81 protein-coding genes, 1 tRNA gene and 2 pseudogenes are annotated in these 112493 nt (G+C 42.6%); 36 read left to right on the forward strand and 48 right to left on the reverse strand.

Annotated elements, in window-relative coordinates:
* Positions 1 to 366 precede the first annotated feature (366 nt).
* The gene (locus tag QZ135_RS04610) at positions 367 to 1611 is read left to right on the forward strand and encodes a nitroreductase family protein (RefSeq protein ID WP_294606312.1); all 1245 of its coding nucleotides are present in this window, start codon (positions 367 to 369) and stop codon (positions 1609 to 1611) included.
* Positions 1612 to 1617: 6 nt separating this feature from the next.
* On the opposite strand, the gene QZ135_RS04615 is transcribed toward QZ135_RS04610, so the two are convergent.
* The 4 genes from QZ135_RS04615 to QZ135_RS04630 all read right to left on the reverse strand — a co-directional run bounded on the left by QZ135_RS04615 (position 1618) and on the right by QZ135_RS04630 (position 4595).
* Complete coding sequence (locus QZ135_RS04615) at positions 1618 to 2229, reverse strand: radical SAM protein (protein ID WP_294606313.1); 612 nt, start codon at positions 2227 to 2229, stop codon at positions 1618 to 1620.
* A 6-nt stretch (positions 2230 to 2235) separates the two neighbouring features.
* On the reverse strand, positions 2236 to 2973 hold the full coding sequence (locus tag QZ135_RS04620; RefSeq protein ID WP_294606316.1) for an energy transducer TonB: 738 nt from the start codon (positions 2971 to 2973) through the stop codon (positions 2236 to 2238).
* A 75-nt stretch (positions 2974 to 3048) separates the two neighbouring features.
* Positions 3049 to 3438: a DUF2721 domain-containing protein gene (locus QZ135_RS04625; RefSeq protein WP_025835908.1), complete on the reverse strand. Its 390-nt coding sequence runs from the start codon at positions 3436 to 3438 to the stop codon at positions 3049 to 3051.
* A gap of 719 nt (positions 3439 to 4157) precedes the next feature.
* Positions 4158 to 4595, reverse strand: a complete 438-nt coding sequence (locus tag QZ135_RS04630) for a cupin domain-containing protein (RefSeq protein ID WP_294606319.1) — start codon at positions 4593 to 4595, stop codon at positions 4158 to 4160.
* A 237-nt stretch (positions 4596 to 4832) separates the two neighbouring features.
* Between QZ135_RS04630 and QZ135_RS04635 the strand changes: the two genes are divergently transcribed.
* Positions 4833 to 5225, forward strand: a complete 393-nt coding sequence (locus QZ135_RS04635; protein WP_294606321.1) for a hypothetical protein — start codon at positions 4833 to 4835, stop codon at positions 5223 to 5225.
* Here the strand turns inward: QZ135_RS04635 and QZ135_RS04640 are convergent.
* The 4 genes from QZ135_RS04640 to QZ135_RS04655 all read right to left on the reverse strand — a co-directional run bounded on the left by QZ135_RS04640 (position 5192) and on the right by QZ135_RS04655 (position 10481).
* Entirely contained in the window at positions 5192 to 6403 is a 1212-nt protein-coding gene (locus tag QZ135_RS04640) for a multidrug effflux MFS transporter (RefSeq protein ID WP_294606323.1), read from the reverse strand. The two genes, QZ135_RS04635 and QZ135_RS04640, sit on opposite strands and share 34 nt — an antisense overlap.
* A gap of 106 nt (positions 6404 to 6509) precedes the next feature.
* The gene (locus tag QZ135_RS04645) at positions 6510 to 8105 is read right to left on the reverse strand and encodes a hypothetical protein (protein ID WP_294606325.1); all 1596 of its coding nucleotides are present in this window, start codon (positions 8103 to 8105) and stop codon (positions 6510 to 6512) included.
* A gap of 4 nt (positions 8106 to 8109) precedes the next feature.
* Positions 8110 to 9144: an HlyD family secretion protein gene (locus tag QZ135_RS04650; protein WP_294606326.1), complete on the reverse strand. Its 1035-nt coding sequence runs from the start codon at positions 9142 to 9144 to the stop codon at positions 8110 to 8112.
* 26 nt (positions 9145 to 9170) lie between these two features.
* A complete protein-coding gene (locus QZ135_RS04655; RefSeq protein WP_294606443.1) occupies positions 9171 to 10481 on the reverse strand; it encodes a TolC family protein in 1311 nt (436 codons plus the stop codon).
* A gap of 148 nt (positions 10482 to 10629) precedes the next feature.
* Between QZ135_RS04655 and QZ135_RS04660 the strand changes: the two genes are divergently transcribed.
* From QZ135_RS04660 to QZ135_RS04695, 8 genes are all read left to right on the forward strand, one after another.
* On the forward strand, positions 10630 to 11541 hold the full coding sequence (locus QZ135_RS04660; protein ID WP_294606328.1) for an AraC family transcriptional regulator: 912 nt from the start codon (positions 10630 to 10632) through the stop codon (positions 11539 to 11541).
* Positions 11542 to 11796: 255 nt separating this feature from the next.
* Positions 11797 to 13059 (forward strand): 3-phosphoshikimate 1-carboxyvinyltransferase, encoded by a 1263-nt coding sequence (locus QZ135_RS04665; protein ID WP_294606329.1) that lies wholly within the window; start codon positions 11797 to 11799, stop codon positions 13057 to 13059.
* A 111-nt stretch (positions 13060 to 13170) separates the two neighbouring features.
* Positions 13171 to 13590, forward strand: a complete 420-nt coding sequence (locus tag QZ135_RS04670; RefSeq protein WP_294606331.1) for a phospholipase — start codon at positions 13171 to 13173, stop codon at positions 13588 to 13590.
* 86 nt (positions 13591 to 13676) lie between these two features.
* On the forward strand, positions 13677 to 14504 hold the full coding sequence (locus tag QZ135_RS04675) for a metal ABC transporter permease (protein ID WP_294606333.1): 828 nt from the start codon (positions 13677 to 13679) through the stop codon (positions 14502 to 14504).
* A 61-nt stretch (positions 14505 to 14565) separates the two neighbouring features.
* Positions 14566 to 17547 carry a tetratricopeptide repeat protein gene (locus QZ135_RS04680; protein WP_294606445.1) on the forward strand — a complete coding sequence of 994 codons (2982 nt, stop codon included), beginning with the start codon at positions 14566 to 14568 and terminating at the stop codon, positions 17545 to 17547.
* An 81-nt stretch (positions 17548 to 17628) separates the two neighbouring features.
* Entirely contained in the window at positions 17629 to 19188 is a 1560-nt protein-coding gene (locus QZ135_RS04685; protein ID WP_294606335.1) for a bifunctional response regulator/alkaline phosphatase family protein, read from the forward strand.
* Positions 19189 to 19290: 102 nt separating this feature from the next.
* Positions 19291 to 19716 carry a tRNA (adenosine(37)-N6)-threonylcarbamoyltransferase complex ATPase subunit type 1 TsaE gene (gene tsaE, locus QZ135_RS04690; protein ID WP_294606337.1) on the forward strand — a complete coding sequence of 142 codons (426 nt, stop codon included), beginning with the start codon at positions 19291 to 19293 and terminating at the stop codon, positions 19714 to 19716.
* A 6-nt stretch (positions 19717 to 19722) separates the two neighbouring features.
* Positions 19723 to 19938, forward strand: a complete 216-nt coding sequence (locus tag QZ135_RS04695) for an immunity 17 family protein (RefSeq protein ID WP_294606339.1) — start codon at positions 19723 to 19725, stop codon at positions 19936 to 19938.
* Positions 19939 to 20010: 72 nt separating this feature from the next.
* On the opposite strand, the gene QZ135_RS04700 is transcribed toward QZ135_RS04695, so the two are convergent.
* The 6 genes from QZ135_RS04700 to dnaE all read right to left on the reverse strand — a co-directional run bounded on the left by QZ135_RS04700 (position 20011) and on the right by dnaE (position 30542).
* Positions 20011 to 21384 carry an efflux transporter outer membrane subunit gene (locus QZ135_RS04700; RefSeq protein ID WP_294606341.1) on the reverse strand — a complete coding sequence of 458 codons (1374 nt, stop codon included), beginning with the start codon at positions 21382 to 21384 and terminating at the stop codon, positions 20011 to 20013.
* Between the two features lie 3 nt (positions 21385 to 21387).
* Positions 21388 to 24519 carry a multidrug efflux RND transporter permease subunit gene (locus QZ135_RS04705; RefSeq protein ID WP_294606342.1) on the reverse strand — a complete coding sequence of 1044 codons (3132 nt, stop codon included), beginning with the start codon at positions 24517 to 24519 and terminating at the stop codon, positions 21388 to 21390.
* Between the two features lie 24 nt (positions 24520 to 24543).
* Positions 24544 to 25764 carry an efflux RND transporter periplasmic adaptor subunit gene (locus tag QZ135_RS04710; RefSeq protein ID WP_294606343.1) on the reverse strand — a complete coding sequence of 407 codons (1221 nt, stop codon included), beginning with the start codon at positions 25762 to 25764 and terminating at the stop codon, positions 24544 to 24546.
* Between the two features lie 217 nt (positions 25765 to 25981).
* On the reverse strand, positions 25982 to 26317 hold the full coding sequence (locus tag QZ135_RS04715) for a hypothetical protein (protein ID WP_009131849.1): 336 nt from the start codon (positions 26315 to 26317) through the stop codon (positions 25982 to 25984).
* A gap of 47 nt (positions 26318 to 26364) precedes the next feature.
* Positions 26365 to 26682 (reverse strand): thioredoxin, encoded by a 318-nt coding sequence (trxA, locus tag QZ135_RS04720; protein ID WP_025832963.1) that lies wholly within the window; start codon positions 26680 to 26682, stop codon positions 26365 to 26367.
* 65 nt (positions 26683 to 26747) lie between these two features.
* Positions 26748 to 30542 carry a DNA polymerase III subunit alpha gene (dnaE, locus tag QZ135_RS04725; protein WP_294606344.1) on the reverse strand — a complete coding sequence of 1265 codons (3795 nt, stop codon included), beginning with the start codon at positions 30540 to 30542 and terminating at the stop codon, positions 26748 to 26750.
* A 172-nt stretch (positions 30543 to 30714) separates the two neighbouring features.
* Here dnaE and QZ135_RS04730 point away from each other — a divergent pair, with 172 nt between their 5' ends.
* From QZ135_RS04730 to QZ135_RS04740, 3 genes are all read left to right on the forward strand, one after another.
* Positions 30715 to 31404, forward strand: coding sequence for a phosphatidylserine decarboxylase family protein (locus QZ135_RS04730; protein ID WP_294606345.1), 690 nt, complete (start codon positions 30715 to 30717; stop codon positions 31402 to 31404).
* A 7-nt stretch (positions 31405 to 31411) separates the two neighbouring features.
* On the forward strand, positions 31412 to 32110 hold the full coding sequence (pssA, locus tag QZ135_RS04735; protein ID WP_294606346.1) for a CDP-diacylglycerol--serine O-phosphatidyltransferase: 699 nt from the start codon (positions 31412 to 31414) through the stop codon (positions 32108 to 32110).
* A 68-nt stretch (positions 32111 to 32178) separates the two neighbouring features.
* Complete coding sequence (locus QZ135_RS04740) at positions 32179 to 32472, forward strand: DUF4834 family protein (protein WP_294606347.1); 294 nt, start codon at positions 32179 to 32181, stop codon at positions 32470 to 32472.
* A gap of 8 nt (positions 32473 to 32480) precedes the next feature.
* On the opposite strand, the gene QZ135_RS04745 is transcribed toward QZ135_RS04740, so the two are convergent.
* From QZ135_RS04745 to QZ135_RS04755, 3 genes are all read right to left on the reverse strand, one after another.
* Positions 32481 to 32660: a hypothetical protein gene (locus QZ135_RS04745; protein WP_294606348.1), complete on the reverse strand. Its 180-nt coding sequence runs from the start codon at positions 32658 to 32660 to the stop codon at positions 32481 to 32483.
* Between the two features lie 88 nt (positions 32661 to 32748).
* Complete coding sequence (locus tag QZ135_RS04750) at positions 32749 to 33165, reverse strand: nucleoside deaminase (RefSeq protein WP_294606349.1); 417 nt, start codon at positions 33163 to 33165, stop codon at positions 32749 to 32751.
* Positions 33166 to 33228: 63 nt separating this feature from the next.
* Positions 33229 to 33462 (reverse strand): hypothetical protein, encoded by a 234-nt coding sequence (locus QZ135_RS04755; RefSeq protein ID WP_294606350.1) that lies wholly within the window; start codon positions 33460 to 33462, stop codon positions 33229 to 33231.
* A 93-nt stretch (positions 33463 to 33555) separates the two neighbouring features.
* Between QZ135_RS04755 and QZ135_RS04760 the strand changes: the two genes are divergently transcribed.
* From QZ135_RS04760 to QZ135_RS04770, 3 genes are all read left to right on the forward strand, one after another.
* Positions 33556 to 33921 (forward strand): YraN family protein, encoded by a 366-nt coding sequence (locus QZ135_RS04760; RefSeq protein ID WP_294606351.1) that lies wholly within the window; start codon positions 33556 to 33558, stop codon positions 33919 to 33921.
* Positions 33922 to 34012: 91 nt separating this feature from the next.
* On the forward strand, positions 34013 to 34369 hold the full coding sequence (locus QZ135_RS04765) for an MmcQ/YjbR family DNA-binding protein (RefSeq protein ID WP_294606352.1): 357 nt from the start codon (positions 34013 to 34015) through the stop codon (positions 34367 to 34369).
* Positions 34353 to 35162, forward strand: coding sequence for a biotin--[acetyl-CoA-carboxylase] ligase (locus tag QZ135_RS04770; RefSeq protein WP_294606353.1), 810 nt, complete (start codon positions 34353 to 34355; stop codon positions 35160 to 35162). The genes QZ135_RS04765 and QZ135_RS04770 overlap by 17 nt, the downstream gene beginning before the upstream one ends.
* A gap of 620 nt (positions 35163 to 35782) precedes the next feature.
* On the opposite strand, the gene QZ135_RS04775 is transcribed toward QZ135_RS04770, so the two are convergent.
* Positions 35783 to 36046 carry a hypothetical protein gene (locus tag QZ135_RS04775; RefSeq protein WP_294606354.1) on the reverse strand — a complete coding sequence of 88 codons (264 nt, stop codon included), beginning with the start codon at positions 36044 to 36046 and terminating at the stop codon, positions 35783 to 35785.
* A 602-nt stretch (positions 36047 to 36648) separates the two neighbouring features.
* Here QZ135_RS04775 and QZ135_RS04780 point away from each other — a divergent pair.
* The 3 genes from QZ135_RS04780 (at position 36649) to QZ135_RS04790 (ending at position 39746) form a co-directional block, all read left to right on the forward strand.
* Positions 36649 to 37389 (forward strand): hypothetical protein, encoded by a 741-nt coding sequence (locus tag QZ135_RS04780; RefSeq protein WP_294606355.1) that lies wholly within the window; start codon positions 36649 to 36651, stop codon positions 37387 to 37389.
* 146 nt (positions 37390 to 37535) lie between these two features.
* The gene (locus QZ135_RS04785; protein ID WP_294606356.1) at positions 37536 to 39284 is read left to right on the forward strand and encodes a tetratricopeptide repeat protein; all 1749 of its coding nucleotides are present in this window, start codon (positions 37536 to 37538) and stop codon (positions 39282 to 39284) included.
* Between the two features lie 102 nt (positions 39285 to 39386).
* Complete coding sequence (locus QZ135_RS04790; protein WP_294606357.1) at positions 39387 to 39746, forward strand: DUF3244 domain-containing protein; 360 nt, start codon at positions 39387 to 39389, stop codon at positions 39744 to 39746.
* 50 nt (positions 39747 to 39796) lie between these two features.
* Here QZ135_RS04790 and QZ135_RS04795 read toward each other — a convergent pair whose 3' ends face one another.
* On the reverse strand, positions 39797 to 40477 hold the full coding sequence (locus QZ135_RS04795; protein WP_294606359.1) for a hypothetical protein: 681 nt from the start codon (positions 40475 to 40477) through the stop codon (positions 39797 to 39799).
* 152 nt (positions 40478 to 40629) lie between these two features.
* On the opposite strand from QZ135_RS04795, the gene QZ135_RS04800 reads away from it, so the two are divergent.
* The 8 genes from QZ135_RS04800 (at position 40630) to pelA (ending at position 51160) form a co-directional block, all read left to right on the forward strand.
* The gene (locus tag QZ135_RS04800) at positions 40630 to 41946 is read left to right on the forward strand and encodes an MATE family efflux transporter (RefSeq protein WP_294606361.1); all 1317 of its coding nucleotides are present in this window, start codon (positions 40630 to 40632) and stop codon (positions 41944 to 41946) included.
* A gap of 51 nt (positions 41947 to 41997) precedes the next feature.
* Complete coding sequence (gene pyrH, locus QZ135_RS04805) at positions 41998 to 42708, forward strand: UMP kinase (RefSeq protein ID WP_294606363.1); 711 nt, start codon at positions 41998 to 42000, stop codon at positions 42706 to 42708.
* Positions 42709 to 42834: 126 nt separating this feature from the next.
* On the forward strand, positions 42835 to 43395 hold the full coding sequence (frr, locus tag QZ135_RS04810; protein WP_294606365.1) for a ribosome recycling factor: 561 nt from the start codon (positions 42835 to 42837) through the stop codon (positions 43393 to 43395).
* 110 nt (positions 43396 to 43505) lie between these two features.
* Positions 43506 to 44438 (forward strand): ribosome small subunit-dependent GTPase A, encoded by a 933-nt coding sequence (gene rsgA, locus QZ135_RS04815; RefSeq protein ID WP_294606367.1) that lies wholly within the window; start codon positions 43506 to 43508, stop codon positions 44436 to 44438.
* Positions 44439 to 44542: 104 nt separating this feature from the next.
* Positions 44543 to 45625, forward strand: coding sequence for an efflux RND transporter periplasmic adaptor subunit (locus QZ135_RS04820; RefSeq protein WP_294606369.1), 1083 nt, complete (start codon positions 44543 to 44545; stop codon positions 45623 to 45625).
* Between the two features lie 12 nt (positions 45626 to 45637).
* Positions 45638 to 48670 (forward strand): efflux RND transporter permease subunit, encoded by a 3033-nt coding sequence (locus QZ135_RS04825; protein WP_294606371.1) that lies wholly within the window; start codon positions 45638 to 45640, stop codon positions 48668 to 48670.
* The gene (locus QZ135_RS04830) at positions 48667 to 49992 is read left to right on the forward strand and encodes a TolC family protein (protein ID WP_294606374.1); all 1326 of its coding nucleotides are present in this window, start codon (positions 48667 to 48669) and stop codon (positions 49990 to 49992) included. Before QZ135_RS04825 ends, QZ135_RS04830 begins: the two co-directional genes overlap by 4 nt.
* A gap of 73 nt (positions 49993 to 50065) precedes the next feature.
* On the forward strand, positions 50066 to 51160 hold the full coding sequence (pelA, locus tag QZ135_RS04835; RefSeq protein WP_294606376.1) for a pectate lyase: 1095 nt from the start codon (positions 50066 to 50068) through the stop codon (positions 51158 to 51160).
* A gap of 39 nt (positions 51161 to 51199) precedes the next feature.
* Here the strand turns inward: pelA and QZ135_RS04840 are convergent, their stop codons facing one another.
* From QZ135_RS04840 to QZ135_RS04935, 20 genes and pseudogenes are all read right to left on the reverse strand, one after another.
* Positions 51200 to 52363 carry an acyltransferase gene (locus QZ135_RS04840; RefSeq protein WP_294606378.1) on the reverse strand — a complete coding sequence of 388 codons (1164 nt, stop codon included), beginning with the start codon at positions 52361 to 52363 and terminating at the stop codon, positions 51200 to 51202.
* 174 nt (positions 52364 to 52537) lie between these two features.
* On the reverse strand, positions 52538 to 54178 hold the full coding sequence (locus QZ135_RS04845) for a fumarate hydratase (protein ID WP_294606380.1): 1641 nt from the start codon (positions 54176 to 54178) through the stop codon (positions 52538 to 52540).
* Between the two features lie 69 nt (positions 54179 to 54247).
* Entirely contained in the window at positions 54248 to 56245 is a 1998-nt protein-coding gene (locus tag QZ135_RS04850; RefSeq protein WP_294606382.1) for a DUF4954 family protein, read from the reverse strand.
* A 101-nt stretch (positions 56246 to 56346) separates the two neighbouring features.
* Positions 56347 to 57603 (reverse strand): GTPase HflX, encoded by a 1257-nt coding sequence (gene hflX, locus QZ135_RS04855; protein ID WP_294606384.1) that lies wholly within the window; start codon positions 57601 to 57603, stop codon positions 56347 to 56349.
* Between the two features lie 50 nt (positions 57604 to 57653).
* Positions 57654 to 58196 (reverse strand): hypothetical protein, encoded by a 543-nt coding sequence (locus QZ135_RS04860; protein ID WP_294606386.1) that lies wholly within the window; start codon positions 58194 to 58196, stop codon positions 57654 to 57656.
* On the reverse strand, positions 58193 to 60019 hold the full coding sequence (locus QZ135_RS04865; RefSeq protein WP_294606388.1) for a thiol protease/hemagglutinin PrtT: 1827 nt from the start codon (positions 60017 to 60019) through the stop codon (positions 58193 to 58195). The genes QZ135_RS04860 and QZ135_RS04865 overlap by 4 nt, the downstream gene beginning before the upstream one ends.
* A 256-nt stretch (positions 60020 to 60275) precedes the next feature.
* Positions 60276 to 62399, reverse strand: a complete 2124-nt coding sequence (locus QZ135_RS04870; protein WP_294606390.1) for a C10 family peptidase — start codon at positions 62397 to 62399, stop codon at positions 60276 to 60278.
* 86 nt (positions 62400 to 62485) lie between these two features.
* Positions 62486 to 63361: a hypothetical protein gene (locus QZ135_RS04875; RefSeq protein WP_294606391.1), complete on the reverse strand. Its 876-nt coding sequence runs from the start codon at positions 63359 to 63361 to the stop codon at positions 62486 to 62488.
* An 18-nt stretch (positions 63362 to 63379) separates the two neighbouring features.
* Complete coding sequence (locus QZ135_RS04880; RefSeq protein ID WP_294606393.1) at positions 63380 to 64894, reverse strand: RagB/SusD family nutrient uptake outer membrane protein; 1515 nt, start codon at positions 64892 to 64894, stop codon at positions 63380 to 63382.
* A 17-nt stretch (positions 64895 to 64911) separates the two neighbouring features.
* Positions 64912 to 67773: a SusC/RagA family TonB-linked outer membrane protein gene (locus tag QZ135_RS04885; RefSeq protein ID WP_294606395.1), complete on the reverse strand. Its 2862-nt coding sequence runs from the start codon at positions 67771 to 67773 to the stop codon at positions 64912 to 64914.
* Positions 67774 to 68632: 859 nt separating this feature from the next.
* Positions 68633 to 70348: a M64 family metallopeptidase gene (locus QZ135_RS04890; RefSeq protein WP_294606398.1), complete on the reverse strand. Its 1716-nt coding sequence runs from the start codon at positions 70346 to 70348 to the stop codon at positions 68633 to 68635.
* Positions 70349 to 70486: 138 nt separating this feature from the next.
* Positions 70487 to 71485 carry a hypothetical protein gene (locus QZ135_RS04895; protein WP_294606400.1) on the reverse strand — a complete coding sequence of 333 codons (999 nt, stop codon included), beginning with the start codon at positions 71483 to 71485 and terminating at the stop codon, positions 70487 to 70489.
* Positions 71486 to 71505: 20 nt separating this feature from the next.
* A complete protein-coding gene (locus QZ135_RS04900) occupies positions 71506 to 73164 on the reverse strand; it encodes a RagB/SusD family nutrient uptake outer membrane protein (RefSeq protein WP_294606402.1) in 1659 nt (552 codons plus the stop codon).
* A gap of 29 nt (positions 73165 to 73193) precedes the next feature.
* Positions 73194 to 76184: a TonB-dependent receptor gene (locus QZ135_RS04905; RefSeq protein WP_294606447.1), complete on the reverse strand. Its 2991-nt coding sequence runs from the start codon at positions 76182 to 76184 to the stop codon at positions 73194 to 73196.
* A 513-nt stretch (positions 76185 to 76697) separates the two neighbouring features.
* Positions 76698 to 78119, reverse strand: a complete 1422-nt coding sequence (locus tag QZ135_RS04910) for a RagB/SusD family nutrient uptake outer membrane protein (protein WP_294606404.1) — start codon at positions 78117 to 78119, stop codon at positions 76698 to 76700.
* A 27-nt stretch (positions 78120 to 78146) separates the two neighbouring features.
* A complete protein-coding gene (locus tag QZ135_RS04915) occupies positions 78147 to 81008 on the reverse strand; it encodes a TonB-dependent receptor (protein WP_294606449.1) in 2862 nt (953 codons plus the stop codon).
* Between the two features lie 568 nt (positions 81009 to 81576).
* Complete coding sequence (locus QZ135_RS04920) at positions 81577 to 82866, reverse strand: DUF4302 domain-containing protein (protein WP_294606407.1); 1290 nt, start codon at positions 82864 to 82866, stop codon at positions 81577 to 81579.
* Between the two features lie 8 nt (positions 82867 to 82874).
* Positions 82875 to 83804: a putative zinc-binding metallopeptidase gene (locus QZ135_RS04925; protein ID WP_294606409.1), complete on the reverse strand. Its 930-nt coding sequence runs from the start codon at positions 83802 to 83804 to the stop codon at positions 82875 to 82877.
* A 23-nt stretch (positions 83805 to 83827) separates the two neighbouring features.
* On the reverse strand, positions 83828 to 85432 hold the full coding sequence (locus QZ135_RS04930) for a RagB/SusD family nutrient uptake outer membrane protein (RefSeq protein ID WP_294606411.1): 1605 nt from the start codon (positions 85430 to 85432) through the stop codon (positions 83828 to 83830).
* 20 nt (positions 85433 to 85452) lie between these two features.
* Positions 85453 to 88557 (reverse strand): annotated as a pseudogene (locus tag QZ135_RS04935) (SusC/RagA family TonB-linked outer membrane protein); the annotation flags it as partial.
* A 662-nt stretch (positions 88558 to 89219) separates the two neighbouring features.
* Between QZ135_RS04935 and QZ135_RS04940 the strand changes: the two are divergent.
* Complete coding sequence (locus QZ135_RS04940) at positions 89220 to 90440, forward strand: ATP-binding protein (RefSeq protein ID WP_294606413.1); 1221 nt, start codon at positions 89220 to 89222, stop codon at positions 90438 to 90440.
* Positions 90441 to 90566: 126 nt separating this feature from the next.
* Here QZ135_RS04940 and QZ135_RS04945 read toward each other — a convergent pair whose 3' ends face one another.
* From QZ135_RS04945 to QZ135_RS04960, 4 genes are all read right to left on the reverse strand, one after another.
* A complete protein-coding gene (locus tag QZ135_RS04945; RefSeq protein ID WP_294606414.1) occupies positions 90567 to 91442 on the reverse strand; it encodes a hypothetical protein in 876 nt (291 codons plus the stop codon).
* Between the two features lie 32 nt (positions 91443 to 91474).
* Positions 91475 to 93025, reverse strand: a complete 1551-nt coding sequence (locus QZ135_RS04950; RefSeq protein ID WP_294606416.1) for a RagB/SusD family nutrient uptake outer membrane protein — start codon at positions 93023 to 93025, stop codon at positions 91475 to 91477.
* A 24-nt stretch (positions 93026 to 93049) separates the two neighbouring features.
* A complete protein-coding gene (locus QZ135_RS04955) occupies positions 93050 to 96001 on the reverse strand; it encodes a TonB-dependent receptor (protein ID WP_294606418.1) in 2952 nt (983 codons plus the stop codon).
* 820 nt (positions 96002 to 96821) lie between these two features.
* Positions 96822 to 98015, reverse strand: a complete 1194-nt coding sequence (locus QZ135_RS04960; protein ID WP_294606420.1) for a site-specific integrase — start codon at positions 98013 to 98015, stop codon at positions 96822 to 96824.
* 452 nt (positions 98016 to 98467) lie between these two features.
* Here QZ135_RS04960 and QZ135_RS04965 point away from each other — a divergent pair, with 452 nt between their 5' ends.
* The 3 genes and pseudogenes from QZ135_RS04965 to QZ135_RS04975 all read left to right on the forward strand — a co-directional run.
* Positions 98468 to 101692 carry a TonB-dependent receptor gene (locus QZ135_RS04965; protein WP_294606422.1) on the forward strand — a complete coding sequence of 1075 codons (3225 nt, stop codon included), beginning with the start codon at positions 98468 to 98470 and terminating at the stop codon, positions 101690 to 101692.
* 22 nt (positions 101693 to 101714) lie between these two features.
* Entirely contained in the window at positions 101715 to 103358 is a 1644-nt protein-coding gene (locus QZ135_RS04970; protein WP_294606424.1) for a RagB/SusD family nutrient uptake outer membrane protein, read from the forward strand.
* Positions 103359 to 103449: 91 nt separating this feature from the next.
* Positions 103450 to 103858: pseudogene (locus QZ135_RS04975) on the forward strand (transposase); the annotation flags it as partial.
* Between the two features lie 306 nt (positions 103859 to 104164).
* Here the strand turns inward: QZ135_RS04975 and QZ135_RS04980 are convergent.
* The 5 genes from QZ135_RS04980 to QZ135_RS05000 are packed head-to-tail and all read right to left on the reverse strand — an operon-like array spanning position 104165 to position 107839.
* A complete protein-coding gene (locus tag QZ135_RS04980) occupies positions 104165 to 104809 on the reverse strand; it encodes a MarC family protein (protein ID WP_294606426.1) in 645 nt (214 codons plus the stop codon).
* A 56-nt stretch (positions 104810 to 104865) separates the two neighbouring features.
* Positions 104866 to 105558, reverse strand: a complete 693-nt coding sequence (locus QZ135_RS04985) for a YjjG family noncanonical pyrimidine nucleotidase (protein ID WP_294606428.1) — start codon at positions 105556 to 105558, stop codon at positions 104866 to 104868.
* A gap of 51 nt (positions 105559 to 105609) precedes the next feature.
* Positions 105610 to 106488 carry a hypothetical protein gene (locus QZ135_RS04990; RefSeq protein WP_294606430.1) on the reverse strand — a complete coding sequence of 293 codons (879 nt, stop codon included), beginning with the start codon at positions 106486 to 106488 and terminating at the stop codon, positions 105610 to 105612.
* A 33-nt stretch (positions 106489 to 106521) separates the two neighbouring features.
* On the reverse strand, positions 106522 to 107196 hold the full coding sequence (gene rsmI, locus QZ135_RS04995) for a 16S rRNA (cytidine(1402)-2'-O)-methyltransferase (RefSeq protein ID WP_294606432.1): 675 nt from the start codon (positions 107194 to 107196) through the stop codon (positions 106522 to 106524).
* A 13-nt stretch (positions 107197 to 107209) separates the two neighbouring features.
* The gene (locus QZ135_RS05000) at positions 107210 to 107839 is read right to left on the reverse strand and encodes a hypothetical protein (RefSeq protein WP_294606451.1); all 630 of its coding nucleotides are present in this window, start codon (positions 107837 to 107839) and stop codon (positions 107210 to 107212) included.
* A gap of 100 nt (positions 107840 to 107939) precedes the next feature.
* Here QZ135_RS05000 and QZ135_RS05005 point away from each other — a divergent pair, with 100 nt between their 5' ends.
* From QZ135_RS05005 to QZ135_RS05025, 5 genes are all read left to right on the forward strand, one after another.
* Positions 107940 to 108545: a thymidine kinase gene (locus QZ135_RS05005; protein ID WP_294606434.1), complete on the forward strand. Its 606-nt coding sequence runs from the start codon at positions 107940 to 107942 to the stop codon at positions 108543 to 108545.
* Positions 108546 to 108570: 25 nt separating this feature from the next.
* A complete protein-coding gene (locus tag QZ135_RS05010) occupies positions 108571 to 109701 on the forward strand; it encodes an AI-2E family transporter (protein ID WP_294606437.1) in 1131 nt (376 codons plus the stop codon).
* Positions 109702 to 109781: 80 nt separating this feature from the next.
* Positions 109782 to 109854 (forward strand) — tRNA-Lys (locus QZ135_RS05015).
* Between the two features lie 274 nt (positions 109855 to 110128).
* Positions 110129 to 111220 (forward strand): site-specific integrase, encoded by a 1092-nt coding sequence (locus tag QZ135_RS05020; RefSeq protein ID WP_294606439.1) that lies wholly within the window; start codon positions 110129 to 110131, stop codon positions 111218 to 111220.
* Between the two features lie 339 nt (positions 111221 to 111559).
* Positions 111560 to 112459: a transcriptional regulator gene (locus tag QZ135_RS05025; RefSeq protein WP_294606441.1), complete on the forward strand. Its 900-nt coding sequence runs from the start codon at positions 111560 to 111562 to the stop codon at positions 112457 to 112459.
* The last annotated feature ends 34 nt before the right edge of the window (positions 112460 to 112493 follow it).

A 112493-nucleotide genomic window follows, 5' to 3' on the forward strand; every position in this document is an offset into this window, starting at 1 on the left:
GCATGGAACCTTGTTCCCTCGTCAACTTGTCTCCTCGTCAACTTATTCAAATCTGTTCCAGAATGAGTGAAATAATCGCTTGTTGACTTGTCCTATTTTTCCACCAGATGGATGACAATATGTAACTATTTGATTATAAGTACATATAAACAAGTCCTACCTCAGTCGTATACTTAGGGTATCTCAGTATACGACTGAGATACCCTAAGTATACGACTGAGGTAGCCTAAATATACGGTTTGAAGTGGGAATTTGCTTTTCGTAAAAAAATAAATAAAGCAAATCACCCTATCACTTTTCTGCATGTGCTTGCTATTTTCAATAGAATTCTCCTAAATTTGCAAACAATATAAATAGCAACTAAATATGAAAGCATTAAAAGCCCAATCCATTATTAGCCTGATAACCTGCTTCTTCCTAATTTTGGCAGTGACTATCTGCAAAGAAAATAAATTCCAGAATATACTCCCAGAAAATGAAAACGCAACGGAAAAACAAGACGGGAATACAGGAATACTGCGGCATGCAGATGATGGGGTACAAATAATATCTACCCGACAGATTGCCAGTGACATCAAGGGATATGGCGGAAATGTCCCGCTCGAAATCTATATAAAGGACAACCGTATTATCAAAGTCGTAGCTCTGGAAAACTCCGAAACGCCCAGCTACTTTGCCAAAGTAAGGAACAGCAACCTGTTGCAGCAATGGGATAATCTGACACCGGAAGAAGCACTCAACAAAGAGGTGGACGGTATATCCGGTGCCACGGAGTCCGCCGCCGCCATCATCCAGTCCGTACAGAAAGCGATGGAGTATGCCGAAGAACATTCATTGGAAGAGTCTGGTGATTCTTTCAGTTTCGACTGGATACTCTTCCTGGGACTACTGGCAGGAATTGCAGTGTGCACCCTCGCTATCACATATTTTTCCAAACAACAACCCAGAACACAAACCATACAGTATGTGCTGAACTTTTTCAATCTGGCTTTGGTTATTGTAGTGACTGCCTTATCCATCCAGCCAAAGAATAATCAAGTAATTAATAAGGAGGAACCTATTATGACACAGAACAATAAATCTACCGTTCTTGAAAGTATTCATGCAAGAACCAGCATCCGTTCTTATTTGCCCAAGGAAGTGGAAGAAGAGAAAGTGGAACAGTTACTTAGAGCTGCTATGGCTGCGCCTACGGCAACCAATAAACAGCCCTGGGCCTTCATTGTCATCAAAGAAAAGGAAGTATTGAATGAACTGGGCTCTACCCTTCCCTATGCAAAAATGGCAAAAGAGGCTCCACTGGCTATCGTCGTATGTGGAGATTTGTCTAAAGCGATCAGTGGTGCGGGTAGCGATTACTGGGTACAGGACGCTTCTGCCGCTACTGAAAACTTACTGCTGGCAGCACAAGGATTGGAGTTGGGTGCTGTGTGGACAGGTGTTTACCCCATAAAAGAACGGGTAAAAGAAGTTCAGAAAATCCTGCATCTGCCCGAACATATCATTCCTCTGAATGTAGTTCCCGTAGGCTATCCGGCTGAGAATCCGCTTCCGAAAGATAAATGGAAGCCGGAGAATGTGCATTATGAACGCTGGACAGAAGAAAAATAAATAAATTTAAGTTCGGTAAGTAAATACATCAAAATCAGAAAGTCCCATAGATTTTAGCTGATTGACACTGCGAGCCGTATCCTCCTCCGTATTATATTCCGGAATAAGGGGGACGCGGACGGTGATGTGTTCCGCCTTTCCCTGTTCTATCAGCCATTGCAAGTTTTCCAGCATTTGCCGATTGCTTCTGCTTGTATAGTTCTGATAGATTACATCATTCATATCTTTAATATCTATGATGTAATCGTCCACGACGGGTAATAAAGTCTCCAAATGCTGACGGGACACATTTAAGGAAGTCTCCACCGTAATCCTCCAGTCTCTCCCGCAGAGTTCGCGGAAATGAACGATAAATTCACTTCGCAAACAAGGTTCTCCACCACCAAAGGTGATACCTCCGCGAGTTGCCAGAAAGTATAGCTCATCTACCTTCACACTCTCATATAGTTGTTCGCAAGAGTAAAGAGGAAGTCCGATTTCATCCGACAAAGATTGAGGATTCAGACAATATTTACAACGCAAAGGGCAACCATGAAAAGCGACCAAAGTCGTCACTCCCTCACCGTCAATTAACAGGCGATGTCTGCTGATACATAATATGAGGACAGAATTATCCATTCTCTGTTATTTCGAAGAATTAAATACCACAGGAATTGTATATTGCGTTGCCAACGGAATTCCGTAAAGTATGCTGGGCGCCCATTTAGGCATGAGATTAATCACCCGCAATACCTCATTATCAAATTCAGGACTTGCAGTTTGCAATATTTCGGCAGATTTCACCGTTCCGTCTTTATCAACGAGAAATCTCACAAGCACACGACCTGACTTGTTCTCATCAACGCCCTCCGGCCAACGCAAGTTCTTATACAAGAAACGCTCCAAACCATACATGCCTCCATCTCTGAATTCCGCCATTTGCTCCATCACTCCCGGCAATACATTTTCTTCCTGCACTTCTTTTTTCAAGTCTTTCCTTCGCCCTTCTATGATCTCGTTAATAGAATCATTCATCATCCAGGTTATTTCAATTTCGTCCATCAATACAGTAACAGCATCCTTTTCTGCCATATCCCCAGCCACAAACCGAGTAGATTGAACCGCACTCGTCTGCACAACAGGTCCGGCATTGCATTCTTTCACATTCGAAGCCATAGCCATCAAAGTAGAAAGTCCTAAAGACACTCCCACCACAGTTATCGCCTTTCCCATAGAATGCCGTGCCACCAATTGTTGTTCCAGATAGCGCACTTCCGACTCACATTTGGGGCAAGTGCCCAGACAGTCTCCTTTGTATTGACATTCGGATATTACGAAATCAATATCATTTGCCTCAGCAATCTGTCGACGAATTTCTTTCAAAATTCTACAAGTTTGTTTTCCTCGTTTCATTATTGTGTAAGAGTTAAAGTTATTTTGTAATAAACAGGTCCGGTCTCACTCATCCATATCATTCAGATGTATCTCCAAAGCCTTCACCGAGATATAAATCTCGTATACGGATATGGCTAAAGAGATAATCAGCAGCACCATTGCCAGGCCAAAGATGTATATCGACACTAAATAGAGCTGTATATAGATAAAGAACATACTGACTACACATAGCAATAGACTGCCCGTCCCCGTCACCTGCATGGCGCGCGTCAGATAAAGGCGTTTCCGCAGATTGGCAATCTGTGCAGCGGTTACCGACGAATGATTGGCACGATACTGTTCCTTCAACGTGCGCACCAACTGGGCATACGACATGAAGCGGTTGGTATATGCCAGCATTATCAATGAGATGGCCGAGAACAACAGGGCCGGAGTGGTTAAATCTATATCCATATATTTTATTCATTAAAGAGTTCGGAATGCTATTCCTGTTTAAAAATAAAAGGAACCATATATTTCATGGGAACCGGTTTACCACGTTGCATTTCTGCATTCTTTTTAAAGTGAATCGGACAGTAACTTTATCCAGTGAAAGCAAAGATAAATAAAAAAACATAATATATATCCGTTGGCAGAATTAATTTCTTTCTGCACGGATTTGAATTAGTTGACGAGGGGACAAGTTGGCGAGGAAACAAGGTTCCATGCGGCGTAGAAGCATTGCGCAGCCCCTTGGCTTCTTGTCAACTCGTTCCCTTGTTCCCTTCTCTTCTGACGGGATATGAAATTAATGACGGAAAAGCTTATGCATGACACAGTATAATTCAAAAAACGTTTTTTTACAAAAAGAGCAATAAAGTATTTTCTCTCTTTCGGCTTTTCCTACGACTCGTTGAGTGAACCTGATTCAGTCAGGGACTGAATGCCTTTGACTCCCGGACTGAATGCCTTTCAGTCCCGGACTCATTGTACCCCCATTCAGAAGGCGCCTGAGAGGGGGTACAAAAGATACCAAGACAGGGTAGATACAAAAATGAATATTACATACAAAATAACGCGATTTTAATTTCTTTCTGACGGGTTATGCTTCTTTTCTGCACCGTTCTGCCTTTTCCGCAAGCATATAAATCTCACCTAAAATTCAGCAAAACGAAAACAGGACAAATCAAACTCTACTTCTTATCATAAATACCATTAGAGAATCTTCCGTAAGCCATCACCTGATTCGTATCCGGGAAGTGCACAATCTCAGGTACATTGTTCGTATCAAAATCAAGGTAGACCAGTTTCTCCGTATCCGACCCGTTACGGATGACGTGCGCACCTTCCGGTCCGGCAGGGAAGGTTATGGCATCTCCGGCCTTCACGGTTACATCTCCATTGATAGTGCGCACAATGCCTGTACCACTGATGATGTAGAACACTTCCTCATCCGTTTCATGATAATGATATCCATAGGCAAAGTTGCCCGGTTCCACTTCTACAAAGTTGACGCGACACTGAGTTACATCTTCCTGCGCAACAATCGGTTTCACTGTAAACTCATTGCCACCCTGACTAATTTTCTGACCTTCGGCTGTCTTGTAATTCTTTACTGCAAGTTCTTTCATTGTTCTTTTGTTTTTAAATAGTTTATAAAATAGTTGTATTCACCAGTTTTTTCACTAACTTCGCAAATGCAGTTAATGACTTTTCGACAATGCAAAGCTATACACTATTTTACTTATAAACAATAAGTTACAAACAAGTAAGATAGTTACCTGGAGGTTACTTTTGCTGAAAAGCAAGAGATTAAAAATGAAGAAAAAAGAAAAATAATCAAGTAGAACCTAATACTAACTAAATATATGGAAACAAGAATTACCTCAAACCGTATTACGGAACTAAAGCCGAACGAGATATTCGTTTTCGGCAGTAATCTGGAAGGTGCTCACGGTGGTGGAGCTGCATATCTGGCCTGGAAGAAGTGGGGAGCCATCTGGGGACAAGGAACAGGACTACAAGGACAGACTTACGCCATCCCGACCATGCACGGTGGTCCGGAAAGCATCAAACCTTATGTTGACCAATTCATCGGATTTGCCAAAGAACATGCCGAATACGTTTTCCTCGTCACTGAAATAGGATGCGGCATTGCCGGATTCGCCCCGAAAGAGATTGCTCCCCTGTTTAAAGAAGCCATGAATGTACCCAATATTCACCTACCTCAACGCTTTTGGGATGTACTGAACGCCAAGTAAAACCGAACTTTCAACCGTCTTCTGCCCAATGCAAATAATATGCCGGCAAGAGAACAGACTGAGCATATTACGAATATAATCCCTGTGGAAACCATGATATTTCCAATGCCCACCAAGGGAGAAACAATGCCACCGAACGAGAAACTGACAGCTCCCAGCAATGCAGAAGCTGTCCCGGCATTAGTGCGCTCACACTCCATAGCCAATGCGGTAGAGGTAGTAAAAGTCATTCCCATCATAAACAGCACTGCCAACAGCAACAGTTCGTACACCCAGAAGCTACAACCTAAAGACAATGCAGCACATTCCAGTACAGAGAAAACAAGCATCCCCATGCAGCCTACCAATGTCCCGTTTTCCGGTCGGCGAAACTTCACGGAAAATGCTGCAGCACCACCGATAGCGATAGCATTAATGCTGAAGCACACGCTGAAAGCAAAAGGAGAGTAACCGTAATGTTGCTGAATAATGAAAGGAGACGAAGCAATATAGGCAAACAGCACTCCTTGCGCAAACGCCAGTTGCAACACGTAGCAAATATATTGCTTGTTGCGGAGGACCACCTTGAAACTATTGAACGTATCTGCCCATTTCGTTGCCAGTCGCTTCTCGGCGGGAAGCGACTCCCGGAAGCGCATGCAGCCTGCCAGCAGTAACATGCCCAATACAAGCAAAATACCGAAAATCCCCTGCCAGCCGATAGCTTCCGTAAATACTCCTCCAATGATGGGCGCCACCACCGGAGCAATGCCGTTGATGGCACCGATAATTGCCAGCATCTTCGCCAACTCCTTACCCGAAAACTTATCTGTAGCAATGGAACGGGCAATAACGATGCCGCCCGCACCGGCAATACCCTGTATCAGGCGGAAAGCGACAAACTGATGAATGTCCTGCGCAAACAAACAGAGAACTGTTGAAACAATGAACAGCCACATGGCAACCTGCAACGGTATGCGCCTGCCATAACGGTCGCTCAAAGGACCGAAGAATATCTGCCCGACTGCCAGCCCGATCATACTGGTGGTAAGTCCCAACTGAACCATTGAAGAACTCGTATTGAAATATTCTCCCATAGCCGGCAGGCTTGGCAAATACATATCTGTGACAAACGGCCCGAAGGCTGTCAACATTCCTAATAAGATAAGAATGAATAGTTTTGAATTATCTTTTCCCATATAATTACCCTTAATTAATTGCACGGCAAAATTAAGAATAAATCAGTTGACCCACCCCACCTAATTTAGCCTATGTTGTTCAAAACAGGAACAAACAAACACTAAATCATCCGATTACTCCCAACTTCTTATCCATACGCAGCTCATGCTTCGCAAAGCGGCGAATGGAGCGATAAGTGGGATGCAGCACTTTATATGGGCGGATATCGCTCTCATAAACCAAGAACACCAACAGGCAGAACAATGCTATCAGAATCAGCCAGCCGTACAATTCTTTCATCGAAACCATCAACGCCTGTTGCTGCACAGCACTATAAAGTTCTCCGGCAGACATCCGGCTGATGAACGGGTTCACATGGTCTAATGACGAACCAAGCAGCATCGCATTCTTCTTTAAAGTCACACTCAAAGCACGCCCCAGGATAGCCGTCCCCAAAGCCCCGCCAAACCCGGCACTGACAAATGCCTGCACAGACACCGCTTGAAAAAAGTGCTGGAAAGGCACACGCGACAGCACCGTAAGAAAGCAAATAGCTATTATGACATACCCGAAACTACGAAGGAACAACGGCACAAACAGCGTCTCCTTCGGCAAAGCATAATCAATGCCAAAGTAGAAATACATCAGATAGACAGTAATGGAAGAAAAAGCAATCACTGTCATCGTCTTATAGCGCCACTTACGGCGTGAAAAGGTCAGAAAAGTAAAAGCTGCTCCAACCACAATGCCCAGCAACACTACCCAGTTGAGCGAAATCACGTTCAGGGCATCATAGCCCAATATACCCTCCATATAGATATGCTCAAACAGGTGTGAAGGAGCCAACAGTATATCTATTATTATATAGAGTATAAAGGGCAGCCACACGGAGCGATACGTCCACGTCTTCAGTGCGATGAACGGATGACGGATGAAAGATGCGCGCCACAGGTTCAGTGCTAGGACTACTATGCCGATGACGGTTGCCGCCCGGATTGGAAAAGACCGGTACCAATCGTAATGCTCACCATAGACGCAGACGAAAAGGATACACAGCAAAACGAGCCCCCACATCAAAGCTCCTAGCCAGTCGATACCAAATAACGGTAATTTCGGTAAGGAACGATAGCTGCGAAATAGCCAGAGCGTAGCCAGCATCACTAATAGCAACAAGCCCACTATCAGCCAGTGCATATACTCCCACTTCGCCCAGAAAGCCGTGTAGACGGTTATCAAACCCGACAACTGGATGCAACTTTGCACCAGCAGGTAGATAAAGCAGAAGAACACCGATAAATCCCGCTTAGGAGTCAGCCACAGCTGAATGGTGGAGTTACACTCAAACGTAGCCCACATGCGGAAGATGCCTGCAAAAAAGCAAGTTATCACCAGCAGGGGAATACTGCGGATATGCATACATATCAGATTGGCAATAATCAGGGCTATGCTGCACGTCATTAGCGAAGTCTTCGAGGCGAAGCGGAATTTCAGGCGGAACATGATGGCGAATGTCAGCCCCATGCCCACCATAGACGCATACCCCGCCATCATAATGTCTTCCTGCATCAACGCCGTTGAACCGACCATCTCGCTGACTGCCGACAGATAAATACCACCGGAAAACTGGAAGATGATGACGAAAGCAATGATTATCCAGGGGCGCAGTTTAAGCGGAACAATATCACGGATGGCCGGAATAGAAAAAGGTCCTGTTTCGTGCATCGCATCAATAATTTACTACACATTCCACATTCATGCCGGCGCGCAGGCGCTCCATATCTTCCGGACGATTGTCCGCAGAAAACTCGATACGGATAGGAATACGTTGCTCCACTTTCACGAAGTTTCCGGCGGAGTTATCTTGCGGGAGAAGGGAGAAGCTGGCCCCCGTAGCACGGGAGATGGACTTCACGGTTCCTTTGAAAAGGATATCGGGAACGGCATCCACTTCAATTTCCACGGGCTGGCCTTCCCGGATATGCGTGGTCTGGGTTTCCTTGTAATTGGCCACTATCCATTTTTCGTTTTCATCAACCAAGTCCACCAGGGTTTGTCCGGGTTGTATCAGTTGGCCTTCCTGAATTCCCTTCCGTCCGGTGGTTCCATTGCAAGGGGCGAGGATGATGGTATAGGAAAGATTCAGGCGTGCCAGTTCCAGGGCAGCCTGTGCAAGTTTAATGCCGGCATCGGTTTGTTCCAGGCGGTGGGTCTGTTCCTGTTTCACCAGGGTGGTGGATTGCCTTTGGCGCAACAGGAGTTCGTAGCGGGCTTTGGAGGCATCATAGTTCGTTTGCACAGCATCATATTGCTGCTTGGTGACCGCATCCTGCGCCAACAGGTTCTTATAACGGTGATATTCACGTTCGGCATTATCGAGGCGGACTTTAGCTTCCTGCAAGCCGGCGTCGGATACGGCAATGTTATTCTGGGTAGTATGTACAGTGGTTGCCACCGCATTCTTGCCGGAAATGGCATTCTGGAAATCAGCCTCAGCCTGTGCCAGACGGAAACGGAACTCGGCATCTTCTATCACAGCCAGCGTATCGCCTTTGCGAACCTGTTGGTATTCATCGAAATATATCTTCTTGATAAATCCCTGCACGCGGCTGTTGACGGGGACGATGAGTTGTTTCACCTGTGCATTGTCCGTGTATGCCACGCTGCCGAGGTGGACGAAATGAGAGCACACCCACACCAGTGCGGCAATGAGTAAAAGACTAACCACCACGTTATAAATCACTTTTTTCTTCTTGCGTTCCATATGTTCTATTGTTATTTAAAATTCGTTTATAGGCTTCCGGCTGTCTTTCTCAGCTTATAGAAATTGAAAAGTATATTGATCTGTGCATTCACCAACTGCAATTCCGCATTCAGCTTGGAGTTGCTGGCGTCCAGCATATCGGTAATCAGTGCCAGGTCATTCAGATAACGGTTATTCACCACACCGTAGTTCTGTGTTGCCAGTTCCAGACTTTTCTCCTGTGTATCACAAATAGTGAAAGCCTCCTGAAAACGGATATATGCCGCTTTCACCTCCGTGCGCACATTGTCCTGCAACAGCAAATCACTCTCCTGCGCCCACCGGGTAGACAAGCGTGCCAGACGAATCTTCTTGCCGGACTTGAACGTAGAAGCGATATCAAACTTCACACCGACACCCACATACCAGTAATTCAGATTTTTATTGATGGGAGGCACTTCAATCGTAATAGGCCCGTCCAGTTTGTCACCGGCAAAGAGAGCCACAGACGGCAGACGTTCCGCTTTTGCTATCCGTTCATTATACTGAGACTGTTTGATGTTCAGCTTCATCTGTTGCAGCACAGGCGAACTCAGCACGGCCGTTTCCTGCCAATGCGCTTCTTCCGATGGTTTCGGGAGCCGTCCCAGTAAAGTAGTATCCACCCTTATCACCGTTTCCTCCGACAATCCGAGTACCGTGGTCAACTGGTTGTTCAGAATGAGAATACCGTTTTCTATCTGCGTCAAAGCCAGTTCCAGAGACTTGAGTTGCAACTCATACCGGGTGATATCATTCTTCAAAGCCAGTCCTTGGGATTGCTTGGCATTGATGTCTTCCACCAACTTGCGGGTTTGCTCGATATTCTTCCGGTACACTTCCGCCTGGTTCTGCAACTTATACATCTCCAGATAGTTGCCTACCAACAGAAAACGAATATCCTGTTTGTTCTTCTCCCTATCCAATTCCGCCAACTGTTGCTGCAACCGGGCAATGGCAATCCGGCTCGTAATAGCCCCTCCGGCATAAATTACCTGCGACGCTTCTATCGCAAAGTTATTACCGAAATGCGGCATAGCGGCATTCTCACCGTTCCCGAAGTCACGATCAGCCAGCCAGGCATCACCCAGATAGCTTGCGGAAAGGGAAACGTCAATGGAAGGAAGTTGGGCATTCCTGGCTACCTTCACCGCTTGTCCGGCCTCTTCTTCCGCCAAACGGAACGTGCGGATACTGCGGCTGTTAGCGTCCGCCAACTCGAACATCTCTTCAATTGTCATCTTCTGAATGGTTTGTGCAGATACAAGAGAAACGTTCAGCGCTAAAATCAAGACCAATAAATCTTTCAATCTTTTCATCATATCTATTAAATTGTTACCTCAAAAACGGCTGCAAAGTTCGGACAAATTCTTTGCTAAAGGGAAATCTAAAATTTGGCAAAGTTGGTTTAATTTGGAGATTTCGAAGGTTTGCGCTACCTTTGCCATACAACAAAAAGATTACTTAATGGCTTCTTCCATACGCATCAAGAACATCAGTGAACTCCCCATCATCAGCGGCAGTGAAAACGATACGCGCAAGAAAATCAGTTGCATCACCATCGGAAACCGGGAAGCGGAAGAACAATTTTCGTCAGACATTCACCTCGATGCCTTCATCATCCTATTGGTTTTATCCGGAAAGGGACGAGCTGCAATCAATTACAAAACGTATAACATTCAAGCAAATACGCTCTTGCTGCTAACTTCTGCACATTTGTTCCATTTTTATGATTGCAGTGATGATTTCCAATGCCAATGTCTCTTTGTCAGCAAGATATTTACTGATGAGATGGACTCCACCGATATGATTTACCGGAGAACCAAATATGGCGTAAGGCTATATAATGAGCCTGTGATCCCTTTGGAGCATCCACATGCCGCCCTATTGGCGGAACGGCTGGACAGCGTTAACAAAAACATTGACCGTACAGAGCATTTCTATCACAAGGAAGTGATTCTGAACCGATTGTTTGCTTTCTATCTCGATTTAAGCGATATCCTCGAACGCACCAATCTACCCCATACAGACGGTTGCCTGACGCGCTACGAAAGTGTCATCAAGTCCTTCATCGAACTACTGGCGGCACATTACCGTGAAGAACACAAAGTAGACTTTTACGCTGAACGGCTAAACCTTTCCACCCATCACCTGACGCAAATCGTGAAACTCGTGACGGGGCAAAGCGTGAGCGACTTTATCTTTGAAATGCTATTCAGCGAAGCGCGCAACTTGCTGACACACTCCAAACTATCCATACAGGAGATAGCCACAACCCTCAACTTTTCCGACCAGTCTTCTTTCGGGAAGTTCTTCAAGCGGAAAGCGGGCATATCGCCTGTGGATTTCAGAAAAGACATGAAACAGGGAAAAAGATAGCTTCTTCGACTCTTTGCTGACTAACAAGTGATTAGTCCGCAATTTTTTGCCAGTTATTGCCAATGCGATGGCAAGGTCTTGCCAATACGGTGGCAAAAGTTTGCCAACGAAGTGGCAAGAAGTTGGCAATATATATCGTAGTACAGAAATGTACTTATTCTGCCAACAGAGCATAAAGCTGTTTCTTTATTCAGATATTTATCGTACTTTTGTAGTCTGTAAACCAGCTATTAGATTCTAAGAAAGAATACAACTATGCGTTATAAACTTTCGGCACCTGCCACTCTGCACACCACTATTCAGCTCCCGGCCTCCAAGAGTATCAGTAACCGGGCTTTGATATTACATGCTCTGGCACAGGGATGCATCACACCCGCCAATCTGAGCGACTGCGACGACACCCGTGTCATGATAAAGGCTTTGGACGGAACTCCCGAACATATCGACATCCTTGCCGCCGGAACAGCGATGCGTTTTCTCACCGCTTATCTCAGCGTAACACCCGGTACACGCATCATTACGGGTACCGAACGGATGCAGCAACGCCCTATACGGATTCTTGTGGATGCCCTGCGCGAACTGGGTGCGCAAATAGAATATGCCGGCAAAGAGGGTTACCCTCCGCTACGCATCACGGGCACGGAGCTGACGGGCGAAGAAATCACGTTGGCCGGAAACGTAAGCTCACAATATATATCTGCCTTACTGATGATTGGTCCGATTCTGAAAAACGGACTGAAACTGAACCTGACGGGAGAAATCATCTCACGCCCCTATATCAACCTGACGTTGCAACTGATGAAGGAATTCGGTGCAGAAGCCGCATGGAGTTCCGAAAGTAGCATCACCGTCCGCCCCGGCACTTACAAAGACATACCTTTCACGGTGGAAAGCGACTGGAGTGCTGCGTCCTATTGGTATCAGATGGTTGCCCTGAGCCATGACGATGCAACTAACGACAAGGAAACCGTAAAAACTGAGGTGGAATTATCGGGACTTTTCCCACGCAGTTATCAGGGAGACAGCCGGGGAGCGGAGATATTCACGAAACTTGGTGTACGGACAGCACATACCGACCGTGGAGTAGTATTGACCAAGATGGGCAGCCCTGTTGCCCGCATCGAGGAAGATTTAGTCGATATACCCGACTTGGCACAAACTTTCGTTGTGACTTGTTGTTTAATGAACATACCTTTCCGTTTCACCGGATTGCAGAGTCTGAAAATAAAGGAAACCGACCGGATTCAGGCGCTCATCACGGAATTACATAAGTTGGGATATGTGGTGAAGTCGGAAGAGGACAGTATATTAATCTGGAACGGTGAGCGCCATGAACCGGAAACCAACCCCGTTATCGCAACTTACGAGGATCACCGGATGGCAATGGCCTTTGCACCTGCCGCCATGCGGATGCCGTCTTTGCTGATTGCAGAGCCTCAGGTGGTTTCCAAATCTTATCCGGGATATTGGAAAGATTTGCAACAAGCCGGATTTGGAATTAAAGAAATGAAGAATTAAAAATTAAAAATGAAGAATGAAGAATGAGGAATGAGGAATTACCTGGCGGCATGCTTGTGCAGCGCAGCCAAATTCTTCATTCTTAATTCTTCATTCTTAATTTAAAAAGATATGTGGATACTGATAATAAGTCTGATTGCACTTGTCTGTGTTGCCCTTCTGGCAGGATACATCCGCAACCGCCGCTTGCAGAAGAAGATTGAGCGCGGAGAACTGGATGCCATGCCCGAAGTGAAGGAAGTAGACGCGGAGTGTTGCGGACAACATGAGGTATGCGAACGGGACAGCCTGCTGGCTGCCGTCAGCAAGAAGATAGAGTATTACGACGATGAAGAACTGGACAAATACATCGGTGTTGCTCCCGAAGATTATACTTCCGAACAAGAAGATGAATTCAGGGATATATTCTATACAATGCAAGATACTGACGTTGCCGGATGGGTGCGAAGCCTGCAACTGCGCGGAATTGCGTTGCCGGACAATATCAAAGACGAAGTATTCCTTATTATTGGAGAGAGGAGAATACATTAAATATCAAATATTAATTGTTGGAGTCGATACGAATGTACAAAACCAACACCTCATAATTAATAATTCATATTTCATAATTGAGTACAATGGATTTACTGCAATATACATTCTTTCAACATGCCCTTATCGGCAGTTTGCTGGCAAGCATCGTTTGCGGGCTTATCGGTACATACATTGTAACAAGGCGGCTGGTGTTCATTAGCGGCGGACTGACACATGCTTCTTTTGGTGGTATCGGTTTGGGACTCTATGCAGGCATCTCCCCTATTTTGGCAGCCGGTGTTTTTGCTGTGTTGTCTGCGTTTGGGGTGGAGTGGTTAAGCAAGCGCAATGACATGCGCGAAGATTCGGCTATTGCTGTATTCTGGACACTGGGCATGGCGTTAGGCATCATGTTCACTTTTCTTTCTCCGGGGTTTGCGCCCGACCTGTCTGCTTATCTGTTTGGCAATATCCTGACGATTACGATGACTGATATAGCTTTGTTGGCAGGGCTTGCGGCGATACTGACCATCTTCTTTGTACTTTATTTGCGACCGATTATTTATGTTGCTTTCGACAGGGAGTTTGCCCGTTCGCAAGGAATTCCGGTGCAGATATTCGAGTACGTGCTGATGATGTTCATTGCGCTGACCATCGTTGCTTGCCTGCGCATGGTGGGTATCGTGCTGGTCATTTCGCTGCTCACCATTCCGCAAATGACAGCGAACTTATTCTCACATCGTTTTCACCGCATTATATGGTTGTCCATCGGCATCGGTTATCTCAGTTGCTTGGGGGGATTGATGATATCTTATTATCTCAATGTGCCTTCGGGGGCGGCTATCATTTTCTTTTCTATTATTATATATGTAGTATGTAAGTTGGGAAAGAGTTTTTATTTATCTTTACGGCAGAAAACGCAGAATCCGTAAAATCCACTGGCATAGTTTGAAACGCAAAGCAGTCTACCTCACTGGCATCTTAGTGACTTTGATGCTCGTTGCCGGATGTTCCACTCGAAAGAACACAGCCGGTACACGCTTTTACCATGCCCTGACCACCCGCTACAACGTTTACTTCAACGGCAATGAAGCCTATAAAGCCGGGCTCGAAGCACAACAGCAAGGAAATAAAGACAATTACATGGAGGTGCTTCCTCTCTATCCCATAGGCAATAAAGAAACCACAGGTATCGGCACTTCCAACTTCGACCGGGCTATTGAAAAAGCACAAAAAGCCATCCGTCAGCACTCCATCAAACGACGCCCTATCCGCAAGCCGGGGCGGGCATACACCGATGAATACAAGAAATGGCTGGCACGCCGTGAGTTCAACCCCTTCATACACCGCGCATGGCTGTTACTGGGCAAAGCACAATATCAGAAAGGCGACTTCCCGGAAGCTGCATCAACATTCTCTTACATCGCACGCCTTTACGACGGACAAACGGGCATCACTTCCGAAGCACTCATCTGGCTATCCCGCTGTTACTCTGCATTGGGGTGGCAATATGACGCCGAAGATGCCTTGAACCGGGTGAACAACGACAGCCTCCCCCTGTCGCTGGCAGTTGCGTATGCCTCGGCAACGGGAAATTTCCTGTTGGGCAGCAAGCGGTACAGGGAAGCCATTCCGCATCTGGAAAAAACCGCCAAAAGCGAAAAGAATAAGAAACAGAAAGCACGTTGTTACTATCTCCTGGGACAGACTTACCAAATGTTGCAGCAACCGGAGCAAGCCTATCAGGCTTACAGCAAAGTAATCCGCCTCAACCCACCGTATGAACTGGCCCTCAGCGCCCGTATCCGGCAAACGGAAGTGATGCCCGCCACCAATAGCCGCAAAATCACAGGAAAGCTGTTACGCCTCAGCCGAGACGAGAAGAATGAAGAATTTCTGGACCAGATATATTATGCATTGGGCAATGTTTATCTTGCTGAAAAGGATACGGTTCAGGCACTCGCCGCCTATCATAAAGGAATAGGAAAAAGCAAACGAAACGGCGTGGAGAAAGGTGTTCTGCAACTCACGTTGGGAAATCTGTATTGGCAACAGGCACGCTATGCCGAAGCGCAGAAAGCATATGCCGAAGCCATCGGACTGATAGACAAGACGCATCAGGAATATGACACCGCTACCACCCGTTCGGAAATTCTGGACGAACTGGTGCCGCATACCACTGCCATACAATTGCAAGACAGCTTGCAGCGCCTTGCCGGAATGACGGAAGAAGAAAGGCTGGCTATAATAAAGGAAATCATCGCGCAAGTCATTGCCCGGGAAGAAGCGGAACGCAAAGCGGCAGAGGAAGCGGAACGGGAAACCCGACCGGAACAAAGCATCACCACTACTCCGCAAACCACCCAACCTACCATAGGGGGAAAGCAGGCCTGGTACTTCTACAACCCGCAATTAGTGGAACAGGGAAAAGCAGACTTCCAACGTTTATGGGGACGCCGGAAACTGGAGGATAACTGGCGGAGAAAGAATAAAACAGTAGTCGCGCTGGATGATTTCGGGGAAATAGATTATAACGAATCCGAACAGACTGCCGGAACAGATTCTATTCAGAACAATAAGGAAGGTGAAACTGACCGTACCCACTCGCAGAATAGTGAGAACGGGAAAACAGGCACCGACAGCCTTGCCAACGACACGCATCGCCCGGAATACTATCTGTCGCAAATTCCACTGACAGAAGAAGCAATGCAAGCTTCAAACGTATTGTTATCAGAAGCCCTGTATGGCGCAGGAATGGTATTCAAAGACCGTATGCAGGATTTCCGGAAAGCGGAAACTGCCTTTGAAAGGCTTGTACGCCAATTCCCGGACTTCACGCAATTGGATGAGGTGTATTATCAGTTGTTCCTGACTGAATTAGCGATGGAGTATTATGGGAAAGGGAGTAGATCCTTCGACAAGCTCAGGATGACGGATGACAGTCTTTCTGCACAGCAATATGCGGGAACCCCTTTACAAAAAGCCGAAAGATATAAATCTGAACTTATCGCCCGCTTCCCCAAAAGCCGTTACGCCAAAACGCTGGCCGACCCGGATTTTGCGGAGAACGCCGTGCACGGCAAGCAACGTGAAGACTCGCTCTATACCCGTGCCTACGAGCATTTCCAAACTGGAGACACTGCAACCGTACGTGCTGCCGCGCATCTTTCCGCAGAGATATATCCTTTGGGACAGCATCGCCCGAAGTTCATGTTCCTCGATGCCGTCACCCGTCTGCAGGGTGGAGAAACCAAGCAATTCCTCGCCACCCTGAAGCAGCTTGTACAGCAATATCCGCAGAATGAAATCACCGACCTCGCCGCCCATATACTAAAAGGTATACAGGAAGGGCGTTTGCTGGCACGCGACAGCCATACATTCGGTTCTATCTGGCAACGCCGGAATGCCGAACTTGCCGAAGCCGGTAATTTATTAGGCGATAGCCTGGGCAATGTCGCCGTCCTTCCACCGGACAGTGCATTCAGCACGGAGCGCAATGTTCCGTTCCTCTTTATCCTTGCCTACGAAGAAGGAAAAGTAAACGAAAACATGCTTCTGTTTGAAGTGGCACGCTATAATTTCTCCACCTTCCTGGTGAAGAACTTTGACCTTGCCTTTGCTCACGAGCGGGGCATCGGGATGCTGCAAATCAAGCCGTTCAGTAATTACGATGAAGCGCAGCAATATTTCCGCAGACTCTATGCCACTCCTGAAATGGCTGCCCGGCTGAGTGGTATGCGTGCAGTGCTCATTTCGGAAGCAAATTATGAACAACTCATCAAGCAATACAGTTTTGATGACTATGACACCTTCTACCGTGCCCACTTCTCTTCCATTCCGGAACCCGAATTGAAAGGTTACACGCTGGACGAACCTCTGCTGAATCTTCCTACCGAAGAAGAAGAACGGCAGAAAGAAGAAAATCTGCCTGCGGAAGAGGACGACCCGGAAAATGGTGTTATCTTTGAGGACTGAAATAGTGACGAGTTACGAGCTACGAGCTACAAGTCGCCGCGCCACTCGTAGCTTGTAGCTTGTAGCTAAAAACTAACAGATATGAAGAAAGACAGATTACTTTGGGTAGACGATGAAATCAGTTTGTTGCGACCGCACATCCTGTTTCTGGAAGGCAAAGGTTACGAAGTCGACACCGTAACCAACGGACAGGATGCGCTCGACCGCTGCCGTGCCACTACCTACGACCTCATCTTTCTGGACGAAAACATGCCCGGATTGAGCGGTCTGCAAACCCTGGCACTGATAAAAGAAATCTGCCCCACCGTTCCCGTCATCATGATTACCAAAAGTGAAGAAGAAAATATCATGGATATGGCTATCGGGCAAAAGATAGCGGATTACCTTATCAAACCCGTTAACCCCAACCAGATATTACTGTCACTAAAGAAGAACCTGCACCGCCGGGACATAGTCAGCGAAGCCGCACAGACAGGATATCAACAGAACTTCGGCAAGATAGGCATGCAAATCAACGATTCGCTGACCGCCGCCGACTGGATGGAACTATACCGCCGCCTCGTATACTGGGAACTGGAACTGGAAGCAACAGACAGCCCCATGAGTGAAATGCTTGCCATGCAGAAAGCAGAAGCTAACTCCGCTTTCGCCAAGTTCGTCAAGAAGCACTATGCGGACTGGGTATCAACAAAAGATGCTTCCCCTGACCGTCCACTCATGAGCCCTGACATCTTCAAACGTGTTCTTTTCCCGCTGTTGGACAAAGGTGAAAAGGTGTTCTTCATCGTCCTCGACAACTTCCGCTACGACCAGTGGCGAGTCCTTGCCAACGAGCTGTCCGGCTTGTTCAACATCGACGAACAACTTTATTTCAGCATCTTGCCCACTGCCACGCAATATGCCCGTAACGCCATCTTCTCTGGCCTGATGCCCGACCAGATAGCGCAGCTATTTCCGGAATTGTGGGTAGATGAGGACGAAGAAGAAAATAAGAACCTGAACGAAGCCCCGTTGATACGCACCATTATCGAGCGTTATCGCCGTAACGATACATTCTCTTACCATAAAATAAATGATGCCGCAGGTGCCGAACGCCTGTTGACACAACTGCCTGCACTGGCACAGAACGACCTTAATGTTGCCGTGTTCAACTTCATCGACATGCTGAGCCACAGCCGCACGGAAAGTAAGATGATACGCGAACTCGCCTCCACCGAGGCAGCTTACCGCAGCATCACGCTTTCGTGGTTCCGCCATTCACCGCTGAGCGACTTGTTGAAAGCGCTTGCCAGCCGCCAGTATCGTGTCATCGTCACTACAGACCACGGCAGCATCCGTGTAGACAACCCGGTAAAAGTGCAAAGTAACAGTAAAGAAATCAATGCCAACCTGCGTTATAAACTATCGCGCAATATGGCATACAATCCTAAACAAGTATTCGAAATCACCCGCCCCGCAGACATACACCTGCCCTCACCTAATGTGAGCACGCGTTACATCTTTGCCACCGGACGGGATTTCTTTGCTTATCCGAATAATTATAATCACTACGTCAGCTACTACACTGATACTTTCCAGCATGGGGGAATATCGATGGAGGAGATGATTATTCCGCTGATTACGTTGGGGGGACGAAGCTAATGGTAAATCTCCTACCACCTCCCCCTACGGGTACTCCTCCTCCCAGGAGGAGGAGGAAGAATTGAGATAGTCTACTAATAAATCACATAAGTTAAAGATAATATGGAAATCAAAATTCAATCTCTGGACCATATCCACGAAGCCGCCCGCGAATTTATTGCTGCAATGGGCGACAATACCGTTTTCGCTCTTTACGGAAAGATGGGAGCCGGTAAAACTACATTTGTCAAGGCACTTTGCCAAGAACTGGGCGTTGAGGACGTCGTTACGTCGCCCACGTTTGCCGTCATCAATGAATACCGCTCGGACATAGCGGGCGAACTCATTTATCATTTCGACTTCTACCGCATCAAGAAGCTGGAAGAAGTATATGACATGGGGTATGAGGATTATTTCTACAGTGGAGCGCTCTGCTTTATTGAGTGGCCGGAATTGGTAGAGGAACTGTTGCCGGGCAATACGGTACGCGTCACTATCGAAGAACTGGAAGACGGCTCACGCAAGCTGACAATGGAAAGCCAGGAATAAGTCACTATGAGCCAATACATCATTCAGGGAATTTTTGCAGTAGCCGGCATCATTTCATTGCTGGCTGCGGTGTTCGACTGGGAGTGGTTCTTCACTGCACGAAATACGCAGTTTGCGGTAAGGAGTGTAGGACGACAGCGTGCGAGGTTATTTTATGGAGTGCTGGGGGCTATCCTTATCGGGATGTCGGTGTTCTTCTTTCTGAATACGCCGCCGACATGATCCAAGTTATAAGTTGCGCTATGTGTGTGGGCGAATGATTATTTGCCCACACACATAGCGCTAATATACTTCTTATTGCCATCCCCCGCCGAGCGCCTTATACAGCCGTACCAGTGTTATCTGCTTATCCCGTATCGCATTGCTCAGCCCTATCTGTGCATCAAAATATCCACGCTGCGCATCCAGCACATCCAGATATCCGATAACCCCGTTGATATACTGCAACTGGGCCAGCTCCACATTCGTCCGTGCCGCCTGCTCCAATTGCAGACGCGACTCATAAATCTCCTTTATCTTGCTGAAATCCACAATCGCATTCCGTGCATCCTTAAAGGCAGTCAGCACCGACTTTTCATAAGCATAGACCTCCGCTTCATACGCCGCCTTCTTTGCCTTCAGCATCGCCCGATTCTTACCCATAGCAAACAAAGGCGTCAGCAATGAACCACTCAGGAAATGATAAGGTGACTTCAGGAAATCCGAGAACTCGGCACTCTCCAACCCGTAGTGGGCCGTCAAACTCAAACGGGGAAACATATTGGTATATGCAAGTCCCACTGTCGCATTCGCAGCAATCAGTTTCTGTTCCGCCTGACGCACATCCGGACGACGTTCCAGCAATGTGGAAGGAAGCCCCACAGGAAGACTTTCCGGCAGTTTCACCTCTTCCGGCAATACCGAACGCTCTATCTTCCGCGGATACTCACCCGCCAGAAAAGCAATGTCATTTTCTTTGATAGAAATCTTCCGCTCCAGGTCCGGCACCAGCGTTGCCGTACGTGCCAACTCCACCTGAGCCTGCTGATAAGAAGTCTCCGAAGTCAGACCACCCTCAAAACGGAGCTTCGCCAGCCGGACACCCTCTTTACGGGCACCGAGTGTCTGGCGTACAATTGCTAATTCGTTATCCAGCGCCACCAACTCAAAATATGCCTGCGCCACTTCTGCCACCAGACTCATTTTCAAGGCACGTTGCGCTTCTATCGACCCCAGGAAGTCCGCCATGCTCTTATCCTTCGCCCAGCGCAGATTTCCCCAAAGGTCTACCTCCCACGAAACGATTGCTTTGGCTTCATAACTCCGGTCTGAATCGTAATTATCACCGCCATAGTTCTCCGCCTCCTTGTCTGCATACAGCTTGCCGCTGACTTGCGGGAAGAGATTAGCAAAGTCTATGCGCTTCATCGCCGCCAGTTCCTTCACCCGTGCAGCAGCAATCTTCATATCCTTATTATATTCAAGCGTCCGCTCGATGAGCGCTTGCAGGGTAGTATCAGTGTAGATGGTCCACCACTGTCGGTCGGCAATGGAAAGTGTATCCTGTTCCGTAGAGTCGAGTTGCTGCGGCAGGTCCAGTTCCGGACGCGCATAGTGTTTACCCAACTGGCAGGAACTAAGCACCACTGCCAGCACCATCATATAGTATATCGTATATTTTCTTTTCATAACTTATCGTTTAAATCGCTTCGTAACTTTCTTAATATTCGTACCTTTCGCTTTTGCTTTCGCCTTATAAATCAGCACGAAGAAGAACGGTACCAGCAAGATACCTACTGTCACAGCCAGAATCATTCCGAAGAACACGCCTGTACCGATAGCCTGACGGCTTGCCGAACCCGGTCCGCTGGCAATCACCATCGGCAACATACCGAGAATAAATGCCAACGACGTCATCAGGATAGGCCGGAAACGCAACTGCGATGCATGCAGAGCAGCTTTCACCACATTCGCCCCACGGTCCACCTGTTCTTTGGCAAATTCCACAATCAGAATGGCATTCTTTGCTGCCAGACCGACCAGCATTACCAGTCCAATCTGGAAATAAACATCGTTTTCCAATCCGCACAGCCATACCCCGAGGTAAGCTCCCAATGCGGCAATCGGCAATGAAAGCAATACGGCAATAGGCACCGACCAGCTCTCGTAAAGTGCAGCCAGGAAGAGGAATACGAACAGGAATACCAATGCCAGCACCATGGCAGTCTGTCCACCTGCCTGCTTCTCCTGATAAGAAAGTCCACTCCATTCCACACCGATATTGTCCGGCAAGTGGTCACGGGCTATCTGCTCAATGATTTCCATTGCCTGACCGGAACTGTAACCATCGGCAGCCTCACCACGAATCACGGCACTGTTGAACATATTGAAACGCTTGATGCTACCCGGCCCCGTGGTGTACGAAGTTGTTCCGAGGGAAGTCAACGGTATCATTACATTATCCGCACCACGCACGAAGAAGAGGTTGATATTCTCTTTATGTTCCCGATAGGGAGCTTCCGCCTGAATGTACACACGATAGATACGGTTGAACATATTGAAGTCGTTCACATATACCGAACCGGTATAGGCCTTCATGGTTGAAAACACATCCGCCAAGGGTACACCCGCCAGTTTCACCTTATCCCGGTCTACATCGAAATAAAGTTGCGGAATATCCGCCTGCAAAGAAGATGAAAGTCCCGACAACTCCTTGCGTTGCGATGCGTAATACATCAGTGTGTCCGTTGCCTGTACCAAGTTGTCGAAAGTGGCATCACCACGTGCTTCAAGCTGCATCTCGAAACCACCGGAACTTCCCAATCCCGGAATGACAGGAGGCGTAGAGAGATACACTTTACATTCGGGATATTCCTGAAGGTCTTTCTTCACTTGCGCCATTACATCATCAATGGTCTGTCCGTCCCTTGCTCCCCAAGGTTTCATGATGACAGTCAGTTCACTGCGTGCCTGACTGCTGCCTACACGCGGGCTGCTGCCCACTACGCTTTGCACATATTCCACAGCCGGGTTCAACATCAGATATTCCACTGCACGTTCCGATACAGTACGCGTCCGTTCCAATGTGGCACCTTCGGGCAATTCCAGTTCTACTTTGAAATATCCCTGATCTTCCACAGGCAAGAAGCTGGTCGGAATCAGCCGGTTCACCAGGAAAATGGCTATCAATACTATACCGAATGCTCCCAATACCCTACGGGGATTGCCTATCACGCGTGAAATCTGACGCACGTATTTGCGGTTACCCATATTCAATGCATAGTTGATATAACGGAATACGATGTTTTTCCGTTTGTGGGAGTCCGGTTTCAATATCAACGAACACATCACCGGGCTCAGTGTCAGTGCAACTACCGTAGAAAGCAATACGGAAACCACAATCGTCACCGTAAACTGGCGGTAAAGTTGTCCTGTGATGCCACCGAGGAAACTAACCGGAACAAATACTGCTGCCAACACCAGTGACGTAGCGATAATTGCTCCCGTCAGTCCTTCCATCGCTTTCTTCGTGGCTTCGTAAGGCGGTAGTTTCTCTTCGTGCATGATACGCTCCACATTCTCCACCACCACAATGGCATCGTCCACTACTATACCGATGGCAAGCACCAGTCCAAGCAACGTAAGTATATTGAGCGAGAAACCGAATATCAACATGAAACCGAATGTACCAATCAAAGAAATAGGTACCGCCACAATCGGAATCAATGTGGCACGCCAGCTTTGCAATGACAGGAACACTACGATAATCACCAGTGCCAAAGCCTCAAACAACGTCTTATATACCTCATGGATAGATTCCGAAATGTACGTTGTCATATCGAACGGTATCTCGTAACTCAATCCATCAGGAAAATTGGCGCTAATCTCATCCATCGCCTTTTTCACATTCTCCGCTACTTCCATAGCATTGGCACCCGGCAGCATATAGATACCCAGCACCGCTGCATTCTCACCATTGATGCTACTCTCTGTATTGTATGAAGAAGCCTCCAGAGATATGCGTGCCACATCGCGCAAGCGAATGATAGAGCCATCCGCATTGGCACGTATCACGATTTCTTCAAACTGCGCAACAGTAGACAGACGTCCCTGTGTAGTGATAGGAATAGTGATATCCAATCCTTTCACCGGTTGTTGTCCAAGCACACCGGCGGCGGACTCACGGTTCTGGTCCTTCAGCGCATTCTGCAAGTCGGCTACGGTCAGTCCGAAATTAGCTAACTTATCCGGCTGCACCCAAATCTGCATAGCGTAGTAGCGGCTACAGATATTCGATACACGGCCTACACCGGGAATACGACGAAGCAAATCGAGCACGTTCAGTGTAGCAAAGTTACTCAGGTAGATTTCATCAAATTTCGGATCGGAAGACCTAAGGCAGATGGTCATCAACTGGCTGGCTGCCTGCTTTTCTACCGAAATACCGTTTTGTACCACTTCCGCCGGAAGACGGGACTCCGCCAGTTTCAGACGGTTCTGAATTTCCACTGCTGCCAAATCAGGGTCAGCAGAGATGTCAAACGTCACTGTAGCCGAAAAGCCACCGGAGTTGGAACTGTTGGACTCCATATAGAGCATTCCCGGTGTTCCGTTCAATTCCTGTTCGATAGGTGTGGCTACTGCCTGAGATACCGTCAGTGCACTGGCACCCGGATAGGATGCGCTGATTTTCACTACCGGCGGCGTAATCTGTGGATATTGGTCAATGGGAAGCATCGACAATCCGATGATACCCACAATGACAATCAGTATGGAGATGACAGCCGAGAATACCGGTCTGTCTATAAAGAAACTTACTTTCATATGCGTCTGTTTTACGTTCGTCAATTACTTCTCAGTCTTAACCGTATCCGGTGTCTGACTTTGTTCCTCATCTTCTTTCTTCAACAGGGCATTGTTAACCTTAACTTTCATACCCGGACTCAGCTTATGGTATCCTTCCACCACGATGGTTTCACCCGGCACTAAACCTCTTTCCACTACCACCTGATTCTGGAATTCCGGTCCCAGTTCAATAAAGCGCCGTTCTACGGTGGAGTCGCGACGCATCACAAACACGAAAGCACCACCCTTTTCGATGATTACCGATTTCAGGGGAACAACCGTTGCATTCTCACGGACATCCAGCAACAGCTTCACCTTGGTGAACTGTCCCGGCAGCAACACATGTTTTGGATTGGGCATCTCGGCACGAACAGAGAATGTACCGGTGCGAGGGTCAACCTGCGGTTCGGCAAAGTCAACCAAACCTTTGAACGGATAAACCGTATTATCGGCAAGTGTTATAGAAATATTCGGTTGCCAGGAACGGGTGGAGTCTTTTTGTCCCAAGTTCACGTTGCGCTCTTTGGTTTTCAGATAGTCCAGTGCAGTCATACTGAAATCAACCAGTACCGTATCACTCTTCACGATAGCTGCCAGCAGCGACTTGCCACCTGTACCTACCAGTGTACCAAGGTCTACATAGCGTTCACTGATATGTCCTGATAACGGAGAGCGAACAATTGTATACCCTAATTCCAGTTCCGCCTGATCCAAATCAGCCTGGCTCATGGCTACGCTGGCTTGCGCTGTTTCATAAGCCGCTATCGCATTATCCAAATCCAACTGGCTGGCAGCATTCTGTTCATACAGCGGTCGGATACGTTCCAAATCACGTTGCGCCTTGCGGGCCTGTGCTTCATCCTTTTTCAGTTGTGCCCGTGCCTTATCAGCCTTGGCTGCATACTGGTCGCGATTAATAACAAACAACACCTGGTTCTTCGTCACATAGGTACCTTCTTCAAAGAGCATATTTTCCAGATACCCTTCTACACGGGCACGTACCTCAACAAACTGTTGAGCGCGAATACGTCCCACATATTCACCGTAGATTTCTACATCGTCCTGTGTCACCGGTTCTACGGCCACTACCGGCAGATCCGGTGCTGGCGCAGGACGATGGGTGACGAACCAGTAAATCCCTACTAACAATACTATACCTATTGCGGCAATCACTGCCTGCTTCTTCGTTATTCTGATTTCTCTCTTTTTGAAAAACGATTTCATAAGCTCTCTGTTTATGTTAATGTTAAAAACCCTATAAATAAAAAACACAACTGGCGTGCCAAAGTTCGCTAACTATACCTTTATTCTTCATTGCCAAAGCATTAAATGTCTGAATGGAAATTACCGAAGTGTGGAATCCACTCTACAAGTGTGGAATAATTCCACAAAAAAAGTCCGAACGAAATGTCCGGACTCTCTTTTTACTTACTGAAACTACTTATTCGTCATCATCCAATGACTCTGTATATTCCAGTTCCCCTTGAACCACGAACAGAATCTCTTCCGGATCATAGTCACCCATCTCGTCTTTATGAGCTTCCTTGATGATGTAATCTACAATCTGTCCCAGGTCGACTTCGACGCATCCTTCTTCATCCGGCTCTACATCGAGAATGCCGCTTTCAGAATAATACTCATCAATCAGATCGAGGAAATAATAGAATTCGTCGTCAGAGAACTTCTCCTTTAACTCCTGCGGCAAATAATTTTTGATGTATTCGATGGTCTTTTCATCATCGAGGTCATCCTTTAAGAAATCGTCTTCCAGTCCCATAATAGTTAGTTTTTTAGGGGTGAATACCTTATTTTTATGAACGCTCCTTACAGGAACATTTTCTTTATCTTTTCGTCAAAAGCTGATTTGGGCGCAGACCCTACCTGCTTATCAACCAACTCGCCGTTCTTGAAGAACAATACGGTAGGAATGTTACGAATGCCGTATTCTGCAGGCAGATCGCTGCTTTCATCCACATCGCACTTACCGATGATTACCTGGCCGTCATACAATTCTGCCAGTTCGTCAATAATAGGACCTACCATCTTACAAGGACCACACCAGGGAGCCCAAAAGTCAATCACTACAGGTTTACCCTCTGCCAGGATTTCCTTATAGTTGCTGTCTGTAATTTCTAAAGCCATTTCTTTAATTATTAATTGTTAATTTTTAATTATCAATTTGGTATCTCATTGATGAAGCAAAGATACTAATTTATCCGGAATTCCAGTTCGGGACGTTCATTTAAATAAGAGATTAAATCACGTCCTACGGAAAGCTTCACCGGACGGGAAATCATATCCACTACAGTTTTACTGTCCGGATCGCTCACTTTAAAATATAACTCTGTCGTACCGGGATGCCCTTTCATCAGCGCTGCAAGCTCTGTTACCAAAGCCTGGTTCAGTACGGAAAGCGGTATCAATATGGTGATTTTGGAAATCAGTTTTTCCTTCACATCGGGCAATAACTCCATAGAAGTGATTTTAACTTCCAACTCATCCTGCCGCCACTGCTTGGGCTGGCAACGGGCTTTAATAAAGAGGAAAGTACGTTCACCCAGATACCCCTGATAGGTCACCCAGTCATTACCGAAGAACGGGAGTTCTGCAGAACCAGAATAATCTTCAATCTTGGCGATACCATAAGGATTACCGTTCTTACTGATACCCCGGCGCACGGAAGTCACAATACCTCCCATCGTGATTTCGCGTCCGGCAAGCGCCGCTTTATCTTCCAACTCAGCCATGCGTGTGTTGCAAACGTGTTGCAATACAACGGAGTATTCATCCAGCGGGTGGGCGGAAAGATAGATACCTACCAGGTCGCGCTCCCTGTTCAAGCGGTCGAGGTCACTCCAACGTTCCGCCTCGGGGATTTCGGGGGTGGCTATATCCACTACATTATCCCCGCCGAATAGAGAGTTTTCTGCTGCTGACTTGTCGGCCTGATAACGGTTACCATAACGCACTAAAGTTTCCAGAAAGACTTCATTCTTAGAATTCACGGCAAAGTATTGCTCGCGCTTCAATTCTGGAAATTCATCGAAGCCACCTGCCAAAGCGAGGCATTCCAAGTTCTTCTTATTACAAGCCGTCAGATTGACACGCTGCACAAAATCGAATATACCCCTGAAAGGACCGTTCTTCTCACGTTCTTCCATGATATTCAGCACAGCACCTTCGCCCACACCCTTCACTGCACCAAGACCAAAACGGATATTTCCTTCCGGGTTAACAGTGAATTTCAGGTTACTCTCATTTACATCCGGCCCCAATACTTTGATGCCCATCGCCTTACATTCGTCCATCAACTTGGTGATATCAGTAATGTTCGACAAACTTCGGCTCATTACGGCTGCCATATACTCGGCAGGATAATTGGCTTTCAAATAAGCGGTCTGATAAGCTACCCACGAATAACAGGTGGCATGAGACTTGTTGAAAGCGTACGATGCAAACTTTTCCCAGTCTCCCCAAATCTTTTCGAGCACTTTCGGATCGTGTCCGTTCTTGCGCCCGCCTTCAACAAATTTAGGTTTCATGTGATCCAATTTGTCACGCAGCTTTTTACCCATCGCCTTACGCAAAGCATCAGACTCACCACGGGTGAAGTCAGCCAACAGACGGGACAAAAGCATCACCTGCTCCTGATATACCGTAATACCGTATGTATCTTTCAGATACTTCTCCATGACGGGAATATCGTACTCAATCGGTTTCCGCCCATGCTTACGGTCGATGAAGTCCGGAATGTAATCCATAGGCCCCGGACGGTAGAGGGCATTCATCGCAATCAAGTCCTCGAAAGTAGAAGGCTGCAACTCACGCAGGTATTTCTGCATACCGGCAGACTCGAACTGGAACGTACCGATGGTACGGCCATCACTATATAATTTATAGGTAACCGGATCGTCAATCGGCACCTTATCTATATTCAACTCCAGTTTGCGGTGCAAACGGATATTTTCTACGGCTTCCTTGATGATTGACAATGTTTTCAATCCCAGGAAGTCCATCTTAATCAATCCTGTATCTTCAATTACCGAACCTTCATATTGGGTCACGAGCATTTTCTCACCCGTTTCTTTGTCATCGGCTGTACTTACAGGCACCCAGTCTGTGATATCGTCACGGCAGATAATCGTACCGCAGGCATGTACACCCGTACCGCGTACGTTACCTTCCAACATCTTAGCATATTTCAGCGTATTACGCACCAATGGGTCGGGAGAAGCCTCCGCAGCCTGCAATTCCGGAACGTAATCAATAGCATTTCGCAAGTTCAGTTTCTTATCGGGAATTTTATCGGGGACAAGTTTTGCCAAACGGTCGGACTCCGAAAGGGGGAGTTTCTGCACGCGGGCAACATCCTTGATGGCAAGCTTGGTAGCCATTGTACCATAAGTGATGATATGCGCCACCTTCTCCTGCCCATACTTATTAGTTACCCAACGAAGCACTTCACCGCGTCCGTCATCATCGAAGTCAATATCGATATCAGGCAATGAAATACGGTCGGGATTCAAGAAACGCTCAAACAGCAAGTCATATTTGATAGGGTCGATTTTCGTTATCTGCAGACAGTATGCCACTGCCGAACCGGCAGCCGAACCACGACCAGGACCGATTGATACTCCCATACTACGTCCAGCAGCAATGAAATCCTGCACAATCAGGAAGTATCCGGGGAAACCCATTGTCTTCATGATGTGAAGTTCAAACTTCAACCGTTCCATAACTTCTTCCGACATAGGATCACCATAAAAAATCTTAGCACCATCGAAAGTCAGTTTGGCCAGGTAGTCCGCTTCCAACTTGATACGATACAGCTTTTCATATCCACCCAAGCGCTTGATTTTATCTTTGGCGTCCTCTTCACTCAACACCACATTACCATTCTCATCCTGGGTGAACTCATCGAACAAGTCTTTTTCAGTATATTTCTGCCGATACCCTTCTTCCGTCCCAAAGTCTTCGGGAATGGCAAAAGTAGGCATGATAGGTGCATGATCGATGGAATAGTATTCCACCTTATCCAAAATTTCAAGCGTATTGGACAAAGCTTCGGGAATATCGGCAAAGAGTTCATTCATCTCCGCCTTCGTCTTCATCCACTCCTGCTTGGTGTAAAGCATACGGTTGGGGTCATCCAGATCCTTACCGGTACTCAAGCAGATCAGACGGTCGTGCGCCTCGGCATGTTCCTCATTCACAAAGTGAACGTCATTGGAACAAATGAGTTTAATATCATACTTTTTGGCAAATTCTATCAGTTTGGCATTGGCCCGCTGCTGCAACGGATATGCTTCATGATTGGCGCGAGGTACAGTTGCCCTGTGCCGTTGCAACTCCAGATAATAGTCTTCTCCAAAGAGGTTCTTGTACCAACGCACGGCTTCTTCTGCGTCTTCCAACTGGTCGTTGAGTATCTTTTTAGGAACTTCACCACCGATACAAGCCGAACAGACAATCAATCCCTCGTGATACTTTTCCAATTCATTGCGGTCGGTACGGGGACGCATATAGTATCCATTTGTCCAGGCTCTGGACACCAGCTTTATCAGGTTGTGATAACCTTTCTCATTCTTTGCCAATACAATCAAGTGCCATCCGCTTTGGTCGGGTTTACCCTCCCTCTTGTCCATGGTGCGGCGCGCCACATACATTTCACAACCGATTATCGGCTTGAACAGTTTGTTTTCAGCTTCCGTAATCTTAGCGCGGCAGTCGGCAAGTTCCGCTTCCTTATCTTCGCAAGCTATCTCACCACTCTCGATGCCGGCAATCCGCTTCTTGAGATTCTTGATATCCCCTTTAGGACCGCTATTTTTCTTGTTAACATAATTAGTGAATTCCTTGATGCCGAACATATTACCATGGTCAGTTACGGCAATTCCCTTCATTCCATCCTTCATCGCCTTGTCAACCAGTGCACTTACGCTTGCCTGACCGTCGAGGAGGGAGTACTGGGTATGAACGTGCAAATGAACAAAATCCTGCATAAATATCTCCTTTCAATTGAGAGCATAAAAGTACAACCTATATAAGACCTAACAAAAATATTTCCCTAAAAGTTATCAACATCTGCATTTCTACAGCCAAATGCTTGTTAGATTTTCAAAATAAGTCTATTTTTGCGGATAATTTCTATTCATAAAGAATAAAACAACTTACATGAGTCGACTAAAGAAACTAAAAAAGATACGAATTCACCGCGAAGGGACACATACACTGGCCGGCAGCCTATTGTTGCTACTGGTAGTTAATTTCGCCTTGTATTATGGGCTTGAATGTAAATTACCGTTCTATATTGTAGCTGTGGTCAGTATCGTCCTGTATGGAATGCTGGTGAATTTCTTCCGATGCCCTATCCGCCTTTTTGAGCAGGAAGACACCGAAAAGATTGTGGTGGCACCTGCCGATGGCAAGATAGTGGTCGTAGAAGAAGTGGAAGAGAATGAATACTTCCACGACCGTCGCCTTATGATTTCCATCTTCATGAGTGTTATCAACGTTCATGCCAACTGGTATCCGGTAGACGGAACCGTGAAAAAGGTAGCACATCAGAACGGCAAGTTCATGAAGGCCTGGCTGCCGAAAGCCAGTACGGACAACGAACGCTCCATGGTGGTTATCGAAACTCCCGAAGGCGTGGAGGTAATGGCACGCCAGATTGCAGGTGCCATGGCGCGCCGCATCGTCACCTACGCCGAACCGGGCGAAGACTGTTATATCGACGAACATATGGGCTTTATCAAATTCGGCTCCCGTGTAGATGTTTACCTCCCATTGGGCACTGAAGTGTTTGTGAAGCTGGGGCAGACCACTACAGGAAACCAAACTGTGATAGCCAAACTAAAATAACTAAACAATGGCTAACTGTATTACCCGTCATATCCCCAATACATTGACGTGCATGAATCTGTTCTCAGGCTGTATTGCGTGTGTCATGGCGTTCGAGTTCAAATATGAATGGGCTCTCACTTTCATCATTATCAGTGCTGTATTCGACTTCCTCGACGGAATGTCGGCACGGCTTCTGAATGCTCCTTCCCCCATCGGAAAAGAGCTGGACTCCCTGGCGGATGACGTCAGTTTCGGAGTAGCCCCCTCACTTATCGTATTCTCTTTATTGCGTGAAACGACTTATCCCGGTTGGATGAGCGGCTTTCAGGAATATGTTCCCTATTTTGCTTTCCTCATTGCCGTATTTTCAGCATTGCGCCTGGCAAAGTTCAATATCGATGAGCGTCAAAGCAGTTCGTTCATTGGTCTGAACACCCCTGCCAACACCTTATTTTGGGCAGCGGCAGCGGCACAATACCATGACTGGCTGATACAAGGTGGCGCTGTCTTGTACGGCTTGCTGGTCTGCATTGTAATATTCTCCCTGTTATTGGTTTCCGAATTCCCGATGTTCGCCTTCAAACTGAAGAACCTCTCTTGGGAAGAAAACAAGATTCGTTATTTGTTTTTGATAGTCAGCATTCCCTTGCTTATCTTTGTAGGACTTGCTGCTGTCATCGGCTGGTACATCATTTTGTGCTGGTTTGTGCGGAAGAAACTCTAAACAAATCTCTGGCATGGTTGTTGTACTATCGTTCGTAAAGACGAACAATATATAAAAACGATTAGCCCATGTTTCACATCTTAGGATTTCTATTCATTATCATAGTCGTTATCCTGGTCATCGGACTCAGTATCATCGGCACTGTCCTCCGGAGTATCTTCGGATTGGGGAAGCGTCGTACCTCTTCAGGTAGTTATCAGAATGGAGGGGGGTATTCTTTCTCAGGTAATCAACAACAAAATTCTTCTTCACAGGCTAATGAAGAAGCCACTTCCTCTGAGGATGTCATTCACAGGAAGCACAAGAAGCTCTTCACCAAAGATGAAGGAGAATATGTGGATTTTGAAGAAATCAAAGAATAGTCTGTAAATTAAATCTTAGCCATACCGGTTAGGATATACTTACCTTTCAGATTATGTTCTTTCATATAAATTTGAACTTCCAGCCGGCAGGCTGACATCAGTGAATAGCCCGTTAATCTATCATTCATGGCTTTGATAAATGAATACTCGGTATCGTTGTGAATAAAAGATATACGATGATATTCCATTACATATGGTATTTTAAAGGTCTGTTGAATAGTCAAATATAGGGATAAAATGCGAAATATAGGTCAGAAAAAGGAACTATATTGAAATTCAGCGACGTTTTGTTACAAAGAAATCCTTCATAAGTGCGGCACAATCATCGGCAAGCACACCTTTCACCACCACCGTTTTCGGATGCAGAGCTTGCGGTGCATAGCACTGATAACCGCGCTTTTCATCTTCCGCACCGAATACAAGCCGCCCCATCTGCGCCCAAGCAATGGCACCGGCACACATCACACAAGGTTCAACAGTAACATAAAGGGTACATTCGTTCAGATACTTTCCGCCAAGGGTAGCGGCGGCGGCAGTAATCGCCTGCATTTCAGCATGAGCTGTTACATCGGTCAAGGTTTCAGTCAGGTTGTGGGCACGTGCAATAATACGCTCTTTGCATACAACAACCGCACCAACGGGTACTTCTCCCCGCTCCGCAGCTTTACTTGCTTCCGCAAGCGCCTGTTTCATATAAAAGCTATCGTCCAACTTCCTCCTGCCTTTAATTTTTAATTTTCAATTTTTAATTCTCTCCTATCTCCTCATATCATGCTCTCCGAAAAGAGTCGGATAATCTTCTTCCATATTTTTATGGATAAACATGAGAATAGTCTCCCGTAGCCAACGCGATTTGTTCGTTATCTTGTATCTCTCCAGATAACGGTCTACAATCCGTAGCTCTTCCTCGCTCATCAGACATACGATGCGCTGTTCACGTTTCGGTTCTTCGGGTGTTGCTTTCGCACACGTTTTATCTCTCTTTCTCATATTTCCTGCAAAATTAGTTTTCCTTCTGTAAATACAAAGCAGAAAAAACGTATTTTTGCATAGAAACAGCTAAAAAGCAGAACAAACATAGATATGGCAGCCCACAATGCCCTCGGAAAAGCAGGAGAAGATGCCGCAATGGCATATCTGGAACACAACGGATACACCATCCGCCACCGCAACTGGCGGAAAAACCGCCTTGAACTGGACATTGTGGCAGTCAAAGACGAACAACTGATTGTAGTGGAGGTAAAAACCCGCAGCAATACGGACTACGTTGAACCGCAGGATGCCGTCAATTGGCAGAAGGTACGTCACATTGTGGTGGCTGCCGATGCTTACATCAAGCATTTCAGCATCGATGCTCCCGTTCGCTTTGATATTATTACCGCTGTCGGCGAAGCTGGCGCATTTGAGATTGAACATATCAAGGATGCATTTTATCCGCCGATGTTCTGAGGAAATTGAGAATTGAGAATTAAAAATTGAAAAATGCCCCGTGGCATGATAACGTAGAACAAATAGTAACCAATATTAGTTATTACCCAATATGGATATAGAAACCGCCCGCGAATATTGTCTCGCAAAGAAAGCTGTAACGGAATGTCTTCCGTTCGACGAATATTCACTCGTGATGAAAGTTATGGATAAGATGTTTGTACTCATTGACTTGGAAGGTTCAAATAAAATCTGCATGAAGTGCAACCCGGAATACGCGATAGAGCTACGCGAGCGCTATTCATCCATTGAGGGTGCTTATCATTTCAACAAAAAATACTGGAACCAGATATTCCTTGACGGCGATGTGGATGATAAGTTGATAAAGAGCCTCATCGACCATGCTTATGAAGAAGTACTGAAGAAGTTCACTAAGAAAATGCGTGCCGAATATGACGCCCTGCCCTGATATGAAGAAAGAACCGAATCTGATAATTACCCCCGCTGTGTTTCCTGTTCCGCTAATTATATTACCGGAAACAGACTCTACAAACAATCACCTGACACAACTTTGCAACGAACAGCAATCCGCTGTCCGAGAATTTACGACGATCATTGCCGAACGCCAGACTGCCGGTAAAGGGCAACGTGGCAACAGTTGGGAATCGGAAGATTGCCGGAACATCACATTCAGTTTCGTGCTTTATCCTACTTTCGTTGAAGCTCGCCGCCAATTCGTCCTCTCTCAAATCGTCTCCCTCTCTATCAAGGAAGAACTGGACGAATGGACGGAAGGCATTTCCATCAAATGGCCAAACGACATCTATTGGAATGAAAAGAAGATTTGCGGCATACTGATAGAAAATGACCTTTCCGGACACCACATCGGACGCAGCATTTCCGGTATCGGAGTAAACATAAACCAGGAAACCTTTCGGAGCAATGCTCCCAACCCGGTATCTTTAAAGCAAATCACAGGGCAGGAGTACGACCGCTATCTGATACTCGCCAACATCATGAGGCGGCTAAAAGAATACTACTCCCTCCTGCAAACCGGCACTTCGGGTGATGCCGCCAACCATATTGCCGAACGTTATGCCCATTCCCTTTTCCGCCGTGAAGGCTTTCACCGCTATGCCGATGCAGATGGCGAGTTCCTTGCCTGCCTGCTACGCGTTGAACCAGACGGGCGATTTATCCTTGAAGACCAGACAGGAAAAGAGCGCGGATATCTGTTTAAGGAAGTGCAATACATTCTCTAACGCAAACTCTGGATTCGACTCATTCCACCTAGAATTTTACTCCCACTTCATTCACGTAAAATTCGAACTGACATGCCTTATGTCCAGTCGGAATCTGACATCGCAAAGATGTATAAAAAATAAATAGATAAGTAGTCATTCAAAATTATTAAGATTAACTTTATGCATTATGCTGCTTAATTTTGATTAGTTACTTAATATTTAAACCAAGGAATTCTTCTCTTCTTCTTGATTTCCTCTTCCTTTGTCTAGGTCCTCTTCTCTTCTGTATATATTGGATGTTTTCTCTTAGCAGATTCGGTTCATTCCTGTTAAATAGACTATTTAACCGAATTTGTACCGAGTATATACCGAGTTTGTACCGAATTTGATATATACATAAGCTCTTTCGATGATTTCTGAATAGTAAGTACTAATTTAAAATTAATTCAAGAAATGCGAATAGAGCCCTATCATTTTATGTCGCATTTTTTTGGAATAATTTTTAATTACCCATTCTTTTTCGATATCTTGGCGGATTATTTCCAGATTATCCCAATTCTTGCCACCGGAAGCATACCAACGCATACAAATATCATCGAAGAGCCGTGTTGATATAATGCAATTTAAGCGTATTCTTCTTATTCCGATAAATGATATAAATCACTGCAACAGAGACGACAGGAAACAATACGGAAAAACCATAGAAACTCCGTTTCTACAATTTCCCCCTTGAGCTTTGCCATCAAAGGCATTAGCAATGCAATGGCGAAAGCAAACAGCAGAGTGAAAAGATTTTCTTTAGGATAATAATCCTTTTTCTCTTGATTCGTCAGTTCTATCCGGCGGTTCTTTATTGTGTGTTCTAATAATTCCTGATTCAGGTTGGAGTCTTTGAGAGACAAAGTTACGGATATGTTAGGAATTTCCCCAAAAAACAATATCTTTGTACGTATAAAAATAAACGCACGATTCATACTACCCAACCTGCATGATGCTATGCTTCTGTGCACGCGGCAGAACTTCTTTTATGCGTTAGATTTTAGAAATATCATTTATATATCTACAAATTAGACAGCCAGTAGGCATTTATGACTTTTGCGGGTATGATTGGGCAAAAACAACCCGAAAGAAATATTTAGAAACCCGTTACTGTATCAAATGGAATATCTCCCCATATATCTATGCTATATTATGCGGACAAATCACTCCCAAGGAATGTGATTTACACTCACTATACAATGGAATGATACTGACCGACTACCGAACCCTGACAAAAGGTTAAAGACATGATGTTGGTGGATGGCAAATTATCCTATAGCCTGAACAGCCACTTGAAACTTTCAGCAACAATTTCTAATCTTTCGAAAGAACTATGCTTACACGATATACAATGATTTGAAATGCACACTATTTTGCACACTCCAAACCTTTAGCATAAATATACAACCTCCTTTCTTTGCAAACAAAACAGAAAAAGAGAATCCTCTCAATAAAACTATTAAATATGAAACAAAAACTATTATTTTATGTATTGCCTGCTATTGTTATTAGCCTTAGCAGTTGCCAGGAAAGATGGGAAGACAATAAGCCAACCGAAGCCCATCCTATTATCCTTACTTATGATCAAGAACGGGATGTAGTAAACAACTACACAGAAATTGATACAGTTAACAACCTCTATTCTGTTATTATAACTGACAGTATCATGCAAGCTGAGCACTTGACAGATGCTAATGTTGAACGAATATTAAAGGATATTGCAAGAGCAAATAAAAATATCAAAGAAGATATAAAAGCGGGAACAACTACGACTTTAACTCTATGCAACAACAAGGGATTCAAATCTTATACTATAAATGAAAGCCCAACAATCAGCATTAAGGATGAATATATACTTGCCAGCCAAATGAGAGCAGAAACAAGAGCAAACAGTTGGGGTATGTCTTTCAACGCTGGTAGTTGGTATGATAGCAGCATAACCTTTGATGCCTCTGATCACGTAACAAGTGAATTCTATGTAAACTCCTGTACTGGCTATTGGAAAGTTAATCTAACCTGCAAAACCGGAACAAGTACATACGGAACAAACTTCTCAACGTATGGTACCAGATACACATCAGGAGGCATAAAGAGATTTTGGTGGACAACAGTTGGAGGGACAGCTCCTTTTAGATGGAGTTTTATAACCTATGCTCCAGTTGGTGGAGAGGCTAACGGAGGTATTACTTTCACTAATACTTATTAACAAATACAATAATCGGAGAGGATAATCAGCTCGTTACACAACAAGGTAGCGAGCTGTTTTTATTACACATTCATGTTTCAACCTTCCCCTAAAAAACAAAGTTCAATATTCATCATAACATTCTGAAATACATTATCTTTGTAGAAATGAAAACAAACATCCGATTATTACTACTTCTTTGTCTGACATTGAGCTTTTGCACTTGCAGCAAACAAACACCGCACTTTTTAATTGCGGCAGATAGTCTTATAAGCATACAGCCGGATAGCGCCATTATTTTATTGAAAAACTTAATAAATAACATAAGCACCGAATCTGAAGCTACGCAGATGTATTATAGACTACTTTGTATCAAGGCAAATGACAAAGCTTATATACGCCATACTTCAGATAGCTTAATACTTACTATACTACATTATTATATTAAAAAAAATGATAAACGTCATCTGCCAGAAGTTTATTACTATACAGGGCGGGTATATCGTGATTTAGAGGATGCACCACAGGCACTGGATTATTTTCAGAAAGCCTTAGAAGTTTCACCCAAGGATATTGGATATCATATGAAGAGTAAGATATACAGTCAGATGGGAACACTGTTTCTCTACCAAAAGCTCTACAATGAAGCACTAAGGATGTTCAAAGAAGCACTAAAATGTGATTTGACATTAAAAGACAGCACAAATTTGGTATTTGATTTAAGAGATATAGCAGATGCTTACCAATGTATCAATCACAATGACAGTTCTCTCCACTATTTCCAAGAAGCTTATAAATTAGCTAAAGTTCAAAAAGATTACAAGCTCACAACAATGATACAAAGTCAAATCGCATGCCTTTACACAGAGTTGGGGAAATATGATCTAGCCAGGCAATCTTTGCAACCTTCTTTAGATAATGTGGATATTCCAAGTAAAAGTAGTATCTTCTCTATTGCTTCAGAACTGTACTACAAAATGGGGTATATAGATTCGGCCAACTATTATTATTCAAAAATACTTGAATGTGGTACTATTTATGCCAAACAAATCGCTCATGAAAAATTAGCAGAAATTGCAATAAATAAGGCTACCCCCCAAGAAGCTTTATCACATCTCCGTCAATACAAACAAAGTACTGATTCCATCCACGATATCACCAATACGGAAACTATACTCCAATTAAACTCACTATACAATTATCAACTACGCGAAAAAGAGAATAATCGACTAAAAACGGAAAATGAACAAAATCAAAAAAATATTCTTATTACCATCTCAGCCAGCTTAATAACCTTTGCTTTATTGCTTGCTCGTCTGCAATATAACAGAAGAATAAAGCTACAACTCGACAACCAATTTGAAAAACTTCGTCAGTTTGAAGAGGAACGATACCGGAAAAGCGAACAATATGTTGAAAATATGGAGCTAGAGAAAAAGGTGCTTGAACAAAAATTACAGGAAGCAGATAGAGAAAACAATTCATTGAGAATCCAGTTGGAAGAACAGATAGAAACAACTCTTTATGCAAAAAAACAAGCAGAAAAAGAATTAGACAGACGTAAACAAGCAGAAAGCATTCTTTTGAAATCAGAAATCTATGAACATATTCAAAAGCAACTTCGCACTACCGACAGTAAAAAATTACTTTCCAACAATGACTGGCAAGAACTTGAAAAAGCGATAAACAGTACTTATAAAGGTTTTACCGAAAGCCTCAGCAAACTTTGTAACATGAAAGAACACGAATATCATGTTTGCCTACTTATCAAAATTAATATAGCCCCTATTGATATTGCAAGATTAACTATACATAGTAAAGAAGCCATAGCTTCAACACGTCGAAGACTATATAAAAAAGTCTTCTGCAAAAATGGCACCCCAAAAGATTGGGACAACTTTATTCATTCATTGTGAAATAATAGAATATGCACACTATTTTGCACACTTCAATAATTTAATTAAAAGAGAAAATCATTTTACTTTGCAAATAAAAAAAATCACCCAAACTAAAAAACAATGAAAAGATTATTCTTATTAATTATCAGCTTGCTCTTTTATATAAATTGTATCGCACAAGAAACATTTATTCAGCTATACCACAAAGATCCAAGCAGTAGAGGGAAAGATAAACGCTCCTTGAGTATTGAACTCATGGTTACCCATGACGGAGATATTATACATATCCATTCGAACATTCCCATTTGTAAGCTACAAATAATCGTAAAGGATACAAAAGGGAATACTATCTATACTAATGAAACGGTATCAACCTTACAAGATTTTGCATATGAACTGAATATGCTAGAAGAAAATTATTATTTTCTTGAAATAACCATCGGAGAAGAATCTTTTTATGGATATTTTTCCACTAAATAAACTTACCGATTACGCAAACTATATTCCCTAAACTATGAATTGAATAACTTTCACTTTATCTCCTTCTCCAACGCCACTATCTTCTCCAGCGTCTTCCCCGCCTCTGTTGAAGGAAACAACTGCAACACCCGTTGCAAATACCCCTTTGCCTTGGAGTAACCATTGGCATAGACATCCGAAAGCCCATTACGATAACGGGCATATTGCATCCGTGTGGGAGAAGTTATCTTTTTATAATCATCTTCCAACTTCTTCTTATCCCGCTCTGCCTGTAAGTAGAAATAGTTTCCCAGAAAGATATTAGCTTGCAGATTATTTGCATCAAGTTTCAGAACTTTTTCATAAGTCTTCAGAGCATCCTTCTCCTTACCTCTCATCATCTCCATTTCAGCACACGCCACGAGCGCAGGAACATCTTCGGGATGATACTGCAGAAATTCTCTATAAAATAAATAAGCTTTATCATAATTCCGTTTACGCTTATAATAAGCTGCCAACTCATTTGCAAGGCGGGGTGCCACAGCACTGTTCTTCTCTACCTGAGTCAAGTAAAACATTTCTGTCTGCTCCGCACCGGCATTTGCCGACTGGCGAAACAGACTCACTGCATAGTCTTCCTGCCCTTCTGACAGGGCTACAGATACTTTCTGCAACAATTCCCCGGCAGATTGCGCAGAGAGCGCGAAGGGGAAAGCCATCATGAATGAAAATAACAAAGTTAAGGTTCTCATCTCTTACTAAATATTACCCGGTTTATGTTTCGCAAAGATACTCATTTCTAAAACATTATGTGCCATAAAAATTGTTATTATCCGGCGCTTATTTACCGTTCCCGGCAAAAAGAGTACCTTTGTCGACTAATAGAACAAATCTATGCTTTAAAATGATTGTCCAAAGTACGAATATAGTTAATAAAAGAATACTCCGGATAGCCATACCTTCGATTATCTCCAATATCACAGTACCGCTGCTGGGACTGGTTGATGTGACTATCGTCGGACATCTGGGGGCAGCAGCCTATATCGGCGCAATTGCCGTCGGGGGAATGCTGTTCAATATCATCTACTGGATTTTCGGATTCCTGAGAATGGGCACCAGCGGAATGACTTCACAAGCATATGGAAGGCACGATATGGAAGAGGTCACGCGGTTGTTGCTGCGGTCTGTCGGTGTGGGATTACTCATTTCTGTCTGCCTGTTGGTATTGCAGTATCCTATCCGCCAGCTTGCCTTCACTTTTATACATACCACGGAAGAAGTGGAACAGTTGGCTACGCTCTATTTCCAAATCTGCATCTGGGGAGCTCCTGCCATGCTGGGACTTTATGGTTTTGCGGGTTGGTTCATTGGTATGCAGAATTCACGCTTTCCGATGTATATTGCCATCACACAAAACATTGTAAATATTGCCGCAAGCCTTTGTTTCGTCTACCTCCTGCACATGAAAGTTGCCGGAGTAGCTTTCGGCACACTCATAGCGCAGTATGCAGGTTTTCTGATGGCATTGTTATTATGGGGACGCTATTATGGCGGACTGAAAAAACACATCGCTTGGCGGGAAGTATTACAAAAACAAGCCATGCTGTGTTTCTTCCAAGTGAACCGGGATATTTTCTTACGAACACTCTGTCTGGTCATTGTCACCCTATTCTTTACTTCTGCCGGAGCAGCACAGGGAGAAGTGGTGCTGGCTGTCAATACTTTGCTAATGCAGCTATTCACTCTTTTTTCTTATATCATGGATGGCTTCGCATATTCAGGCGAGGCACTGGCAGGCAAATATATCGGTGCAGGAAACCATCCGGCATTGCATCGCACCGTTCGCCAACTCTTTATCTGGGGCATTGGACTTTCCACAGGTTTCACATTGCTCTATCTTTTTGGAGGCAAGGCATTCCTGGAATTACTTACCAATGAGGCATCGGTAATCCGGGAAGCCGGAAACTATTTCTACTGGGTGCTTGCTATTCCCCTTACAGGCTTCGCTGCTTTCCTGTGGGATGGTATTTTTATCGGAGCCACCGCTACCCGACAGATGTTCTACTCCATGCTGGCGGCCTCAGCCAGTTTCTTCCTTGTTTATTACTCTTTACACGGATGGATGGGAAATCATGCCTTGTGGCTGGCTTTCATTGTTTATTTATCCCTTCGTGGTATTATGCAGGCAGTTTTAAGCAGAAAAATCCTGCACCAAAGTTAATCTTTACAGACAGAAAGCGTATATTTGCAGAAAAACTAAATGTAATATCATATGGCGAAGTATAAAAGAGTTCTGTTAAAGCTCAGCGGCGAAAGCCTGATGGGTGAGAAACAATATGGCATCGACGAGAAGCGCCTTGCCGAATATGCAGCACAAATCAAGGAAATCCATGAACTGGGTGTTCAGATAGGTATCGTCATCGGTGGCGGTAACATCTTCCGCGGACTGAGCGGTGCAAACAAAGGGTTCGACCGGGTGAAAGGGGACCAGATGGGAATGCTTGCCACGGTTATCAACAGTCTGGCACTGAGTTCCGCCTTGGTAGCTACCGGCGTAAAGGCACGTGTATTGACAGCCGTTCGCATGGAACCTATCGGAGAATTCTACAATAAATGGAAAGCCATCGAGTGTATGGAAGCCGGTGAAGTGGTAATCATGTCTGCCGGGACAGGCAATCCATTCTTTACAACCGACACGGGTTCTTCTCTCCGTGGCATTGAAATCGAAGCCGACGTCATGCTGAAAGGTACACGTGTAGACGGTATCTATACTGCCGACCCGGAAAAAGATCCCACTGCTACTAAATTCGACGATATCACTTATGACGAAGTTTTGAAACGCGGACTGAAAGTAATGGACCTCACTGCCACTTGTATGTGCAAAGAAAACAATTTGCCAATCATTGTGTTCGACATGGATACAGTGGGTAATTTAAAGAAAGTAATGCAAGGAGAAGAAATCGGAACGCTGGTGCACAATTAATAAATTGAAAATTGAGAATTAAGTGACATTCATTTTTTAATTTTCAATTCTCAATTTTCAATTTAATAAGTTTAATAATTATATTTGCAAAGTTTCAATTAAAGTACAACTCCAAAACCAAAGAATATGAGAGAAGTAAAAGAGATCTTAGACGAAGCGCAAGAGAAAATGGATATGGCCATCATGTATCTGGAAGAAGCATTGGCTCACATCCGCGCCGGAAAAGCAGATGTCCGTTTGCTGGACGGTATCCGTGTGGACTCTTACGGAAGCATGGTTCCTATCAACAATGTAGCTGCCGTAAATACTCCGGATGCCCGCAGCATAGCTATTAAGCCGTGGGATAAGAGTATGTTCCGGGTAATTGAAAAAGCCATTATCGACTCCAGCCTTGGTATCATGCCGGAGAATAATGGTGAAATTATCCGCATTGGCATTCCTCCGTTGACAGAAGAACGCCGTAGACAACTCGCCAAGCAATGTAAAGGTGAAGGTGAAACAGCCAAAGTGAGCGTACGCAACGCACGCCGTGATGCCATTGATGCCTTGAAGAAATCTGTTAAAGACGGCCTGGCAGAAGATGCACAAAAAGGTGGTGAAGAAAAGTTGCAGAAGATTCACGATAAGTACATCAAGCAGATTGATGACATGCTGGCTGCAAAGGACAAAGAAATTATGACCGTATAATTTAAATTGAGAATTGAGAATTAAAAATTGAGAATTGCTATGCAGTATAGTGTGCAAAGTGGATTCTTGGCATTTATTTCTCAATTCTCAATTTTCAATTTTCAATTGAATTGAGGGGACTGGTAATAAAAAACACAGGAAGTTGGTACTTAGTGAAGACCGACGAGGGGAAGTGTGTAGAGTGTAAAGTCAAAGGTAACTTCCGTCTTAAAGGCATCCGCAGTACAAATCCGGTGGCTGTGGGAGACTATGTACAAATCATACTGAATCAAGAAGGCACTGCTTTCATCAGTGAAATCGAGGACCGGAAGAATTATATCATCCGGCGTGCTTCCAATCTTTCCAAGCAATCGCACATCCTTGCTGCCAACCTCGACCAGTGTATGCTCATTGTAACGGTCAACTATCCGGAAACATCCACTATCTTCATCGATCGTTTTCTGGCTTCTGCCGAAGCATATCGTGTGCCTGTCAAAATCATCTTCAATAAAATCGACGTCTACAGTGAAGATGAACTTCATTATCTGGACGGCCTCATCAATCTCTACACCACCATCGGCTATCCTTGTTTTAAGGTTTCTGCCAAAACAGGTGAAGGCGTAGCACAAATCCAGGAAGAATTGAAAGGAAGGGTAACGCTCTTCTCCGGACATTCCGGTGTAGGTAAGTCGACACTCATCAACGCTATATTACCTGAACAAGATGTAAAAACAGGCGAAATTTCTGCATATCATAATAAAGGTATGCACACCACTACATTTTCTGAAATGTTTCCTGTTGCAGGAAACGGATATATTATTGACACACCAGGCATCAAAGGATTTGGAACATTCGATATGGAAGAGGAAGAGATAGGGCACTATTTTCCGGAAATATTCAAGTTCTCCGCCGACTGCCGCTATAGCAATTGCACCCACCGGCAAGAACCGGACTGTGCCGTACGAAAAGCTGTAGAAGAACATTACATCAGCGAATCACGCTACTCCTCTTACCTCAATATGCTGGAAGACAAAGAAGAGGGTAAATACAGGGCAGCATATTAATATAACTTTATCACTTTTTTTAACGCTTTGCATATTAAACCTTTCAGTTCCCAATATGTCCAATTTAACGCTGACATAATCTGACGTAATACTAATACTGATACATGAATAAGAAAGTTAAATGGGGCATCATTATTTTTATTGGTGCCGGACTGATAGGATGGGGCATATATTCTCAGCTCCCTAAAGAGAACAAAGAATTGGCGGCTGCCGACAAAGTAATGAGTGGCAATCGCAATACGAAGAAAGCATTAAATGTTAACGCAAAAATCATAAAGCCGCAACTGCTGAAAGATGAAATCAAAATCAGCGGTAGCCTGCTGCCTGATGAAGAAGTGGACCTCTCTTTCGAAACTTCCGGCAAAATCATAGAAATAAACTTTGAAGAAGGCACTCAGGTAAAGAAAGGGCAATTACTGGCTAAGGTAAACGACCGGCCTTTACAGGCACAGTTGCAACGCCTCGTTGCCCAACTGAAACTGGCTGAAGACCGCGTATTCCGCCAGAATGCGCTGTTGGAAAGGGATGCAGTCAGTAAGGAAGCCTACGAACAGGTGAAAACGGAATTGGCAACCCTTAATGCCGATATAGACCTGATAGAAGCCAACATCGCACAAACCGAACTGCGTGCGCCATTCGATGGAGTAATCGGTCTGCGACAGGTCAGTGTCGGAACTTATGCTTCTCCCTCTACCATTGTTGCCAAACTCACAAAAGTATCTCCGCTAAAAGTAGAATTCTCTGTTCCCGAACGATACGCCAATGATGTAAAAATCGGTGCGGGAGTGGATTTCGGACTTGAAGGCAAACTTGAAACATTCCATGCTAAAGTATATGCACGCGAATCAAGAATGGACCAGAATACCCACACACTGACTTTGCGTGCCCTCTATCCCAATGCCAGTGGCACTGTTATGCCGGGACGCTATGCAGACATCCGTTTAAGTAAGAACGAAATCCATGATGCTCTTGCCGTTCCTTCCGAAGCCATCGTGCCGGAAATGGGTAAAGACAAAATCTTCCTGTATAGGTCGGGGAAAGCCCAACCCATAGAAATACAGGCCGGCATCCGTACAGAAGCTGAAACACAGGTACTGCAAGGTTTAGAAATCGGAGACACCATCATTATTTCAGGTACGTTGCAACTCCGCACAGGTTTAGCTGTAACTTTGGACAACATCTATTAAACCAGACGCCTTATGAATATATCCGAACTCAGCATACGGCGTCCTGTACTCTCCACAGTGCTTACCCTTATCATCCTACTATTTGGACTTATCGGGTACAGTTACCTCGGCGTGCGTGAATATCCCTCCGTGGACAACCCCATCATTTCGGTATCCTGTTCCTATCCGGGAGCTAATGCCGACGTTATTGAAAACCAGATCACCGAACCGTTGGAACAAAACATCAACGGCATTCCGGGTATCCGTTCCTTATCCAGCGTCAGCCAGCAAGGCTCATCCCGCATTACGGTAGAGTTTGAACTTTCTGTAGATCTGGAAACAGCAGCGAATGACGTGCGTGATAAGGTATCACGCGCCCAACGTTATCTGCCCCGCGACTGTGACCCTCCTACCGTATCGAAGGCGGACGCAGATGCCATGCCTATCCTTATGGTGGCATTGCAAAGTGACAAACGCTCCTTACTGGAACTGAGTGAAATTGCGGACCTCACGGTGAAAGAGCAATTGCAAACCATTGCGGACGTCAGTGGTGTAAGTATCTGGGGGGAAAAGCGCTATTCTATGCGTCTGTGGCTTGACCCTGTCAAGATGTCCGGTTACGGCATTACCCCTATCGACGTTAAAAACGCAGTAGATAAAGAAAACGTGGAGCTTCCGTCCGGAAGTATCGAAGGAAACACAGTGGAGCTCACTATCCGTACTTTGGGATTGATGCATACGGCTGAAGAATTCAATAACCTGATTTTACGGGAAGACAACAACCGCATTGTCCGTTTCAGTGATATCGGACGGGCAGAGTTAGGTCCGGCGGACATCAAGAGTTATATGAAAATGAATGGCGTACCCATGGTCGGTATCGTAGTGGTGCCTCAGCCGGGTGCTAACCACATTAAGATAGCCGATGCCGTTTACGAACGTATGGAACTGATGAAAAAGGACCTTCCGGAAGATGTCAAATACTCCTACGGTTTCGACAATACCAAGTTTATCCGTGCATCCATCAATGAGGTAAAGGAGACGGTGTATGTAGCCTTCATTCTCGTTATCATCATCATCTTCCTCTTCCTGCGCGACTGGCGCGTGACACTGGTGCCCTGTATCGTAATCCCAGTTTCGCTCATCGGAGCTTTCTTCGTTATGTACCTGGCAGGATTCTCTATCAACGTGCTTTCCATGCTGGCGGTGGTACTGGCGGTAGGTCTGGTTGTGGATGACGCCATCGTAATGACAGAGAACATTTATGTTCGTATAGAACGCGGAATGCCCCCAAAAGAAGCTGGCATCGAAGGAGCCAAGGAAATTTTCTTTGCCGTAATCTCCACCACCATCACGCTGGTAGCCGTATTCTTCCCCATCGTATTTATGGATGGTATGACGGGACGTTTGTTCCGTGAGTTCAGTATCGTAGTATCCGGTTCGGTAATTATCTCCTCATTCGCCGCACTAACCTTTACTCCGATGCTTGCCACAAAGATACTGGTGAAACAGGACAAGAAGAACTGGTTCTACCTGAAAACCGAACCATTCTTTGAAGGAATGAACCGCATTTACAGTCGTTCACTGGAAATATTCCTGCGCAAACGATGGTTGGCTATGCCCTTGGTATTAGGAACATTAGTCATCATCGTATTCCTGTGGAATGCCATCCCTGCTGAAATGGCACCGTTGGAAGACCGCTCGCAAATCAGCATCAATACACGTGGTGCTGAAGGTGTAACATATGAGTATATACGGGATTATACAGAAGACATCAACCACTTGGTGGACTCCTTACTACCGGATGCAGAATCTGTAACAGCACGTGTATCAAGCGGTAGCGGTAATGTACGCATCACGCTGAAAGATATGAAAGAACGCGACTACACCCAGATGGAAGTTGCAGAACAGATATCGAAAGCGGTGCAGAAGAAAACCAAGGCTCGCTCGTTCGTTCAGCAATCTTCTTCCTTTGGCGGACGACGTGGGGGTATGCCGGTGCAATACGTATTACAGGCCACCAACATTGAAAAACTGCAAGAGGTGTTACCGGTATTCATGGCAAAAGTTTATGAGAATCCGGTCTTCCAGATGGCAGACGTAAACCTGAAATTCAGCAAACCGGAAGCCCGCATCAATATCAACCGTGATAAAGCAAGTATCATGGGAGTAAGCACGCGCAACATCGCGCAAACCCTGCAATACGGACTAAGCGGCCAGCGTATGGGCTACTTCTATATGAACGGAAAGCAATACGAAATATTGGGAGAAATCAATCGTCAGCAACGCAACAAGCCTGCCGACTTGAAAGGTATTTATATCCGTAGCGATAAAGGTGAGATGGTTCAGTTGGACAACCTGATTGAACTGACCGGAGGTATCGCTCCGCCGCAATTATACCGCTACAACCGCTTTGTATCCGCTACAATTTCTGCCGGACTTGCCGACGGTAAGACTATCGGTCAGGGACTGGATGAGATGGACAAGATAGCCAAAGAGACACTGGACGAAACTTTCCGTACCGCACTGACCGGAGACTCCAAAGAATATCGGGAAAGTTCTTCCAGCCTGATGTTTGCCTTTGTATTGGCTATCCTATTAATTTATCTGATTCTGGCAGCTCAGTTCGAAAGTTTCAAAGACCCGCTGATTATCATGCTTACCGTGCCCCTCGCCATTGCCGGAGCCTTGGTATTCATGTACTTTAGCAACATCACTATGAATATCTTCAGCCAGATTGGTATCATCATGCTGATTGGATTGGTGGCGAAGAACGGTATTCTTATTGTAGAATTCGCCAACCAGAAACAGGAAGCCGGAGAAGACAAGATGGAAGCCATTAAGGATGCCTCACTGCAACGCCTGCGACCTATCCTGATGACCAGTGCATCCACTATCCTGGGTCTGATACCGCTGGCATTCGCCACGGGCGAAGGTTGCAACCAGCGCATTGCCATGGGTACGGCCGTAGTGGGTGGTATGTTGGTATCCACATTCCTGACCATGTATATCGTACCTGCCATATACAGTTACGTATCTACTAACCGAAGTAAGTTAAAGAAATCATGAAACGTATCATTTTACTCCTCATAATAACCGGTTGCGCCTCGCTTGCCTTGCAGGCACAGGCACCCAAATCCTATACACTGAAGTCGTGCCTGGAATACGGACTACAGAATAATTACTCGCTACGCATCACCCGCAATGAAGAGCAAGTCACCAAGAACAATGCCACACTGGGCAATGCGGGCTACCTGCCTACTGTCGACCTCTCGGCAAGTTATAAAGGAACCGTAGATAACACCGACAGCAAAGTGCGCGCCACCGGAGAACACCTCAAAGAGAACGGTGTCTTCGACCAGGCCATGAACGTGGGACTGAATCTGAACTGGACCATCTTCGACGGTTTTAACATTACTGCCAACTACCAGAAACTGAAAGAACTGGAACGGCAAGGCGAAACAGATACCCGCATCGCCGTAGAAGACCTGATAGCCAACATTGCAGCGGAATATTATAACTACGTGCAGCATAAAATCCGTTTGAACAATTTCCGTTATGCCGTATCCCTTTCCAAAGAACGCCTGCGCATCGTGGAAGAGCGTTATCACATCGGTAACTTCTCCCGCTTGGACTATCAGCAGGCAAAGGTAGACTTCAATGCCGACAGTGCGCAATACATGAAGCAGCAGGAACTTCTGCATACCTCCCGCATCCAGTTGAACGAACTGATGGCGAACGAAGATGTAGACCAGCCTATCATCATTCAAGACAGTCTGATTGATGCAGACGGCGGTCTGAACTTCGAGGAACTGTGGAACGCCACCTTGCAAACCAACGCTTCCTTATTGAGAGCCCACCAGAACAATACCCTTGCCCAATTGGATTACAAAAAAGTTTGTTCGCGCGACTATCCTTATCTGAAGATGAGCGGTGGTTATGGCTACACCTTCAATAAGTATGACATTGCCACCAATATCCAGCGAGGAAATCTCGGAGCTAACTTTGGTTTAACCATCGGATTCAACTTGTTCGATGGAAACCGACGCCGCGAACGAAACAACGCCCGGATTGCCATTCAAAATGCCCGTTTGGAACGTGAACAACTGGAACAGGCATTGCGTGCCGACCTGAGTAACTTATGGCAGGCTTATCAAAACAACCTCCAGATGCTAAATCTGGAACGCCAGAACCTTATAGCCGCCAAAGAGAACCATGAGATTGCCATGGAACGCTATATGCTGGGAAACCTTTCCGGTATTGAAATGCGCGAAGCACAAAAGAGCCTCCTGGATGCAGAAGAAAGAATCCTTTCTGCGGAGTATAACACAAAGTTATGTGAAATCTCTTTATTGCAAATCAGTGGAAAAGTAACAAAATACCTGGAATAAAACAATTATTCCCCATCAGACGAATACTTTTCCCCTACTTTTGTGGTCATAGAACTATAAAAAAACAACGACCATGAAAAAGATTTGTCTATGTTGCCTGGCTTTGTTATACCTGACAACTGTATTTGCACAAGAAAACGTAAACTACAAAGAGAAGAAGCCCTATAAGACTTGGGTAAAAATGGCACCTAAGTTGGACGACGAATTCTTTAAAACTGCTGAAGCCATCCGCATTGGTGACAATGTATTGCTTTATCAACAGACCACCGGCGGTTGGCCCAAAAATATCTACATGCCTGCCGAATTGACAGAACAAGAACGTGAAGACGTACTTGCTTCTAAAGACGATGTAAACGAAAGTACGATAGATAACGATGCAACCAGCACGGAAATCGAATATCTTTCCCGCTTGTATCTGGCCACTAATACCGGAAAGTATAAAAATGCCGCTTTAGATGGTATCCGATATATTCTCAAAGCCCAATATCCCAATGGTGGCTGGCCGCAATTCTGGCCTCGTCCCAAAGGCTATTATACTCATATCACTTACAATGACAATGCAATGGTGAACGTTATGGAACTACTGCGCCAAGTATATGAAAAGAAAGCGCCCTACACCTACGTTCCCGACAGCATTTGTGACCGTGCACGCGCCGCTTTCGACAAAGGCGTGGAATGCATTCTTAAAACCCAGGTTGTCATAAACGGTAAGCCGACTGTCTGGTGCGCACAGCATGATGAACATACCCTTGCCCCTGCCAAAGCGCGTGCCTACGAACTTCCCTCACTGAGTGGTGCCGAATCGGACAACATCGTCATCCTGTTAATGTCTCTGCCTAATCCTTCAAAAGAGGTTATTGCGTGTATAGAGAACGCAATCGAATGGTTCAAAGCATCAAAGATTGAAGGGATGAAGAAAGAGTTCTTCACGAATGATGAAGGCAAGAAAGACTTCCGTATGGTTTCATGCACGGATTGCCCTCCCCTGTGGGCACGCTTCTATACTTTAGAAGATAACCGTCCGTTCGTTAGCGACCGTGATGGGGTGAAGAAGTTCGATATTTCTGAAATCGGATATGAACGCCGCAACGGGTACAGTTGGTATAACAGTGACGGGCTGAAGGTATTAAAGAAATACGAGCAGTGGAAAAAGAAACACAATAAATAATAGTTTCGGGGCAGCATACACTGCCCCTTTTTTTTTATCCTATCCCAATATCCATTTCGTCTTCTTTCCGAAACAACGGTACGCCATTGCCACCAGAAGCCATGAAACGCCGAATGCCAACACTGCGGCGGCAGGTATCTGCAAATACAACGGAACGCCTGCTACCCGCATCAACACTACTGCCGGACCCGTAAAAAAGTAGTGTATCATATAGATTCCAAAGCCGCAAAGCGTCAGGTTGGACAATGCTTTTATCACCCGCTCCGAACGGACGTTTACCCTCTTGGCCCACATAAACACCGGAATAGTCATCATCACCACGTTTAATGAACAGTAAGTGAAGAACAATTCCAACATCTCATCCGTCAAGTCCGGCAATGCCGTCATGTGGCGGAAACCAAAGAAAGTCACTACATATCCCACCACAAACATAGGAATACCTATCAGTACAGACTGGCGCCGTGTCCAGTCATGGTTTCTCAGGTAGTGCCCCAAAAGCAGATAACCATTGAAACCTGCGAAATAGTAAAGCATGCCAAACGAGTTCCATGAGCAAGTGCCCCATAAGTATTTTGACACGAACTCACTATAATAAGGTATGAGCAACGTCACTCCCCATGCCACCAAGAACCAAAGTTTAGCACGTTCCGATGCCTTCTCCACCCAGGCGGAGAATATTGGCAGATAAAGATAAAGTCCTATCAAAAGATAGATGTACCACATGTGCACGTCGAGAAGAGAGAAATTAAAAGGCAACTCTGCAATATATCCCATGCTCACAGTAAGCGACTGGCGCATCACCTCTTCCCCCGAATACGGAAAGAAGTCGAGAATCACCCTTGGTTCCACTCCCAACAGCCCTGTAATCCACGGGAAAAGATTATAAATCACCGACCAGATAAGGAATGGAAAGAGTACCCGTGGAATACGCTTTTTATAGAATACGCCCACATCGCCACGCACCGGAAGCAACAACGCTCCTGTTATCATCACAAAAAGAGGCACACACGGACGCAACACCGCTCCATAAATGGCCCCCCAGAATTTTATATCTGCAATGTTGGGAGCCGTTCCCGGATAGAAGTTGAAGGGGTCTGTGCAATGGCAACAAACAACGGTAAACATAGCTATCAGTCGCACGACATCCAGCCAGACAACACGGGAATCCACTTTCGGAGAGAGGTGAGGAGCAGTCATTTCCATAATATAAATAAGATTAATAGGATTTTCAAAGGTGTAAAGATAAGACAATCTCTGTTTATTCTCATAACGGTGAGAATCTTTTCTCACTATGATGAGAATAAACAAAGAAAACTGCCCCAAAGAAGTAATCAACCTCTTGAGACAGCTTTCGATTAATCTATAGAAAAACGTTTCTTACTTACTGCAATTCCACGGTTTCAGTTGCTTGAAGAAGTCATTGCCCTTATCATCTACCAGGATGAATGCAGGGAAGTCTTCCACTTCAATCTTCCAGATGGCTTCCATGCCGAGTTCCGGATACTCTACGCATTCGATGCTCTTGATATTGTTCTGCGCCAGAATAGCAGCAGGACCACCGATAGAGCCAAGATAGAAACCACCGTACTTCTTGCAGGCGTCTGTCACCTGTTGGCTACGGTTACCCTTGGCAAGCATAACCATGCTGCCGCCATGGCTTTGGAACAATTCTACATACGAGTCCATACGTCCTGCAGTAGTGGGGCCCATAGAGCCGCAAGCCATTCCGGTAGGAGTTTTGGCAGGGCCGGCATAGTAAATGGGATGGTCTTTGATATATTGCGGCAAGTCTTCACCACGGTCCAGACGTTCTTTCAGCTTGGCATGTGCGATGTCGCGACCTACGATGATCGTACCATTCAGTGACAGGCGGGTAGCTACCGGATATTTAGTCAACTCTTTCAGAATGTCTGACATCGGCTGGTTCAGGTCAATCTTCACTACGGCACCCTCGCCTGCATGACGCATTTCTTCCGGAATCAGTTCCCCCGGATTGCTGTCCAGTTTTTCAATCCAGATACCTTCTTTATTAATCTTACACTTAATATTACGGTCGGCAGAGCAAGAAACGCCCAAACCTACCGGACAGGAAGCACCGTGACGGGGCAGACGGATGATGCGTACATCGTGAGCGAGGTATTTACCACCGAACTGTGCACCAAGACCAATCTTATGAGCTTCTGCCAATACCTCTTTCTCAAGTTCTACATCGCGGAATGCGCGACCGTATTCATTACCCGTAGTGGGCAATTCATCGTAGTAGTGAGTGGAAGCCAACTTCACAGTCAGCAGGTTCTTCTCAGCAGAAGTACCGCCGATAACGAAAGCGATGTGATAAGGGGGACAAGCAGCCGTACCCAGTGTCTTCATCTTCTCTACAAGAAAAGGAACCAGTGTCCCGGGGTTCAGGATGGCCTTTGTCTCCTGATACAGGTAAGTTTTATTAGCCGAACCACCACCTTTGGTTACGCAGAGAAATTTGTATTCCATGCCTTCGGTGGCTTCAATATCAATTTGTGCGGGAAGGTTACACTTTGTGTTCACCTCGTCGTACATATTAAGCGGAGCATTCTGAGAGTAACGCAGGTTTTCTTCGGTATATGTTTTGTAGACACCCAGTGAAAGGGCTTCTTCATCACAGTAGCCCGTCCATACTTGTTGCCCCTTTTCACCATGAACGATAGCCGTACCGGTATCCTGACAGAAAGGAAGTATGCCTTTTGAAGCTACTTCCGCATTACGCAGGAAGGTAATCGCTACATATTTATCGTTATCACTTGCTTCAGGGTCGCTCAATATCTTAGCAACTTGCTCATTGTGCGAACGGCGCAACATAAATGACACATCGCGGAAAGCTGTGTTAGCCATTGCCGTAAGACCTTCTTTTTCAATCTTCAGCATTGGTTTTCCTTCAAACTCGCTTACAGACACATAGTCTTTTGTAAGCAGATAATACTCAGTCTTGTCTTCCCCATGCTCAAACATAGGTTGATAGTGGAACGGAGGTGTTGTTGCCATAATTACTCGAATATTAAATTAATGAATTGTAGAGCAAAGGTAAGAACTATTATTGAAATATTTCTTTAATTAGAGTGAAAATGATGCCACCCTTTGCATACGGCCTATCAATTCATCGCCCAGCGCTGTCTTATCTTCAATATGTTTCAGCACTGCCATAACAAACGGATTGCTCTCGAAATCTCCACGCACTTGTTCGAAGTCCATTTCTTTCTCCGCACGCGAACCATCGGCACCGAAGCCGGTCATGGAAGCCAGCGAGAATTCTTTTTTGGCATCATTGTACACCATACGGTCCAACCCCACTACAGCTTCTTTCCACTTCTCTACTATGCGGATGATATCTCCTGTAGTTATATTCTCAGGCTTGATTCCGTAGAATTCTTCCAACTTCTCATAAGCCCACGTCCACTCGTAAGTGTAGTAGTTCTGGTGCATTTTCTCAAACTCCGCATTGATATACTTCAGGCGGTCTACTTTGCCGCACTCTATATCATTAATCAACGCATCTATTTCACTCTTCGGAGCTATCAGGCCGGAAATGTCCACCCACTCACCGCTACCTATCGGAGTTTCGGGTTTCAAGCGGTCACGTATTTCTTCATTGCTCTTGAAGTCTATGCCTTCCAGACGTTTTATGACGGAGTTACCAAGGAATTTATGAATAGCTATCTCATAGAACTGAATACCTTTCACCAAAGCAGAGTTGCGTATTTTTGCACTATGGAAGGAGTAGATATCGGAAAGCTCCCCCGAAGCATGGCGCAGGTTCTGCAACGTTTCCCGCCCCTTGAACATCTTCTGAACGGTGTAAGGGCTGAGCAGATTATAATTAATAAAATCCAGTTTATTCGTATCCGTACGCTTGTCACGTTTCGGCCACTTCTGTGCATCACGGATGGTTCCTACACTGCGCAGGTTGACGCCCGGCACAAGATAAGTGGTATTGTTCTGTTCTATCAAATAAGAGAAAGGCAGGTTGGATGTATCGGAATGATTAACGTGGCGTCCCATTACCAGAGAGAAAGCACCTACACGGGCGGGCCACAGGATGTAAGAGTCGGAAGTAGTCTTGGCACCACGCTCCAGCGTTCCCTGATGAATCGGCCCTAACTTATACATATGATTACTCTGGTTGGACCCCGAACCGGCATTCATGAATGAGAACATACCTGCAATCAGCAAAGTAGATTTATGGTGTGTCACCGTGAATGGTCCGGCAAAAATGGCACAGGCTTCACCATTCTCTCCCTGGCAATTACTGAAGAAAAGCGATTCTGATGCCGAATAATTGTGCCCCAGGCGACAAGCCTGCCCCACAAAACAGCGGCTCAACATGGCGCCGTCGTCTATATGCGAACCGGAAGAAATGATAAAGTCGTCGCAAATAACTCCATGACCGATATGCACCGGTGCTTCTTCATTGCTGTTGACACTACCATTAAAGAGACGGCATGTTCCGCAAATGCGGCAATAATCTCCGATACGCACATTCTTGATAGAACCCGTATTGAGTATCATCACGTGATTGCCGATAGTGCCCACCGCAGAAGCATGCTTATTGGAGTAAAAGTCAGTGATGGCTTTCATCCGGCAAATCAATTCCGGACGGTGACGGTAAAGGGCCAGGATATAAGCCTGATGTGCAGAAAGCTTATCATTGATAAGCACTTCACGTCCACCGGTTTCATTCAGCACAGACACCTCTACCCCATTACCGAATTTACTCAGCCCGTCTACCAGGATAATGTCTACATTCTCAATGAATGTATCATGCCCGATTTCATAATTAGCAATATAATTCTGGATATTCTCTATGCAGCAATTGTCCCCCACCGTAACATTGTGGAGCGTTACATGGCGCAAACCGGAATGTTTCTTAATCCCTCCCGGCAATGTAAATTCTGATTGAAACACGCCCAAACGTACACTTCCTGAGAAGCGGGTGTGATGCACAAATTCGGTAGCAAAGTTTTCCGCTACCGTTACTTTCCCCCAATCATCCGCCAGACACGACTGGCTTTTCAACCGAAGTACTTCATCTTCAGTTAAACGTCTGTAGTTCATAACAATAAAATTAAGAATGATGAATGAAGAATGAAGAATTACCATGCAGCACAATAGTGTGCAGCCTGATTCTTCATTCATCATTCTTCATTCATCATTGATTACTCTTCTTCTTCGTAGGTCTGATAAAGAAAATCGTTATAAGGGTACTTCTGTACATGCAACTCTTTCACACGTGCGTAAACCACACTCTTGAGTTCTTCTAAATTGATTTTTTCGCGAGCGGAAATAAAGAGGCAATTATCCTCCATCTTTGCCATCCATGTCTTCATCAGTTCCTCGAGTGTCAAGTTTTCCTTTGTTCTGGGGGTAAGGTCGTCAGACGCTTTCTCTACATAAGTATAAGCGTCTATTTTATTAAATACTAATATCATTGGTTTACCGGCCGCACCGATATCCGCCAATGTTTTATTGACTACTTCTATCTGTTCCTCAAAATCCGGATGCGAGATGTCCACAATGTGCAACAGTAAATCTGCTTCGCGCACCTCGTCCAATGTAGATTTAAAGGAGTCTACCAAATCTGTCGGCAACTTACGGATGAAACCAACCGTATCCGAAAGCAGGAATGGCAGGTTATCAATGATCACCTTGCGCACCGTAGTATCCAACGTTGCAAACAGCTTGTTTTCAGCAAATACTTCGCTCTTGGCAAGCAGATTCATCAAAGTGGATTTACCCACATTGGTATATCCCACTAATGCCGCACGGATCATACGTCCACGGTTCTTTCGTTGAGTTGACTTCTGTTTATCAATCTCTGCCAGGCGCTCTTTCAGCAATGACATACGGTTCAAGATGATACGACGGTCCATTTCCAACTGCGTTTCCCCCGGACCACGAAGTCCTACTGAACCTTTACCACCACCTGCGCCGGAACCACCACCCTGGCGTTCCAAGTGAGTCCACAAACGTTGCAGACGAGGGAGCATATACTTGTACTGTGCCAGCTCCACCTGAGTTTTCGCATTGGCAGTCTGTGCCCGCATGGCAAAAATATCGAGAATAAGCGAAGTGCGGTCCAATATCTTGATCTTCAACTCCGCTTCAATGTTACGTATCTGTTTTGCAGAAAGCTCATCGTCAAAAATCACCATACCGATTTCCCGTTCAGCTTCCTCCTCGTTCCGGATATATTCTTTAATTTCTTCCAGTTTACCTTTGCCGACGTAGGTCACGGAATGTGCCTGGTCCAACTTTTGAGTAAACCGTTTCACTACTTCCGCCCCGGCTGTCTCAGCCAAGAATGCCAGTTCATCGAGGTATTCGTTCGTCTTGCGCTCATCCTGTGTTTTTGTGATAAGACCAACCAATACCGCCGTTTCTGCCTGTACTTCGGAGATTACAAATTCTTTCATTTACTATACCTTAATTTATATATATGTACTATTAGCGGCGGCAAATATAATTATTTTTGCAGAAATCCTTCAGAAATCTTTTCATTTAATTCAGAAACGATATCCTTGTAATCAGCCCGCCTGCCGCACGCATGTATTTCTAATAACGGATATTTATCAGCAATGTTCGCCAACAAATCTTCCATAGAGGGAGCGGCTGGAAGTTTACTATACTCTTCATAAGTATAGGTAAGAAAAACCACATTAGGACCTATTCCTCTATTATCCAACAGATACCCCTTGTTCAAAGGAGTAGGCAGGCGCAAGCCACCTCCTACTTTCAAATCTCCGGGCGCAGGATAAGATAATATACGGGTACGCGCCTCATCCATAATGACCGGAACCTGATGTAAATAATCAGCCTTTGTCTTATATACATACACTATCGGTGAGGTGGAAGCCGGATTACCACCTGACTTAGCCGGAGTGGTTACCATAGAATTCATTTCTATTTTAGGTATATCAGATGTCACTGTTGTTTCTTTTTTTGCAGAGCGGCATCCAGCCAATAAGGCAATCAAAGCCACTACTCCTATATTAATTTCTTTTCTCATTTTAAAAATTTACATTGTTTGGTTCCCTTGTTCGTAACAGCTTGCAGAATATACACCCCCGCAGGATATTCCTCGCAAGAGAAAGTTGTATTTATCTTTCCTTCAGTCTGTATCTGTCTCAGCAGACGTCCGTTCACATCGTATACATTCAATTCACGCGCTCCTTCCGGTAAATAAACAGTCACCATTTCTTGCCGCTTATCGCAGAAAGCAGTAAATTGTATCTCTTGTTTCATTTCGGAAATTGAAGTAAGATCAGCCTTAATGATAATTTCATTCGTGGTATCAGCACCTCCACGAACAATTTTCCAAGCCGCATCATTGGTTCCCTTGTAGACCGCAACAATACGATCACCAGGCTGCGGAGCCAATAGAATTTTGCAAGAGAAGATAAAAGCTCTACCACTATATACCTGCAAATTTGAAATGGACTTATTTTCATCTGAAATCACTTCCCGCAATTTCTGATTTTTATCCACCATAGCAAGAGCAGCAACTCCATTGAACGGTGTGAGACCAAAATTTCCAATTGCCCCAACTGTCACACTAAAAATAGTATTTATATTAAACTGATTTTCAGTCGTTTCTAAACCTACATAAGAACCACTGGCAAACATTCCCAACAAAGACTGATAATCTGAGTTTGTATCTTCTTTTGTTAAACCCAACACAGCATCTTGCCCCTGTGTGAATCCACCTCCGGAAGCACCTCCGGCTCCTTGTGCATCCGGGTCTAAAGCAGAAAGCAAGAAAAAGCCATTACTAGCTCCGCCCCACCCCCAGTTCACTTTGAAATAGTCATCGGTTGTATAGCCACCCAATATAAACTGATGCCCTTCATCCTTAAGAGTCATGCCACCATAAAGCACAGGACCTACTGTCTCTAGTTCATCTTTCAACATTTGTATCCATTCTGCATCTGAGTACCATTCACGAAAAAGATACAACATGCCTTTATTGTACTTCATATATTTTGCTAATCCTTGAACAGCGGTTAATGTTGCAGCACCGGTTCCACCAGCAGAAGCAGTATTAAACCTAGCCTGAGCCATGACACCACAATCGTACATCAATGTTGCAACTTCATTTTTAGCAGTTTCCGATGAGTTTCTATCATATTGAAGCGGCATCATATTCCAATCATAAGTGTTGCCCAGACTTCTTTCCGGTATGGTCATTCTTGTTCCGGAACTCTCTGCTTCATAATTGTAAGCAGGGAGAATACCCACGCCTGCATCCGGCCATTGATGATATCGCATAAGTATTGATATTGCCGTTGCAACACATCCTGTAACAGTCCGGCTACCTCTAATTTCAGGACAAAGGGTATTATAAGGGTCCAGTTGGTTCCAGTTTGCCGTTTCATATTCCTTCACCACAGTTCCGGCAGCAGTCTTCGACAAACTTGTCCACGCTTTAGCGACAGCATCAGAAGCGACTAAACCTGACATCCTGGCTTCATTAATCTGCTCTCTCAATCCGTTCATCCAACTTTTTAAATTAGTTGGCATCCCATCTACAACAAAACTATCCGTAGAAGAATAACCCAATACAGGCATAACCGCGTCATCCCCGGCAATGACTACAAATCCCTTCCGGTCAGTACTGTTAAAGACGTAGAAAGCCGGAAATGTTCCGGCATTACGAGTGTTCACATCTTCTCCATCCCACACCATTTGTAACTGAGGCGACACAGTACTACGGGTCTGAATACTTGTTTTAAAGAAGTCAATAGCCAAAGCTCGTGCTTGCTCTGCTGTCACATTGTCAGCAAGAAGAGCGCCCGAAAAAAAAACAAACAAAAAGAGTAGTGTATACCTCATATAGTTTGGGGTTAATTACTAAATAGCACCTCAACGAATGATATAAGTCAATCAGATTTATGGTTCATTAGAAAGACAAAATTACGGAAATATATGATTCGGCAGATGATTTTGAATACTTTTTTTCATAATCCCATTTCAAACGAACATTTCTAATAAGAAATCGCTCACTTTAGGATATAAAAACAAGGCTATCCTCAGTTATGGGATAGCCTCTGAAAAAACGTTCTTATATAAAGATGCCAGAAGAGAGTTTTTAATGTGGATTAAATAAAACCTTTAAAACATTCTTTCCCTGTCTCACAATATAGAGACCATTCTGTGAAAATGCTACGACACCTTTTCCTCTTATACTTGTTATTTTAACCCCATAGCTGGAATATACATCAATCATTTCATCAGGATTTTCACTGGAAATATCTAACCCGGTACCTGTAGTAATAACTTTTAAAGGCTGAATGGATTCAGCTTGTTCAATACCAGTTTCTACGTCCGTAATCGTGAAGACAAGTCTCAGCTCATTGCCGGTGAACTGTTTCCATGTATCATCTTTCCGATAACTTCCTATCGCATAATACTCTCCTGCCGGTAATCCGGGATTTCCAGAAATGGTGATGGTACTGGAAGCACTACCCGGTATTACGGTATAATCACTTATGCGTGTATAAGGAAGCAGTGCTCCATTTTTGCGTATATAAACAGCAAAGTCGTCTTCATACTTCATTCCCTTATTCTCTACTTGCAGTGTAAAGGTCATCTCTTTTCCTTCCACAGCTTCGCCAACCAACACAGCCGGAGCAAGTTGGGATAATTCGAACTTACTTCCCGGGGTATTAAGCACAATGCTGTTGGCAGTGACTTCAACATTATAATAAGTACTCACATCTTCCAGACCACGTAGCATACTCGGCTCTTTCTCACCCTCTTTTTGTGAGGCAAAATGAAGTTGGTAGCTACCATTGGGTACTGAAGCAGGGATTGTTCCGCTTAATGTAATGCTGTTCCATCCACTTCCTATGTTTATACCCGAAAATGCGCTGGGGCTTGTAAGAAACGTAACAAACTCGTCTCCCTGATATAAAGCTAAACCAATAACACCAGTCATAGGTGTAGCAGTGTTCCAGATTTTAGTAAATCTTATATCGACACTTTCATCCCTCGCATATTGATTTTTAGTAGCTTCCATACTCCCTTCCAATGTAAAACCACTAATGATTTCTCCGGTTGTTTCTGGCTGTACAAGTAACATAATATATTGCATGGCATTATAAGCCCCGCTTCCGCTTCCCGTACCGCCCGCTCCCGGGTCCAAAGCACTCAACGAATAATATCCGTTGGCATATCCGCTCCATCCCCAATTGAAGTGGTACATGTCTTTCTCATCGCACCCATCCAGCACAAACGCATGGCCTCCTCCGGAACTTTGTCCGCTATACAGAATAGGGCGTCCAGCTATTAATTCCTTTTGAATCAAATTCTTCCAGCGTCCTTCGCTATTATAATCACGCCCTTCAAAATACATATTAGGGTTATATCCGAAATATTTTGTCAAGGCATTATACTGCGTGAAGATACCTGCACCACTACCACCGGCGGCATTCAGATTATAATCCATATCCATAGCAACACCACAGTGTAACATTAATTCGGCCACCGCTTTCTTTTGCTCCTCAGTTGCCGTACCTGTATATTGAGGTAACATCAGCTCCCATTTATAGTTAGCCTCAGCATAGTTCACGGAAAGTGTTTTCCTTAGGGTCGCAGTTGTATAACTGTAACTTCCTATTCCCTGTTTGGGATATTCATAATATTTCATCACCATAGCCAATGCTGTGGCAGCACAACCGGTAACAGTTTTTTCTCCCCTTTCTTCCGGACAATCCAGATTATACGGGTCTCCCTGATCCCATTCTATTTTGTCTAAAAGCGGAGCAATGACCGGAGGTATTGTTCGCGTCGCCGAACTTTGAACCTCAGCCGTTTTTTTCACAAAACTATCATTTTCATTCATTCGCTCCATCTCAGTTGCATAAAAATCCAGCCAATACTTAGTGTTAGGAGGTAAATGAGCATAATCCAGACTTCCTTTTTCAGAATATGCCAATATTTCACGCGCACAATCATCACCCGAGATGATGACAAATCCATCATCATTCCCTGTATTAACAATATAATAAGCTGGATAAGCCATAGTACGAGTCTGTATGCTTTCTCCGTTTATCAGTTTCAGCCCCTTTACATCAATGTGCTTCATGGCTACATGAGAACGCACAAATGTACGGGCAATTTCTAATGCTTGTTGCGGGGTGCGTGGAGCCGCAAAAAGCCATCCTGAGCAAACCAGGGAAACAAAAACAAGGGTGATAATAGCTTTTTTCATATTTCAATCATATTAATGATGAAAAGACTATGCCGTAAAATAGCATAGCCTTTTCTATACATAAAGTCAATTATTCAAAGAACAATTTAATTTTTCGTCATAGAGCATTCTGCATATACAGCCCAATAGCCTGCATATACTCCGTCCTTAAATACACCTACACCAACAATACCATTCGGATTAAATACGATTTCATCGAATGTTTCATTCCAGGTTGCATCTAAAGATTTCACAAGTCCGCCACTCATACTCATCGGGCATACTCTAACTTCACCTATAAAGCCAAAATTGAGTGTATTGTAAGTTTCACCTTCCACCAACGACAGTGTTCCGGCCGTCTTGTTGTATTTTACAATCCAAGGGATAGACGCTTTGTATCCTTGCGGGTCTGTAAAGCCTTCGAAGATAAACCTCTTCTCCAGATTAGCTTCATCTCCACCATCCGAAACTACAACCGTGAAATTAACAGGAGCACCACTTGCAGCATTAACAGCATTAAACGTCCAGGTACCCATTAATTTATCGTAAGGTTCTATTTGCTCCTGAACATTTATCTTACAAGAACCAGTTCCGATAGAAGCTCCTTTAGCTCCTGTTATTTCGAGTTTGAATGAGCGATCAAAATTATCTTCCTTTGTTACAACATCAAGGTATATTTCTACATTAACAGTTTCTACACCTGCAGGTATTCTGATTTGTCCGGAGGTAAGAATTACCGTCTTATCATTTTCCATAACTACCCCGGTAACATCTTTCACAGTCACGGTAGCTTCAATAAGACCACTATGATCTCCTGACACCTGAATAGGAACTTGAATACTTCTAACATTCTCCTTCACGTCCATTTCGCCTTGGGCGAATCCGATAGTGGCACTGCCGGAGTTTATAGCATCATCGTCATCGCTACAAGCTACCATCGATAGAGGCAGTAAGAACGCCACCAATATTTTCAAATATTTCATAAACTTATTCTTTTTAAATTAATAACCGGGATTCTGTTGTCCTGCCAATTGCGGATTTGTTTCCATTTCAGCAGATGGAATAGGCCATACGAAGCGATAATCTCCTGCCGGATATGCAAGTTCTTTTCCATTCGGAACAAGAATATTATTGATATCCGGATTCTCTGGATGATCAGGATTACGTTGGAAACCAATACCCCAACGGCGCAAGTCACTCATACGGAAACCTTCACCAATCAACTCTTTCAAACGCTCGCTGCGTATTTGTTGAACCAAAATCTGATCAGCATAATTAATCTCTTCATAATCAGCGATACGCTTGCTACGCAATTCATTCAAATATTTATTTGCCAAAGTCTGATTTGTAGTAGCAGCCGCTTCAGCAGCAATCAGGTAAATTTCACCCATGCGGAACATCTTAGGCATATTCACATAATTAGGTGTAGCAGTTGTTTTCAAAGATTCATTACCCGGATATTTCTTGAATACATAAGCCGGAACATCATTACCATCTACAGCCAGCTCCCACACCGTGAAGAAAGCATCAAAACGAACATCTTCTTCGTCATACATATTTAAAATGTCATAAGTAGGAATATAGTCTGCACCATCCAGTTTAGTGCTCAGATAAGCACCACCAAGTGAAGAGCCTAATTCAGTGGAACTCATGAACGGGCGGAAAATAGCTTCAGTACCTTCGTCTTTTGTCCACATAGCCTCATAAGCACTTATTTCTGCCAATTTATAGATTTGAGACTTAATGATCTCCTCAGCTTTTGACAGAGCAGTTGCATTGTCACCTTTCAGCAAAGCAATACGTGCTTGCAGCGCTAATACTGCATAAGAAGACAAATAGGCGGCGTTGGGAGCAACAAATTCATTATCGCTCTTTTCATATTCAAGCAATGCATTATAAGCATCAGTCAAATCATCGCTTATCAGTTTATACGTCTCATCTTGCGTGCTACGTCCAGGATATTTGCTACTGTCACCGGTCGGATTGTAAACAGTCACCAAAGGTAAACCTCTACCCGGAGATTGTGCAATACTTGCCGAATAAGTTGAGCAATAATGATCGGCCAGCCAGTAATAGCAATATGCTCTCACAAACTTAGCTTCCCCATCATAACGAGCCAATTCTGCATGCTCTTCAGCAGTATATTCATTATTTGTCAACATCTCATCCATCTTATTAATAATGAAGTTAGCTGAGTTTATTATCGAATATATATTTCCCCATATAGTGGCAATATCTCTCGTTGACGAGTTGATATTTCCATTAGAGAATTCACCAATACGGTTTCCGTTAGTAGTGACTCCCTGGAATATATCCATCTGTATTTCCGGATAATTAACATATCCGCCGGTGGTGAGACTTCTCATACTCGCATAGAGTCCATTGCGAAAACGACGGCAGTCATTCAGATTCTGGATGGCAGTATCATTGTCAAGACTGCCATAAGGTTTCTTGTCCATATCGCAGGAAGTAACCAATGCGCCCACCATTAATAGTGCAAATAATATTTTTTTCATAATCATCTTTTTCTTAATTAAAATGTTAATTCAACACCAAATACGAATTGTCTTGTATTAGGATATCCAAACTTAATCAAGTTGATATCAGGTTCAGGGTCATAACCGGTAAAGTTAGTAAGTGTCCATAAGTTACGGCCGGGGAAGAAGATGTTGAAGCGCTCGATTATATTACTACGTTTCAATAACGATTTCGGCAATTCATACTGAACGGTTACGTTCTTCAAACGGAGAAACGAAGCATTCTCCACCAAGTGGTCGTCCATTTGAATAGCTTCTGTAGAAGCAGGAATGTCTGTGATTTGTCCCGGTGTGGTCCAGATGTTCAACATATTTGTAGTCTGGTTCTTAGCGAGGCCCTGCTCTGCATTTTCTATGAAGTATTTGTCATTACTCATCAAGTACTTCTTACCTGCCCAAGTAAAGTCAGCGCCCACAGAAACACCTTTCCAAGTGAATTCTGTACCAAAGCCTCCACTCAACGGAGCATATCTATCCTTACCAATCAAAACGGCATCTCTCTCCTGGTTAAATACTTTAGTCAGATTGCCATCTTTATCATACCATATTTGTTTTCCATCGCGTGGATCAACACCGGCTCTGCGCACAAAATATAATTCACCAACAGAATGACCTACCTTATATTGCAAGCCATAGTCGGGCAAACTATATTCATCACGTCCGTTGAACAGCTCTGTAATTTCATTCTTATTATAGTTGAAGTTAGCTCTGAATCCCCAATAGAAATTACTGTTTTGAATAATATCTACCTTGAAATCCACGTCAACTCCTTTGTTAACCATAGCACCAATATTTCCGGCACCAGAACTAAAACCAGTAGTATAAGAATAAGGTATATCCATTAATAAATCAGTTGTCTTCTTCTGATAGAAATCCACATTGGCAGTTAAACGATCGAATATGCGGAAAGACAAACCAACATTGACACCTGCCACTTTCTCCCAAGTTAGGTCCGTGTTACTGGCTTGTGAAATCCCCAAAGAACCTTCGCTGTTGTAAGGACTTCCAGAACCAATTAAACCAAAGTAAGCATAATTACCAATACCGGAGTTACCAGTGGTACCATAACTTGCCTTTACTGAAAGTTCATTCACCCAATCAATGTTGTCCATGAAGTTTTCCTTCTTCATATCCCACATAGCACCAACTGACCAGAAATTAGCCCAACGGCTGTCCTTGGGGAACTTAGAACTTCCATCACGTCTGTAGGTTACGTCCAGATAGTATTTAGAAGCATAGTTGTAACTACCAGTGAAGAACATAGAGTTGAAAACTGTTTCCACTTGCGTATGCGTCAAGTCATCTTTAGGTGAAACCGGAGATGGAGCTTGTGTCAGTTTCATCTGGCGAGCATCCGTATGACCTTCAGTAAACACTCCAAAACTTCTGGATTTAGAGATGATAGATTCTTGTCCGGCCAAAACGCTTACATTGTGGTCATCAATATTGAATTTATATTCAGCTGTATTCGTATATGTAAATGCATAATATCTGCTAAAGCTTTCCTGACGATAACCATCGCGTGCTGCAACACTAGTTCCCATCGGCGTCTTGAACGCTTCATACGGAAGCCCGATATTGGACAAAGTAGAGTCATATGCATCGATGGATTGTTGTGCTCTAATGGTCAATCCTTTAATCGGAGTAAGCTCTTGATAAAGATTGATGTTGGCAGTGACAATTCTTCTTTGTACATCACGGTTGTCATTAACAAAGTCGGGGGTAGTCAATCCGCTGTAAAGCAAATGAGAAGCTCTGTCACCCCATTGGATGTTTCCGTTATCGTCAAACGTATAAAAACGGGGAGAATCATAAGGCAATGCAAATCTGGCGAAAACAGACGGGCTACTTGTATAAATGCTTGTAGATTCTGTTTCATTATTAGTTTCATACTGGCTATAGCCCAAGTTTGATTGCAAACCTACTTTTAACCATTCTTTCACGCGTGTATCGAAGTTAAAGCGAAGTGCTTCACGACGAAGACCAGACTGTGCAATAATACCTTCTTGTTCGTGGTGATTCAAAGACAGATAGTAAGACATATTGTTGCCACCACCATTTATAGCAGCATCTAATGTATAAGTTGGTGCATGGCTATCAAAAACTTCATCACGCCAATTGGTGCTGATGCCATATTTTTCCACTCTATCTTTAATAGTTTGTGGAACAGGGTTGCCTATCAATTCACGGAATTGGATATACTGTGAAGAGTTCATCATATCCACGTTGTCCTGAACCATACTGGAAAAACCATATTGAGCACGCAAAGTTACACTGGCTTTTTGATCGAACTTACCCTTCTTACTGGTAATTACAATAACACCATTCGCAGCACGTGAACCATAAATAGCTGTAGAAGACGCATCTTTCAATACAGTGATATTCTCAATATCACCAGGGTTCAACGAGTTAAAAACAGATGAGGTAATTGGAGCGCCGTCCAAAATGAACAATGGAGTATTACCTGCATTTATTGAGTTCACGCCACGCAGACGAATCGTTGCAGATTTAGAAGGATCACCGGAGCTGGATAATACAGATAGACCGGAAACCTGGCCGGCCAAAGCATCGGTGAAGTTCACCGTAGGATTCTTCTCCAGTTTCTTTCCACCAACTGCAGCAACTGAACCTACTACAGAACCTAACTTCTTTCCAGTTCCGTATCCTACAATAATAACCTCATCAAGTAGTTCTGTATCAGGCTTCAATGTGACTTTTACATGAGAAGCAATTGTCACTTCTTGTGTCTGCATACCAATGTACGAAATCAGCAAAGTCTTCGCAGAACTACAATATGCATAAATCGTTAATAAACAGATTGTTAGTAATTTAAGAGAACTTGTATAAGCAGACGACACGTCCAATAAAAGTCAATATAAACGGGGTGATCTTATTTAAGATATACCAATATGATACCAATTACATTATTAAACATCTGACAATATGGCGTTTACAAGCACTATGGTAGTACGTTTACCATATTAAAAATATACTTTTCTTTTTTTAAAGCACTACCTTTTTAAAAAATACTCTGTTGAATGATTATCACAATAATAATACCGAAATGGTATTGTGTTAAATTTATCTGTGAAATAATTTAACCACATAGTTTCATTGAATGGGAAGTAAACTTTAATAGCTAATATTATTGAGAAATATCTTGTTTATGAAAAAGTTGCGACTTGGGCTTTTAACTCTAATTCCCTACCGGTATTTTGCATATCATTAATTGTCATAAAGAAGTATCCCACTATAGGAAATAACGAGAGGATGAATTCTATTTGTAATTCACCCTCTCAGTTTATGACTGCCGTATCGAAAGATACGAACAGGAATTAGTTGTTCAGGTACAAGGTGCCTTTGATGGGATAATTATCCCCTTCGTGGAAATTCCGTTTACCCCAAATGGAAACTTTGTTACCCTTACACGGTAACTCCATTTACATGCCGTGGTAAAGGTCGTTACATACCGAGGTAAAGGCCGTTACATGCCGAGGTTATGATTTCCTGAAAGGGATATTCAGAAAATAAAAGAAATATTCCTCGTTTCAGAAAAAGAAGGTAAGCCATTAAGCGTACCTTCTGAATAGGTCAATTAAATACGGAACTCTCAAAAGAATCCCGTATTTCTCATTTACATAAAACTTTGGGGACACTCATATAATAAAGTATTTGTCACGCATTAGCTCTATCTACTCCTTCTTGTTTAAAAATATCTTATCTATTTACCAAAGTACGTTTTACGAACTGAGGCGGGGCAAAGTGTCTGCCTTTCCCGATTTGTTCCACACTTCTAGTGGTGACTTTAGTCGGTTGCGGCAAATGCGTACGGTCAAATTTCACAAACTCTTCATAATTATATTGCCACGGAGTGCCATAAGCTGTCCTCATAATGCGTTTGTAGATAGCTTCGCGTGAGGGGGCATTAAAGCCATGTATATTGCTTCGCATCATACTTTCATTGGTAGGACGCCAAGCACCGCTCCAATAAGTACAAGCTCCTTCATAGGTACTTAGAGTCTCTCCAAAAGCATCGGTACCTGCATAACGCTCATCTTCCAAAAAGTGTTTCCATATCACTTGGCTCTTATCTCCGATGAAATCGACATTCATAGCCCAACCAAATGTTTGCAATATCTGATTGCTTTCTATCTCCTTTGCAGGAATCTGTCCCATTGACTGATAGGAATATTCATCCAATAATTTAGCAAATCCGTGTCCTATGCACTCATGACACAGCACTTGGCGGAAAGCCTCGCTTTCCATACCACCTATAATGGGACAATAGCCGATAGCATATTCCACCACACCATCATCTTCCGTACCATAGCCAAAGTAGGTAGTACCGGCATATGCTTCCGTATTTAATATGACTATAGACATTGTCTCGTAAAACATTTCCGCATTGGTTCTGATTTCATCCACTGCTTGTGTATAGTACTGTACCATTTTTTCATCTCCTTTGATAAGCGTACTTTTTCCACCTTCCAGCCAGCAACTGAATTTTGTAGAATAACCTTCACCGAAAGCATCGTTCAGCGACACGGCAGTCACCATCCATACATCGAAATACTCACGCAAAGACTTTACCGGTTCTTCAGAGAAGAAATGTTCCATACCTTTCTCCATTGCTTTCCGGTAAAAACCGCTTCGAATATCGGCATCCAAGAATCCGTCTCCCATAAATACCACCGGGATTCCGTTTCCTTTAGAGTGTGTCTGTAACTTTATCACTTTGCCATCATCTGTTTCAAGGTCAGTGGAAGTGCCTACTCCTGCTCCTTTCTGTATAATAGAGATTTTACCGGATTCTATCAGTTGTTTGCCGGCAGTATCTTCTATCACTATTTGAAATGTGGCTGTACGCTCTGCACGGGAAGAATTCGGCAATACTCTGACATTTAGAATTTTATCCACCAAGGCTTTTGTGCTCACATTATCATTGAATATTAACCAGTCTTGTACATCTTGTGAATATCGTATTTTGGAAATACCTTCTTGCAAATTTGTAGTGAACTCTATTTGTATGCTCATTCCTTCTGCAGGTACATTATAAGTAGCCTGCTTCACTTCGAGTACATCCTTTTTTTGTTGACTGATTTTCAAGTCCTTGATTGGAACACCGTCAGCAGATAAAGTAACGGTTGCTTCGCGTATTTCGCCTGTACGGTTTTCTTCTTTGGCAAAAATAGCAAGAGAAGAATTACCGGTATTTCCTTGTGCTGGAGAAATTGTAATCCAAACGGCGTCAGTATTTGCTTGCCAAGAATGGGTACTGGAAAAGTTGAGTGTAAGTCTGGAATCTTTCTCGGCTCCTAAGATAAGATTCTCTATATCAGAATTGAACTGGATGGACGGTATCTCTTCAGCATCCTTAGAACAAGCTGTTAGCACGAAGACACACAGTAACAGAAAGGACAGTTTTGTTTTCATATTCCTCATGTATTATAATTTAAATATTAATCTGGAAGCAAATATAAGCAGAAAGAGCCGCACCAAACATAATATTCCACGATTATGTTGATACAACTCTTTCAATATTATAATGTCAATCAACTGACATGTTGTCTGTTATTTTTCAGCAGAATCCTCCTGATATTTTTTCCAGCTTTCCAAAGAGAAGAACAAAGTGGTTGGATTTGCGGCAATGCCTGCTCGTCCTTCTGCCCACAAACTTTCTACAGATGCAAATAGAGAGTTGGGACCGAATATGATAGAAACAAGGTTTCCTTCTTTATCATAAGCAACTTCACCCAACGGATATTTATCTTTGCCGCCTTGGAACACGCCAAATGCTGAACCGCCAATTAATTGTCCGTCCCCACTATTTAAGAATGCGCCAAATTTAAGTGCAGGTATGATAGCTTCTTCACCATCAATATCAATCTGCATCTTGACATTCGAGTTTACAATGTTGTCCACATCCAAATAAGGATACCCTTCATAGATGCCGTTTACATCAGGATTATAAGTCTCCGGCGCACTATATGGATTCTTGAGGCGTACACGCAGGCTACCGTCAGTGAATGAGGCATATTCTGCGTTTACATACCATGAAATCGGATAGTCAACACCATAAACAGTAGAAATCATACCGTCTGTGTAGATAGCTGTTTCCAACGGATTCCATTTGATACGGATTACGTTGCCTGAAGCATAAGTAGTCTTGTCCGAATATGGATTGTAATCGCCTTCTGCAAACTTCAGACTATAGTTGTAGGATATTCCAACTTCTGCATTCGGAAACTTCAAAGTCAATGGAGCTTCTGTTTCTCCATCTGCAAAAGATACTGTAGTGGGTACTTCAAAGATATTTTCTGTATTGTTCAATACTTCCACTCCCACAGTTGCAGCACCTTCTGATTTCTCACGGGTTACAACCAGTGTTATCTCCATTGCTGCTTCTGGCTCCAGTTCATAGTCATATTCATTTATGGTAGAGAATGCAGCCCCCTGACAGCCTTCCGGGACTATGGGAGAAGGCTCTCTCTCAATATCATCAGAACAAGCTGAAAAGGTCAATAGTCCTCCCGCCAGTACTAAAAGAAAAAAATTATTTATTGTTTTCATATATCCATTTTATTAAATAGTTAATTTATTACACCGTCAGTAAGTCCAATTCCTTCACCTGGTTTAGGCATTGTACCATCGGAATTGTTCGCTGTTGGAGGAATACCGGTATTGGCATTTGTCTCGTCTTGCGGAATACGCATCAGCAACCAGCCGTTGTCGGCAGCAACGTTGAAAGCATAAGCATCGGGGAAGTTGGTTGCTACGCCATTTTTCACACGTACCACATTTCTGCCCAGACGCATAACGTCTGCCATGGAGAAACCTTCACCCCACAATTCGATACGACGTTGAAGCCATACTGCATTTTGGACACCTGCAGCATCACTGGCTTTGCAAGAATATTGCTCGTCACGATAGGTCTTGACAAAGCTTTCCAGTATCTGTTTGCCATCACTCGGATTTCCTCCCATGGCAGTAGCTTCTGCCTGAATCAGAATCATTTCTTCTACACGCATTAATGGCCAGTCGTTAGCAGCAGCATTAGTACCCAATCCACCATACATACCAAACTTAACATTGGTATAAGGCAGGAAAGCAGCTTTACCTTGGTTTGCAACTGTCAGAGTTGCAATATCATCACCGCTTGCAAGACCGCGCCAGCTTTGTCCCTTCAGGTTGTCAGAATGCAAGTTCTCATCAACCCACCAGCCCTTACGTACATCAGTGTCAGAAATCAGATTGAACAATAATACATTGATACTTTTATACATACCTACACCGGCAGAGTAAGAGCCTTCGCAGAATGAGCCGATAACTCCCGGCCAGGAAATAAGACTGTTATCTGCATTATAGTCTGCTTCAGTAATTTCCAAAGCCCACATCCAGCCACTTTCATCGGAAGAAACAAACATTGGTTTTGTCAGTTCTGCTCTCTGATAGGGAGTATATCCTGCCATGGCTTTGACTGCATCATCGGCAGCAGCCTGCCAGTTTTCCATGTAAAGGTTGGCGCGGGCACGCAGACCGTAGGCAATCTTCTGGTCTATTTCACTCTTATCCTTACGTGTATAGCCTTCCAGATCATTGATAGCGTCCGTCAAGTCTCTAATAATCAAATCATAAACAGCCTGCACTGTAGCGCGCGGGTTGTTGGGATCAGCAGCCATTTCTTCCGTAACCAAAGGAATGCAAGGTTTCTCCTCATTACCTTTATATTTAAACTGAAAGTACGGAGCCACGTTCAGATAGTCAAAAGCACGTATTGCCTTGGCTTGACCACGATAAGAAAGTAGCGTGGGGTCTGTCGTGTCATCGGGAATAGAGTTCAAAATATCATTTGCCATTTTGATTTGATTATAGAACAAAGCCCAACGCATATAGGGGTTGGCATACGTGTCGCTACGGTCAGAGTATTCACTGCAAGTGCTGAACCAGTTGTAACCGTTATTGGGTGCTACCATATCAGGACCATTTAAATCATTGGAGAGGCACACGGCAGGATAACCGAAGTCATCGCCACGTCCTGATTTACTGCCGAATACGGTAAACTGCTGAAGGTTATTGGAATACATACCTACGATATCTGCCGCTAAGCGTTCAGGCAACATGCCTACCACATCCTGCTTTTGTTCCTCGGTAAAGCTACCGCTTTGGGGAAAAGTGTCCAAGTCAGTGCATGAAGCCAGCACCATGCTTCCCATGGCTAGTGCTGATAATATTTTATTATATAGTTTCATATCTTTCTTTTTATATAGGAATCAAATTATTAGAATTTCAAAGTAATACCACCGGTGATAGTACGTAAAGCCGAGTAAGTGAAGTTACCACTACCGGTAGAACTACCAAGACCGATGAACTGACGAGGGTCGAAACCTTTGCGGCAGGATATGACAGCCAGATTGTCTCCTGTCACATAAAGACGGAGGCTTGATACGCCCAACTTTTGAGTCCAACGCTTTGGCAGCGTATATCCCAATGTAACATTATTGATACTCAAGTAATCAGAACTTACCAAGAAGCGGGAAGATATACGTTGGCTTGAAACGTCGGATACAGACATACGGGGAATATCACTGTTTGTATTTTCGGGAGTCCAGGCCTTCAACACATCTTTGTGGAAGTTCTGTCCCATCAAGTCGCCGGTCTGCATCAAAGCCTCGTAAGTACCGTCATATACTTTACCACCCAATTGATAGGAAAGCTGTATGCCCAAATCGAAACCATATGCATTTAGTTGTGTACCGAGACCACCATACACCTTTGCGAGTGTACTGCCCAAGTCAGACTGCTGCGCCTTTTCATAATTGGTAGTAAGTGTATAATCACCGTTGTCGGGATCTACATAATACTGTGCCATACCACTTTCTTTGTCGACACCTGCATATACCGGTAAATAAGAGTTATAAAGAGAACCGCCTACACGGTAGATGGCATTTGAATATTTGATGCCTTCTTCACGTACAGTTTCGTCAAGGTCGGTAATTTTGTTCTTGTAATGAGTCAGATTGAAGTTGGCTGTCCACTCAATGTCATTGTTCTCGAACAAAACGCCATTGAAATCCAGTTCGATACCTTGGTTTACAATAGAACCTACATTTTTGGGAATAGAAGAATAACCATAAGAAATGGGTACAGGCTGATTGTAGAGCAAGTCGGATGTTTTACGGTTAAAATACTCTACTGTACCATTGAAGCGGCTGCCGAACAGTTCAAAGTCAAAACCGGCATTGAATGCATGTGAAGTCTCCCATGTGATATCCTTGTTTCCTTTGAATGCAAAAGACACTGCATAGTCTCCATTGCTGTTTGTTACACTAAACTGGTCTGCGTATGCATAGTAATAATAACTGCTGGTTCCTAAGTTGTCGTTACCTTGTACACCGTAGCTCGCTTTCACCTTCAGCATATCAATCCAGTCAATACCGCTCATGAAATCTTCTTTGGTCATCAACCAAGCCAGACCTATACTGCCAAAGTTACCCCAACGATTATCCGGATGGAAACGTGAAGAAGCATCACGACGATAGGAAGCAGATACAAAGTACTTTCCGTCATAATCATATTGGGCACGTGCCAGATAGCCGAGTGTGGCATACTCATGCGTATAAGAACTTACACTCGGAGGAGTGTTGATAGCATTGTTAAGTTCACCAATCGTAGGATTGTAAAGCTTGGAGTTGGAACCTCCTAAGTATTGAATTTTATGGGAATAAGACTCAAAACCTGCCAGCAAGTCCATGTTGTGCAACTGATTGAATGTTTTCTTATAAGTTGCCATATACTGCTGGTTAATATCGAAAATGCGTTGATGGATAACAGACACGGAACCTCCTGCAGAAACAGCACCTCCATAGAAGGGATTATTCAGCGTGTTTTTGCGTTGATTCAATACATTGGCGCCTAAAGTAGCGGTGATGTTCAATCCTTCTATCGGAGTAATGGTAGCATACCATTTGGAACTCAACATATCGCTGTAGGTATTCTGGTCATCCAAATTCAATGTACCTGCCGGATTACCCATTAAAGTAGGGCGATTGAAATTGGTAGAGCCTGAACCAAAGTCATAAACAGTCATTCCCCTGTTGTCTTTCATGATAGATCCATCTGCATTACGGACATACATTGGATAGATGGGGGCAATCAAGTTGGATATGTAGAACAAGTTGCCGGTAGAACCCCAATCTGCTTGTCCCGACGGAGATTTAGTATTATAATAGGTATAAGCGATATTGGTACCGACTTTCAACCATTTGTTAGCTTGGTAGTCAGTTTTGGCACGACCGGCAAAACGTTGGAAACTTGAATTAGCTATAATACCACTGTCGTCCAAATAGCCTGCTGATACATAATAGTTCAATTTATCAGAAGCACCTGAAATTGTCACGTTGTATTCTTGACGCAGGTTACCTCCACCAAAAATCTCATCATACCAGTCATCCGGTCTATAATAATAAGTTCCATCTGAATAGCCCAAAGTGGCATTAGGATTTAACTTGAAGTTGCTGCCAATCAATTTCTGATTTTCGGGAACAGTATAGACCAGATAACCTAAACCGCCGTTATTAGCATCCAGAAATGTTTTATCTGCAAAAGCATAAGCCTCAGCAGCAGAAGAGCCATTATAAATCTTAGAATTGTACATGGCACGATAAGCAGTCTCATAATACATTGCAGGGTCAGTCATCACATCATAATTAGGTACGCCACGCTTGTTGGCTCCCCATTTGGCATCTACAGTAATTTGGGCTACACCGGTAGATCCCTTTTTGGTAGTAATCAGTACCACCCCATTAGCACCACGTGCGCCATAAATAGCATTGGCTGCAGCATCTTTCAATACTGTCATGGACTCAATATCCTGTGGATTAATGGCTGAAATTTCACCATCATAAGGCACACCATCTACAACATATAGAGGAGCATTGCTGGCAGACATAGATCCAATACCACGAATACGGATACTGGCCGAGCTGCCCGGTTGACCATTACTCTGGGTAATCTGTACACCTGCCACTTGACCAGCCATTGCATTTGTTACATTGGAGACTGTCCTCTCTGCTATTTTTTCAGCTTTGATGGTCGATGCAGAACCTGTAAAAGCAGATTTCTTTGCTGTACCATAAGCTACTACCATTACTTCATCGAGCATCTCAGAATCGGACTTCATTATTACTTTTACATTGGGCTTAATCACTACCTCTTGCGCTTGCATGCCAATATACGTAATCTGAAGCGTCTTCGCAGAACTGTGCGCAATCTAAAAATCTTGTAATCAGCAAATTAACGGAATACAAAGAACTAATACTGAAATAAAAATTAATTTCTAATAAGCTTATAATAAGGCATATAACAAATAGAAATATGGATATATATCTACCATAAATTTCCTATTTCTAGTACTTAATATAATGATAACAAGAGTATTATTATTATGTCATAGATGATATTGAACTACAGAACAAGTACTCTGCATTTTGGTAGACAACAAAATGTATAAAATGATAAATATACCTACTAACTCTTCTTTAACGGATATACACACTTAGATTAGGGAGAAATATAGTTGTGATTTTTTTATAAACAATATCATATATGACTAAATACAAGATACAAGTAAACCCCTTTTCATACAATAAATAATAGCATGAAAATCTAAGGAGGAGAAGCAAAAGAAAAACAAGAGTTCTCTCACATTAACGGTTGAGAGAACTCTTATTTGTTAAGAGGGAAGTTTTTATCAATACCCTGGTTTTTAAAAATTCTTAGAACATTACTCGTATCCCGGATTCTGTTGGTCTTGAATATTGGGATTTACATCAATTTCTGCTTGCGGAATAGCGAGAATTATTCTATAATCATTCCAATTCGGAGATATTAAATCCGTTGCATTTAAGTAATGGTCAACGCCTTCACCGGGTGTTTTTTCACGATTCAAAGTTAATCCTAATCTCATTGCATCGTAAAAACGGTGTCCTTCCATTACCAATTCTTTTCTTCTTTCTTTTAAAATAAGTTCTTCCGTAGCAATAACATCTGTCAAACCTGGAACAGCGCGTTTCCGAATCTCATTCAAATAGAAATCAGCTTTGCCTTGATCGGGAGTTGATTTTTTCAATGCGGCTTCAGCTGCCATCAGATAAATATCCGATAGACGAAGTACACGTACATTGTTGACAGGAAGTTTTCCATTATAGCCCGGATATTTATTGATGAATCTGATTTCACCATTACCATCTGCCTGGAAAAGTCTTGATCGGACATCACCTTGATATTCAGACATTAATGCTACAAAACTTTTTGTAGCAATCAACTCACCATAGCCTTCAGGACTTGCAATATAACCGAGTAACTCAAGATTACCTGAACGGGTTTCGTCAATATCAATATCAAATATAGATTCTGAGTTTGCTTTTTGAGCCCAAATAGACAAGTAGTCTGCATTAGAAACCAGCGAATAGGGGCCATTTTGGGCTACTTCATCAGCATATTTGAAAGCATTGTTCCAATCTCCTTTGTAGAGATAAACTCGTGCCAACAGAGCTTTGGCAGCCCAGCGATTGATATGTCCATAATTTATTTCTTCACTCAGTAAGCCGATAGCTCTTTCTAAATCTTCTATGACCATTTTATATCCATCAGCCACGCTTGAGCGTGAAGGTAGTTCGTTTTCTGTAATAACTCTATCTGCCAAGGGGACTCCATAAGACACGCCATTATCCTTTAAGTAAGGTGCTCCATAAGTTACCAATAAATCAAAATGACAAAGAGCGCGGATAGCAAGTGCTTCACCTTCCGAATTATTACGCTCTGCCGTTTCCGGGATGTTATTAATGATAGATAACATTGTGTTGGCACTGTTGATAATTCCGTAAGGAACGCTCCAAAGACCTTCGGGAGAGTTATTTACACGGTGAACAAAACGATAAAAGTTTTCAGTACGAGAAGCGGTTTGACCTATAGGCTGCACATCATCACCACCTACTTCACCGCGTACCAGGAAATTACGTCCGTAGAAGTTGGTATTAGTCAATGTGTAATACATTCCATTTAATGCCTTATCTAAATCTTTTTGCTCACTCAAAGCTTCTTCTGGTGGCAGAGCATCATCAGGGTTTACTTTCAGGAAATCCTCGCAGGAAGTAAACACAGTAATTGACAAAGCTGCAACTAATATTAATGATTTAATTTTCATATTTGTCTCTTTTTAAATGTCAGTTAATTATAATCCGATTTCGAAACCAAATGTAAAGGTCTTCAGTGCCGGGAATGCAAAGGAAGTAACTCCGGTAATAGCTTGTTCAGGATCTACATTTTTATAGGCAGACCAAGTTAACAGGTTGCTTCCGGAGAAGAATACGCGTACATTGTTCATCTTGGCCGAACGTACCCATCTACTTGGCAGAGTATAAGACAAACTCAGTGTTTTCAAACGAAGATAATTAGAGCTTTCCATATGGCGGTCGCTACCATAACGGGCATATTGATAGCCATTGATACGTCGCGGAACATCGGTTTTATCACCAGGCTTTTGCCATCTGTTCAACTGATCAGCTGAAATGTTATAATAAGGAATCTCTCCATCTGTTCCCATATAAAGTAATTCAACATCATCCATAAGATGACCGCCCAATGAATAAGTAAACAAAGCATTCAGTTCCAGTCCTTTCCAAGAAATGTTATTTCTCCATCCACCAACGATAACCGGATCCGGTTTTCCTACAATAATACGCTGTGCTTTACTTGGGTCTTTGGTTAACTCCTTATTGAGGCTTCCATCGTCGTTCTTAGTGTTCAACACCCATTGTTCCTCACCTGTTTCAGGATCAACGCCTGCCCATTCACGACTCCACCAAGAATAATAAGACTCACCTTCGCGTAAGATACTGGTTCCGTCAATGATATCCTTACCTCCATACAGTTTTTTAATTTTGTTGGAGTTGTGCGATAAATTCAGACCGGTAGTCCATTTCAATGGAGTATCTCTAAAGATATCTACATTGATATCTAATTCCACACCTCTATTCTGCATTTCGCCTACATTCTTTAAGATTGAAGAGAAACCTGTAACCAATGACACCGGCTGGCTTTGCAGCAAGTCTTTTGTATGGCGGTTGTAGTAGTCGAATGTAACTCCTAATCTATCGAAGAAGCGTGCATCAAAACCGATATTGAAGTTGTAGTTCTTTTCCCATGACAAATCAGGATTTGCCAACTGGCTGGGGAATGAACCGGGGTTTTTCATATAATTATAACCATATCCGATAAGTTGCATATGCCCTGTCAGGCTGTTAGGTAATGTACCGTTGACACCATAAGATGCACGAATCTTCAGGTCATTGATATAAGTGAGACTTTCCATGAATGCCTCTTTACTGATTCTCCATGCACCGGATACAGACCAGAAATCGGCCCAACGTTGATTCTCGCCCAAACGAGAGCTTCCATCGCGACGGTAGTTGACAGACGCATAGTATTTATTATCATAATCATAATTGATACGGGACAGGAATGACAACATGCGGTCGTCACTATGGCCGGAACTTGCCGTTTTAGGATCGGAAGCATTACCCATTTCCGGCAATTTGTCAGTTGGGTAGTTCTGATTCACAGCATAGACCATCTGCGTATGGCGCATATCTATATCCCAGCCAACTAAAGCATCCAGATTATGTAAACCAAATGAGTGGTTATAATTCAACACCGTAGAAGAATAGAGATTTTGGAATTGATACGGAATCTTTATCATCATACCATTCTTGCCTGCATTTGATCCATTTTGGGAATTGCTGGGCCACCATGTTTCTGAGTTATTGAGGATAAAGTCATAGCTGACAGTCTCTTTCAATGTTAAACCTTCTATAAACTGGTACTGTGCCCATAGCGAATTAGCACTTCTGAATACATCAGAAGTATTTCTCTCCAATCCCATGTTTTCAAGTGGGTTCTTCATTCCCAATTGTTTGAAGGGGAAGTCATTATAGTAAGAGCCATCTTCATTGTAAATGGGAATATTAGGCATACATACCCAGTTTGTCAAGAAATAAGGATTGGCATATGAGCTACCTTCGTCTGCCATTCTTGAGTATTGCTTAGAGAATGTTACATTAGCTCCGAACTCTAATTTGTTGTCTGATGATTTATGGCTGACATTCAAGCGGCCGGTAAAACCTTCAATACCAGTATGAATAGCTTTACCTTGTTCATCTTTGTAAGCTAAAGACGCATAAAATTTATTCTTCTCATTTCCACCTTGTGCTGAGAATTCGTAGTTCTGGCTAAATCCATGATCTCTGAAGAGAACATCTTCCCAGTTGGAGTATTTGTCGCGGAGCGGAGCATAGTTATCAGCAAGCTGCTGAGCGTAAGCTTTTGCATTGGCGTCATCATAACCGCCATAAATAACAGCTTCATTATATCCTGCTTCATAAACCAGCTCGTTTGCTTGCTCACCGGTTACTTTCGGATGGTTTTTTACTGCCCAGTCGGAAATACCAAAACTTGCTTTAAAGTTCACACTGGTTTTACCTTCCTTGCCTCTTTTGGTTGTAACCAGAATAACGCCATTGGCTGCACGAGAGCCGTACAAAGAAGCTGCTGCCGCATCTTTTAATACAGTAATAGATTCAATATCAGCGGGATTTAGTGAAGCCATAACATTATAGGCTTTACTATCACCGCTTACCCCGGATACGGCAATATCTCCTGATATAACAGGAACACCATCAATCACATAAAGCGGATTGTTAGAAGCGTTCATAGAACCAGTACCACGAACACGGATACTTAAACCTGCTCCGGGCTGGCCACTGCTTTGGTTCACTGTCACACCGGGAGCACTACCTTGTAATGCTTGCTCAAATGTGGTGACCGGAATGTCCTTCAGTGCTTTTTCGGCATTTACATTACTTGCGGCTCCTGTGAACGAAGATTTTTTAGCTGTACCATAAGCAACTACCATTACTTCCTCCAACATTTCAGAATCCGGTCCCATAATTATTTTCACATTAGGTTTGATTGCAACCTCCTGTGTTTTCATACCAATATACGAAATTTGCAATGTTTTCGCAGAACTATGCGCAATCTAAAAAGCTTATAATCAAAGAAATAAAAATATACGTAGAACTCTTGCTAAAATGGTGAATATCAGCTAAAAACCTTATAATAAGATGTTTGATAAATAGCTACATACACATGTATCTACCATATATATCCTATATTGACCAATTAAAACACTGATAACTAGCATTGTATAATTTCGTGGCAAGTAACATTGTTGCACATAACAAATACTACGAGTTTTGCTAGATCAAGAATGTGTAGAATAATAAATATAACTATTGGATTCTCTTCAATGAACTATAGAGCTATATGGATGGGAGGATTTTGTTGTGTTTTTTACTTAAAGTCAAGCCTAGATATAAATATTGGTATAAGAAACTCGGTTTTTACCGACAATACAATGAAGGAAACGATAAATAGAACAATATCTGGCAACAATCAAGTAGGAAATGAGGGACTATTTTCCTTACTGCCCTCTCATGCCACCGTACGTAAAAAAAGAAGGCACCTTCACAGGCGCCCTCTTAAAACACTTTAATTAAAAACACTTTGGGTAACACACCCAAGTATGCTTTATAAAGTAGAAGACTCTACTTATTGAATGGGTCTAATATTTCCTCTTTATATAATTTGATTGTATTTTTAGAATTAGAATTATCTGTCATTGTTATTACAGTCGGATTTTCGTCACTATCGGCAGACAAAGTGAAAGTCTTTCCATTAAATGGATAAACCATATAGCTCCAACTATAATCATTCCATAAAGTAACACCAAAATTATTACCTCTGGAAGCAAATGTAAAGTTCACTTGATTGTCGCCCGCAGTTTTGTTATTGAAAAGCAAGAATCCTGCCGTACCACCACAACTCCAATAAAAAGCGGTAGTGGTTGCATCGTATGGTGTAAATAATGCATAATCCAAAGGAACCCCTAGTGCAGGCATCACCTGAGTTTTTATAGCATTCCACCTGGCGATAGCTTGAGGGTCTCCTAATCCGCTCATTGCAAAATACCAGTCATTGTTGAGCAAAAGATAATTAAGTGGGAAAGTTGGAGTAAAGAGAGCATTTACACCATTTGTTGGAGAAAAGGTTCCATACTTTTCATCAGGCTGATATTTCAATTCCTCAATTGACTTTCCATTCAGAACCAATGGCTCACGGAATTTAATATTTCCTTCAGTCGTTATAATGTATGGCGCTTCTACTGTAATATCATTATCACCGTCCGTATAAGTAATTGCAAGGTTTCTATATGAAACTGTAACATCCGCTTTAAAATCACCTTCTGTATATTTATAAGCTATGAATTGAGAAAACACTTCATCTGCACCCTGAACACCTTGTAAGAAATCTTTCCATGAAACTGTTTCAGTCAATGGAGTCATGATAATTTTGGTAAGATTCTTCTTTCCTTTTAGTATCACCTTATCTCTAGTGGCCTCCATGATAGTAAACTCAAAGTCTCCTTCCATACCTTTTCCATCACTGCCTATTCCTCCGGGATTATGTGGATCTGAAAAGAAGTGCATTATTTCATTGTGGGTATCGAAACTCAATACCGGACCGGCACTTTGCTTTAATACATACGTACTGGCAACCTTTGCTCCAGCATCATATATGTCACTTGCTACTTGTACTGTACCATCTTCTGCAAATGAAACTAATATATTATAACCTCCATAAGTCAGATTTGCAGAAGGATAGTACTCCATCAACCAACCATTCTTGGCACTTGTCAAGACCTCTTTATCAGCCTTCAGTGTCGCTTCAATACGATTGGCAGAAGAATCATCAAATAAATCCTTCTCTTCCGGCGTGCAGGATGAATAAAGAGCGACAGCCAGCGATATAAATAATAAGTTCAATATTTTTTTCATATTATTTTCTAATTAAGTGTTGTTAAATCAAGAGTAGCTACTTCTGCGGAGCGACGAGTAACGACTTTACGTAACTCATCAATATCTATTTGCCAGCTACCTTTTAAATACTCTCTTATAATTTCCAATTTATCAAGGATAGCCTGTTTGCCAGATTCATCCTCACCAACGACGCCGGCTGCCAATAACTTTTGCCAAGCAGTTTCCGTGCGAGTTATGTAAACAGAAAGAATTTCTGCAAAATCCTCATTTGCTTCCTTACTGGCATATCCTGATACAAAACCGGATTTAGGTGCATCAGAATCTTTCAGATTAATCCAGTCCGTAGCTCTATAATTACCGGCAGAAATCAAATTGAAGTCTGTATCATAGTTTTTCTTCTGCTGCAAAATGTGGGTAAACTCATGGTGCATTGTCTGGAAAAACCAATAATTCAAGTCTGTTGTACTGCCACTCTTATCAGGAAATGGGCTATTGATATCAATATACGGGTGCTCAATATCAATTACGTTCACATTATACAATGTCACCTTTATTCCTCCTTCGGCAGTACCCATCACAATACTGCCAGTGTTAGGATAGTACGCCGGAGAACCAAATAGTTGCATCACTCGTGGACAATACGTTTTCACGAATTCATCACCGGCTACTTCGTTATAAACATCAATCCAGACATATTTCATCATTTTGGCCAAAGCTATAGACTTATCGTAGTCTGCAGGAACCAGGTTAAACTCCATGTTCGATTCCTTATCATCATATCTATAATTAAAACTGATATTATAAGGTGTTACATAGTTCTTCATCAGCCAATTGTCGAATTCATTCATTTCCGGCTCTTCCGTATCAAAAATACTCTTTGAGTCAAGATCATCTTCACTACAAGCCCCTAAGCACAAAGTGAATGTAATCAATAAAAATAGTTTTATATATTTCATAATCATTTCAGTTTTAAAGGTTATTATCTTGGGTTGGCAGCCAAACCGGCATCAATAACATCCGAAGGTAGCTGAATGGCACGACGCGGATCATCTACTTTCAATATATCTGTAGCCAATCCATAACGGTTGTGCGCTACTTCTATACCATAGCGTTTAATGTCGCACCAGCGTTGTCCATCATGCATTGTCTCAATACGGCGCATGTGCAATACACATTGAATAAAATTCTCTTGTTCACCAGGTGCTACAGTAAATCCCTGAGGATGAAGTTCTTTTTTGATAGTACGATCACTACCTCCATCAGCCATAGATGGTACAGGGCAATATTTAATGTCATTCCAGAATTCATTTATGCTTTCACGAGTCAATGTTTGCAGAGTATGTGTCATACCATTATCATCAACATACGAAGAAAGGCAATTTGTAACTTGCCAACTATTTAAATCGGCAGCAGCTTCTTCATATTTCTCTAAAAATGTATAAGCCTCTGCACGGCAAAGCAATGTTTCATTTGTTGTAAATGGAACAAATACAATATGCGCATAACCTGTGCCGGATGTTTTGTCTGTATATTCCCAGAATTCATCCAATTTCGGGAAGCGTACAGTCTGATTCGAACCATAAAGTTTTCTACCCAGAATCAAGAAACTGCCGGAACCTGAAGACCCCCATGGACCTTCGGCCCAATAAGTCTCATAAGTGGTTATTTCCCGCCCATGATTGTAACGTGGGCCACTTCCGGAGCCGATTCGTCCAGCAGCGGAATATGCCGGAATAATTAAAAGGTTACAGTTTTCACTTGCCTGCACGTAGGCATTTGTCACATCACCTGCTCCAAGTGGAATATAATTGGACATTTGACGCAGTACCCTATCCGGATTGCTTCCTAATACTTGTGTTGCGTATTCAACTACCTTCTGATAGTTTGACTTATCCGGTTTTACATAGAACAAGTTAAAACGGGTTGCAAAAGCATAAGCAGCTTTTTTATTAAAATGATATTTAGGGACAGTGTAAACATCATCACTGATATATGGCAAAGCTGCTTCTATATCCGCATTGATTTTCTCGTAAAGTTGGGCCATGGTTCCTCTTTCATACTTCACAATTACTTGAGTTTCCGGCTTTTCAGAATAGGGGATTCCCATATCCTTATCTGCCGTTTCCGGGTTATAAGGTAAACAGAAGACATTTGCTAATACAAAGTGGGCATAAGCACGGCACATCAAAGCTTCCGCCTTTTGCGGAGCCAGACTGGCGGGATCACCCAAATCATATATTGCTTGTATAGCTTGATTGGCAGCTGCTATGGCTCTATAATGAGTTTGCCACATGTAACGTGGATCATCATTACCATCACTCGTAATATCTGACCACAAATAGATTTCCTCTTGATCCTTATAATTGACTGAGTACTGAGGCCCGTGATCCACTACATTGTCACTACTATATTCCATCATGAGGACAGGGGTCTTGTCTGGGTAAGCAGATACAAGTATAGATGTTACTTTTGCTTCCGTGTCAATCTCAGCACGGTTATCCGGCATCGTATTGAGGAAGTCATCGCAGGAACCCAGCAAGAATGCAGTTCCTATAAGCGCGCTAAATATATATATATGTTTCATGTTTTTTCTCTTTTTAATGGTTAAATTCCTAATCTCAAGGTTAGCGTAAACTGACGTGGTACGGGGACTGCTACACCACCTGTATTGAAGAATTCAGGGTCTTGTCCGTTCAACTTCTTATCAGCATAAATCAAGAATAAGTTGGTAGCTTGTAGCTTAAGTGATAAGTTGTTGAATTTTAATGGTGCAATCCAGGATTTTGGGAAATCATATGATAATGAGATTTCTTTCATGCGGATGAAGTCACCTTTAGCCACACGTGCAGTAGAGCGGTTATAAGCATTGTAAGCATAACTCAAATGGTTATATTCCTGGTTCAAACGACGGTCCGCAATAACAGGAATATTAGTAGTGTTCTCATCGCCCGACTGTGTCCAACGGTTCTTGAATTCTTTGGGCATGGCTGCTAGGTCAGAATACCAGTTTTTGAAAACCGGATCCAGACGGATTACATTACCGAATGAATAAGTCATAAATACATTCAGTCTAAAGCCTTTATAGCTGAAAGTATTTCCAAAACTACCAGTAATAGTCGGATCTGTAGGCCCTTCGTATACCAAATAATCTTTTACGCGCGATTGGAAGTTAAGATCTGTCACAGTCAGTTTGCCACTTTCATTAATAAAAGTAGGAAGGCCCTCTTCGTTCAACCCTTGGAAGTCAATAGAGAACAGAGAACGCACGGGATAACCTTTCATTGTAAAACCGGAACCAATCACCATATCCAGAATACGGGTGTTAGTTTCCAAATCCGTTACTTCATTTTTGGCTTGTGAGAAGATGAAGTCTGTATTCCATTTAAAATCCTTAGTTACAATATTGCGCGTAGACAATGTAAACTCTATACCATGCGATTTCATACTTGCTACATTGGCATACTTCATCACTTGCCCACCAATACCCATTGTGTTAATAGCACCAATCAAGTCATAATTATCACGTTTATACCAATCGGCTGCTAAATTGATGCGATTGTCCAAAAAGCCAATCTCAGCACCGATATTGAGTTCGTGTTTCTTTTCATAAGTAAGTTCGCTATTCTCAAGGTCGTCAATCTGTAAACCCGATTCTTTCACTGAAGTAAATGGGCGCCAAGGATTAAAACTACTAATCACTACCCGAGAGTTGGTTACGTTTGCCGGACCACGGTCTGCAGTCAGTGAATAGGATGCTTTTAAAGTCAGGTTCGATAATGTCGGGCGCAAATCCTCAAAGAATGCTTCTTCATGTACATTCCAGGCACCAGACACATTCCAAGTAGGCAACCAACGAGAAGAACGACTCTTGCCTAACTTATTGGAACCCTCATAGCGGATAGTACCATTAACAGTGTATCGTCCTTTATATGAATAAGTACCTGTTGCGAAGAATGCCACCTCACGTGAACGGCTTTCTTCTACAGTATAATAATTTGTGTTCTCTTCATTGCCCTGCTTAAAGTACTGATAGTCATAAGAAGGGAGCATCCCCATCTCATACTGCATGCCTACACCATTAAACCATGTTTTCGTGCGATCCATAGAATTCACTTCCATACCGCCGAAAAGGTTGATAATATGATCTTCTGCAAATACATCGTTATAATTCAATGTTCCACGGAAATCCCAACTATTCATTCCATATTTTGTTTCACGATAAAATCCACCTACCGGTAATACGCTGACGGGTAGAGAATTCACCTTGTCCGGATCGGTATACAGCCAAGGATTAGCATCACGCATGGTAGCATCATCCATTGCACGAAAAGCCCAAGCCTGGTTAGAATAATCTTTAACATAGTGTGATTGTGTCGTTGTAGAATATTTATAAGCGCCCAGAGCAGAAGCTTCTAAATTTTTGAGTATTTTCCATTTTAATTCTCCTTGAAACTTCATATCAACTACATTTAAGTCCATGTAGTTGTTTTCAAGTTCATGTAGAATGTTGAACGGAGCATAATTGCGGACGTAGGTTTCATTAGCGTCCAATGTGCGTGAAGTATTTAATGCATATGAGTATGGATTAATATCAAAATCGCGTGATACTTCTCCGGTTACATAATTAGGTGTTGAACCTAAAGTGCCGGGAGCTTTTTGTTTACGATACGAAGCATTTCCTATCAGGTTCAATGATAAATTGCTGTAGATATTATACAAGGCATTTACATTGGCTGTATAGCGTTGAACCGAGCTTTGTTTGGTCCATCCCGGGTCGTTCATGACACTAAGTGATGTGTAATAAGCGGCTTTTTCCGTACCGCTTGACATACTGATTGCATGGTTCTGTGAAACAGAGCTATTAAACAGGTAGTCAAACCAGTCTGTATTTCGGTATTCGGCTTGTTGCAAATAAGCATTGATTGCCTTAGTTGTATTGGGCAGACCAAATCCACCACTTGAAGTATAGTCATTAATCAGATGATACATTTTGCCATAAACTCCACTGTCGGATGCACGATAAACATTCGAGAAGTTTAAATAACCGGCATTTGCCATCTCCTTGAATACTCCCATCTGCTCTTGTGAATTCATGATATTAAAATTGGTATAGCTGGGTTTCATTCGCATCGTAAATTCGCCGGTATAACTAATTTTGTTGGAACCAGCTTTACCTTTCTTTGTTGTTACAACGATTACACCAGCCATTGCGCGTGCACCATAGATGGAAGTAGCCGATCCATCTTTCAAAATCTGGAAACTTTCAATATCATCTGCATTCAACCCTGAAATGGCTGAACTAATCAGCGTAACTGCATCACCGGATGACAAGTCATCAGCACTAACTTCGGTAACATCTTCCATAATAACCCCATCTACTACCCACAGAGGCTTAGAACTACCATAAATAGAAGTAGCTCCACGTACGCGGATTTTGGGAGCTGTACCAAATGTACCGGAGACATTCTGAACGGATACGCCAGCAGCACGTCCTTCCAGCGCACGGCTTATTTCAGGCAGACCATCTAATTTTACGTCGTCGGCAGATAATTTTGATGTAGCACCTGTAAAGAGACGTTTGTCCATACGCTGCATACCAGTAACCACAACTTCCTGAAGCATTTCACTGTCGATTTTCATCGTAACTTTTAAGCGCGGCTTGATATTTACTTCTTCTGTTTTCATACCAATGTACGAAATTTGCAATGTTTTCGCAGAACTATGGCATTGTTATAATATTGATAATCAATATTATAACAATGCGCAGTGAACTTAAATAAAAATGATAATAATTTATAATATTCTGATTAATAAGTGTCTATAAAATGGTAATATGTATTTATGTATACCACAATTGTACTGCATTATTTATCTAAATATCTTATTATTAGAAGATTGCTATTTTATTAGGGATGCAAATGAACTATAAAACAAGTACTATGCGTTTAGACTTATGGGAAAATGTAAATAATAGAAAAATATTCAATCAAGACTTCATAAAATAACCATATTGATATGTACATTCCGCATATAGTATATATTTTTCATTATACAACAATCCATATAACTAAATATAACGCTGATATAAGCATTTACTGATAACATAGATAAAAAGTGAGAAATAGAATGTTATTTCTGTCTTATTATTGCCTTGTATATACTCAATATAAATTTTTCTTTGTGACCATAATATAATAACTCTGAAGGGAAAAGTAAATAAGAGAAATAGAACAAAATTATTTGAGTTACATTATAACAGTTTGTAACATTAACACAAGGTTATGATGTACAAATGGGATAAATACGGCGAAACATTCAATCATAATTGAAACTTTTACTATATTTGCCAATAAATTAAATTGTGATTGAATATGAAAACTTATATATCGCGTCCTTTGTACACCAATAGAATAGAACCATTTATTGGCAAAGCTTTAATAAAAGTGATAACCGGTCAGCGTAGAATAGGCAAGAGTTACATTCTTTTGCAAATATCGGATATGATAAAAGAAAAGACACCGGAAGCGAATATTATTTTTGTAGACAAAGAATTAGTGGCCTTTTCAGGTATTAAGAATTATATGGACCTTTATCAATATGTTCTGAAAAAAGCGGAAGGACATAGTCATAATTATCTCTTTGTAGATGAGATACAAGAGATTGAAGAATTCCAGTTGTGTTTGCGGAGCTTATTGAATGAGGATATATGCGATATCTACTGTACGGGAAGTAATGCCAAGATACTTTCCGGTGAACTTGCCACTCATTTAGCCGGAAGATACATAGAATTTCCGGTTCATTCACTCAGTTACGAAGAATTTCTGAGATTTAATCAATTACAAGATTCGTCAGAGAGTTTAAGATTATATCTCATGTTTGGAGGAATGCCTTATATTCATAATTTGGTGATGGAAACAAATATTATATTCGAATATTTAAGGAATGTTTACTCTACTATCCTGTTGAAAGATGTGGTTGCTCGTGAATCAATCCGGAATGTGTCATTTCTAGAGAATTTGGTAGGCTATTTAGCCGATAATACCGGCTCTCTTTTTTCCGCTCAAAATATCAGTAAATATCTGAAGTCCCAGCAAGTAAATATACCTACGCAAACAATTCTGAACTACTTGAAAGCATTATGCAATAGTTTTTTTGTTTACAAGATACAACGGGCGGAAACTCAAGGAATGAAAATCTTTGAAATAGGAGAAAAATACTATTTTGAAGATTTGGGACTGCACAACGCTATACGACATTTTGATTTTCGGAGAGATATCAATAAACTGATAGAGAATATTGTATGCATAGATTTATTAAGGTATGGTTATGAGGTATATGTAGGAAAGAATGGGAACAAGGAAATTGATTTTATAGCCTCCAAAGGTAACCATAAGATTTATATCCAAGTGGCTTATATGCTTCTCGATGAAGTAATTATTCAGCGAGAGTTCGGTAACTTGCTGGAAATTCCAGACAATTATCCTAAATACGTAGTCACAATGGATGAAATGCAGAGCGGAGGGAATTATCAAGGAATCAAGCAGATTTCATTACGAGATTTCTTGTTGGCAGAAGATAAGGAAAAACTATAAATCACTTTTTAATATTCATTATATGCACTCAAACTCATATAAAAGTAAAAGGGGGTGCGTCTTCGCAGAGCATTCCCTCGCAAAGACACATCCCCTACAGTTAATAATATTCTGGAATAAATATTCTTACGGCAAAGTAATAATGACAACTCCGTCTGAAGTAGCTCCGTTAAATCCACCGGAAAGTTCTTCAATATAATAATAAGGAGCCAATTGGATAGTCTTTTCATCAACTACCTTATTGAATTCAGTAGGTACTCCTTTGAAATTAGAAGGATGGTAAGCAAGGACATCACCACCACCGACATAGTTCAAACCAATAGCAAATTTATTGTAAAGAACAGCACCATCCTCAATCCAAAAATCTAAATTAGATACTCTAGCTGTTGAAAGCGTAAAGTCTCCAACTAAATCAGCTGGCAACCCATTCGTATAGTATCCATCATAAGGTTCAATTACGCGATAACGGTCAAAACCTTCAGCCTTGAATACTTTTACTTTGTTTGTACCCCCGAAGAAGTAGTTATCCGTAAACGTTCCCTCTCCAAGCTCCTGCCAGTTATAATCTTTGCTTACTGTAAAAGAAGCTTGGGCAGTTCCGCTTATGGCAATATCTCCCTCCGGTACAGATAATGCTAATGTAACGGTTATCACCTGACTTATCTGCAAGGGAGTAACATCAACCGTTATAGTTGTCTTATTTTCGCCGGCAGCAAAATTAAAGCCGGTAACAGTACATCCCTCAAATGGCACTTTATTAAGTACAGCAGAAATAGTAATGTTTCCGCTATATGCCGAAGCCGTATTCGAACGAAGCAAATCTATTGTAAAAGTCGGCTCTGCCGGCGACACAACAACACCATCCAAATATTTGGAAATAAAGGTAACTCCCTGTCCCTCTCCTTCAGTATACAAAGGCCCTTCCTGGTCTGTACTGCAAGCAGAGAACAGCAATACTGTCAAAAGAGACAATAAGACTGAAATTCTATTGATATATTTCATAATGTTTTTTCCTCTAAAGTTTGTAAAATGAATCATTCTTTATAATCTCCCACCGGATTCTGGTCAGTTTTTACATCCATGTTCACATTACCGTCGAATTCACTCTGCGGAATAGTCAATACCCACATATAGCATTCCGGATCGTCTGTCGGACGATTACCCAGCAAGGCATCAGAAGGCCATCCCATAGCGGCTGTACGACGGAATCCTTGTTTCAGACGACGTAAGTCATAGATACGTCCAAACTCACCCCATAACTCAACACGACGCTGTATAATGATTTCTTCGAGTAGCGAACCTGTATAATCGCTACTTGTAGCTCCCAGACTTGTGCCGGTCTTCGTGCAGGTATATCCTTCTACACGTTTGTCCATGACAGCTTTCAAATCCTCAATGGCAGGTGCAGTTTCACCCAAACGGCATTCTGCTTCGGCAGCCGTCAGATACATTTCTTCTACACGCATCCAGATGTAATCTCCGGTCCAAGTTTGTCTGTCGGAGAACTTAAATTTCTCCTGCTGATAACCGCCGGACTTATTATTTTCATTTTCCGGATCCCACCATGCCTTACGGGCATCTGCCGGGTTAATCAAGCCATATAACTCTTTGCTAATCTGCTTACGGGCATCTGCTCCATACTTTCCGTCACCTCTCTCGTCGCAAGCATCCATATGAGTAAAGAAGCCGGCATACATGGTAGATTGGTCGGAAATAATTTCAGCTCCCCACATCACATTACCAGCGGAAGAATCATTCAACCCGGAAAAGCTTGAAACTGGCAATACAGAGCAACCACTAACCGCAATAGCATTTTTCGCTGCACTTTTGGCAGTAGTCCAGTCTTCCATAACCAACGCTATACGTGCCTTGAGTCCCAAAGCAACAGCATGGTTAATGTGACTGACATGTTTCCGCTTTATTCCGTTCAGCATATCGACAGCTTTATTGATGTCCGAAGTAATCTGATCGTAAACCTCTTGCACAGTCGCACGTGCCTTGCCCACAGTACCTGCAACGGTTGGCTCAGTATAGATAGGGCAACACAGATCCGACTCATGTCCTTTATAAGTGCGGGCAAAACTTTGTGCCAGCATGAAGTAAGAATAAGCACGTATGGCATAAGCTTGTCCTATCACATAGTTAATCTCCTCTGTTGTGCCCTCCATTGTTTCTTCAGCAGCAATAATGTAGTTTGCATTAGAGACCCATGTGTAATAACCATTCCATAAATCGTAAGAACGCCATGCTCCGCTGGAATAGAAAGATTTTACGTTATAAAGGCAATCATACCAGAACCAGCCACTACCTATAGCACTCATTACCATGTCCTCGCCCATAACATCAGCCATCAAATTATAAGAACTGATACCAAAGCTTTGGTGAGTGTTGCCTGTAGGAGACCAGGAAGCGTACATAGAACGATAGATACCATTCAGAGGAACCAACGCCGCATTAGCGTTTGCCAGCAAACCATCTCCGGACATAGAGTCGGTAGGAGCAGTTTGAAGTGCATCGTCCAAGCAGGACGACAAACTTGCACAACCCACAAAACCAGCAAAAATATATTTGAATATCTTTTTCATACTTGTTTTTATCTTAAGTAAATATTAGAAATTAATTTCGACACCTAATGACCAGGTCTTATTAGGCGAATAAGAGTAGCTTGTCTCACCGCTAAAGTTGTACTGCGGGTTCATGCCTTGTAAGTGAGTGAATAATGCCAAGTTATCTATAGAACCGAAAACACGTACAGAGCCCAATTTAGCCTTTTGCATCCACGCCTTTGGCAATGTGTATCCCAATGTAATATTCTTAATAGCAAAGTAAGACGCATCTACTAAGAAACGATCATTCGTTGTGCTTTTTCCTGCAATCTCAATACGGGGAACATCAGTGACATCACCCGGCTTCTGCCAACGGCGCAACGCATGTTCATTCCATGCATTATTGTAGTACATATTATTCATAGAAGCACTGTACAAGCCATCATACACCTTGCCTCCAATAGAATAGGTAGTCAAAATAGACAGGTCAACACCTCTCCAGGAAAGGTCGGTCCCAATACTACCATAAAGATCTGGAATACGGCTTCCCAAATAGTACTTGCTTTTGGCTGCTTTTTCATAATCACTGCTGATACGTTCGTTAATTATGTTGCCTTCATCATCAGTGTCATATACCCAATACAATTGGGCACCGGTTGCGGGGTCAACACCTGCAGCTTTTGCCATATAGAATGTATTGATAGGCAAGCCTTCCTTGATACTATAAATACCATCGATTATTTCCGGAGTTTCTCCAGTCAGCTTTAACACCTTATTCTTTACTGTAGAGCCCATCCAAGTGACATTCCAAGTAAAGTTATTGGTCTTGACAGGAGTACCTTTGATTTCAAATTCAAAACCACTGTTACGCATGTCACCAACATTAGCATTATAACCACTGAAACCTGTGGAAGTAGCCATAGGATAATTCAACAGCATGTCGGTAGTCTTCTTATTATAGTACTCAGCATTAATACTCAAGCGGTTGTCAAAGAAAGATGCTTCAACGCCAATATTGAAATTGCCGCTTTTTTCCCAGCTTACATCCTTATTCTCCAATGTAGATACCAAGCCACCAATCTGGTTAGAATTTGCCCAACCCAGATCATAGAGACTCTGCCACAAATAATAGTCGCTGGTGTATACTCCACCTGAAATCTTCAAAATGTCATCATTACCTTGCTGTCCGTAGCTAACTTTAAAAGAAAGATTGTTTATCCAACTGATATCTTCCATAAATGCCTCTTTGGAAATACGCCAGTTTCCACCGACTGACCAGAATGTACCCCAGCGGTTATCTTTATAGAAACGAGAAGAACCATCCGTACGGAGAGAAGCTGAAAAATAATACTTCTCATCATAATTGTAGTTGAAACGTCCTAACCATGATTCGATGCGATACTTATCTGTATAAGAGTCTGCATCGCTAAGGGTTGTACCTGGACGCAATTCCAAAATACCATCCACCAAATTAGTCTTTGCAGCTTTCAGATATTCATATTGATAAGCATAAAATTCATGACCAGCCATCACATCGAAATTATGAAGACCGAAGGAGCGGTTCCACATCAGCAGTTGATTAAATGTATAACTTTGCATACGAGTGCTGTACTTAGACAACAAACCACCGGCAGCAGCCTGATTACCATGATACATATTCATATAATTCATTTGTGATGCCTGACGATAGTCCATACCAAAGTTTATAGCTAATTTCAAGCCTTTTAATACTCCGAAATCATCCTTGTCAGAGCCAAATGTCAATCCGGTACGCAAACCGGCAACATCATTCTTTACGCTTGACTTATCATCCAGCAAACCTCCCAACGGGTTATAATCAGAATAGCTACCCGGACGACCACTTTCGCCATAATCTAATTGGGGACGGCCATCCTCTCCCAAAGCATTATTACCTTGTGCATCCTTTATATATACCGGGAAAAGCGGAGATACAAACTGTGCGGAATACCACACATTAGATTGAGAACTACCGGTATATTGACTGTAGTTTGATACAGAATGCGTCAATGACGTATTCAGATTTGCGCTGAACCAGTCTGTCACTTCAGAGTTTATATTAGCACGTGCACTGTAACGTTGAAATCCGGTAGTTACCAAAATACCATCTTCGTTCAGGTATCCCAAAGAGAACATATATTTAGTTTTCTCAGTACCACCAGTCAATGACAGTTGATGTTCGTGACGGAAAGCGTTATCTTTTTGAAGTGCGTCCATCCATCTTTCATTCCATGCAGAAGTTGCATCGGCACGCACTGTGCCGGTTGTCGGGTCAATGATATTCCCCCAAGTATAGTTCTTAAACGGATTATATTGTTCACCGCCCAACGTACCACTCAAGCTATTACGAGCAGCAGCTTCTGCATCGGCCCAAGCATATCCGTTGGTAAATGCAAAGCCGTTGCGCAAACCTTCGTAAGTCAACTGTACATAATCTTTCTGACCAACCATGTTATACTCCTTAAGTGCACGCGAAGACCAACCGGCAGTAGAACGCCAAGTAACCTGAGTTTTGCCCTCTTTGCCTTTTTTAGTAGTAATCATCACGACGCCATTAGCACCACGAGCACCATAAAGAGCACCGGCAGAAGCATCTTTTAGAACTGTCATCGACTCTATATCAGATGGATTGATAGAAGACAGTGTACCATCATAAGGAATGCCATCCACTACATACAGCGGACTCTGTGATGCATTAATAGAGCCATAACCACGAATTACAACCGAAGCTGATTCACCTGGTTGACCGGTGCCTGAAGTAGTCAAAAGACCAGTAGCTTGTCCTTCAAGTCCTTTTGACACATTTGTGATAGGACGAGACTGCAACTTTTTGTTGTCGATTGTAGAAGCCGATCCTGTAAATGAAGATTTCTTTGCCGTACCATAAGCAACTACCATAACTTCATCAAGCATTTCAGCATCTGATTTCATGAAAATCTTCACATTAGATTTGATTGCCACCTCTTGCGTTTGCATACCAATGTAAGAAATTTGCAATGTTTTCGCAGAACTATGCTCTTGCTATTTAATTGTAAATAAACACATTAACATTACATAAAGAACTCTGTTTCTAATAATGACAATGTTACAATATACTGATTTATAGCGATGTATTAAGTAGTAATATGCATTTATATCTACCTCAATATTCCTTGATTTTAAACTTAAAATTCTAATTATAAGAGTATTGTTATGGCATAAAAGGTGCCGATGAACTACGTAGCTGATACTATGCGTTTTGGGTTTGTCGAGGATGTGTAAAATAACGAATACTCTAATTCATGTATTGCCAATAACCTATATGCTCACATGGAAATACGCCCCAAAGTCTTGATTTTTCCATAGGAAATTCTTTCTTCTATATGTAGAGATGATTCCCATAGGCGTTTCTTATTCCATCGCTTGCCTATCGGGATGTACTTTATTAGGCATTTTTTATTCGTTGCACTATAGTGTACTTTGCGTTCCACTATAGTTATCCGCAAGGGACACTATAGTTACCCTTACGTTTCACTATAGTGGAACGAAGAAAACGTAGGCAATGAAGAAAATCTAATTGGGCAATGAAAGTAGTTCAAACAGTATCATCCGGGGAAAGAAACGACAAAAAGAACATTTTCTTCTACTTTTTCATTAAGTTCGTAATTTTGAATCCTATATATTCAAAAAGAACAAAATGAAAAAACAGAAAATAAGAAGAATAGAACAAAAACAGCAAGAAGAATTTAGTATGTAAATCCGCCAAGAAAGGTGTAACCCATTTATTCTATATCCCTAAAGTTACATGATAAATGGCTACACCTTACTTTAGTAGGGTTTATTTTCCTTTTTTACGATGAGCCAACGAGTGGTTTTTTTCCAAATCACTTATTATTGTCATATCCATTACATTGGTGTATATTTGCGTGGTTTTCACACTCTTATGCCCTAATAATTTCTGTACGGTCGTAATATTTACTCCATTATAAATCAACAACGTTGCATTAGTATGTCGCGCAGTATGGAATGACACCCTTTTAGGTAACCCAGCTAATCGGGCAATTATAATCAGTTCTTTGTTCACATTCGAATTGTCTCTCAAATGAAAGAAGTCTTGTAGATTTGCCTGATATTTATTCAGAATTTGAATCCCTTTTCCACAGAATAATAAATAGATTGGAAGCCGAACTTCCGTGCCTGTTTTGATGGATTTATATATCAACCAAGTCTCCTGATGCATCTCTACAATGTTTTCAGGCTTCATATTGACAAAGTCGGAATACCTCATACCGGCATAACAACAGAACAAAAAAGCATCCAGTGTTTTCTGGTATTTTGTATGTCGTCCTGTCAATTGCAGAGTCTCCAGCTTTTCTAATTCTTCTGGAGATAAATGGGTATGCCTGTTTTCTACAGTCTTTATTTTATATTTCCTGAAAGCATACTTCTGTATATCCATATATTCCTTATTAATAGCTACATTGATATGTCGCTTCAAATGCTTCATATGCTTAGCTATCGTGTTGACATGATACCCTTTAGACTGGAGGTAGTACTCAAAGGAGGATATGAATTCAAAAGTCATTTCAGAGAAAGTCACGCCCTTTTTGAAGTCTTGCAGTAATGAAACGGTGGATAGATGGTTTCGTTTCGTGCTCTCTTTCAGGCCAGAAGTCATTATTTCCTGTCTGAAGAAGGGTATAAACAACGATTTATCCTCTTGCTCTTGCTTCTCAGTAAGCACATCCTTCAATACATCCAGAGTTATTGGCTTCCCCTGCTGCCAAAGCTCAAGCTCACGCTTTTCTATCATTGCCATAAATTCGTAAATCAATCGATTTAAGGCATCTGCGTTGGGATGGTTTTTTACTAGTAGTTTTTTCGCATCCCATTGATCGGGCCTCAGGTAGACTTTGGTCGAAAAATACTTCTTCTTCCTGTTTAAATAGGCCTCAACTTGTACTAGAGCCATTCCCCTTTTATTAAGGCTCTTTTTGCGGTTGTACACTAAACTGTAAATAATCTTGTTCATTTTTAGTCGTTTTAGTTAATACTATGAACAAATAAGACGATATAATGTGCTACATAAGAATTAAATAAGACTTAATATCTGTAAAAGTTCGATTTACAAAGCAATTTTGGTTTTGTATTTCCTTTATAAAAAAGGTAAATCTACGTAAAATGGCTTTCAATTTAATCTCATTATGTTGCCTTTTTAACTCTTTTTGTTTAAAAGTAGCCATTGGTATTAAGGAATGTGACTCCAGAGGGTGCTTCAGAGTGATAGCATTTGTATGGTCATTTAGTTTTTTTTAGTATGAAAAACCTGCTGTTAAGCATAAAAAAAGCTTTTTGGTTAACAAATTGATAGATTTACAAGGTTTTTTCAACAAAATAGTTGTTCGTTTCAGTTTTATTAATATATTTGCATTTTGTTAGAGTAAAGAAACAATTAATGTAAAGTTAAACTTTAAGAGAGAATTTATGAAAAGAAAATTAATGCTGTTATTGGCCTGTCTTTTTGTTGGAATAGGCCTAGTAACTGCCCAAACCCAGACAGTCACGGGTGTTGTGATTTCTGAAGAAGATGGGCAGCCAGTTATTGGAGCCTCTGTATTGGTAAAAGGTACTCAATTAGGTACTATTACTGGTGTAGATGGTGATTTTACTTTATCGAACGTACCAAGTTCTGCGAAGACTTTGCTGATTTCGTACATTGGTATGCAGACACAAGAAGTGGCTATTAAACCTACTGTAAAGGTTATTATGAAGTCTGATACTGAGATGCTTGATGAAGTAATGGTGGTTGCTTATGGTACCGCAAAGAAGTCCGCTTTTACAGGTTCTGCTTCAACCATCAAAGCAGATAAGTTAGCAGAGCGTCAGGTCTCTAATATAACTAATGCACTCTCAGGGCAGGTGGCTGGTGTACAAACAACCAGTGGAAATGGCCAACCAGGTACAGGATCTACTGTGCGTATCCGTGGTATCGGTTCGATTTCTGCCAGTAATAATCCATTGTATGTAGTAGACGGTGTACCTTATGATGGAGATATTTCTGCTATTAATTCTCAGGATATTGAAAGTATGACAGTTTTGAAAGATGCAGCTTCTAATGCTTTGTATGGTGCACGTGGTGCGAACGGTGTTATTTTGGTAACCACTAAAAAAGGTTCTTCAGGAAAAGCTGTTGTTAACGTTGATGCAAAATGGGGTACAAATAGACGTGGTGTTCCCAGTTATGACGTTATGACTAGTGCTAATCAATATGTTGAGACCTATTATAAAGCAATGCTTAATGGCTGGGCAGGTGGTGACCCTAATAAAATTGTTGATTATGCAGGAGATGGTTCCGTGATGATTTCTGGTAATAATCTGGTTAATGCTTTGATTTTTGGCAGTGACTATCTGGGATATCCTATATATACAACACCGAATGGAGAAAATGTAATTGGCATGGATGGTAAAATTAACCCAAGTGCTAAAATTGGTTCTGTTTATGGTGATTATTATGTAACACCGGATGATTGGGAAAAAGAATTGTTCGATAATAGTAATCTACGTCAGGAATACAATGTCAGTATTAGTGGTTCAAGTGATAAGATGACTTACTATATGTCAGCGGGTTATTTGGATGACAGTGGTATTATTCCGGGCTCTGGCTATTCTCGTCTCTCTACTCGTTTGAAAGCAGATTATAAGGTACAAGAATGGTTGAAAGTAGGTGCTAATTTCTCATATGCCAATGTAAAGAGCCGTTATCCTGATGAACAAACGAAGACAGGAAGTAGTATGAACTTGTTTTATATTACTAATAATATAGCTCCCATTTATCCTCTATATATTCGTAATGCAGACGGTAGCATTAAACAAGATAGTCGTGGTTATACAATGTACGACTATGGTAATGGTATGTATAACAGGCAGGTGAATGGAAAGACTGAGGCTTTGAATCGTCCATTCTTGTCCAATTCCAACCCTGCTTCTTCACTACAGTTGGATAAACGTGAATTCTTAATGGATATTCTTAGTGCGAAAGGATTCGTTGAAATTGAGTTTATGCCAGGTTTGAAAGCTACTGGAAACTGGGGTATGGATTTGGATAATACTCGTTATTCAGAGTTGGTTAACCCGTATTATGGCCAGTATGCTTCAGAAAGTGTTGGCGGTCTTGTTTCTATGGAGCACTCTCGTACTTTCAGTGTAAACCAACAGTATTTGCTTACCTATAAGAATAATTTCGGGATACACAATATAGATTTGTTAGCAGGATTTGAATCTTATAATTATAAATCTCAGTATTTGTCCGGTAGTAAGCAGAAATTGTATAATCCTACAATTATAGAAATAAATAATGCAATCAAGACTCCAGCTGTTTATTCTGCAACTACTAATTATGCGACTCAGGGTTTCTTAGCACGTGCCCAATATGATTATGATAGTAAGTATTTTGCAAGTGCTTCTTATCGTCGTGATGCTTCTTCTCGCTTTCATCCTGACCACCGTTGGGGAAATTTCTGGTCTGTAGGTGCCAGCTGGTTGCTGAACAAGGAGGCTTTCATGAGTGATTTAACATGGATTGACATGTTGAAGTTTAAGGCTAGTTATGGTGTACAAGGCAATGATAATATTGGTAATTATTATGCTTATCAGGATCAGTACTCTGTATCTAATAGTAATGATGATTTCTCTGTTTCTCTTGCATATAAAGGTAATAAGAATATCACTTGGGAAACGTCTCATAGCTTCAATACTGGTTTTGATTTCGAATTCTTTGACCAACGTTTGAACGGTACGATCGAATATTTTAGCCGTAAGACTACGGATATGTTGTATAACAAACCTGTTAATCCGTCAGTAGGCTATTCTGCAATTCCAATGAATGTAGGTTCTATGATTAATCGTGGTGTTGAACTTGACTTGAATGGTGATATTATCCGTACTAATGATATTACGTGGAGTGTAAACTTCAACTTGACTCATTTTAAGAATAAAATCCAGAAACTGCATCCTGATTTGAATGGCGAATTGATTGATGGTAGCCGTATTTATCAGGAGGGGGAGTCTATGTATCAATTCTATTTGCGTAAATATGCAGGTGTAGATGAGGAAACGGGAGTTGCTCTTTACTATAAAGATATAACAGATGCGAACGGTAATGTTACTGGTCAGGAAAAGACTCAGAATTGGTCAGATGCAACTCGCCATGCAACAGGTGATATTCTTCCGAAAGTATATGGTGGATTTGGTACTCGTTTGAATGTTTATGGATTTGATTTTGCTATTTCATTGGCTTATCAATTAGGTGGTCGCGTGTATGATAATGGATATGTATCCTTGATGCATGCAGGTGATGATCCTGGACAGAACTGGCATAAAGATATTCTGAATGCATGGACTCCGGAAAATAGGACAAGTAATATTCCGCAGATCAACGTATTTGCGCAGTATGCCAATTCTTTGTCAGACCGTTTCCTGACAAGCTCGGATTATCTAAGTATTAATAATATTACGGTAGGGTATACATTACCTAAAAACTGGACCCGCAAAATGTTAATCAGTTCTATGCGTATATATATGGCTGCTGACAATGTTGCTTTGTTCAGTGCACGAAAAGGATTGGATCCTCGTCAGAGCTATACGGCATCAAGTGCTGATGTGTATTCTCCGATACGAACTATTTCTGGTGGTATAACCCTTTCTTTCTAACCCCTTTAAAAAGCAAGAAAATATGAAAATAAATAAGAGTATATTGTTACTTTCATCTGTTTTTGTAATGGCTGCGTGTGATCTGGATAAGTATCCTGAAGGCTCGACCATGACGCAAGACCAAAAAGATGAAGTTATCTCCATGATTCCGGAACGTATTGAGTCTGAGTTGAATGGTTTAAAAAGTGGATTGAATGTTTTAGGAACATTGGGTAATCCTAACTCTACCGGTTATCATTTTGACTATGGTTTCCCGGCTATATGTATGATTTACGATCAGGCAGGACAGGATATGACTTGCAAGAATGATGCTATTGGTTACAATAAATATATATCCCAGCAGAAGTTCAGAGACCGTATAACTACTTCTGTTTTTAATGAGTTTATCTGGAAGAATTACTATAACCATCTGAAAACAGCAAATGACTGTATTGCAACATTGTCGGCTGCTTTCCCTGAAGATAAACGTACTGCTAAAGTAAAGAATTACTTTGGGCAGGCATTAGCTTCACGTGCATTCGATTATTTACAACTGATCCAGACTTATCAGTTTACTTATATTGGTCATGAATCAGCAAAAGGTGTACCTTTGGTTCTGGATACAATGACAGATGATGAGAAATTAAACAATCCTCGTGCAACAGTAGAGCAAGTTTATACTCAAATTATGTCTGATTTGAATACTGCAATTTCTTATTTGGCAGAAAATCCTGTTACCCGTAAGGATAAAGCACAGATAACGGCAGAAGTTGCTTATGGACTTCGTGCGCGTACTAATTTATTAATGGGTAATTGGGCTGCTGCTGCTTCAGATGCTGCTAAAGCATGTGCAGGTGCTCGTCCTTACTCTATAGAAGAAGTTAGTGTCCCTAGATTTTATGATGCCAGTGATGCCTCTTGGATTTGGGGGATTGTGATTACTTCAGAAGATGGAGTCGTGAAAACTGGTATTGTAAATTGGGCTTCTCATCTTTGTTCACTTACAGGTATGGGATATACTACTGCAGCCAGTGCTACAGATGTGTCATTCAGGGCTATTAATAACAAATTATGGGCAGAAATATCAGCGTCTGATGTTCGTAAGGCATGGTGGGTGGATGATCAGCTTCATTCGGATGCTTTGGTTAATGCGTATGGAGCTCAGAATGCTTACGGATGGGCAAATGGACTTTTTGGTTCAACAATATTCTCTCCATATGTAAATGTTAAGTTTGGTCCTGAAGGAGGGCAGATAGCTAATTCTGACAATGCACAGGACTGGCCTTTAATGCGTGTTGAGGAGATGTTATTGATTGAGGCTGAAGCTACTGGTAGAGATAATCTAGCTGCCGGTAAACAGAAGTTGGAGGCTTTTGTAAAGGGGTATCGTGATGCTACGTATACTTGCAATGCAACTAATTTAGACGAATTTATAGATGAGATATGGTTCCAACGTCGTATTGAATTATGGGGCGAAGGGTTCTCATTATTTGATGTTCTGCGTTTGAAGAAACCAATTAAGCGTATTGGCACTAATTTCCCAGCAGGTAGTACATTTGCAGATATTGCTGCTGAATCCCCACTTCTGATCTATACAATTCCTGAATGTGAAACTGCAGTAAATAAAGCTATTACTCCTGCAGATAATAATGAAGCAGCGATTCCGCCGACACCTGTTCAGAATTAATGATTAAGTAAGTAGCATTAATATAAAAACTACTTATTGAGTATTAGAAATATGCACCCCAAATGCCAATATCGCCTTTGGGGTGCTTTTTGTAAGGGCAAAATAAAACTTGCAGTTCAAAGCTATAATTGGGAACATCATTTACCCAGAAATATACTCTCTGATGCAATTGGAGAACTCACTATTCATAAAAGTTCCAAGGATTATCCTTCTCACATACGAAAGGTTTGCTTTTGGGATGAAAAGCAAAAACGTAAGTTTACGTTCCTTACCAATGCTATGGATTTATCTCCGCTACAAATTACAGAACTTTATAAAAACAGGGGGCAAATTGAGCTTTTCTTTAAACGGCTTAAACAACATCTGAAAATAAAGAAGTTCTGGAGCAATACAGAGATGCCGTAAGAATACAAATATACTCTACAATCATTGCCTATTGCCTTGTAGCAATTATTCAGCATGACATAAAACTTGATGAGATTCTTCAAATCCTGAGCATATTAAGAAGTAAATTCTGATATTATTCGCCCACGAACATGGCGCAACAACTCGTAACCCGTAGCTTGTCACTCATTCCCGTCTTTTCCCGAATAAGCAAAACGGTACAGCTCATAGCTTTTCTAAAAAGATTCTCACTACTATGAGAGTTTATTCTCACCGGCATGAGAATTTTTTCTCATCGTAGTGAGAATAATCTTTGTTAAGCCATAAAAAAATACTCTTTTCGCTTCCCTTACGCTCCCTGTCAATGGCCGACTTGTTTCACTTCTACTCCGATATGAATTAATTCCGCCAACAGGTTTCTATTATATTAATCCTTCCCTCAGTATATCCACCAATATCGGCTTCACTCCACTCACGAAACATTCCACCGCAATCACCATCAGTATAAGTCCCATAAGGCGCATCATCACATTATTCCCCGTTTCCCCCAGCACTTTTACCAGACGTGTGGAAGCACGCAATATAAAATAGGTGATCAGATAGATCAAGGCGATAGCACCAATCAAAACTCCCTTCATTTCAATACTATTGGCATCCTGCATCAACACAATAGCATTAGCTATAGCCCCGGGGCCACACAGCATAGGAATACCTAACGGAGTTATGGAAATATCGTCAGCATAAGTCTTGATTTCCTCGTCTTTTAACTTCATGGGAGTATAACGAGCCTGCAACATGTCAAAACCTATTTTAAAGATGATGACTCCGCCCGCAATACGAAAACCATTGGTAGAGATTCCAAAGAACTTAAAGAGGAACTGACCAGCAAAAGTAAAGACCATTATCGTAAGAAAGGCTACCAGAGTGGCACGCGATACGATAAACCGACGCTCTTTGTCTGTCATTCCATGCGTCATAGTAAGGAAGACGGGCATGGTTCCCAAAGGATTTGTCAACGTGAAGAAAGATGTCAGACAAAGCAAGGCAAAAGGAAGAATAGATTCCATAGTTGCAATTTTATTCGTTTTTTATCGAATGCAAAATTACAACTAATCCCTCAATGTCACAACAATTGAAGTAACTCTTTCAAGTCTGTAATCTGGTAAGTTGGTTTAAATGGAAACTCCGAACGATCCGTAACATTGTAATATACTTGGTGCATCCCTACCCCTCTAGCACCGGTAATATCATTATCCCAACTATCACCAATCATCAACGAATCGCGCAATTCGGATTGGGTAGCCGACATGGCAAAATGAAAGATCTCCGGCCAAGGCTTCAGTACACCAATATCGTCAGAGAGAACCACCTTCTTGAAATAACGGTCGATCCCTGCAGAGCGCATCTTATGACACTGTAATTCCTGAAAACCATTGGAAAGGATATAAAGATTATACTTGGGCGCGAGATACTCTAACACTTCCCGGGCATGAGGCATCAATCTACTTTTAGTGGGAATCACTGCAAAGAAATCTTCGGAGAAAGCCTTTGCCAAAGCTGCATCCCCCTCTCCCACCGCCTCCAGCGGATAAAGAAAACGCTGACAGTTCAACTCATCCTTTGTCACTTTTCCATCCGCATATTCTGCCCACAATTGCACGTTACGCCGCTCATAGAGTTCATAAAAGTGCTGGAAGGACCGGAAGTAGCGGTCATACTCATATTTGCGATACATTTCTTCAAAGGTATCGCGGGCATTATAAGAAAAAGCCCAAAGAGTATCATCGAGATCGAAAAATAGATTCTTGTATTGCATAAAAAAGAAATGGCAGGGCTAATGACCCTGCCATCTTATTACATAATCAAATTATTTCACTTGAATAACCAGATATTTAGATACGCTCCAGAAATCTTTCGGATTCGTAATCTTCAGTACGAGCTGACCTTTGTCATCTTTTTCCAAAGCATAAGAGCCTGCCGGATGAGTTGTCAGAACATCAGCATCCTTAGAATACAACTTAATTTCTTTCGTTGTACGGATGTCAACCTGAGTAAAGTAATCTTTATTCACATCACCATCCTTCAAAACTTTACCTTTCTTGAAGAGACCGGTATCAGTCAGGATTTTTTGGTCTTTCAATTCCTTCTTAGTTCCGAATACGAACCAAGCGGTATTTATTGCCTTATCTTGCTCAGCTACGGTTTTAGCTTTTGCTTCATTTTCGGCAGTAAGCATTTCTTTGTCAGTTGACAGGCCAGTCACAGCTGCATCCAGTTCCTGAATACGAATATTCTTGGAGGCAAGTTCAGCTTGCAATTCCTCAATACGCTGGGTTTTGGCTACTAATTCCTGAGTCAGAGATTCTACAGCTTTCTTCAACTGGGTAGAGTTATTCTTGCTACTTTTCAGCATAGCTTCCAATTTAGCGATCTGCTCTTTGTTTTCCTGCATTTGTTTCTGGATAAATTCAATATCAGTGGCAATCTGCTGCTTAGCTGATAAAGAACCTTCTGAAACCGCACCACGCTGCAAGTCTACGCGGCTTTCGGCGGCATTGATTTGGCGGAAGCCTTCAGAGATATCATTGAAAGTACCCATCATTTCATCCAGTTCAGCATTACGCTGGGTAAGTTCCATCAAAAGAGAATCATTTTCAGCTTTCAGTTGGTCTTTACTTCCACCTGACAAGCCGTCGCACGATGCCATAACGGCCGCACATACAATTAAAACTGCTAACTTTTTCATACGCTTTTGTTTTACGTTGGTTAATGAAGTTATTTAATCGTCTATTCCTGCTACTACTATTACTATTTCTCCACGCGGATCATTGGCTGTGAAATGCTCAATCAATTCAGTCAGACTGCCACGCACCGTTTCTTCGTGCATCTTCGAGATCTCCCGGGATACAGATGCCTGACGTTCCGCACCGAAATGCTCTGCAAACTGAGTCAACGCTTTCACCAGACGGTGGGGAGACTCATAAAACACCATGGTCCGGCGTTCCTCTGCCAATATCTTCAGACGTGTCATACGTCCTTTCTTCTGCGGAAGAAAACCTTCGAAACAGAATTTTTCATTTGGCAAGCCCGAAGCAACCAAAGCCGGCACAAGAGCTGTAGCCCCCGGCAAACATTGTACTTCAATACCGTTGCGAACACACTCACGCACTACCAAAAAGCCCGGATCAGAGATTCCCGGTGTGCCTGCGTCCGATATTAACGCAACAGTTTCACCTGCCTTTATTCTATTAACAACACTTTCCACCATTTTATGTTCATTAAACTTATGATGGGATTGCATTGCGTTCTTTATTTCAAAATACTTCAGTAAGATTCCGGAAGTGCGCGTATCTTCGGCAAGAATCAAATCCGCCTCTTTCAAAATACGAATAGCCCGGAATGTCATATCTTCCAAATTTCCTACCGGAGTAGGCACTACATAAAGTTTTCCCATATCCGTAACTGCTTTAACTAAAGTATTTCTTAAGAAGTTCTATAAAATCAACCACCGTTTCATTCTCTTCATCAGGATTAACGGTAGAAGAAAAGAGTTCCAACGCCTTTTCCAATGAAGGAGCAGCACCCAACTGACGTATCACTTCATTCATACGGGCGGTATCACCACCAAAAATCTCGCGGGCAAAGCGAAATGAGTCATTCAGGCTGATAGCATGCCGCAAATCAGTAGCTGGTTTTATCCGTTCTGCTAAAATAGGCGATGCAGAAGATAGTATCGCGGACGGTTCAGACTCGGATTTAGGCTTAGACTCAGGCTTGGGAGATACGATCTCTACCGGTTTGGTGATTTCAACAACGAGCGGTTCTACAGGAGTCGGCTTAACCGGTTCAGGAACAGCGGCCGGTTCGGGAATAACCACTGGAGCGACAGGAGCTTCAGGAATGACAACTACCTCTACGGGAGTTTCGTCCAGCTGTTTCTGCAAAGCATCCAGTCGCGCACGCATCTGCTGTATATTCCGTTTAGCTACCACCTTCAATGTAGGGTTCGCGTCTGTTGCAAGAACTTTCATTAAATATTTCAGTTCCTGAATATCCAGTTCTATGTCGTCCAATAATGTCTGCATTTCCTTTCGCATCACCAATGTTAATGCCGCAAATGTAGAAATAAATAATGAAAAAATATCGGAAAGCCATTAAAAGTGTTATTTTTGCGGTTAAAATAAACATTTTAAAACAATGGTATTATTCTCGGAAGACCATATACAGGAAACCAATCGTAGAGGAAGAATCGAAGTTATTTGCGGCTCCATGTTCTCTGGTAAGACAGAAGAACTGATTCGCCGCCTGAAACGTGCTAAATTCGCCAAACAGCGTGTAGAAATATTCAAGCCTGCTATTGATACACGCTATTCGGAAGAAGAGGTCGTATCTCACGATAGCCATTCCATCGCTTCTACACCGATTGATTCATCGGCAAGTATCCTGCTGTTCACTTCAGAAATCGATGTAGTAGGTATCGACGAAGCGCAATTCTTTGATAATGGCCTGATTGATGTGTGTAATGAACTTGCCAATAATGGCATACGTGTTATTATAGCAGGCCTAGATATGGACTTCCGCGGTCTTCCCTTCGGTCCTATGCCCGGACTTTGTGCCATTGCCGATGAAGTATCCAAGGTCCACGCTATTTGTGTGAAGTGCGGACAGTTAGCCTCCTTTTCACACCGCACCGTCAAGAACGACAAACAAGTCCTTCTGGGAGAGACGGCCGAATACGAACCACTCTGCCGGGAATGCTATCTGCGGGCAATAAAGGGAGAACAGACTGCCGCTGGTGGATAAACTATAAATAAAAAGCAAAAGCCTTATGGAGCGTAAGAAAATTACATTCGACAGTTTTATCCGTGCTGTCATTCTCGGTGCTATCATCATTGGGGTATTAATGCTCCTGAAGCGATTGAGCGGCGTATTGCTTCCGTTCTTCCTTGCCTGGCTTATTGCTTATCTGATATATCCGTTGGTAAGCTTCTTCCAGCATAAGCTACGGCTAAAAAACAGAATAATATCTATCTTTTGTGCCTTGTTTACTCTCAGCGTTATAGGAAGCATTGCGTTCTATCTGCTTGTGCCGCCCATGATTCAGGAATTCCTGCGGGTAAAGGATTTATTGATAGAATACTTCAGCACCACTCATACAGCAAGCAATGTCCCCACTACCCTCTCCGAATTTATCCGGCAGAATATCGACCTGCACATCTTAGAGCAAATGTTCAGCCAAGAGAATATATTGGATGCTCTTAAAGTAACTGTTCCTAAACTATGGGCACTAATATCGGAGTCCATCAACCTCTTATTCGGGTTCTTCACCGTCTTCCTTATCCTATTATATATAGTATTTATTCTGCTTGATTACGAAAGCATTTCCGAAGGTTGGGCACACCTGATGCCAAAAAAATACCGGAAAACAGTAACCGGCATACTGAATGATGTAAAAGACGGTATGAACAGATATTTCCGCGGACAGGCATTAGTAGCCTTGTGCGTAGGTATTCTATTCAGTATCGGCTTTCTGATTATTGATTTCCCGCTGGCTATTGGTTTAGGACTATTCATCGGTGCGCTGAATATGGTGCCTTACCTACAAATCATCGGTTTTGTCCCCACCATCATGCTTGCCATTCTGAAAGCTGCGGATACCGGTGATAATTTCTGGTTCATCATAGCTTCGGCTGCTGCTGTATTTATAGTAGTGCAAATCATACAAGATGGCTATCTCGTTCCCCGCATCATGGGAAAGATTACCGGTCTGAATCCAGCCATCATCCTGCTCTCTCTATCCATTTGGGGATCGTTAATGGGAATGCTGGGTATGATTATAGCTTTGCCACTTACCACTCTGATGCTCTCCTATTATCAACGATACATCATTAATCAAGAAAATATTTATAAGGCAGAAACCACTGAAGATCAACCAGTAGAAGGTATAGAAGAAAAATAATGCAAACTTTTTTCCTCGTATTCCTTGCAAATTAAATAAAAGTGCCTATCTTTGCACCCGCTTAACAGCAATAAAGGTTTGATTCGCTAGCTCAGCAGGTAGAGCACAACACTTTTAATGTTGGGGTCCTGGGTTCGAGCCCCAGGCGGATCACATAGGAACAAAGCCAAAAGGCGACAAAAAGTAGACAAGTCCCACAATATCAAGGTATTGAGGGACTTTTTTTTATGTTTTAGTCTTGCTTGAAAGACAAAAAAAGGGCACGAAAAGACACAGTTGAGTATCCAAATCGTACCCCCTACCCCAAAAAATGATTAGGGGGTACGATTGTCGGAAAATGTCTTACTTTTGACGGGATTTGTCTATACTCCATTTATCTCATTATCAAGGATTAAAATTAGTTTTGCAATCTAAAAAAAGTGAGATTATGAAGAATGAAAAAAGTACTTTCAGCGTATTGTTTTACCTGAAAAAAGACAAGATGAAAAAGAATGGTTTAGTACCCATTCATGCCCGTATTACAATTGACGGCAAACAAACCCAATTCAATACCAAGTTAGAGGTCTTAGAAACTAACTGGAAATCCGGCAGAGCCGTAGGTAAATCTATGGAGATACAAAGACTAAACTCCATGCTGGACGACATCAAAGCCAATATCCGTTCACACTTCCACAACCAGTTAATGCGTGACAGCTATGTTACCCCCGAAAGCGTGAAAAATGCACTTTTGGGAAAAGAGGAAGAAGCACTGACTATCATTTCCTTTTTCGGGCAGCACAACGACCAGTACAAGAAAAAGGTCGAAGCGGGAGAAGCCACCCAAAAAACGTATAGCAGATACGAACTGACAAAGTTACGCCTGACCCAATTCCTGAAAGATGAATATCAGGTATCGGACTTGCCCATCCGCAAAATCAACAAGGTATTTATTGAGAACTTCTACCTGTATATAATAAAGAACCATGACTGTTCACCCAACACGGCAATGAAGTTCATCCAGCGTTTCCGTACAGTAGTGAACTTTGCGCAAGGCACGGGACTGATTACCGCAGACCCGTTCGCCCATTATAAGCTGAAATTCGAGTACATAGAAAGAGGCTATCTTGACAAGGACGAAATAAGCCGGATATGCAACAAGGAATTTGCTTCAAAACGATTGGAGCAGGTACGGGATATTTTCATTTTTAGCTGTTACACCGGACTTTCATACATAGATATATGCGAATTAACCCGCAACGAAATACGGGTGGCATTCGATGATAATTTGTGGATTATAAAGAAACGCCACAAAACAAAGGTTACATCAAACATCCGTTTGCTGGATATTCCGAAAGCCATCCTGAACAAATACGAGGGGAAACTTAAAAACGGTCAGTTGTTACCTGTTATCAGCAATCAAAAAATGAATGATTACTTGAAAGAAATTGCCATTATATGTGGCATCGACAAAAATATCACGTTTCACCTTGCAAGGCATACTTTTGCCACTACTATTATAATATTTGATATTTTCCTGTAATTCAATATATTATAGTATGCAATTTAGAAAGGGGTAACGATTTAGCAACGTGTTACCTGCTTTAGTATGCTGCGTTTCTCCAATGCTTCAAATAACTCGTTCCAAAGATAGCTATTATTCTATATAAAATCGTATAGATTATTATAATTAACAAACAACATCTCTTTTGTAACCCCTATTGTATCTAAAAAAGGTGTGAATACTAATTTTGGCAACTTTCTCTCATAGGTTTTGAATCGTTTGAAAAACAGATAATTGAAAAAAATAATTTGAGTTGCTGACATACCGTTGTCATAGAAGCATAGTATCTTTGTCCCTAAATTGAAATAGAATAATAAAGTGAATCGAATCGACCGCATATCAGCCCTATTGGTACAATTACAATCACGACCGATTGTGAAAGCTTCCGATATGGCAGAACGCTTTGAGGTAAGCCTGCGCACTATTTATCGTGACATGCGAACCTTATCAGAAACAGGAGTACCTATTTGTGGTAATTCAGGGATTGGTTACTCTTTGATGGAAGGTTATAAATTACCTTCTCTAATGTTTACCAAAGAAGAAGCAATGGCTTTTCTTACTGCCGAAAAAATTATCGAGCAACTTACCGATACCCAAAATAGCAGCTATTTCAGACAAGGAATGGATAAAATTCGTGCTGCATTGCGCGCTATTGATAAAAAATATATTTGTGATATGGATGATACCATAGCAGTATACAGAAGTAAATATACAAGAGAGAGTTTACCGAACTTATTACAAATCATATTAAGCAGTATAAATGACAAATTAATTATAGAGGTCAATTACACCAAGATAGATGAAACCAAAAGTACAAGATTTTTGGAAGCTGTCGGCATCGCTTACACACATCCACATTGGTATCTCTCGGCGTGGTGTCATTTGCGAAAAAAGTATCTAATATTCAGGCTTGACCGCATTGAGAATATAAAAGTAACGCCTAATAAACATACAAAAGCTCATCCACCATTGGAATCGCTTCTTATCGGGACGGATATTTCTGAATCCATCCAAAAAGTTGTCTTACATACAAGCGAAGAGGTGGCTCGATACAATGCCGACAAGAGCTATGTCATGGGATTGACCGAAGAAAAAGAACTCGCAAACGGGCGAGTGGAACAAACCTATATGGTGTATTCACTTGAACCTTTAGCAAGATGGATATTGGCGAATATTGATACGACAATCGTTATTAGCTGGATATTCCAACTAAACTGACCCTCAGTTTCCAATCTAAATTGACCCCTCTAAA

Source organism: uncultured Bacteroides sp. (genome assembly GCF_905207245.1).
Taxonomy (GTDB): Bacteria; Bacteroidota; Bacteroidia; order Bacteroidales; family Bacteroidaceae; genus Bacteroides.

What these genes read in the sequence shown, in the direction of transcription:
- QZ135_RS04800 (WP_294606361.1), top strand. Translation starts at nt 40,630, where the DNA reads ATGATTGTCCAAAGTACGAATATAGTTAATAAAAGAATACTCCGGATA.
- pssA (WP_294606346.1), top strand. Translation starts at nt 31,412, where the DNA reads ATGGCTAACTGTATTACCCGTCATATCCCCAATACATTGACGTGCATG.
- QZ135_RS04745 (WP_294606348.1), bottom strand. Translation starts at nt 32,660, where the DNA reads ATGGAATATCATCGTATATCTTTTATTCACAACGATACCGAGTATTCA.
- trxA (WP_025832963.1), bottom strand. Translation starts at nt 26,682, where the DNA reads ATGGCTTTAGAAATTACAGACAGCAACTATAAGGAAATCCTGGCAGAG.
- QZ135_RS05020 (WP_294606439.1), top strand. Translation starts at nt 110,129, where the DNA reads ATGAAGAATGAAAAAAGTACTTTCAGCGTATTGTTTTACCTGAAAAAA.
- QZ135_RS04625 (WP_025835908.1), bottom strand. Translation starts at nt 3,438, where the DNA reads ATGGATATAGATTTAACCACTCCGGCCCTGTTGTTCTCGGCCATCTCA.
- QZ135_RS04845 (WP_294606380.1), bottom strand. Translation starts at nt 54,178, where the DNA reads ATGGCAACAACACCTCCGTTCCACTATCAACCTATGTTTGAGCATGGG.
- QZ135_RS04630 (WP_294606319.1), bottom strand. Translation starts at nt 4,595, where the DNA reads ATGAAAGAACTTGCAGTAAAGAATTACAAGACAGCCGAAGGTCAGAAA.
- QZ135_RS04760 (WP_294606351.1), top strand. Translation starts at nt 33,556, where the DNA reads ATGGCAGCCCACAATGCCCTCGGAAAAGCAGGAGAAGATGCCGCAATG.
- QZ135_RS05010 (WP_294606437.1), top strand. Translation starts at nt 108,571, where the DNA reads ATGGAGCGTAAGAAAATTACATTCGACAGTTTTATCCGTGCTGTCATT.
- QZ135_RS04750 (WP_294606349.1), bottom strand. Translation starts at nt 33,165, where the DNA reads ATGAAACAGGCGCTTGCGGAAGCAAGTAAAGCTGCGGAGCGGGGAGAA.
- QZ135_RS04865 (WP_294606388.1), bottom strand. Translation starts at nt 60,019, where the DNA reads ATGAGGTATACACTACTCTTTTTGTTTGTTTTTTTTTCGGGCGCTCTT.
- QZ135_RS04665 (WP_294606329.1), top strand. Translation starts at nt 11,797, where the DNA reads ATGCGTTATAAACTTTCGGCACCTGCCACTCTGCACACCACTATTCAG.
- QZ135_RS04770 (WP_294606353.1), top strand. Translation starts at nt 34,353, where the DNA reads ATGACGCCCTGCCCTGATATGAAGAAAGAACCGAATCTGATAATTACC.
- QZ135_RS04660 (WP_294606328.1), top strand. Translation starts at nt 10,630, where the DNA reads ATGGCTTCTTCCATACGCATCAAGAACATCAGTGAACTCCCCATCATC.
- QZ135_RS04780 (WP_294606355.1), top strand. Translation starts at nt 36,649, where the DNA reads ATGAAACAAAAACTATTATTTTATGTATTGCCTGCTATTGTTATTAGC.
- QZ135_RS04830 (WP_294606374.1), top strand. Translation starts at nt 48,667, where the DNA reads ATGAAACGTATCATTTTACTCCTCATAATAACCGGTTGCGCCTCGCTT.
- QZ135_RS04795 (WP_294606359.1), bottom strand. Translation starts at nt 40,477, where the DNA reads ATGAGAACCTTAACTTTGTTATTTTCATTCATGATGGCTTTCCCCTTC.
- QZ135_RS04615 (WP_294606313.1), bottom strand. Translation starts at nt 2,229, where the DNA reads ATGGATAATTCTGTCCTCATATTATGTATCAGCAGACATCGCCTGTTA.
- QZ135_RS04840 (WP_294606378.1), bottom strand. Translation starts at nt 52,363, where the DNA reads ATGGAAATGACTGCTCCTCACCTCTCTCCGAAAGTGGATTCCCGTGTT.
- QZ135_RS04940 (WP_294606413.1), top strand. Translation starts at nt 89,220, where the DNA reads ATGAAAACTTATATATCGCGTCCTTTGTACACCAATAGAATAGAACCA.
- QZ135_RS04650 (WP_294606326.1), bottom strand. Translation starts at nt 9,144, where the DNA reads ATGGAACGCAAGAAGAAAAAAGTGATTTATAACGTGGTGGTTAGTCTT.
- frr (WP_294606365.1), top strand. Translation starts at nt 42,835, where the DNA reads ATGAGAGAAGTAAAAGAGATCTTAGACGAAGCGCAAGAGAAAATGGAT.
- QZ135_RS04825 (WP_294606371.1), top strand. Translation starts at nt 45,638, where the DNA reads ATGAATATATCCGAACTCAGCATACGGCGTCCTGTACTCTCCACAGTG.
- QZ135_RS04730 (WP_294606345.1), top strand. Translation starts at nt 30,715, where the DNA reads ATGAGTCGACTAAAGAAACTAAAAAAGATACGAATTCACCGCGAAGGG.
- hflX (WP_294606384.1), bottom strand. Translation starts at nt 57,603, where the DNA reads ATGAAAGAATTTGTAATCTCCGAAGTACAGGCAGAAACGGCGGTATTG.
- QZ135_RS04610 (WP_294606312.1), top strand. Translation starts at nt 367, where the DNA reads ATGAAAGCATTAAAAGCCCAATCCATTATTAGCCTGATAACCTGCTTC.
- QZ135_RS04635 (WP_294606321.1), top strand. Translation starts at nt 4,833, where the DNA reads ATGGAAACAAGAATTACCTCAAACCGTATTACGGAACTAAAGCCGAAC.
- QZ135_RS04755 (WP_294606350.1), bottom strand. Translation starts at nt 33,462, where the DNA reads ATGAGAAAGAGAGATAAAACGTGTGCGAAAGCAACACCCGAAGAACCG.
- QZ135_RS04910 (WP_294606404.1), bottom strand. Translation starts at nt 78,119, where the DNA reads ATGAAAATTAAATCATTAATATTAGTTGCAGCTTTGTCAATTACTGTG.
- pyrH (WP_294606363.1), top strand. Translation starts at nt 41,998, where the DNA reads ATGGCGAAGTATAAAAGAGTTCTGTTAAAGCTCAGCGGCGAAAGCCTG.
- QZ135_RS04700 (WP_294606341.1), bottom strand. Translation starts at nt 21,384, where the DNA reads ATGAAAAGAAAATATACGATATACTATATGATGGTGCTGGCAGTGGTG.
- QZ135_RS04880 (WP_294606393.1), bottom strand. Translation starts at nt 64,894, where the DNA reads ATGAAAAAAATATTATTTGCACTATTAATGGTGGGCGCATTGGTTACT.
- QZ135_RS04970 (WP_294606424.1), top strand. Translation starts at nt 101,715, where the DNA reads ATGAAAATAAATAAGAGTATATTGTTACTTTCATCTGTTTTTGTAATG.
- QZ135_RS04875 (WP_294606391.1), bottom strand. Translation starts at nt 63,361, where the DNA reads ATGAAATATTTGAAAATATTGGTGGCGTTCTTACTGCCTCTATCGATG.
- QZ135_RS04925 (WP_294606409.1), bottom strand. Translation starts at nt 83,804, where the DNA reads ATGAAATATATAAAACTATTTTTATTGATTACATTCACTTTGTGCTTA.
- pelA (WP_294606376.1), top strand. Translation starts at nt 50,066, where the DNA reads ATGAAAAAGATTTGTCTATGTTGCCTGGCTTTGTTATACCTGACAACT.
- tsaE (WP_294606337.1), top strand. Translation starts at nt 19,291, where the DNA reads ATGGAAATCAAAATTCAATCTCTGGACCATATCCACGAAGCCGCCCGC.
- QZ135_RS04715 (WP_009131849.1), bottom strand. Translation starts at nt 26,317, where the DNA reads ATGGGACTGGAAGACGATTTCTTAAAGGATGACCTCGATGATGAAAAG.
- QZ135_RS04870 (WP_294606390.1), bottom strand. Translation starts at nt 62,399, where the DNA reads ATGAAAAAAGCTATTATCACCCTTGTTTTTGTTTCCCTGGTTTGCTCA.
- QZ135_RS04710 (WP_294606343.1), bottom strand. Translation starts at nt 25,764, where the DNA reads ATGAAATCGTTTTTCAAAAAGAGAGAAATCAGAATAACGAAGAAGCAG.
- QZ135_RS04790 (WP_294606357.1), top strand. Translation starts at nt 39,387, where the DNA reads ATGAAAAGATTATTCTTATTAATTATCAGCTTGCTCTTTTATATAAAT.
- QZ135_RS04950 (WP_294606416.1), bottom strand. Translation starts at nt 93,025, where the DNA reads ATGAAAAAGATATTCAAATATATTTTTGCTGGTTTTGTGGGTTGTGCA.
- QZ135_RS04695 (WP_294606339.1), top strand. Translation starts at nt 19,723, where the DNA reads ATGAGCCAATACATCATTCAGGGAATTTTTGCAGTAGCCGGCATCATT.
- QZ135_RS04670 (WP_294606331.1), top strand. Translation starts at nt 13,171, where the DNA reads ATGTGGATACTGATAATAAGTCTGATTGCACTTGTCTGTGTTGCCCTT.
- QZ135_RS04645 (WP_294606325.1), bottom strand. Translation starts at nt 8,105, where the DNA reads ATGCACGAAACAGGACCTTTTTCTATTCCGGCCATCCGTGATATTGTT.
- QZ135_RS05000 (WP_294606451.1), bottom strand. Translation starts at nt 107,839, where the DNA reads ATGCGAAAGGAAATGCAGACATTATTGGACGACATAGAACTGGATATT.
- QZ135_RS04985 (WP_294606428.1), bottom strand. Translation starts at nt 105,558, where the DNA reads ATGCAATACAAGAATCTATTTTTCGATCTCGATGATACTCTTTGGGCT.
- QZ135_RS04705 (WP_294606342.1), bottom strand. Translation starts at nt 24,519, where the DNA reads ATGAAAGTAAGTTTCTTTATAGACAGACCGGTATTCTCGGCTGTCATC.
- QZ135_RS04930 (WP_294606411.1), bottom strand. Translation starts at nt 85,432, where the DNA reads ATGAAACATATATATATATTTAGCGCGCTTATAGGAACTGCATTCTTG.
- QZ135_RS04920 (WP_294606407.1), bottom strand. Translation starts at nt 82,866, where the DNA reads ATGAAAAAAATATTGAACTTATTATTTATATCGCTGGCTGTCGCTCTT.
- QZ135_RS04980 (WP_294606426.1), bottom strand. Translation starts at nt 104,809, where the DNA reads ATGGAATCTATTCTTCCTTTTGCCTTGCTTTGTCTGACATCTTTCTTC.
- QZ135_RS04785 (WP_294606356.1), top strand. Translation starts at nt 37,536, where the DNA reads ATGAAAACAAACATCCGATTATTACTACTTCTTTGTCTGACATTGAGC.
- QZ135_RS04685 (WP_294606335.1), top strand. Translation starts at nt 17,629, where the DNA reads ATGAAGAAAGACAGATTACTTTGGGTAGACGATGAAATCAGTTTGTTG.
- QZ135_RS04965 (WP_294606422.1), top strand. Translation starts at nt 98,468, where the DNA reads ATGAAAAGAAAATTAATGCTGTTATTGGCCTGTCTTTTTGTTGGAATA.
- QZ135_RS05005 (WP_294606434.1), top strand. Translation starts at nt 107,940, where the DNA reads ATGGTATTATTCTCGGAAGACCATATACAGGAAACCAATCGTAGAGGA.
- QZ135_RS04765 (WP_294606352.1), top strand. Translation starts at nt 34,013, where the DNA reads ATGGATATAGAAACCGCCCGCGAATATTGTCTCGCAAAGAAAGCTGTA.
- QZ135_RS04945 (WP_294606414.1), bottom strand. Translation starts at nt 91,442, where the DNA reads ATGAAATATATCAATAGAATTTCAGTCTTATTGTCTCTTTTGACAGTA.
- QZ135_RS04900 (WP_294606402.1), bottom strand. Translation starts at nt 73,164, where the DNA reads ATGAAACTATATAATAAAATATTATCAGCACTAGCCATGGGAAGCATG.
- QZ135_RS04820 (WP_294606369.1), top strand. Translation starts at nt 44,543, where the DNA reads ATGAATAAGAAAGTTAAATGGGGCATCATTATTTTTATTGGTGCCGGA.
- QZ135_RS04850 (WP_294606382.1), bottom strand. Translation starts at nt 56,245, where the DNA reads ATGAACTACAGACGTTTAACTGAAGATGAAGTACTTCGGTTGAAAAGC.
- QZ135_RS04895 (WP_294606400.1), bottom strand. Translation starts at nt 71,485, where the DNA reads ATGAAAACAATAAATAATTTTTTTCTTTTAGTACTGGCGGGAGGACTA.
- rsmI (WP_294606432.1), bottom strand. Translation starts at nt 107,196, where the DNA reads ATGGGAAAACTTTATGTAGTGCCTACTCCGGTAGGAAATTTGGAAGAT.
- QZ135_RS04655 (WP_294606443.1), bottom strand. Translation starts at nt 10,481, where the DNA reads ATGAAAAGATTGAAAGATTTATTGGTCTTGATTTTAGCGCTGAACGTT.
- QZ135_RS04890 (WP_294606398.1), bottom strand. Translation starts at nt 70,348, where the DNA reads ATGAAAACAAAACTGTCCTTTCTGTTACTGTGTGTCTTCGTGCTAACA.
- QZ135_RS04680 (WP_294606445.1), top strand. Translation starts at nt 14,566, where the DNA reads ATGCTCGTTGCCGGATGTTCCACTCGAAAGAACACAGCCGGTACACGC.
- dnaE (WP_294606344.1), bottom strand. Translation starts at nt 30,542, where the DNA reads ATGCAGGATTTTGTTCATTTGCACGTTCATACCCAGTACTCCCTCCTC.
- QZ135_RS04640 (WP_294606323.1), bottom strand. Translation starts at nt 6,403, where the DNA reads ATGGGAAAAGATAATTCAAAACTATTCATTCTTATCTTATTAGGAATG.
- QZ135_RS04960 (WP_294606420.1), bottom strand. Translation starts at nt 98,015, where the DNA reads ATGAACAAGATTATTTACAGTTTAGTGTACAACCGCAAAAAGAGCCTT.
- QZ135_RS04860 (WP_294606386.1), bottom strand. Translation starts at nt 58,196, where the DNA reads ATGAGAAAAGAAATTAATATAGGAGTAGTGGCTTTGATTGCCTTATTG.
- QZ135_RS04990 (WP_294606430.1), bottom strand. Translation starts at nt 106,488, where the DNA reads ATGAAAAAGTTAGCAGTTTTAATTGTATGTGCGGCCGTTATGGCATCG.
- QZ135_RS04675 (WP_294606333.1), top strand. Translation starts at nt 13,677, where the DNA reads ATGGATTTACTGCAATATACATTCTTTCAACATGCCCTTATCGGCAGT.
- QZ135_RS04740 (WP_294606347.1), top strand. Translation starts at nt 32,179, where the DNA reads ATGTTTCACATCTTAGGATTTCTATTCATTATCATAGTCGTTATCCTG.